This is a genomic window from Methylosinus sp. DMC45, from assembly GCF_056313885.1.
Genome location: NZ_JBQUZK010000051.1, coordinates 1 through 113,977, shown reverse-complemented (window position 1 = coordinate 113,977; position 113,977 = coordinate 1). Strand labels below are relative to the sequence as shown.

The window sequence follows — 113,977 nt, the reverse complement described above, 5'->3', positions numbered from 1 at the left end:
CTGAAGGGAAGGGGCGTCGCTGGCCGATTTCAGTTTCGCAGGCGTCGTCGGAAGAGAACCCACATTCCCGGGGTTCGCCTTACGCTCCGCCGGAACCCGCGCAGCTTTGATCCGGTCGCGAAGAAACGCGCGACCGATTTGCGCGAGAAGTCGCAATGAGGGGCATGCAAGCCTCTTCGGACTGGCTATTCTACGATTTCTGTCTCGACGATCACGTTCCTGCCGAGCATCAATTGCGCTGCATCGACCCGCATCACGATCTCGTCTCCGTTCGCGACGTCCACAAGAGCTTCTTCGGCGTCCCTGAACTGGCTCGGCCCGCTCGATCGCGCAAAATGGGGGCGATTTCATCCATGAACGGATGATGGAGCCCGACCGCGCAGAATTCATCGAACTCCATGAGAATTGTCTCCTCCCACGTCGGCGCCATGAAGGCGAGACTTCCGATATCCTCATTGCGCAGTTCGCCACGCCACTTCAAATAGAGCTGCCGCGCTTCGTCAGTCCTCCCTGCAAACATGAGTATATGCGCCTGGGCGATGTCGCGTCGCTTTCGATCCGTCTCGAAAGGCGCACGATCCGCGACACGAATACCTTCGGACAGGTCTCTGGCGGCCGCAGGCCTGTCTCCGCTCGCAAACCGGGCCAAAGCTCGCAAACGATAGGCGTCGAGATCGGCAGGACACTGCTCGATGACCGCTGTGAAATCGGCAATGGCTCTGATGAGATCGCCTTTAGCGCTCCAAGTACGGCCGCGGTGGCGAGAGGCCTCCACCTCCCCAGGTTCCCGCGCGAGAGTCTCGGTGAAGTCGGCGATGGCGAGATCAAGGAAACCCGCCAAAAAATAAGCGCCGCCCCGCCGCAAGAAGCTTTGGGCCACCAAATGGGGATCGGCTTTTCCGCCGAGCTCGATCGCTTTGCTGTAATCGGCGATTGCCGCTTGATATTGCGCGCTTCCGAAACGCAAGCATCCACGATTCATATGATACCCAACGAGCAGATCGTGCCAAAAAACGCGATCGTTATCGCGCGCGACTGCGACGCTCAAATCGGCGATGGCGAGGTCGAAGTCCTCCTCTCTTCGCGATTGCATCCATCTGGCGTGATAGGTCTCGGCGCGATCGACGTAGAGATCCGGCGTCTCCGCTTCCGAACATAGACTGAGCAACTTGGTGAAGTCGGCAATGGAAGCGTCGAAGCGTTCTGCCGATCGATGGGCGCGGGCGCGCCACAGATAGGCCGCGGGTTCGTGCGGGGCGAGCGAGATGGCGTGATCGAGGTCCGCAATGGCGCGGTTCGAATAGAGGCGCTTTTTCGCTGGCTTACTGTTCTGTCGATCCGCTCGGCGCGCCAACGTCTCGCCGCGCGCTACATAAGCATCGACACGTGTCGGGTCGATTCGAAGACATTCGGTGAAATCTGCTATTGCATTGTCATATCGCGTATTTTGGAGCCAGCAGCACCCTCGTAAAAAGTGGGCCTCGTCGGAACCGGGATCGAGCGTGAGCGCCCTCGTGAAAGCGGCGATGGCGGCGTCGCGCTTGTTCAGCCCGCGCAACATTTCCCCTCGTTCGAGAATCGCCTGCTTGTCGTCGGGGTCGATCTCGAGCACCCTATCGAGGTCGGCGATGGCGCGACGCACATCGCCCATTCGCCAGTAGAAACGCGATCGAAACGAAGGCCAAGCAGCGTTTTCGGGATCCACCTCGATGGCGCTAGTCAGATCGGCGATCGCGCGATCGTGATCGCCGAGGTCGAACTGGAGCTGTCCTCGCATCGCGTATGCGTAAGCGTTGCGGGGTTCGAAAGCGATCGCCTTAGCGAGCTTGTCCAGCGCGTTTGGTACATCACCCCGGGCAAGCGCCGCGACGGCCTGCTCGGTCGCGCCGCCGGACAGACGAGTAAGAATCGGAGTGTTCGTACCGGCCATCGCTATCTTTTCATCCCCGATTCCTTAGTCCGAAATGGAGAGCGCCGCGAGCTACGAGAGAGCCTTCTCGAAACGAAGTTATGAATCTTCTGTGGCGACCGTTCGCGCCAATCGCGATAATGGCATTGATAGAACCGGGCTCCATCCTAGTCGAGCCCCTTGATCCGATCCCCGGCGAGAGCCGCAGGAGATTGGACGGCTAAACCGTTTGGACGGCTAGTAACAATCAACTTCGGAGCGAGGCGGTTCGTTCGCGCGCTTCATGATAGCGCGGATCATTGGCGGTTGCGGAAGAGTAGGAAGACGCAAGCTTTGTCGCAGCAAGGCGGCCTCCGGCGAAATCGAGCCCGCGAGGCCCCGCAAAACTTAAGTGCCTTCAGGGCAAAACGGACCTCTTTTGCCTCTCGTCACCGCCCGTGGCGGACGGTTCGGGAAGATGCGCCCTCCACGTCACCAACGCGGCCTGTCCGGCGTCTGAGAGCGCATAGATGCCGCGCTCGACCCGGATGAACCAGCCGTAGACGTTGCGAAGCAAAATCTTCGGCGCGTCCGGAATGGCCTCCTTCAGATCGCGTGGGCGGGCCGGCGCGTGCGCCATTGCCCGGGCGCATTGCAGCGCCTGCTGTCTATAGGCGGTCATGATGGGACGTCGCGTGCCGCCCCCAGTCGCCGGATCTCCCCTGCGCCGCTGGTGCTCATCGAGGATCCGAGAGCGGCGTTTTGCGTTGTGCCTCGGCCGCCAGGCAACCGGCTCGACCAAGACCTCCACCCTACCGGAACTGAGCACGCTGAGCAGCCCGAAGCCGAGCATTCGACAGAGCCTCTTCACCCGGGGGTCGGACTCGCGTCCGCGTCCGCGCGTCGATGCACGGACGGCGAGCCAAACCTCGTCGCAAGCCGTGGATCGATCCACGGCTTGGAGAACAAGATCGAGCGTGAAGCTCAGCTTCAACTCGCAGATCACGAGCGCGATCGGCGCGCCGCGATCCACCGCCACGATGTCGCAGCCGCATATCTCTCCTTTCGCCTCGAACCCCAACCCTTCGAGGAAGCGTTTGACCGGGAGATAAAGGCTCGTCTCCAACGTTCGACCTCGATGCGCGCCGCGAGCCTGCGCTCGACGACGAATCGGTAATTCGTGAGGATAATAGCTGCGCCCGCTTTTTGCGGCACGCAGGGAGCCGAGTTGGCGCAGTTGCTTGATGCTATCATATGTCATATATTGATAGCATCACTATCCCCCGAAACAGAAACGCCATCATGCCTGCTGTCACCATCCGCAACCTCTCCGAAGAGACGCATCGCGCGCTGAAGGTCCGTGCGGCGCAGCACGGCCGCAGCACGGAAGCGGAGATACGCGACATCCTGGAGGACGCCGTGCGCCCGGCCAATCGTCTCCGCCTTGGCAGCGCGCTGGCGGAAATGAGCCGGAAGATCGGCCTGACCAACGCCGACGTCGAAGCCCTCGAACAGGCCCGCGAGCAGAAGCCGGCAGAGCCGCTGCGCTTCGAATGATCCTGCTCGATACCAATGTCGTCTCCGAGGCGATGAAGCCCGAACCGGCCCCGGCGGTCCGTCGATGGCTCGATGAACAGGCGGCGGAAACGCTCTATCTCTCGAGCGTCACGATCGCTGAGCTGATGTTCGGCGTCGGCGCGCTTCCCAAGGGCAAGCGCAAGGACAGGTTGACCGCCACACTCGAAGGCGTGCTGGAGCTGTTCGCGGACCGCATCCTCCCGTTCGATACGAATGCGGCGCGTCGCTATTCCGATCTGGCGGTGATGGCGCGCGCTGCCGGAAAGGGGTTCCCCACCCCGGACGGCTATATCGCCGCCATAGCCGCATCGCATGATTTCGTCGTTGCATCCCGCGACGGCAGCGCATTCACGGCCGCCGGCCTAACCCTGATCGACCCCTGGGCCGCCGGCGCCTGAGCAACAGCACGAACATCGCGTGGTGATCGCGCGCCTGCTCGGCGGAGCGATCCCCGCTTCCTGTCGATGACAACATCGACGTCACGAAGCTACCCGTGATCACCTTGCATATGGCCCATCGGTCCGCCTCGACCGGGCCTCGTCCCGATAGTCCCGCGCGGCGGACTTCTCGCCCGTCTGCCAGCCACGCCGAGACGGCACTCGAGCCGACTGCGTACCAATCTCATTGTAACGAAGGCATCATATCGCCGATGTTCAAATTTCAATTGCGATCAACCCGTGCGGCTTTGATCCGGTCACGCAGAAATGCGAGGCGGCGCTTTGCGTTCGTCGCTTCCTGCTCGGTGACGAATTGCGTCACCGAGCCGTCCAGATCGACGCGCGGCGCCCCGGGAATCATCCCGCGCAAATAATCGAGGCCGGTCACATAGACCCAGAGAGCCGGGTTTGCTCGATCGCTACTCTTGATGATCGAGCGCGCAGGGCGCGCCGGTCCCCGCCGCAATCGCGCGGCGCCGCGAGGGTCACGAGCCGACGGCCGCGCGAGAGTTTCGCCCGAATTCGTCGTGCATTGCAAGACCGTCTCGTGATCGCGAAGTTTCGATTCAGATACGCGTACCTCCATGTTCGGCTCGGGACGTCTTCCGACACGAGGAGGTCCCATGTCCGCAGTCATATTTCGTCCAACCCATCACGGCGAAACATCCCGTCAAAACGTGACCAGGTTCGCCGTCGCTCTTTTGCTGGCGTTCGCGGTCCCCGCCTTCGCCGGCGATCCTGTTCCCGTTACCGAGAGAGGTCTTCCGCAAACAGTGCATCCGACCTACCAGGAGAAAGGTGCGCCAAATTTCTCCTATCCGACCGGCTCGACTGATGTCGGCCCCGGGGGAGGGAATAATCCCGGCGCCGGCAACATCGACTACACTGCTTGCACCGGCTGCGATCCGCTGCAAACAATGAACGCTCAATCTTGGGGCGGCCAGGCGTGCGACGCCGCGACGACGGTGGGCGTAAGCTGCGCGTCGCTCGCAGCCACATGTGTGATGGAATCTAACTGCAGAAACGTCCAGGGAGCGGGTACAGTCTCGGGCGCGTTTCAAATGACCAATGCGACTTATACGGAGACGATCAATCAAGCTGCGGCCGACAATCCGAATGCCGGAATCGACACGAGCCTCGCCGGCAAAAGCGATCCCGCCAATCAAGCCTGGGGCGCAGCGCAATACGAATACAACGGCGCCACATATCTCCAAGAGAACGGTGTCGACAATCCCACGTTCACAGACGTGAGAGGCTACTACCAGTTTGGGCCGCGTCCTTCAGCCACTTTAGCCAAGGCCAACAACAGCGACAATCTCGAAGCCATCGTTCAATTGTCGCCGCAGGCGATGTCCGCGAACGGCATCACCCCGACGACGACGGTTGGCGATTGGCGACAATCCATCGCCAACAGAGTCGGTTCCACGGCCGGACAGCCCGTGTTGAATTAGTCGCATTGCGCAAAGGAGAAAGCATCATGACACCAATGTTTAATTCGATCCTCGGCGTGAGTCTCCTCGTGCTCCAGACCGGGGGAGCCGGGGACCTTACGCCGGTGAGGCCGATCGAGGGATACAAATGCTTCAGGGTCAATGTCCCGGAGGAAAAGAGATTCGATCCCAAGGCGTCGCCCCCCGTGTTCGAAGCGCCAACGGAAGCATCCAGGCAGATCGGACGCAACGGTGAAGCTGTGTTCGCGAAGTGGCCGTTCAACGAGGTCGATGGCTTCGTCGAGATCATCTGGGGAGATCACGGGATAAAGGCTTGGATACACAAAACAGCTTTACGGCCCTGGCGCACGAAGCTGAGCCCGCCTGGACCGGCATCCGAGTGCATTCCCACGCTTATGTCGAACGGGATGATCGGAATCGGCAACGCCATCCCGTATAAGCATCAGTAGCAGTCCGCCCGAGCTGCGTTGATTGATTACTCGGCGAATTCTGAACCGCGCCATCGCCCTGACGTGCTGTCGTGGCGATGGCGTCTCCAGACCACCGACGGCGAGCTCGAGGCCCCGCCGGCGCGGCAGCGCCGTCGCGGCGCAGTCGAGCAAAACGCGCCCCACCGCATCACCGCCCACCCAATCAATTTTCCACGCAGTGATTTCGATCACCCGCCGGCTTCGCGACGTGCGGATCTCGTCGCTCTGCGCCGCAGCAGGGTCATGAGCACCGGCCCGACAGAGAATTCGCCTTGCTCGGCCTTCGCCGTGATGACGCGCAGATAGCCGCCGGCGCTTTTGATTTCCTCGCCACGCTGCAGAATCGCCGCGACAACGATCGATGCGTCGCGTTCGCCCAGGACGTCCAGCGCGAGCGCCCAGGCGTCGGGCGAGACGCCCAGCGCGGGTCTCACGATCGCGGCGGCGGCACGAAAGTCGGCCCAATCGACGATAGCCCCTCCCTTGGCGTAATCGACGATATCGGGGCAGGCGGCGAGCGTCATTGGGAGCGAATAGACGCGTGGCGCCGCGCGCTTCTCTCCGGCCGCCCGGCCGTGGACGAGGGACGGATCACTGCGCTCGGCTCTCGCGGCGCCGGGATCTGAACCGCTTGGCTCGGTCCTTTCGAGCCTGCCCTCTCGAAGGCCGAGGTCAATATCATTGAGGTCTGTGATTTGATTCTGTAGGTGGCGTTCATTCGGGGCGTCATTGGCGCTCATATTTCCTTCTTTTGCACGCGTTTCCAACAGCGTGGCGATTTCCTCGGCGAGCACGGCGAGCTCGTCAGCTAGGGCATCGAGACCGGCTCTCGGCAGAGACCGCGCGTAGCGCCCGGCAACTGACAGATATTGCCGGCGCCAGCCTTCCCAGTCCGCAGGAATGGCCTCCTCCAAGCCGGTCGCGATCATTTTGACGATGTCGCGCCGCATCAGGGATATCCGTTCGCGCAGGAGCGCGATCGCTCTGTCCTCGGCTCGCGCCTTCTCAGCGAGGCGCTCGATCTCGGCCGCCCGCGCGACGAGCGGAGAGAGATCGAAACCGAAGACCGCTTCGATCTGTCCTTGCCGTCGTCGCACGAAGCGTTTGCCGTTGGGAGAATCGCGTCGGATGATCAGCCCTGCATCGACGAGGCATGTGAGATGGCGGCGCAAGGTCGACGGCGCCATCCCGTGCGCGCGGAGCGAAAGCTCCTTGTTCGAGGGAAAGACGACCAGCGCCGCGCCGACGTTCCTCGGCGCAGCGAGCGCGGTCGCCGGGTGGAAACTCAACAGAGCTTGTAGGACTGATAGCGCGCGGTCGGTGGTTCCGAGCAGGCTCTTGGCTTCGGTGAGGGAGCGAAACAGCCGCCATTTGTGGACGACGGCGTCTGTTTCGCTGGCCTGTCCCGCAAAATCACTGGTTGCAATCTGGGTCGCCACCATGGCGAGCGACAGCGGTCGCCGCCCGAACGGCGTCGTTAAATGTGTTTGCACGATCCATTGCCTTTTCTCGTTTAGGCAAAAGAAATCCGCTCGCCGAAACGGCGCCGACTCTTGACAGCGATTGTTGGAAGTGGTCCTCTGATCTTGCTAATGGATCGGCTGAGGGCTTCCGGAGCGGCGACGTTTCGGAGGCCTATTCTTTTGCGTGATGAAACTCCCGATCGTTGGTTTGAGAACGGTTCGGCCGCATGCGCCGTCGACGGACGCGGCGAATTCAATGCAGTGAAATTCGAACGCTATCGCTCAGTCTCCTTTGTTCGATGATGTGTTCGCGATCCTCGGGTCGTCACCGCCGACGCAGGCGTCATGCCCCGTCCGGAGCGCAAACGATTCATGCGCATCGTTCCGAGGCCTCACCCGGCGTCCGCGTAAGCGCTGGGACAATGACGCTCTACGGGAGATGCGCTTTCAGCTCCTCGTAGGCGCCCTCGAACGGCGAGAAATCTTCATTGATATGCTCAGCGCCCGGTAGCGCGATCGCACGCTTCAAATCCGAGTCGAACTCGTCGATCTCATATCCGTCGAAACGCTCCTCTGCGATCGCCTGGAGGACGAGCGGCCGAAGCTCAGACAAACCGAGATGCGCCGCGAGCGTCGCCCAGCCGAGCCAGACAAAGGGGTAATCATCTAGCTGCTCGTAGATGTCGATCAGGAAATTGGCGACGACTTCTCGATCGATCTTCTCTTGGTACGCGAGCATCGCAATCGCGTTGACGAGGATATTGTAGCGCGCGATTCTGTGGGCCTTCGGATCGCGCACGGCGTCGAACAGAGGTTCGGGATCTCCGTCGAACACGGCGGCGATGACGCGGTGGCCGATTTCGTCGAACGCGGCTTCGAATTCCACATGATCGGTGAATTCGGGACAGCGGATCAAGCGGGCGATCGGTCGATAGGCGCTCTTATCGCCCCATTCACCGAGAACGAAAAAGATGAGCAGCACAGGAGTGGGGTTGTCAGAGCGCTCTTTCGCAGATGCAGAAAGATATTTCTCGATCTCGATCAGAAAGCGAGGAAGCATCTCGTCGCGTCGGCGCGAAGCTTCTTTGAGAGCGCCTTTCGGTAGGCGCCCGTCGGTAAGATGGCGTCGAGTGAGTGATCGCAAAATCTTTTCGGGAGACATGGCGGGAGATGTCATGAATGCTCCTTATGAACGAGGACGCGCCAGACACGATAGCGTCTCCATCCGAGTCGTCTTGTATCGGAAGCGTTCGTCGTGAATCGATGCGGGCCGATTTTGACGCGGCTCTGCGCGAATGTTGCAGAACAGCGGCGCGCCAATGCCAATGTGGAACATTTTGGTGCGACGAAATGACTCACTCGACACGATCGGGATTTTCGGCGCGCTCGGCCGGCGAATAGCGGCAAGGCATGAGTCGTAAGAGAAGGTTACAGCGGAAACATGAGCGTGGTGACGGCCCCCGTTGCGGAAACTCGCGGGGGATTGCGTAGGGGCAAGCTTGCTGTATTCTCGAGATCGAGATCTGTGACGATGGCGGCGCGCGGTTTCCAACCCTCATTTTTGTGCGCCTCACATTCGATGCAGCGACGATGAAAGCGGCGCGCATTGTGCGTCACGCAATATAATTACATGCGAGCAAGGGGCCGCGAAATGACCGCATCATTGCCGCGTCGCAAGCAGCCGCGCGTTACGATTGCCGTGCAAGAGCCGACCGATTTGCCGGAAGACGAGCAGCAGGCCCTCATTCAAGGGGGGCTGCTTCGAGAATGTGACGAAACGGTGTTCCGATTGATGAAGATCTCTCGTCAAAGGGCCTCTAGCCGGGCGTCGAAAAGGCGAAAGCTGCGCGACCAACGAAGTGACGTCGACGATATTCGAGATATCGAGCATTTGATTGAACAGATCGTGGCGACCGTCCCAGAGAACGAGGACGAGGTGATGTGCAAAGCGGCGGTCTATCGAGAATACGCGAACTTCAGTGCCAGGCAGTCGGATTTGTTGGCAATCATGGTGCAAGAGACTAGCCGCGAGCTGGAGCGACGTCTCCTGGGACTAAAGAAGCATCCGACCAGTGAGAACTGAATTTTCGTGGCTCCTATTCGCGCACGAGTCTTTTAGCGTCCGGTGGTCGAAAGGAGACCACCATGAAATCGCATTCGCTTACGATCGCCGCGATATTCGCCGCGACGCTTGCCCTGGGCGAACCAGGGATATCATGGGCCGGAACGGAGAATGACGCGGGTGGGTCAGGAGGCCCGCCCGTGTCCGAATTGCTGAAGAGCGCCACGAGCGTGGCTCTCGGCGCGGCGAAGCTTTCTCCCCTTGCAGCGGAACTCGTCGAGCAGACGCCGGCGCTCAATCACCTCTTGAGAGCCGGCGCGCAACTGTTCGATGCGGGGGGAGCGCATGGCCTGCGCGCGGTCGTCGCGCGGCAGGGCGAAGAGTTCATGATCTTGCAGGTCACGCCGGACGGCGAGGCGATCGTCGCGGGCGTGCAGACCGATTTGTCGCTCGATCTGCTGCTGACGATTGCCGGACGAGGCGAGCCACGGGTAACGGAGCTCGGCACGAGCCACGGGATGCGTGGGCTATTCGTGCGCAACGGGCGCCAGTTCCAGGTGTTCTACGTCACGCCGGATAGCGAGCGGGTGATCCCGGGCGTGATGTGGGACGCGAGCGGAAAAAACATCACGCGCGAACAAGTCGCGCCGCTGCCCGGGGTGGCGCCGACCGTGACGATCGGCGGCGAGAAGGAGACTGCAGCCGTAAGCAGCGCTGGCCGCAGCAAGACCATCTCGGCATTGGAGGCGGCCCGTAGCGCGACCTTCGGCACGACCGGCTCCGAAGCTGCGCCACGGATCTACGTCTTCATCGATCCGTTGTGCGGATATTCCGTCCGCGCTCTGCAGCAGTTGCAGCCGTTAGTTGCGGCCGGGAAAGTGCTGGTCGCGATCATACCCGTGTCGGTGCTGGACTACGAGGATGAAGGCCGAAGCACGAAGAGCGCATTGGCGATGTTGAGCAAGCCCGCCGATCAAATGGCGACGGCCTGGTCGCGTGGAGACTTGAACGGGCCGGCGTCGAATGAGACGGAAGAGCTGCTTCGCCGAAACATGGCGATCGCCGAAGCGATCGGGCTGCGCGGGACGCCGACGGTGATCTGGCGCAAGCAGGATGGCTCCGAGGGGCGCGTCGACGGGCTGCCGGAGGATTGGAATGCGGTGATCACATCCATCGGGAGTGAGAACCATGCGGCGCGATAGATGGAAGCCGAAGCGATTGGCGATACCAAAACGAATCTCGCTGCTGCACCGAGCGTGGAGCGGGGTGAAGTGGATCGTCTCCATACCGGGACGTGCGTTCCCGAAGGACGAAGTGACCGAAGGGGGCCGCATCTTGTCGGGATTGCTCGCGGGGGTTCGTCGTGGTGTGCGCCGCGATGCGCGGTTCAGAGTCGATGAAGATCGCCACTTTGATCTCGAGGCGACGGCGTTTCTGCACGGAATGAAAGTCTGGCAGGTCGAGAGCCTCTTGCAACGACGTCGCCGGCAAACCGCGCTCTCGGCCTATATCTTTTTCGGCGCGGGTTGGACGCTGTTCATCTACTGGCTGTTCGAAATCGCGATCACGCCGTGGGCGTCATGGAGCATTGCGCCTGTGCTGGAATTCGCGCCGTTCTGCTTGTTTCTCTTTCTGACGGCGTTCCAAAGCGGACTACAAAATTATCAGCTCAGAACACGGCGGGTGGCGACGGCGTGGGAATATCTCACCACCTCTGAGCGATTTTGGCCCAGCTAAAACCGCGTTCGCATCAGCAACTCGACGCCGCCGAAGTCGCCGGCGGCGTCGCTGACCGCGCTGAGAAACGCAAGGAGCGCCATAAGTTCCGGATCGATCTCCAGCATGACGAAAAAGGCTCGGGCGATGCGCAAAAATTATCCGCGCATCGCCCAACGTATTTCGGCTGCAGGCGAGCGAGGCCGGCTCTCCCGCGCGACTTGAACCGACCAAAGCCGACGATCGCGCGCGGCACCCGGTCAGAACGTGCCGGGAGGAGCGTTGCGGGAGCCCCCCGCCGCGCCGGTCGCCCAAGGCGCCGATTCGTAGTTGGGCCGCGTAGCCTGGGTGGAGGGTTCCGCCGGCTTGACCGCGGTTCCGTTCCTATCGATCACCGGCGGCCGCCATATGGCGTTGGCTTCGCCATAGGCGGCGTAGGGGTCGTAGAATGGATGCCGGACGGTGGGGGCGGGAGGTGCGTCGTAATCGGCCTGGGCGTGGACATTTCCCGAGGAACACGCCGCGAGCGGGAGGGCGAGGCAAATCAGAGGAAGGAAGAGATGTCGCATGATGGTCTCCTTTCGGAAGTCCAATCATGCGACGATGCTGCGCGAATATCGCCGCGCTATCTGAATTGGATCACGTCTTGAGTGCTCGCCACAGAGCGGCGACTCGCGGCCCCAGAGCGTCGGGACGGCACAGGATCTCGCCCTTCGACCACGCATCGATCATTTGATAGACGATAGACTTGAGCTCGGCATATTCCGGGCGCACAGCTTTGCCCTGTTCGGCGGCTTTCAGCAAAGTCCAAAGAGATCGTTCCATTCCTCTTCTGAAATCCTGCGTCTTCAACAGCTTCCTGCGGTGCTCGTCGCCATGGCGCTCTGAGATCGCCAGGGACTCGCGCAGGGTTTCGACCTCTACAGCGAGCTGAGCATTGCGCTTCCGCTCATTGTTGAGGACGTCCATCCAGGCGTTGAAATCTTTAATATGGATCGACCGCAAGCCGGCGCGATACTCCGCGTCCTGCTGGGCGTTAAACTCGCGTTCCGCGGTCTCACGGCCATTCTGATAGCCGTTGTCATCTCCTCGCTGGTAGCCAACGGCTTTGCCTCGCGAATACCCGCTCGATCGACCGACCTCATACCAGAGGAGGGAGTTTCCGGATCCAGGCTCGTCATCGTCGGACATGCTAGGCCTCCTTATTATGATCTCCGACGTCCGTTTGGGCGCTCAAGGTCGAGTCGACACTTCCCGTGCTCTTCGAGTCGCCACCACTGGGGCCGGTTATTCCCTTCCGCGGCGCGGCGATAGAACGAGTGGCCGAGGACTTTACACCATCGCCACCTTTTTGTCTTTGCGAACCGGAAAGCTGACCACGAGCGTATTCTTCGATCGTTTCGACGGTTCCTCGCGCTCCCGTCCATGCGGCCGCCTTGCTGAATTCATCCATGTCGACACGGTTCGCCGGCGAGAAGCCGAGCATCTTGGGCACATGATGCGGAATGAGCGAGATCAGTGCGAAGGATTTTATCGCGACCACGATATGCAGCAAAACGAAAATCGCCAGGAGCACCACGAGCCCGATCAGATTAGTCACGAACCAGCCCTTTTCGAGAACAAAATGCACGGCGACCCCAAAGCTTATCCGGATGAGCCAAGACACCGACGAGAACACGAAATAGCCGGCGAAGAGACCGAGGAGCATGAGGACCGGCCGGAAGAGCACGTTGAAGAGCAGCTCATAGACCTGGATGGCGCGACCATGCAGGCCCTCGCCTTCGAACGTCATATGCGCGACCATCATGAGCGGAACGGCGATCACCGCTTCGATCACGAGGATCAGATAGCCGGTCACGCCGGCGATCCACATCACCCAGGGGATCATCGGAAGCACATAGGCGATCATGATGCCTGGGATGAGAAGCGCCAGGAGCCCGAAGAACAGGGGCGTCAACAGCGCTTTGAAGACATCGGAGAGCGTGGCGAGACCGGCGGCGGCGGCGGCCCCCGCGAAATTGCCTGTGAGCAGCGAGAAGGCGGCAGCTCCCGTCTGAACGGTCCCGGATGACGCTGCGATCGCCAGCCCGTAAGCGGCCAGCGCCGCCGTCATGAGATATTGCCCGAGCGTGATGAGAGAGCCGAATGGGTCGGACCATTGGTTCGATGTCGGAGAGATGCTGTTGGCGATGTAGTTCAACAAAGGCTCGTTGAGATTGATCGAACGAAACACCCTCTCAATCCAAGAGCCGCCTTCGCGAGCGGCGGCCGTGCCGAATGTGTCGGCGTTGCCGGTCGGAGGGTTGGCGCCGTCGGCGGTGTTCACATAGGTGCGCAGCTGCGCAAGGAAATTGTCGCTGGCTTGGATCAGCGGGGCGAGATCGGTTTTGAGCGCATTGCTCCAGCCGCTGTAGCTCGGACCATTGACGATCGGCAGATCGTTGAGCAGCGACAACGTCCTGCCGTTCAGCTGAGCGAAGGTCAGATAATAGGACCCGGCCGAAGCCCATCCGAGCGTCGACAGATCGGTCGTCGTGTTGTTGATGAGGCCGAGCTTGCCCGCACGCGCGTCCTGGGGCTTGATGGCGTTCTGTAGCTGCTTCTGCATGTCGCTGGCCGCGGCGGTGAGTTGCTGTGTGTAATCTCGGGTCGCGTTCTGATAGGCGGCGAGCAGCGGTGTGAGCGCCGAGGTCTGCTTCGTCTGCCAATAGCTCTTCGCGACGCTCTCGGCGACGGGACGAATATCCGATGTGATGACGTTCTGGAGAATTTCCTTCTGCTTGGCCGTCATATCCGTGTTGACGCCGGCGATCGGCTGCTGCGCGCCGGACGGCTGGTTGACCGTGATCGTGCCGCAGCTCGGCGAGCCGGTCTGATTGCCGGGGGACAGTGAATAGGCCCAGGTGGTCGAGCCGGAGACGAGCGTCGGCGTGGGGGCGGGCGCGATCTGCGGATTCGCGGTCGCCTCATTGACGAAGGCCCGGCAGAGCTCGTTCTCCATGACGCCGAGCACGATGTTTTTCGTGCCGGGAATGATCGGCGTAGCGATAACCATCGCATCCGGTCCCATAGCCTTGATCGCGAATTTAAAGAGCGATCCCGCCATGCCGATGCCCCACATGGACGTCTGGACGACGGCGGCCTGGCCGATGGAGAAGCCGGACGTAATCGGAAACATCATGATGGCGGCGAAGCCGATCCTCACGACGAACATGGAAGTCATCGCATTGGTGAGAAGATTGCTGGTCTCGGCCGTGCGATAGATATTCCAGATGGTCAGGTAGCACACATAGAACATGCCGAGAGCCATGGAGAAGCCGGTGAAGCGCCCGAGCAGCTCCCCGATGACAGTGGCGGCCGAGCCGGTGCATGTCGCGGATTGCGCGCCACCACTGCAGCTGCTTCCGTTGATGGGGAAGACGGCTTTGATCACTTCGGCCGCCCAGTCCTGACCGGGATCGAGGGCGGTCCAGCTGATGTCGTAGTTCGGCGCCGCGGGGGCGGCGGATTGAGCGATCGCCGGCGCGGCGTAAGCCAGGGCGATGAGGGCGATCGATAGAGTGGGAAAGATTCGGCGTGACATGATGTCCTCGCGTGTCGATTGGCCAAAGCGATTTCTGATGAAGAAAAAAAGCCGTCAGGGTCCCGGGCTCGGAGAGGGCCGCGCTTCGGGATCGCGGTGGAACACGGCTTTGATTTTTTCGAGCACTTTTTCGACGATCTCGCGGGCCTTTTCGCCGAGATGCTCCAGCATGCTGCCGTCGCCCTCATGCCTGGGAATCGCGGAAGCGGCCTCGCCGACGGCAGCGTCGAGCTTTTTGAAATGCTCGGTCCAGTTCGAGGCGTTGGGATGGGAGCCTAGCGCCGAAACGATCCGCTCTCTGTCCCCACCGTATTGCCTGAGAGCGTCGGCTGCTCGATCAAAAGCGGCGCCGAAAGCGCTGCTTTCGGAGAGTGCTGTGTCAAGCTCCTCCCGTAGTCCTTCGAACCGTCCTCCGGCCTTCATGCCCTCGATCACAGCACTGATCCCGCCCTTGTTATTGGCGGCAGCGTCCTGAATGCGGTTGAGGATCGCGGCTCCTGGCGCGTCTCGAAGAGCGCCCATCGCGTCGAGGGCCGCGCGACCGGACGTATCGGCGGCGTAAAGCAGCGAGTCGTCACGTTTCGATTGCATGCGCGTCTTCTCGAAGTTTTGCAGGCGCCGTTGGACGTCTTCGGTGTTCGCCTGTTTTTCGCGCGCCGATTGCTCGCGTGGCAGTTGCGCGCCTGGCTGCAATGCCGCTTGTGAGGACGGCGTGGCGGCCTCCAAAATTCGACCGATTGCGCTGGCCGAGCGCCCGACCACCCCGAGCGCCTTTCCGAACACGCCTCCGACGACAAGCTTCTCCTCAACGAATTGCACCTCATGTTTCGTGGTGGGATCAGTCTCGTCCGCGTCCGGCGTTTCCGACGATGCCGGGGTTTTCGGAGCGTTGGGAGGCGTCGCCGGCGAGGCGGGCCGAGTGGCCGAGGCGGCAAGATTGCGGTCGTCATTGGCGGGCGTCGCGGGAGCCGGAGCGCCGCGCGAAGCAGGCGCTGGGCCTTCGGATGAGGGCGATTGCGGGGACTTCGCCTGTGCGTTCGGCGTCTCCTGGGCAGGCTCGGAAGCGGTCGATGCGCGCGCCGTGGATGGAGCCGCAGCGTCGAAGGCCGCGATCTCGATTTTGCTTCGATCCGGGGGCGAGGGGGGGGCATTCGCGGTTTCGTCCGCCGGCTTGTCGCGCAAGGTTACGCTCGGATCTGCCGGCGCAGCTAAAGCCAGTGCATTGCGCGGAGATCCTTCGGCGGTCGCGGGTCGCGTCGACGCTCTCTCGGACTCCGATTTCGGTGCGGCGTCGCTCCGACCACGATCGAAATTCGCTGGCGAGGAGCTGGCGGGCGGATCGTCGAAGGCGTCGATCTCCGCCTGACTCGAAGTGGCGAGCCGAGTTTCGACGGCCGGTTCCGGACCGTTCGGCGGAGAACCGGCAGGCGCGACAGCGGAGACAGGAAGCTGCGGGGTCGGGCGTTCGGTGTCGATCGGCGGATTGGCGATCGACTGCGCGACGGGCTCTCGGCGTGGGGCGTGCACCACCTCGAACGACAGCGCGAATATTTCGGCTTGGACGGCCTTCGTCATCTGGTTCGATTTGGCGGCGATTTCCGCCGCCTTCTCGCGAAGCCGCAGGACGAGATCGGGGTCGTCGAGCGTTTGGGTCTTTTCAAGAAGACTGCGCATCTGCTCGTTTTTGAGCCCAGGGCTCGACGCAGCCAGTTGAGTGAGTTGGTCGCGAAGATCCCTGTCCACGCGCAGCGGTTCGACGCGCTTTTCGGCGTCCTCCAGAGCATAGGCGAGATCGGTTTTGAATTTCGGATCGCGGAGCCGCTCGATCGGATTATCGAGGAACGCGTCGGCCACGCGATCGATCCGAGTGGTGAGCTGCAGATCGTGCGCTTCGATCTGTGGCCGGCGGTCCTCGAGCTGGGCGAGCAGCCCGGCAGTCGCCATATAGTCGCGGGCGCGCGTAAGCTCTTCGCCGATCGCCTTGCGCTCGCGCGGGTTCATAGCGCCGTTCAACTCGGCGCGCAGCTCCTCGACGTGTTGCGCGTTGGGCGCGTTGCCGCGCGGCGCGTCAGAAGCAGAGGTCGGATCGGGCTTGCGGGGAGAATTCTCGGGTTCGGTCGGCATGGGATTTTAGCCTCGTGGAACAGAGAAATGGAGAAGAAATTCGTGTGATGGAGAGCATGGGTCGATCAGTTGGAGAGGTTCGGGGTCGGCAGCTCGACGGCGGGCTTGAGAGTTTGAAGGTCGCGTTCGGCGACCGCCGCCAGCGTCGTGGCGTTGACGCTCGCGTTCTTCATCGCCATCCGGTAGTTCTCTAAAAGCAGGTAATTGGTCACGGCGAGCTCGTTGGCGATTTCGCGTTCGACGGCAGCGGGAGTCATGCTCTGCAGCTGCGCCGCCCAATTGACGTCGCTGTAGCGGCGATGCACGTCGAGCTGCAGGGCTTGCACCCAGGAGCCCGTGTCGACGGCCGTAAGACCTTCGTTCTGCATCTGCTGCTTCTGCGCGGCGTTGAGCGGAATCGAAGGCGATTGAGCGGCGAGGACCTCATTGAGAACGCTACGCGCCAGCGAAGTGCGCGACTCGTATTGACGACGCCGAACTGACGCCTCCTTCGCGACGAGCGATGTCATTTGCCCGCCGCGCTGCGCCGTCGGAACGATGGGCTGGATCAGATTGGTGACATAATCATTGGCGGAATTGACGCCGTCCTGGCCGTCATAGGTCCCGGTTCCGAACAGTGACGAGGCGCGTTGATCCGCATTTTCCCGCTGCGACGCGCTGCAGAGGCCCGCGGCCGCTTCGTCTGCGGAACAGTAGCGCGAATAGTGCAGCATATTGATCGCTTCGACAGCCTGGGCGGCTCCATAATAGGAAGGCGTTCCCTTCGCCGCTTCGCCGCGTTGGTCCGCGACGGTCTGGATCGCAGTGGCGACTTTCCACGATTGCCCCGCGCCGACCGTGATCGTCTGGCCATTGTCGAGATGAGCGCAATGCAATGGGCTCACGACATGCTCGTCGCGGATCACGGCGTTGCGCTTGTCGCGCTCGAACCGCGCCATCGCGGTGTTCGACGCGTCTGCGATCTGTCGCTGGGCCGAGACTTGCGCCTTCGAGTAATTGGCGTTTTGGGTAAATCCCTGACGGAGGAGGGTGGTGACGTCACCGTAATTGTTGGAGCCGAGCAGGCTCGCGAGCGGACCACTGAGACCAAGCTGGCTCGTGATCGTGTTCAAGAAATTGTTGGCTTGGTCTTGAAGCTTCTGCAGCGCCTGCTGAACGGCGATCGACGTCGCATCGATAACAGCCAATTGCGCACTTGCGGGTGACGCGCCGAAGACGATGGCGCCGATGACGACGCCAGTCGTCGCCGAAAGGAGATGAGAGGTCTTGTTCATTGGGTTTGCTCCTCACCAGAGGCCGATCGTGCTGGGAAGCGAGTATCCGGTCGGAGCGCGGCCGGAGCCGTTGACGTAGAGACTGCCACTGCCGCCGGCGCCGCCGATTCCGATGTAGCCCATGGGTGGCCCTCCGCCGCCGAAGCTGAGCTTGGGACAGGAAAGTCCGCCGCCGAGATTGCCGCCGAAGTTGAACGCGCCGAGATTGAAGCCGCTCAGCGTGATGCCGCATTGCGTGCTGCCGAGCGCCTTCTTCCACGCGTTGGTGACTGCGTTGCAGAGCTGACCTTCGATGGCGTTGAATAGATTCGTCGGGTCCAGGAGATTGACCACGACATTGAGGCCGACGCCCTTCAAGATGTTGTCGAGACAGGTGAGCGATTTGACAGTTTGGGGCGGTGCAATGTCCTTGTCGTCCGCCGCGATGCGCGCCGACGCGGCGCTGGCGGCCTGCTGGTAGAGCGTGCCGCAGGCACCGGCGGAGCCGGACGGTGGCGCGGTTTGCGCCAAGGCGGTAGTGGAAAGGGCGATCGAAACGGTCGCCGAGATGATCGTTCGTCTCATCGATAGAATTCCCTTTGATTGTATTTGTCTCGATGGCGCTCCATCGCGCAGAGGGCGAGAGAGCGAATTCGAAGTTGGGCGGTGATGCGACGGAGCAGCGCGTTTCTGCTCGCGAAACGCGTCGCTCTACGGATCGCGTCGGAGGCGTCTCCCGCCTCAGGCGCGAAAAGAGCAGCGAGTATCGCTTGCCGGTTCGGCTTGTCGGGTTCCGTCAACCAATCGAGCATGCGCAGGAAACGCTCGCTCCCGAGCTGCGCGAGCACGGACTGGAACAAGGTTCGCGCCGGATCGGTTCGAATGCATCGCGCGAGACCTGGCGGGTCGAACGCAGCGGCGTCGTCCAGGGCGACGCCAAGCGCGACGACCGCCGCCTCTACACTCGGATCCAACTCGGCGCGTCGAGCTGCCTCGGGCAGCTCGCTCAGTAGATCGAGCTGGCTCGGATCGAGCCAGCTACCAGTTTGCGTGGTGACGAGATCTGGCATTCGGCCTCCTTTTCCGCTTGACGGCAGGATCGAAGCGTTGTGCGCGAATGACGAACTGATTTATCGATGGGTGATAGAAACCACGCGCTCGCGAACGACGGCGCGGAGACCGAGTGAACGGACCGCGTCACGGAGCACGCTCGGCCATGCTCGTCCGCCGCGCCAATCGACGAGGGCGTCGCGATCGGCCTCACGGGCGAACCTGACCTTGACCGTGGTCGGGACGATTTGCCGTATTGCGAAGGAGAGGGGGATTTGATTTCCGAAGCCGCGGGCCGGGGTCGGCTTCGGCTCCCTGCGGAGCTTCGCCCTTTTCTCGGTCGGTCTGGGGGTGTCGGTGGCCGTCGGCGCCGGTGAGGCCTCGCCTTTTTCGGACGGCACCATTGCGAAATCGGCGTCGGACGGCGTCGACATGGTAAACATAAGAAGGATTGGGAGGATAATCGGGGCTCGCATAGGGTATGACTCCTTTGTGAGCCGCGAAGCATGATATCGGTGTGTGCGAATGACGACGCGCAAATCGAACAGCCGAATTCGATCGAAGCAAAGCGGGTCATTTCGAGTGATTAGCCAGCGCCGATGGGGCGAATGAATGCCCTCAGTCGCGGCGCACGGATCTGGAACGCTGGGGAAGGCGAGGATGACCAAAAAAAAAGAAGTCAAAGAGCTGGCGGATGAGAAGCTGGGGTCAGATCCGTTCCTAGTCGAAATTGGCCGTCGCATCAAAAAATTGAGAGTTGATGCGGGAATGACGCAAGAGCATCTCGGATATGTTGCAGGTGTGAGTTCCGCATACATATATCTCGCGGAGCGCGGACGACAGAATATGACGCTGGGTGTATTTCGGCGGATCGCCTCGGGTCTCAAGGCTCCGATCGAGGATTTGCTTTCGGACGCCGAACTGCAAGCGGCGCCGACGGATCGGTCCATTCACCAGTTGGTGCATGTCGTCGAGAAGCTGAATGAGTTCATGAACACCCGCAACGAACAAGACAAGGCGCTTACTATAGAGGTTGAGAAAGTGGCCGCATCTCACGAACAGCTCATGAAATTTCTCAAAGAGGGATCGAAAGGGAAGCCGCCTCGATAACCCGCCCCGTATTTTAGGTTGACATTCCATAACACATGAGTAGCCTGCTTCGGGACGAACCGGAGCAGACGCCATGCTCGATTGCGACCGTTCATTCGAAACACCCCTTTTCAAAGCCACGCCCAATGAGGCGGGATTGCTTTTGGCGCTGCTGGGCCGGGAATTGGCCAGCGCCGAAGGCCTCATCAACGGAATGTTGCGCGCCGGGCTCGGCGTCGACGCCATCGCAGCCTATTTGGGCTGTGCGCGAACAACTATCCTTGACGAAATCTCGGACCGTGGGATTCCCATCGGCCTGGATCAGCTCGCCAAGACATTCCAGCCGCGCAAGAACGCGTGGCCGCTGATGGATCACACGCTGTTCATCGTCGGATGGAATAGCGGCGTGCGAATCCCGGCCCTAGCGGAATTTCTCGGACGCTCCGCGGGCTCGCTCTATGGAAAACGCCGCCGAATGGGCTTGCCCACGCGTCGCAGCGCGAAGGCGACCAAGACGCAAACGACCAAACGCCGGCCCAACTCTGACATAGAGGCGGCGGCGACGCACGACGCCGCCTCCGCGCCTGCGACGACAAAGCGGAAGCGAACACGTCGTCAGCCGTCCCCAGAAGTCGTCACAACGCCGACGCTGGATGCGAAGTCGGAGCCGCTGCAAATGGCGCCGGACGTCTCATTGACGCCTATAGTTTCTCGCGCTTGCCTCATGCCGGAAAAGACTCCGACGACTGAGGAAATGCCGGCGCCGCAAGTGGAACCGGGGGACACGACGCTCGCCACGCCTCCTTCCGATCGCCTCTCCGAGCCGCAAATCGAAGGGCCGCTCGTCGGCGCCAAAGTGAAAAACCCGCGCACTCCGCGACAAGCGATGCCTTCGACATTATCCCCCGAGACGCATCCTGAATTGCATACTGCGGTCGAGGACTTCATGGCGAACCGGCTGCCTCCCGATGTCAACGCGAACCATTACGCTCTGAAGAATTACGTCACCTCGGCCGTCGCGATTCTGGGAGGAATGAGCAAGGCCGCGATCGAAGAAGCGACGGGATTCGGCCGTTCGTGCATAGGCAGCCACGTCGAGCGGCTACATCTCAGCTCGAAGGGCGCGAACACCTTAACCTTCGATCGACAACGCTTAGAAGACGCCTTGAAGGTGCTGACCCCGAAAGCGGTCGGTGCGACGCATCGCTTGATATTCCGAGCGCCCGGAGATCATCGCTCCCCCGTCATGGATAAGCGCAACGAGAAAAGACGAAATGCAACGGCAGGTAAGAGCCCGAAGGACACCGAGGCCGCCAAGCAAAAGCGGAAAGATGATGCGTTGGCGGCCGGCATCGAGATTCGCAGGGGCGTAAGCCTGCGCGCCGTAAAATGCCTGTCGAAACCGTTCGACATGAACATATAGGCGATTTTGCCACCAGCCGACCGATAGATCGTTTCGCTCTAACACGCAGGCTTCTGCGCGAACGGCAAGCGCTGCGCGTGAGCGTTGTGCGCGGATGCGCGCGTCGCACGATTCGCCGAACAAACTAATGTGCTTCGATCGAGACGATCACGACGCAGTGCATCGTGACGCGTCGTGATACGTTGGCATAGCGCATGCTGAGCGAAAGAAGGGAGCGTCGTGCATCGATAATTTGTCGCTTCATATTCGCACACACCCTCTCAATGATTGTCGACGTCGAATCTTTTCGAGAGGGGTGATTTCATGCAAAACGAGCACGCCGCGATCAATCGCCGATTGTCCGATCCGGACTTTCAGGCGTCTCTTCTATCCAAGGCCATTGGCCTCGCTATCGGATCGTCGCTGCTGGCGACGGTCTTCGTCGTCCACGACGCCTATCTGTGGACGCATCCGCCGACCCCGAAATATTTCGTGATCGACGGACGAAAAACGCGCGAGGTCACGGCGCTCGACACGCCGATCGTCGACGACGCGCAGCTGCTCGATTGGTCGACGCGCGCCGCGCTCGCGCCCTACAACATCAACTACAATGATTATCCGCAGCAGCTCTCGGCTGCGAGCCGAAAATTCTCCAAGCGCGGCTGGAACAGTTTCGCCACCAGCGTCATGGACACCAAGAATTTCGACACGATGAAACGATCGATGCTGCTCTGCTACGCGCAGGCGCAGCGCGCCGCGGTCATCAGCGAAGTCGCTACGATCGCGGGAGCGCTCGCTTACCGCATCCAGGTTCCGATCGTTCAGACTTGCCAGAACAGCCAGCAGAACATCACGCAAAATCTCGTGATCAAGGCGCTCGTCACGAGAACGAACGACGAGGATCGGCCGGACGGCTTGGAGATCGACGAGCTCGTGGCGGTTCGCCAATAGCAATGAGGACAAAAAGATGCTGAACAATCGCATATTATTCGGCGCCGCAGTCGTCCTCCTGGCGACTGTTCCGCCCGGTCTGGCGCAGCAATCGGCGAGCATTCCTGGAGCTGCGGACGGCGGCGGCGTGCAGGCGTCGGGATCGGCCGATCGAGCCGCGAACATCATTCCTCTGACGCCCGGAATGATCCGGGATCTGGGCAAGCGGTTCGGCGACAACAAACGTGCGCAGGAACAGGCGACGACGGAGTTCGCGGCGCCGGCGAGCCGGCGCGTCAATGTCTCGTTCACGCCGGGCCAGGCGGTCAACATCATCCAGACCGTCAAGGGCTATCCGACGGCGATCTCCTTCTTCGATCGAACCGGCGAGCCATGGCCGATCCAATGGGACACGAACAGCAATCCGGCGGCTGTCACGGAAGGGGGCAACTGCAACACGGGACCGAACGCCAGCGGCCCCGCGGTCGCCGCCACGGGCTTTTATGTCTGCACGCCAGCGAAGGGATCGAATGTCCTGGAGATCACGCCGATGTCGCTGCAGCCGCGCGGCGGTCTCGTGGTGACGCTGCAGGGCGCGCCGAAGCCAATCAGCTTTCTGTTGATCGGCGGGGGCGCTCGCTACGACGCCGATATCTCGATCCAGGTGGCGGAGCGCGGCCCCAACGCGAAGGCGGGGACTGTTCGCGCGAGCGCGCCCGACACGGCGGCGCCGTTCCTCACCGCCATGCTGGACGGCGTTCCGCCTGCGGAGGCGACGCCTATGTCAGTTCGAGGCGTCTCTCCTGACGAGCTGCGCGCCTGGCGGCTCGGCGATCGCGTCTATCTGCGCACGCGTCTCACCTTGATCTCCCCGGAATGGACGGCGTCGGAGGCCGCCGAAGGGGGCCTCACCGTCTACCAGCTTCCCGCGACGCCGGTCGTGCTGCTCTCTCATCAGGGACGCACCGTTTCGGCCTCTTTGACGGAGGATTAAATGTCCGATCTCTTTTCGAAACTTCCGCTGCTGTCGCAGCTCCGTGAATTCAATCGAGGCGGCCGAGGCGGCCCGGCGCGGATCGTGACGATCGCAGTCGTCGGCGTGTCGATGACGGCGCTTCTCGTCGGCGTCTCGTCGATCTCGCATCCGGCTCTCCCCGAGTCGTCGGTCGCCAAAATGCCCGAGGTCGATCCGTTGCCGGGCGGAATGCACAGCAATCCGGCGCAGGATGCGCTGCTGAAGCGTCATGCGCAGGGGCAGGCGGACAAGGCGCTCGCGTCGGGGGCGTCCTATACGCCGCCCCTGCCGGCGGCCGCGCCGCTGCGGCTCGTCGATCGGCGCGATCCCGAGGAGGTCGCCGCGGCGGAGCCGCCGCCCGCACCCGCGGTGGTTCCGGTTCCCGAACCTGCGCCGCTCTACGTCCCGCCGGAACGCCCGCGAGAGGAGGCGCGCATCGAACAGGTCGCCGCCAGCGAGCCCGCTAGCCCGAACGCGGGAGCGAACGACGAGCAATTCAAGCAGGCGGTCGCCGATCTGTTCAAGCAATGGGAAGGGCGCCCGCCGCGCACGGATCTGGTGCTGGCGCCGGCGACGGATGTTCGAGACGATATCGGGCAGGGGCAGGGCGCACGCGTCGAGCAGCGCGCGACGAGCGCGCGCCCGGCGGCGCCGGCGCAACAGCAGCGTTCCCCCGCCGAGACCATTTTGGTCCCGGCGGGGCGCGGCGTCTACGCCCATACGGTGCTCTCGGTCAATTCCGACACGGGCGGCCCGATCGTCCTGCAGGCGGACACGGGTCCGCTGGCGGGCGATCGTATGATCGGGACCTTCTCCAAGAACCAGGCGGTCGGCGCGCTGTTCGGCGACACAGAAAGGCTCGTGGTGCGGGTCAATTCCATCGAGCACCATGGGCAGACGATCAACGTGCAAGGCCTGGTGATCGCGCCGGACAGCATGGAGACCGCCGTCGCGACGAGCGTCGATCAGCATTACATCGAACGCTTCGCCCTGCCGACGGCGGCCGCTTTCGTCGCCGGTCTTGGACAGGCGATCGCGCTGTCGAACTCGACGATCGGCTACACGCCATACGGCGGCATGATCCAGAGCTACGGCAAGCTGGATTTCCGACAGCAGGCGGGCATCGCCGGCGGCGCGGCGGCCGCGCAGATCGGACAGACGCTGCAACAGCAAACGCCGAAGGGCGCAACCGTCTTCCTCGCCGCCAATGCGGGCGTCGGCGTCATCTTCTTGTCCAACGTCGCCGCGCCGCCGGAAACGGCGAGCGTCGATCCCGCGAGTCTCAACACGAAATAGGAGAACACCAATGAGCGATGTCGCCGGCAATCTGAATTTCGTCGACAGCGACGAGAGCCACGAGCTCGCCCTCGGCCTGCCCGAGGCTGACGCCGAAGCGGCGCCGAACAAGCCGACGTCCGAGGAAGACCACGGCTCTGACAAGAAAACGCTGGCCGCGTCGATCGCGACCAGCTTCGCGCGCATCCGCACGGAATTCCTCGGTCCCTGGGGAAAGCCCGCTAAGGCGGCGGCGAAGGAGCCATTGTCGGACACCGACGCCGATCCGAACGCTCCGCGCGTCGCCGAGACCGACCCGGCTCCGCGAGCCGAAGAAAAGAAGGCGCGGACGAACGCCTGGGATCCGTTCGAACGCTATAAACTCGCGACTTCGGTTTCTCTCGCGGCTCTCGGCGTCGCGACCATCGCCGCAGTCGCTCTTTTGCCGAATAGCGGAGCCTTCGAGGGCGGGGTGACGGAGAAAGGCGTCGACGCCGGGCTCATGGCTCCGGCGTCGAAGCTCGCTGCTGTGCCGCTGAACGAGCACGGCGAACGCACCTTGGAAATGCCGGCGGCGTCGCCCCCTCAGAAAATCGCGGAGGAGGTCCAGGCGTTCTGGAGCCCCGAAAAGGACCGGGAGAACCGAAAGCCGCTCGCCAGCGTCGCGCCCGCTCCGGTGTCGCCGGCGGTCGTCGGAGAGGTCGGCGTAAGACCCGCGACGACGCCTCCCGAGGCGCCGAAAGTCGCGCCTTTCGTCGCCGCAAAGGCGGCGGCCGCGCCCGCCTCGACGTCGCCCGCCCCGGTCGCCACGGTCGCTGTGGCGCCGGCCTCGACGGGCGAGCCTTCCGTGAAGGCGAGGGAGGAGGCGATCAAGCGCGTCGCGTCATTGCCGCCGGATGCCCCCATCAAGGCGGAAGAGAAACAGCTGGAGATGGAAACGAGACTGTTCGGCATGATCACCGAGCTCTCCACATTGGTGCGCCGAACCAGGGAGGAAATCGCCGCGCTGCAGGACAGTGACAAGAGAACGGCGCGCGCGATCGAGGCGAAGCTGAACGATTTCGAACGGCGCTTGAACCTCGGCGAGGCGCAACGCTCCCTCGACGCGGCAAAGGCCACTCCGACATCGCCGCCGGAACAGGCGAGCCCGCCGGTCGCGCCCCCGGCCACGCGGCCGGCCGCGATGAAGGGCGTCGTCCCGGCGTCCCTGTCGACAAAGAACGAGCCCGACGCTCCCGCTCCGCCCGCCCGATATCGTGTGCAGGCCGCGTCGCCGGGCCTCGCCATGCTGTCCGAGCTCGATCGCAGTGGTGACGAGATCGCGCCGCTGCAAATCGGGATCGGAGCGCATGTGCCGGGCTATGGGCGCGTCACGAAAATCAGCCAGCGCGGAACCGAATGGGTCGTGCAGACGGAGAAGGGGCCGATCCGCTGAGCGGGTGGGCTTTCCGGCATTCGGTAGAGGGGGCTGACGTGCAAGGATTGGTCAATTTCGCAGGAGAGATCGGCAACGCAATCGCGATTTTGTTGCCGACCTTTTGTTATCTGACGGCGCTCGCGCTGTTCATGTCGGCCGGATGGGGATTCTGGACGCAATCCCAGAGCCACAATCCCTATCGCGGCCGTCCCTGGGTTCCGTTCGTTGCGCTCGTCCTCTCGGGCGCCTTCGCGTCGTTTCCGTCGATCCTCACGATGGCGAACAATACCGCCGGAACCAATCTGCAAGTGTCGATCGGGGCGTTGACGAGCTACACGGCGCCGACGGTCAATGGGAATCTGTTGGGGCAAACTCCTGGCGACTCCGTCGTCAATATCGTGACGCTGTTTCAGGGGTTCTTCCAGGCCGTCGGCGCGATGTCCTGCTTCTTTGCGATGCTGACCTGGAATGCGGTGATCGCGGGCCGCAGCAATCGCAGCCCCGGCGGTTGTGGCGTGCAGTTCATGTTCGGAATCATGCTCATCAATGTCGTGACCGTCGCGACATGGCTGGTTTCCGTGTTTCGAACCTGAGACGCAGAGCATGTCGATGCGCCCGACCTCGGCGCCTCAATGCGGAGAAAACGTCATGCAGAATGTCGAGAAGCTGAAGCAGGCTCCATTCGCGATCACATTGGCCGGATGGGGTCTCGTCTATTCATGGATGTTTTCGATGGCCGGTCTCGGTCTGTCGGTCTCGACCGTCTTCGATCTCGCCGAGCAGCAAGCCCTCGCGGAACGATTCGCGATGGCGATGGGGCTCTATCTCGTCATGGCGGCGCTGGTGAGCAGCGCCGTCTATCTTTGGGCCATGGCGCGCTGGACGCGCCATTTCCTCGCCAATGCGCGAAGATATGGACTCGTCGACATTGCGCTGACGCCGGTCGTGGGCATCGGGCTCGCCGCAACGAGCGTCCTGCTCCTCGCAGGCTCGAAATGACGGCGCGGCCGATGCGGCGGCTGGCCGCTCCTGGAAAGACGTTCCCTGAGAAGATCGCAAAGGGCGTGTTTTGGGCGATCGCGATGAATCCGGGCGTGTGGCTGTTCGCGTTCGTGGCTCTGTACGGTTACGCGCGATAGGCGCAAAAAATATTTTATCGGCGCGCAAACACGACGCTCGATATTCGCGCAGCTTCGTCCGAATCTTTTTTTCGAGGGCGCGGCGCGCTCTCGCAATCGAAGGAGATGAACTTGAACACCATCGCCAAAATCAAATCCCGCGTGTCGTCGTTGCTCGCCGGTGCGGCGCTCTCCGTTTCTCTCGGAGCGACGAGCGCCTTTGCTCAGGCGGCTGGCCAGACGCTCGGCTCGCAGGTCCAGAGCATTTCGAAGGAGTTCTCGACCGCCGGCGGCTTCGCCGGCTCGACCGCGATGTATGTCGCCGCTCTGGTGACATTCGTCGCCGGCGTCTGGTTCCTGTGGCAGTCGCGTCAGCCGGAAAATCGCGAGAGCGGGAAAGTCGCCGCCGGTCTGACGGGTCTCGTGCTGACCGGCCTGTTCGTCGCCGGCGGCTCGTGGATCCAGAAGGCCTCCTACACCACCACTGGCGCGGGCGCGAAAGTGACCGACCAGGCCGGCGTCATCACCTTCCAGTGATGTTCAACGCTCTCCTGTTCCTCGCCGGCGTAACGCGGCGACGGGCAGGGGAGAGAAAGGCCCTCGCCGATCGTTCGGTTTCACAGCCGAAGGCCGGCGAGGACGCTTCTATCTCGAAGATTGGCGCGCCGCAATGCTCACTCTCTCACTATCGGCTATGAGCGATAGCACACGGCCGGCATTCGATGCGGCGACGCCGCGACCACGAGAGCTCGGCGGTCGCTGCTCGCATTGTGGATGCGAGATCGGTAGCTGGACCGCGACTTTGTCAGACGCGGGCGACGAGCCATCGAGCTGCGCACTGTGCCGCCTCGCTCGAAATCTCGCGCGCCCCGAGATCGATCGCGAGGCCATCCTGATCTGGGCGCCGGAATTCACGCAAGGCGCCGTCAATGCGCTCGTGCATCGCGTGCATTCGTCTTTCGCGAGGCACGGAAAATCCGTGTCGTGGCCTCTCGATTCCCTTCCCGCGAACAGTCCCGACGATCTTTTCGCCGCCGGCTCGGCCTATGCCGCTCTCGTCGAGCGCAGCGCGATCGCCAAACGGCGCGTCGGAACGTCTTCGCCGCGCGATCTCGCCGAAGCTCTGTCGTTCATCTCTCCAGGCTCATACGCCCGTCGCAACGAGCTGCTCGGCGGAGTTCGCCTGCTGTCGCTAGGACGGTTCTTCGTCGACGGCCGCGACATTTATCCGCGCTTGCTCCTCAAGGAGAGGCTCGCATCGATTTTAAGGAGATAGATAATGCTCCATTGGATTTCTCGCGGGCTCGCCGCAGTGTCGTTGATGGCGAAGCAGCCCCTCACGAGCTTTTGCGATATCGAAGCCGCACATGGCGACGCGCTCGTCACCAAGCAAGGCGACTATGTGAGCTTCCTGCGTCTCGGGGGCATGCGCCGAATGTCGACGCGGGCCGATATCGATCGCCTGGCCAACGCCATGCGGATCGACATCTCGGGCACGCTGGAGAACAGGGGACATGCGATCGTCGGATGGTACGCCTCCGATCCCGATCTCGCGGCGGTCGAGATCGAGCGCGTCAACATGTCGGCCTGCCGGGAGATCGCCAAGGAAATCGGGCTGGAGCTGGGCGATATTTTCGAGGAACGCAAAAAGCTCTGGACCGGGATGATGCGCTGGGAGGCGGCGTATTTCATCTTGTGGACGCGCGCCGCGACGCTCACCAAGGAAGAGCGCAAGCAGATGAAGGAGGAGCAGGCGGCGCTCGCCAAGAAGTGCCCGAACATCGGCGACGCCCAGAAATTCTATCTGCGGAGCGACGTCATGGCGGCGCGTCACACCGGCTTCGTCTCGCGCGTCGTGTCTTCATTGAAAGGGCTGGACGTCGCCGCGACGGAGATATCCGCCCATGATGCTCTGGTGGTCGCGCGCGAGGCCATGTATCGCGAGACGGTCGGCTCCGCCTGGCGTCCGACCCTGGTCGGAGACGCCTTTCGCCCGCGCTGGCCGGATGAGAAGGATGAGCGTCCGATCCTGGGAACGCTGATGTGGCCGGCGATCCGCGATCTCTTCTTCGACTCCGACGCCGTCGTCCATGACGGGCAGAGGGTGGAGATCGGCCTCTATGATTACGGCTGCGTCGATATGACGATGGGGCCGGAGGATCCGCGGCCGTTCGTCGAGCTGTCGTCGCGGCTCGGGCAGGATCGCATCCCCTGGCGGGTCTCCTTCGTGATCGAGGGCGGCGGCAATTCGGACATGCTCCTGAAGAGCGCCGGCGCGCAGTTCTTGTGGATGTTTCCCGGCAACCGGGACATCACCCGCGCCTTCGAGCATTTGAAGCGCGAGCGCGAGAACAACAACCATATCGCCGTGCGCCTGCGGGCGTCCTTTGCGACCTGGGCTCCCTTCGGAGAGGTCGGCAAGCTGCGGCTGCGACTGTCGACGCTGAAGCAGCGCCTCGAGGCGTGGGGCAATTGCCGGGGAACGACCGTCATCGGCGATCCGCTCGAAGGCGTGATGAGCAGCGTTCCTGGACTGGCGCTCGCGTCCACGGCGCCGCCGTCGGTAGCGCTGATCGGCGACGTGCTGGCCATGCTGCCCTGGGGACGAACCGCCTCGCCATGGGACCGAGGCAGCGTGCTGTTCCGCCAGCCGAACGGCGCCATGTGGCCATATGACCCTTCCGGCGGCTCGAAGCGGCCACAGGTCCTCGACACTTTCGTCGCGCCGCCGCGCTCGGGAAAATCTGTGCTGGCCAATACGATCAATCTCGGCCTCTGCCTCAGCTCCGTCGCGCTCGGCGCCGCAGGCGCGAAGCTGCCTCTGATCGGCAAGGTCGATATCGGCGATTCGGCCGAAGGCTTCGTGCTGCTCATTCAAGAAGCGCTGGGGACGCAGCGCCGGCACGAGGCGATCTACACGCGCATGCAATTCGCGCCGGGCTTCGAGTTCAATGTCTTCGATCTGCAGGTCGGCTGCGCATACCCACTGCCGCTCGAAAAGGCCTTTTTGCAGAATTTTCTCGCCTTGATCACGCTGCCGCCGGATCAGAGCACGCCTTTCGAAGGCATGAACCAGATGATCGGCATCGTGATCGACGAAGCCTATCGTCTTTGCACCGATGTTCCGGGGGCGTCGCCCAAGCGCTATCGGCGCGGGGTCGAGCCTCTGATCGACGCGGCGATCGAACGACACGGCGTCGAATTGCATCATGACGAGCCGCATTGGCGAGACGTGGTGCAGGCCCTCTGCGCGGTCGGGGATTATCGTCTCGCGGAAGTGGCGCAACGGCACGCCGTTCCATTGTTGCAGGATCTGGTCGGAGCCGCGCGAACCGACCAGGTCAAGGACATGTTCGGCAAGCTCACAATCGCCATGACGGCGGAGCAGGCCTCCGATCTCTTCGAACGCTACATCTACGACGTCATCCGCAAGTTTCCGACTTTGAACAGCCCGACGCGGCTGGATTTCGGGGCGGCGCGGATCATCGTCATGGATCTCGCGGAAGTCGCCCCGACCGGCTCGGCGGCGGCCAATCGTCAGACCGAGATGATGTATATGCTCGCCCGCCACATCATCGCACGCAATTTCTTCCTGAAGCCGGATTACCTGCCATTCGTCCCGGAAGAGGCGCGCGGCTTCCACCAGCCGCGCTTCCAGGACATCTACGAATCGGTGAAGCGCCTCGACTATGACGAATGGCATCGCACGCAAGGCAGTCCGCAGGTCCGCGCGCAAGCCGAGCTCGATGTGCGCGAAGGCCCCAAGCACAATGTTCAGCTCGGCTTCGCGAGTCAGCGCCTGAGCGACATGGGCGACGCGATCGTCAGCCAGTCGACGGGCCGCTTCGTACTGCGGGCCGGCGACGACGCGGAAGCCGAAGAGATCGTTCAGCGCTTCAATCTCTCCGAAGCGAGCGCCGATATCGTCCGCCACCGCCTTCATGGGCCAGGTCCCGCCGGCGCGCCCTTCCTGGCGGTGCTTCATGCGGACAACGCCAAATATGAGCAGATGCTCGTCAACACGCTCGGGCCGATCGAGCTGTGGGCGCTGTCTACGACCCCCGGCGACCGAGCCCTGCGCAATCGCCTCTATGACCGCATCGGGTTTCGGGAGGCGCTGCGGCGGCTCGCGAGAATATTTCCGGGCGGATCGGCGGAAAAGGAGATCGAGGAGCGCAAGGCCAAGCGCATGCGGCGGGGCGAGCTCGACGCGCGCGCGGAGACCGGCGTCGTCGATGAATTGGCGGACGAGCTGGCCGATGCGCGTGGGATCGGCGCGAAGCTCCGCTATGGCGAGAGCGGCTCGCCGCTCGTCGTCGCGGCTCAGTAGCGCCGATCGAATCCGAGCGCGTCGACATTTGAAATACGCGCAGAGCGGGAGAATCGTTTCGGCCTGGATTCGTGATCGAGGAGCGTCGCCATGCCCAGCTTTCGCATTCAGCTTCTTCCGAACGCCGTCGTCATGTTCGGCCCGGGGACGCGCGACGTCGCTCGAATGGAGCGCCGTGGCCGTCTCGACGTCGATAACGCCGAATCCATCGCGAACGCCGAAGAGGCCGAGCTACGCCGTCTCATCAAAGGCCGCGACAAGCGGCCGAGATTTCATCGTCATTCGCGCCGACGCCGAATAGCGTGAGCGCGCCAGAAAGCCGAGGAGAAAATCATATGAGCGCCAACCACCCATGTCGCGTTCTCGTGCTACTTTCGGCGTCGAGCATTCTCAGCGGCTGCGCGCATGATGTCCCGACGACGGTCGATGTCTCTGGGATGCCGAATGTGGAGATCGCCCTTCGGCGAAGCGTCGACCATGTCGACAAGGAGATGGGCGAGCTGGGGCGAATGCGGCCGGCTCCCCGCTCGGGCGCGGCAGTCGTGCCCGCCGAGCTGCAAAAGATCGTCGCCTTCGAATGGGAGGGGCCGATCGAGGGGGCGGTGAAAAAGCTCGCCGGCGAGGTCGGCTACGACGTCGTCGTCGACTCTGCGTTCAATGTTCAGCCGGTGTCGATCGGCGTCAAAACCGGCCCGCGGCGCGTCTACGACATTTTCCAGGCCATCGGCAGCGCCGCGGGCGACCGCGCGACCGTGCAGGTCGACGCGCAGCATCATCGCATCGAGGTGATCTATCATGTCTAAGCTCAGGATCCGTAAGCTCGTCACGACGCTCCTGGCCTCTACGCTGCTGGCCTCCACGCTGCTGGCTTCATCCGCCTTCGCGGATGCGGGGATCAAGGTCTATCCCGTTCCTCCGGCGCCTTCGCCCGAGGAGATCGACGCCGCGGCGCATGTCCTCGGCAATCCGTTGAACAAGCCGATCACCGGCGCGGCGCAGGAGCCGGCGGTCGTCGGAGGCGAACGTCCGCCGTCCCTCGAGGCGCTGCAGGCGGTGCGCGCCGGGCGCGGCGATCCCGGGCTCGGGCTAGACCCGGGGCGGGAAGAGACGCTGTATCAGGCGGCGCTGAGCTTCGGGGCGCAGGGCGGCCTCGCGGCGCGGTCCTTCGCGATCAACGATACGCTGCGGCGCAACGAGCCGACGCTCGACAAGAGCTATGACTTCGGCTCCGTGGTGCTGCCGCTCGGCGGCGGCCGAACGCTGCTGCGCCCGCCCGTCGTCACCCAGGGACAGCTCGCCTTCGCGCTCGGCGCCGATGCGCAGGTCGCCCGGGAAACCGATTGCGTCTATCAGATCACGCGCGAAGCGCAGCTCGCCTCCGCCCCGCCGAATTGGCGCGCCTATCTCGTGCGCAATTGGAAAGCGCCGACGCGGCCCCATGACGCCGTGCTCCCCCGCACCGAGCAGGAAGCGGCCTATTGGAACAAATGGGTCGCCGAGGGCTGGGCGCAGGGCGAGAAGCAGGCCGTCGAAATATTCCTCTCCGACCTCGGCCGCCTGCAGCGCGACATCGTCGGAATGGCGCGGTTCCGCGTGCTGCTGCGCGCGGGTCTCGTCGAGCATCCGAAGCTCGCCTTCCAGAACAGCGTCGTGAACGGCGGCCGCGACGAGCTGCGCGCCGGCGATCGCATCGTCCGCATCACCGATCAGCCGGGCCTGCAGGCCGACGCCCGCCGCTGGGCGTCCAAGCGCCACGGTCCCTGTCCGAAGTGAGAGCGAAACGGCCTCGGCGTGTCGCCGAGCGATCGGGGAGGAAGAGACGTGACGCTTCAGGACGCGGCGGTCGACGAATCTTGGGATAGCGCGGGTCTTTCCTGGGTGGCGGACCCGCGAAAGAGCGCGCCGGCGTTGGATTCACTGCTCACCTGGGCCTATCGCTCGGGAGCCTCCCGCGTTTCGTTTCAGACGGGGCACTGCCCGTGGCTGAGGATCTACGGCCGCAATCGCAGGGTCGGCGGCGAGACGCTCGACGAGGCGGAGATCGCGCACATCGTCAATCATCTCTATGGCGCCGACGGCATGGCGCGGCTGCAGGGCGGCGGCGCGCTCGATACGACCTATGAGATCGCCGTGAGCCGCACCGAGCGGCTTCGTTACCGTCTCAACGTCACGTCGACGCGCAGCAGCCGCCGCCTCGGCGTCAATGTGGTCTTGCGTCCGATCCCCGGATTGCCGCCGTCGTTGGAGGAGCAGCTCGTCGAGCCGGGCATCATGGAGGCGTTCCGCCCGAGAAACGGCATGGTCATCGTGTCGGGCGGCACGGGTTCGGGAAAATCCACTCTGATCGCCGGCATGACCATCGCCAAGCTGCTAGACCCACAAGGGCATTACGACATCGTCGAAGGGGCCGCTCCGGTCGAGTTTCTGCTGGATCGCGTCAAGAGCCCGACGTCCACGATCAATCAGAGCGAGATCCCGCGCGATCTGCCGAATTTCGAAGAGTTCATTCGCGGCTGCATGCGACGCGAGCCGACCGATATCATCGTCGGCGAATGCCGCGAGACGGCGACGATGAGCGCCGCCATTCAGGCGGCGATCTCCGGCCACGCGCTGACGACGACGATCCACGCCAATGACGTCGCGCTGACGATGCAGCGCATCGCGAGCCTCTGCCCCTTGGCCGAGCGCGACAATTTGATCAGCGCCGTCGCGCAATCGCTGCGGCTCGTCGTCAATCAGAGGCTGGCGCCATCCCTGGATGGGAAACGCACGGCGCTGCGGGAGTTCCTCGCATTCGATCGCAAGCTTCGCAATCGCTTTCTGGAAACGGACTCGACGCAATGGCCGGCCCTGACGCGCCGCGCGATCGAGGAGCAGGGGCAATCTTTCGCGCAGGCGATTGGCAAGGCTCTGCGGGACGGCCGCATCAGTGAAGAGACGGCGGCGCACGAATTGAGGGAGGAAGGCTGATGTGGCGGAACACCGCTCTACCGACGCGGATCTTGTTTCTGGACGGGCGCGCCTGCCTGCCTCTGCTGGTCTTCGTCGTCTATTGGAGCTGGATGACATTTTACATAGCGATCGGCGGCATGACCTTCTTCATCGTCGTCAGCTGGGCGGGCCTGACCGTCTCCTCGGCGCCACGGCTCCTTCGTCGGATGCTGATCGGGCCGATCCGAACCGCGGTCCCGACCTGGAAGCGCAGGAGGGCGTCATGATCCTGGACATAGCGGATGTGGAGGCCGTGCTGGAGAAGCTTCTGAGGAAGGGCGGGCGGCCAGTGCTGTTCGAGGGCGTGACCGTGCCTTTCGACAGCGCGGCCGCGGCGGATGGATTGCTGCCGCTGTTCGTGCTCACGGGCGAAGCCTTGTGGCGCGAGGTCGAGGGCGAGGGCTTCGGACTGACGACGCAGCCCGACGAAGGGGCTCTCCTCGGCTATCGCCTCGCCGTGATGGACCCCGGCTCTTTCACAATGGCGATGTTGGCGACGATGGAGGCGATCTCGCAGGCCTGCGGGCCGAACGGGATCGTGGTGGAGCAGCTCGGCGACGTCTGGGCGGATTCGAACGAACGGTTCGAGGCCGATCAGCGAGGGAAGGAACAGCGGCAATGAGACGGATGTTCGCGGTTCTGGCTTTATCGATCATCGCGACCAGCGGACCGGCGCGCGCCGCAGACGATCTGGCGAAGGGCGCCTACGTCAAGGAGTGCATCGACGCGGCCTCGAAGACGCATTCGATCCCCGCCGAGATTCTCTTGATCCTTCTGAATGTCGAGAATGGGCGGCTCGGAAAAGTGAGCCAGAACACCAACGACACGGTCGACATCGGACCGATGCAGGTGAACCAGATTTGGCTGCCGAAGCTGGCTGCACATTGGCGCGCGTCGCGAGAGGCGACCTATCGCGCTCTGCGCGACGAATTCTGCGCCAATGTCGAAGGCGGAGCGTGGATTCTGCGACAGGCGCTCGACGAGGCGGATGGCGATCTCTGGGAGGGGGTCGGCCTCTATCATTCGCACAATGAACGACACAAGGCCACCTACCGCCGCCTGGTCTTGGCGCAGGGCCGGCGTCTGCAACGCGAGGCCGCCGCAGAGACGAGCTCGACAGAGAGAGGCGTGGCCGTCACCCGAGGAGCAAGGTGATGTCCGTATCGCACTCCTCTCAGGGCAATGTGAGCGACGGCGCCGCCTTTTTGATGAGCGTCGCCGTCTTCGTCGTCGGCGTCGGCTTCGGCGGCTGGTATCTCTGGGAGGAGCAGCACGCCGCGATCAGCGCGATCGTCATGCAGGGCCTGCACTGGCAGATGAGATTCATTCATTTGTTCACGGATCGCTATGACGTCGCGGACGCCCAGCTTCTCGCGACAAATCCCGCGACGGTGAAATTTCCGCAGCTGCTGCGCCTCGCCCGCGAGGTCGGGCGCTTCTTTCTCCTGCCCTCGATCGGCGTCGTTCTGGCTCTCGCCGCCGTTTGCGCGAGCCGCGCCGGGGCGAAGCGCTTTTCTCGCCCGCTCGATCTCGAAGCTTTGATGCGCGAGCAGCTCCGATCCTTTCGCACGCCCGCCGCCTTCGTGCGCAGACGGCTGGGGCTCGTCGATATCGAGCCGGGCAAGCCGCGTCCCGCCGATCGCGCTCTGACCCGCGCCGAATGGATCGAGCGCTGGGCGACGGACGACAAGGGCGCTTTCATTGAGGGCGCGGCGCGGGCCGAGCTGACGCGCCAGCTCGGCTCGGCCATGCCCAACCCGGCAAAGGCGCCGCCGCATGTTCGCTGCATATTGGCGGCGTTCGCGCTGCATCGAACGCAACGCTACGACGAAGCGCAGCGCTATCTGGGCGATCTCTCGTCGGCGCTGGGGCCGATCGGGAAGGAAGGCCGGACCGGACCCGATCGAGCGCTCGCATTCCCGGTCGCCCTGGTCGAGCAGGCCGATCATTGGCTGGACGACAGAGATTTGCGCTTTCCTTTGGCGGCGACAATGGGGGCGCATGGGTTCACCACCACCGCGGCGATGAGCGTCCTCCTCGCCGCGCGGGTGGAAGGCGGCGTTCTGCCGCCGGCGCAATTCGGGTTCTTGAAGCTCGTCGATCGACGGCTGTGGTACGCGCTGCACTCATTGGGCTACCCGGCGGATATATTCGACCCTCACCTCCATCCGACGCCGCTCGTCGAAGCGATCGGAGCGCGCGACCATTGGGCGGCCGAATTGATCGCGGGCGCGCCCTTGCGCGTCGCCGCGATCGACAATGCGCTCGCGGCGCTTCGAAAGGTCTGACGCGCCTTCTCATTCGCGCGGCTCGGTACGATCATCGGCTCTCGACAAAAACAGGAGATCATGATGGACGAGGTTTCTACCGATACGATCAAGGTCGCTTCCGAGCCGCCGCATATTCACATCGACATTCATGTGCATCTGGACGGGCCGGTGGTCGCGCATTCGGCTGGACGCCGAGCCCCCGTCGGCGACGAGATCGAACGCCGCAGCCCGTCCGCCGCGCCGACGAGGCGATCATTGCTCACGACGCTCCTCTTGGGTTTCGGCGTGTCGGCCGTCGGCTATGTGGGCTTCCGGGCAGGGAACGTCTCCTCTCAGCAAAAAGCTCTCGGCGTGAACCAAGCGGCGGTTTCGCAGGAGCCTTCCGCGGGCGCGCCGGCGCCTTTGCCGGAAGCGGTCGCTCGCGACCTGCAGAGGCCCCCGCAGATCACGCCCGCTCCGGGAACCCCGGCGGCCGCCGGCCAATCGGGTCCGGCCGCCTTCGGCCTGCAGCAATGACGCGATCGCCGTCGCCGCGGAGAGCGATATGATCCCACGCGAGATATCCGGGCCGCAGGAGCGGTTCGAGCGATCCGGCGCCCAAGCGCTGCGTGATCTGCGGCCGATGTCGACGCGCGTCTGGGGCTCGCTGATGAGCGAGTTTTCGGGCGCCATGCTCAGCGTCGGGGCCGGGCTCATGCTGATCGAGCCCGCGTCGGTCGATCTCATCCTCCCGGCGGCGATCGGATATGCGACCCTCGTCCTGACGAGGCGCGTCGAGCTGCCGATGCGGCTTCCCAAGAGCGCAGGCGTCGCCGACTGGAACTATCCCGATCCCAGGAACCGCGCGCCGCGCATGGCGGCCGGGATCATCTATCTCGGCCGCGACGTCGCCGGCCGGGAATTATGGATCACCGCCGAGGACGGCCGCCAACATGCGACCATCCCGGGGACGACCGGCGCCGGCAAGACCACCGCGATTTTGGGATTCGTCTCCAATGCGCTCACCCATGCGAGCGGCTTCGTTCTCGTCGACGGCAAGGCCGACCACACATTGTTCGGCGAGGTGATGGCTCTCGCGAGGCGGTTCGGCCGCGAGGACGATGTGCTGCATCTCAATCTCCTGGTCGCCAGCGGGAACAAAGAGAGCAACAGCTTCAATCCCTTCGCTACGGGCAACGCCGATGCGATCCGCGAGATGGTGGTCAGCCAGCTCGGCGAGCAGGCCGCCAATGACTCCAACGGCGTCTTCCGCAGCCGCGCCGTCGCCTTGATCGGCGCGGTCATCCCCGTTCTGACCTGGATCAGAGATCACGCCGGCATTCCGATCGACATCGAGAAGATCCGCGACGCGCTCGAGCTGCGCGTGATCTGGAAGCTCGCCGTCAAGGGTCACTATGAATTGCGCGACCCTGCGACCGGCAAGACGAAGGACATTGCTCTCCATCTGCCGCAGGACGTGGTCTATCCGCTGCTCGCCTATCTCGGCGAGCTGCCCGGCTATGACACGGACCTCGACTACAATAAGCAAAAGTCGGATGATCCGTCGAAGCAGCACGGCTATGCGCGGTTCTACTTCACCGAAATGTTCACCCAGCTCGGCGTGTCGCTCGGTCACATATTCAAGGTCGAGCAGGGCGACATCGACATGCGCGACGTGGTCTTGAACCGACGCATTCTCGTCGTCTCTCTGCCGGCGCTGGAAAACTCCTCCGACACATTGGCCGGGCTCGGCAAGATCGTGGTGACGTCGCTGCGCGGGATGATGGCGCAAATGCTCGGCATGTCGAAGGAGAAGCTCGGGATGGAGGCGCCGTATCATATCGTGTTGGACGAGCTCGCCTATTATGCGACGAGCGATCTCGATCGGATGATGGCTCAGGGGCGCAGCCTGAATATCGCCTTCTGGCTCGGCTTTCAGGAAGTCTCGGGGATATTCGCGCGGCTCGGCGAGAAGACCTATACGCTGCTCGGCAACGCCAATCTGACCGCGGCGATGCGCCAGCAGGACGCCAATCGCACGCGCGAATGGATCGAGGAGACCTCGGGCATGACGGATGTCGCGCAGGCCACGAGCTTTCGCGGCGGCGACATCGGCGTCTATCACGACACCCGCCAGGCCGATGTGCGCCAAGTGTCGCGCGTGAATTGGCGCGATCTGCAGAGCCTCATCGAGGGCGAGGCGATCATGCTGTTCGGCGGCCGCCGCATCTATGCGAAGGTTTTTCACGCGAATGTCGACAAGGCGGGACCCATCCGTCTCGTCAGGCGGACCGCTGTCGCTCCGCCCGCCCGCCCCGAGCTGGAGGCGAGGCTCGGCGAAATTCGCGAGATCGCGGCCAGAATCGAGAATGGGATCGTCGCCGCCGGCGGCCGCGAGCCCATGCCTCCGACGCTGAAGGCGATATATGAAGCCTTTCGTCTCGCGAAATCGCAGGGTGGCAATCGGGACCAATGCGTCGAAGCCGCGATCAGCGCCGCGGGCGAGGTTCCCTTTGTCGCAGGCGAGGGGAGGAAGGGCGCGGCGACGCGCCTTCTGCTCATGCTCGAATCGGCGGTGCATGGAACGCAAGGCGAGGCGTCGGGCGGCGTTCGGCCTGCTGAACCTTTCGACAAAGCGCTCTTCGAGAGGATCGTCGAGATCGAGGCGGCGATCGGCGAGGACGGAGACGCCGCGAGAGAGAGGGCCTCGGCTCTGCTCGGCAAGATCGAGGCGGCGGCGAAGGAGACAGAGGGGACGTTGCCCAGCCGGGAAGATCGAGAGAAGCTCCGCGCCGACTTGGAGACCCTCACCGCGGCCATTATCGGAGGAGCCGACACCGCGGAGCGGCCAACGGCGCGGCGGCGAGTGGAGGCTTCCCCATAATGGCGCCGACGCGACTCATCGATATCGAGCATGTCGCTCCTCTGGCGCTGCTCGGCGTTCTCGTTCTCGTAATTGTCGCGCTCATCGGCGCGCGTCGGCCCGCCTATAGGCGCGGGCGCTTTCTGACGCCCAATGAAAAGCGCTTCCTCACCGTTTTGGATAAAGCGCTCGGGGAGGGCTATCGCGTTTTTGTGCAGGTGCGGCTCGCCGAGCTGGTCGACGTCGATTCGAGGGCGAACAATTCGAAAAGACGCGCCGCAATGAACAAAGTGTTCGGCAAGAGCATTGATTACCTCATCTGCGATTCCGCCAGCCTGGAGCCGATTGCGGCCATCGAGCTGGACGACAGGACGCATGCGCTGCCGCACCGAAGGGAACGCGACACTTTCGTCGACGCGGTGTTCAGCGAGATTGGTATCCCGCTACTGCGGGCGAGAGCGCGACGCGCTTATTCCGTTGCGGCGCTCGAGACATTGCTGCGCGAGGCTGGCGTGATTACGACTTCTCGGTCCGGTCTTCGAACGATTGCATGAAAATGAGAATTGCGTTCGTCGTGAGCTGCGTTTCATCGGCGCTTCGAGCAATATCGAATTGGATTTCAAATTATGAAAGAAACGATCGAAACCTCATTGGGCAAGATTTGGGTGACGCTGCTGGAGAACGGCGAGATGCGCGTGTGGCAGCCGCACAACGCCCGCGTCGGCGACGCGGCGGTCGATGTGCTTCGAGGACGCGCACGTTGGGACCCTCAGACATTTGGCTGGTACGTTTCCGTCAAACACCGAGACAGCGTGCATGATGAGCTGTCGGAGCTTTGAGGCGGGCAGGTTATGCCGGTCTTCGATTCATGGGAGTAGCATCCGATGTCCTTTCGCCTTTCTCTTCTCGCCGTCGCTTTCGCTTTCACGCAGCCGCCATCCGTCTTCGCGGCCGAACCGCCCGAAATCCATTACGCGCCGGTCGAGAATCTGGAACGCTTCGATGTCGCGCTTCTACGCGCGGCGCGCTCCAATATCGATCTCGCGGCTTACGTGTTGACAGACCGGCCTATCATCGACGCGTTGATCGACGCGCATCGGCGCGGCGTCGCGGTCCGGATCGTCCTCGTTCCAAGCGAGAGGAGCGATCTCGATCGCCTCCGCGAGATCTCTGCAGACGTTCGCATCAGCCCTCCGGGGCCGTTCATGCACCTGAAATCCTATACCATCGACAGCGCGCTTCTGCGGTCGGGCTCGGCGAATCTGACGGCGTCGGGTCTGAAGCAGCAAGACAATGATCTTCTCGTGATCCGTGATCCCGCCGCCGCGCAGGCCTTCGAGGCGCGCTTCGCGCAAATCTGGTCGGCGGCCAAGCCGATCGGCCGGCCAGGCCCTGCTTTCGCATCACGAGCCGTCGCTCCGGCTTCCGCGAATTCGGCGGAGCCCGCGAGCTGCATGATCAAAGGCAACGTCAGCCGCAGAGGCGAGCGGATTTTTCATAAGCCCGGCGAACCATTCTACGACCGCGTCAAGATCGACCAGAGCGCCGGAGAGCGGTGGTTCTGCTCGGAGCAGGAGGCGGTCGCGGCGGGATGGAGACACGGGCGCGTCGATTGATTTCGTGAGGGAGCGCCATGCAGTTGCTTCACGCGGTTCCGAAAGAGACCGAAGACGAAGGCGTCTCTCTGTCGGAAGAGGACGACCGCTGTTGCGCGCGGCCTTCGGACGATACGGCGGCGGTCTCGCCGAACGGGCCCGAGCCGCAGAAGTGGTGGCGCGTTACCAGCAAATGGGCGCCGGGATGTGGTTCGCCTGCGGCTGTCGTCCAGACGGGCGGCGCGGGCGGCTGGTTCCGGTCGCGCGATCCTATATCCGGCGCGGACAAAGCGACAGCTGGCCCGAGCACGATGAAACATGCGATTTCTTTCGCGACCCTGCAGAACAATGTCAGATCGTGAAATCCTATACGCGGGTCGTCGCCGCCGGCTCGCTGCGCCTCGTGGGACCGTTCGGCGAGGCGCGACCAGCTCTGGAGCGAGGGTTTACCGGAGCCTCCAGGATCCGCTCGCGGCCCGGACTCGCGAAGCTGCTGGCGTTGCTGGTCGATGTGGCCGGATTGCAGACGATTTCGGCCGGTGTCCGCTATGGCTCGCTCTCCGATCAATTCGCGGCCATTCGACATGCCTCGGAAGGCGTTTTTCTCGACAGTCGGGCGCGACTGAGGGATTTTTCGACGACCTATCCGAAGGCGCTCGACAACCTCGTCTCGCGGATCGACACGGCGAGACCCGGCCTCTTCACAAGAAATCGACCGCACGGCCTGCTGATCACGACGGCCGAAGCCGTTCGCGAGGGCGAGCTGCTGCCATTCTCCAGCCCTCCGATCCCCGTTCGAGGCCGCATATCGGTGTTCGGCGAGAAGGCGCCCGGGGCGGATCGCAGCGCGAATGGGGCTCGCGCGCCTTATCTCGCCGCTTGCGTCGTCGGGCGCGCCAGGAGAACGGTCCGATCGAGGTCCTGTCGGCCTATGTGCATCCCTGCGCGGCGAAGAACCATCTGATGCTCGTCGACAGCAATTACGAGCGTCTGACACTGGAGCGGCTGCTCGGACTGCAGGGATGGTTTTTGAAAAAGCACGGGATCGAGATGAAGATCGAGAAGCCGGTGTTCGACATCGGCTTGGATGCGAGCGATGAGGGGCCGGTCGGTCGGGGCGTCTACATTCCAGATTTCATCCTGCGGGTGACGCCCAGCGCAAATGTCGCCTGCACCACTGTGATCGTCGAGACGATGGGCTTCGCCGACGAGGATTATCGCGTGCGAAAGCAGCGAACCCACGCAATGATGCGAGCGGCCTATGGCGGAGCGCCGCTCGTCATGCACGATCTGGCCGGTTCCGACAGAGATGCGGAGCAACGTGATTTCGGGAAGGCTGTCGTGCGGTCGATACTCGGGTGCGGCGGACGCCGGTAGGGACGACGAGGGGCTTCATCCGCGCCTGTTCGAGGCTGGCAAAATAGTCGCCCCAAGCGCTCGGGCCCTTGAATTAGTTATTGAACAAGGTAGCGGGGGCATGGATATGCGGCTCCCATCGATGCCATTCGGAACTGCGACTGATCATGCCCCGCTATTGTCGTTGCCTCTGTTGTCCTGCTTCGTTGTAGGTGATGCAACTTAACAATAGCGCAGCGTCGAATATTCTGCCTTCGAAATATTTCTGAAACCAGCGCGCCGAACAGCGCATGCAATATATAGCGTGTCGTCACCTGGCTTGTCCGCGGAAGCAACACGACGGCAAGCGGCGTGAACGCCGCAAGCGATGAGGCAATTGCCGCTGATCATTCCCGGTCACGAGAAGCGTCGCGAACCTCGGTCGCGTCCCTCAGAGATACCAAGATGATGTTCCTTGGGTTGACGACCAGTTTGAGATGGGCGGCGGTAGCCTGGTCCAGCCCGTATTCTTCAAGGTCGTCGACCTTCGGTCGCACATCGAGAGGGTCAAAGCGCGTCGACCGATATTGCCAGTCCGGATCACTAGTCCTCTCGAAGAAGACCTTTGCGCTGAAGGTTATGCTGGTGTCGGCGAACGACGAGCTGTTGAAATAGAGGCCTTCGGGCGGAGATGATGATTCCTCAATCTCAAGGGTCTGAATCTCGAAGCGAGCCCCCGATTTCGGATTAAGCAGGATATCCACGGCCATGCGTGCGTCATTTGCCTCCCAGAACGCATCGAACTTGAATCGGGAGGTAGAGCGAAGGCCTGCGTTCGTGAGAAGTTGAAGCCACCCATCCACAAATGCGGAGATGAGCGGCAGCTCCTCAAGGTACGGTCCGGTGATAGGTTGATCGACCTGCAAGGCAATCGACGGGATTCGGTCATTTCCGGCGATCGTCAGGGTCGCTCGCCCGGTTGCCATGAGCGTGAGCGCGCGAAGCAGCTCCGCCCACTCCTCCAGCGAACGCTCCATGTCATCGATCGAGTCGGCACTCTCGAACTTGAGCGCTGGTGGTGTCAGCCGGATGATGAAGTCGGGGGTACGGACGAGAAGCTCTGCTCCATGCGGTTCGGCCATGGGCGGGCCGATGAACATTTCGCCGTCAAACCGCGCCGCTTGTCCGAAGCCGGGTCCACGGATCGAAATCTCGCAGGATCCCAGACTAGGAGGCGTAAGACGTAGCTCCTCGATGTCGTCGAACAGCGTGCCTTGATAGGGGAGGCGTATGCCGAACCGGCTGTCGAACACACGAAGGCTGTGCGGCTTCAAGGGCGCGAGGCCGAGCAGTAAATTACTGAAATGCTCCGGCCCCTCAATCTGGATAAGTGCCTCGGCCTCGAATTGGCCGTTCTCATAGCCAAGTTCAGCGAGCTGGCGTTGCTTCTCGATCGTGTAGGTGCCAGGATTTTGCCCGCAAGCCGCGCGCAGGGCTGACAATAAGCCGGTGGGGTTGGGCTCGAAGCGTACACCGACTTTCTCATAGTCGTAGCTGATATCGGTGTGGTTGATGTCGTGAGCCTTCCGGGCCTCCGCCAGTCGCAATCGCCTGAGAACGCGTTCAAGCTCACTCCCGATGAGGTGCACAACATAAGCGGACTGGAGTTCGCCGTCAGCTCGCAGCCGAAACACCACGATGAGCGCCGGCCGAGGGTCCTTGGCCAAACGATCGACCGCGGACAGGCTGAGGCGGATACGATTGCCAGCGCGGCCGAGCGTCGACTTCAACTGAACCCGGGCAGCATTGGTGGGGCGCTGATCGAGAGGTAGCGCCTGGCCGGCCGGCACCATCGGGAACTCTACGATGAAATCCCAGCCCATGAAGTCGACGCCGCTCTTGTTGCAATAGAGGCCGGCGCGCTCGCAGAGCGTTTCGAACTGCCGTTCGCCGATGCGGCCAATGCGGTCGGGATCTAGCTCGCTTTCCATTCAGCTCCTTTGGCCTGAACCTTCGATCCTCATACGCGTGCTGGCATATGGGCCGCGTCGAGGCGCCGATGAATCAGCGACACGATCGATAGCAGGTCTTCGGCGTCCTCCTTGGACATTGCCCAGTGAATGCGGGCCTCGTGGGCCGTCGGATTGCGGAACATGCTAAACGTGCCGCGGACAAGGTTGGCAAAACCACTCTGCTCGCTGCGCTCGCTAGCCGTGGATAGCGCGTTGATCGCCAGAAGCGGCGGACTGCCTGAAAGCGCGCGGTCGACAAGCGCTGCGCCGTCATCGGAGAGCCCGGTCAGCGTCCGCATCTTGTCTGCAACGCTCTTGACCGCTTCTTGCACCGCATGAAAATAGTTGTCGGCGAGAAGTTCGGCGCGACAGAACTTGAGAACATCCGCGTGCACGCCACGTACTTCGAGGTCCGCTCGCAAGTCGCGAGCTCGCCGCTGCGCCTCTGGCAAGGTCTGGGCGGCATCTGCCTTCTTCAGCTCGCCGGACTGATCGACCAGTAGCCCCGCGAAAGCCAGCGCTTGGTTGAGCCGAGCTCGCATCGGCTCGTAGCGGTGCGGCTCACGGCTATAGCGCGCCGGCTTCATGGCGAGCCGAATGAATTCGAGGATATTGGTGCGGTTGCGCTTTGTGTTCTGGCTCTCGGCGAAGGCGTTGTAGAGACGGATGCGCTTCGTGGCAGGTCCCGGATCGGCGATCTTGCAAGAGACGAGCAGGTGCTCGATTTCCGGCCCGGTTAGGCCGTCTGCCGTGTCGCCGAGTGCGCCCGCGATCGCCTCCAACTGATCTTGAGAGAAGAAAGCCATGCGCCGTTCACCTGCCGTTCGCGAGGCGCCGCAAGAACGTCCTGGCTGTCACCAGGACAACGTGGAGCCGGAAAGCGCAGTGATCTTCGTCCGAAAGGCCCGGGTGAGACCCTTCGGTATGCAGCATTTTGAAGAGGCCATTGATGTAGTTCTTCCCGTCCTGCGTCCACTCGTTACGATCGACTGCGAGAAAGCCGATCTCGGCAAGGAGCGCGCGGCGGTTCTCTGCCGTGGGACGGGCAGCCATTTCCGCGGGCCGGAGATTACGCGCAATATCGTCGAACAAGCTCTCGATGAAGGTTCGAAGCTGTCCGTTACAGGCAGCCCAATCGCCGCGCGTGTGCGCTTCGATTGCTTGGTCGAGATGCCCTAGCGGGGTGACGAAGCCGAAGCTCTTCAGAAGCCGGTGCACTTCATCATCGGTCTCCGGGAGCCGAATCTCGCCGGGAAGGGCGGCACGGATCGCTGCGTTTCGGCCATAATCGTTCCAGACCAGAACGTATCCGTCGCGCGCGAGTCCGCGCGCGAACGCCGTTTGGAGGGGCTGCTCCGAATCCTGCTGAGCCAGTTGCGCGGCCTGCCGGATCAGGGCTTCGCCCAAGGTCATGCTGCCGTCGAGCGTATCGAGGACCGTCTCCGTGCGTTGCAGGGCGAGGCGCCCGAGGAGATCGCATTTTTTTGCGACGCTGAGAGTGGTGCTCGAGGAAATCTCATCCTCGAGCCCAAGCCGCAAAACCATCTGATTGAACTTAGCTTGGCTATGCAGTTCGAGCAGTTCGACTGCAGCAAGGAGGGTTGGTCGTGTGAACGGCGCAGATCGCATGGGAAGCCTACTCGAAGCGTAGGCCAAAAAGGCCGCCTGTATCCGTCGCATCGGTCAGCTTCGGGTCAATGACATGCGCTTGAACGTCAAAGCTGCGTTGGAATCCCTCCCGTGGCAGCGCGTCTGAGTTCATCGTAACAATATACTGAAAGCCAGCCGCCTCGGCCCGCTCGGCGCCGAGCTGCAACGCCTTAGCGACTTGCCGCTCATCCACGCCGTCGAACAGATGGCTGTCATGGATCAGGAAGCCGGGACCGCGACCATTCTTCAGGCTGATTTCGGTCAACATGAGATCGAAGCAGAAGATCTGCATGTTGGTGATGCCCTTGCTCCGCTGCCCATCAATATGGACCTCGAATTGGGGGCCGCCTCCGGTTTCGGAAATCGTCAGGCTGCCGGCCTTCTCGTAAAGGGATTCCGAGAGCGACTCGAAGGCGAGGATGGCCTCGCGCATAATATCGGCCCGCTCGTGGATATCATCCCGTAGCGCCTTGCTCAGATTGGCCCGCTCGATGTCGAGTTCGGCTTTGGTGCTTTCGATCCGTTCGGCAGTGTCGAGCCGCTGGCGAAGTCCCTCGACCTCCGCTTCGGCGCGGCCGGCTTCCTCGCGCAGCGAAGTGTAATGTTCCAACGCGCCGCCGGAGCGCAGCACGCCCATGATCTGCCGCCTGCGCCGGTCGCGCTCGGCGGTGCGTTGATCGCGTTCGGCGACACGAGCTTCGGCCGAAGCGATCTCGGCGGTCAGGTGGGCGCGCCGGTTCTCGATGATGGTCCGATGGAAGCGCTCCACCTCGTCGAACCGACGCCGCACCATGTCGGGCAGGACGATGCCGGCCTCGGCATAAAGCTTCGTGACATCGCCCAGGTCGGGCGCATCCTCGTCCGATTGTGAAGCGCGAAGCTGTTGCAGGAGATCGCCGTCGATCACGTTCTCGACGTTCATGCCGTCTATTTCGCGGGTGATCTCGTTCGCTTCACGCTCCAGGGCCTTGTATTCGGGAACCACCTCGAACGTCTCAAGCTGTTGGCGCAGCCTAGTTGTCCGGGCCTCGGCGATGGTCAGCTTCGTCCTGAGATCGGCTGCCTTGCCGAAGAACCGGCCAAGGTCGCCACTACGGGCGGCCTTGCGCAGTTCCTGCGCGACCTTCTCCTGCGCACGCAGTTCCTGAAAACGGCCGGGGATGCTCCAGTCAAGGCCGAGCAGATAGCAGATCGAGACCTGCTGATCCCATGCCTGCTGCATCCCCGAATGTTGCATCGGTTGCTGGAAGCCACCGCTGTTCTGACGGCGGACGAAGTAGGAGAAGAGCGAGCGGAACGACGGCTGGAAACGTTCGGCCTCGTCCCCGGACGAAATGGGCAAGCCGAACCAGAGCTGGCCGAGATTGGCTTTCCAGTTCTCATTGGACAGTTCGAACTGCGCGGCGCGGCTATCGAACTGCGGCGGGATCGGCCAGTTCTCGACCGGGCCATTGACGACAATCCGGCTCGGCTTCGCGCCGCTACGCGCCGCCGAGATGGTTTCGCCGGCGATGTCGACGGCGACGTCAAACGTCCAGGCGGCCAACGCTTCGGAGCGGAAGATACTGTCCTTGCGCGCATCGGCGCCAAATAGGAAATGGACCAACTCGATGAAGCTGGTCTTGCCGGCGCCATTTCTCGACTGGCGATCGTTCGCGCCCTCGCTTTTGTCGGCCAGCAGGATGTTCAGGCCGGGCTTGAAGGTCAGCGCCTTGAACGACGCGAGGTCGCTGCCGAAACGGCGGATCATGATTGAACCCTCCGCACCAAGCCGCGATCGAAATCGACAGCGCCTATCGTGAAAAGCAGGTCGAGCGACAGGATAAACCACTGATAGTCGATCGGGGCGTTGGGCGCATGGAGCGAGCGGCGTCCGCGCATCTCGTCCCACAGCCGCGACATGGTCATTGGCCGTTTGAGGATATCGAGAACCTCCGCGCCGACGCCGATGAGCGCGCGATCCGGACGGACATGCTTCGTCGGGAGGATCATGACGCCTCCACAGAAATGGCGATCGGATCTTCGAAGATGTCGCAGCTATCGAAGAAATAGGTGAGGACCGCCAGCGCCGCGCCTTGCCGTTTCGGTTCACCATTGAAGCCGGCATAATCCTGGAGGTGCTTGAAGATCGTATCGGCTGGAAGATCGAGAGCCTTCAGCTCGGCATAGCGCAGCCGGAAATCCTCGGCGATGCGCTCGCCGAGATCGGGACGCGGACTTTTGCGGAAGAAGGTGTCGACAAGCGCCGACTTCCGACGGCCGATACGTAGGAACAGGCCCGATTCCTCGGATAGGGCGTTCTTCTCCAGCTTTTCCGGTGACGGTGGCGTCAGGGGCGGATCGCTCGGATTGGGTTCCTGCCGCTGGAGCGCTTCGATGATCGGCACCAGATCGGACATGACAAGGCGATCTACGATCGCGATCGAAGCCGCGGGACCGAAGAGGGCTTGAAGCGCAGCCAGGTCGAGCATCATGGCAAGATCGAGCAGTTCCGGCTCGGACCAGGTTGCGATCTGAAGCGGTGCATGGGCCTGACGAAGCCGGTCGAGATGCTGGACCGCGTTCGGCGGAAGCCCACGTCCATCGTTATGGACGAACACCCACTCCTGCATGTTACCGGCCCAATGCGCGCGTGCGCCATGGAAATCCGCATCAACCTTGGCGATGAGGTCGGCTTCCTTCATGGCGTCGGGAGCATAGCACTGGAACACGCAGCCGGAGCTGATCCGGCGACCATCGCATTTCAGGTCGCCATAGGGACCGTAGGGCCGCACTTCCTCGAAATCGGGGCCGTAGGCGTGTCCTGCCAGAAGGACGAACCAATCCTGAAAGGCCGCGCCTTTCTTGGTGTGAAACCCCAGTCGGAATCGGTCGACGTAGATGGAACGTTGCAGTTCATCCATGGCGCCGCCTTGGCGAGGGACCGCCGCTCTTCTTTCGCGTCGGTGCTGCACTGATCGGTGCAAGATCGCCCAGATGATGAATCCGCAGCGCCGGCCGCTTCGGCAGCTTGACAGTCAGCTCCAGTTCGCCGCCGATGGCCTCCACATAGTTGCGCAAGGTCGAGAGGTGCATGTCGGTCTGCTTCTCGATCTTCGAGACTGAAGGCTGGGTAATGTTGAGGGCGGATGCGATGTCCGCCTGTGCCTTGCCCATGATCTGGCGCAGTCCGCGCAAACCTTCGACTTCCTGTTTCGATTCGTCGAGGAGCGTTTCGATCGCGACCTGCTCGTCATTAGGAAGGGCGGAGATGATGTCGTCGAGGCTCCGGTCCATCCTGCTGTCCTTCCTTGGCGAGAGTTGGTGTTGTCAGGCCATCGCCCGAAGGGCATGACTGCCGTGACGCGATTGCGCCGTCAGCGTAATCTCGTGTATAGCCCTGGGGCTATGTCGGGGTCAACGGCAGAGTAGCAAATGGAATGACTCTCCCGTTCCAAATCCTTGCCTTGGCGGAGCGTGCGGACATCGAACTGGCTTAGAGGAGGGCTATAGCGTAGACGAACTCTTAATCTTCACCCGGCGCAGCGCGCTATTCATGACAACACCATGCCCTGGCAACGCGCTCCTGCACCTGCGCTTTGGCGAGTTTTCACTATTTTTCGTACCGACGGCGCGTCAGCCGCTTCCATGAACCGCTCCGTGGAGGCTCAGGGCGCGGAAGGTGTCGGTGCGGCGCGCCGCGGTCTGCATTATACGGACTACGCACAACTTCATCGAAAGGGGGATGGAGCGGGCCGATCGATGGCTGGAGCCGGCGAGGGAGGATCGCGCCGGTGTTTGTCGAGGCGGGACTCGATGTTCTCTTTCGCCGCGCGCAATAGGGCGGCGTTTCGCTCGACGCCGGCGGAGAGATCGGCGATGTGCGGCGCAACTTCTTCCGTGGCGATCTTCGAGCGCACGCGCTCTCGCGCCTTTCGGCCAGGATCCATGGCGTCGGCGGGCCGCCGGTGAAACGTGCGGCCCTGCTCGAGGAAGGAATCGATCGACCGCTCTCGCGTGCGCCGGCAGGCCTCGACGAGATCGAGCGCGAGAGATTTATAGGGCTTAGCGGCCATGTCGGCGGCGATCCGCTTCCAGAGATCTTCCGCCTCGATCGGCTTGGCGTCGCCGAGCGCGCGGCTACGCCTCTCGGACTCATGGACGGCCGCCTCGGAAATCATTGTCCAGGTCGTTCCCCTGGCGCGGCTTTCCGCGACATAGGCCTTGAAGGCAGTGATCCCGGCGCTGCCGCGGGGAAGCGCGTCGATATGCTCGTCCGAGGTGACGCCTTGCGCGGCGTCGATCGTCAGCGCATGGCCGAAGCCGAGCATCAGCCGCTTGGTGACGGGATCGGTCAGGCGGCGCCATTCGACCTCGCCGATCTGGCCTTTGGCGTTCTGGAGCAGGAGACCGCCGGCGGTCTTCCCAACCACTTTGACGACATGGCCGTTATAGCCGATCGGCCCCTCCTTGCCGTCGATTTTCGCCCAGGTGTAGCGATAGAGGCGCAGATGGTCGCCGGTGGCAATCGGCAGGTCGAAGGCGTGCGGCTCCTTCACGCCGCGCGGCGCGATCGCCTTATGAACAGCCTCGTCAGCGCAGATCTCGCCGCGCGCTTTGAGCCGCGTCCGGATCGCCATGCTGATCGCGGCCGCGTCCTCATTGGTAGGCGCGGAAATCGTGATCCCCCGCTTCGAGCCGGCGGCGTCGAGAATGTCGCGTCGGCTGACATAGAAATCTGCAATCTTTGCGGCGACCTGGTCGAAGTCGCCGCCGACCAGCATGGCGGTTCCGTCGTCGCGTTTCAACGCGAGCGCGGTTGCGGCCTCGGAGTCGCGGAACATGCCGGCGATCCGGCGGTCGCGCCGATCGACCTGACGGACGGCGGTGAGGAGCTCGGGTTGCGCCGATTTCGGCAGGGCGCGGCGCAGGATTTCGATCGTGTCGCCAGCTTCGATCGCCTGCGCCTGCTCGCGGTCGCCCAGCGCCTTGATGGTCATGCCGGTCTCGGCCTGCAGCTCGAGCAGCCGCAGCATCGGCCGCGGCGCGATTTGGCTGATCTCGTCGATGATGAGGATCGTGTTGCGGGTGGGCGTGAACTCGCCGGCCTCGACCGATTTGAGGAACGGCTCCAACGCCCTCGTCTGCGCGATGCCGGCGTCCTGCAGCGCGTCGGCCTGCCGCCACGCCGTCGAGACGCCGACGAGCTCGCGGCCCGAGGCGTCGAAGCGCGTGTCCGCTTTCCAGGCGGCGACGAGCGGCCGGAGCAGCGTGGATTTGCCCGCGCCGGCGACGCCGGTGAGGAGCGAGAGCGCGCCGCCCTGGCCGAGCGCGTAGATCGCGGCCTTTTGAGCGGCCCCATGTTCAGGATCGCTGTCGAAATCGAGGCCGGACGCCTCGATCGCGCGGCGAATGTCGGCGGCCGCCAGCGCGGCGGACGTGTCGAGCGCAGCCCGCGCGGCGTGGTCGCGGAGGTTTTCCTCGACGCGGATTTGCGCGGAATTGGTGACGCGCAGCACCTGTCGCGGCTCGTCCTCGGGATTCTCGCGCTTCACCCAGGCGGAGACGAAATCGACATGCTCGCCGTGAAGCTCGATCCCCTTGCGCTCGATCTGCTCGACCACGCGGTCGATATCCTTGACGCCGCCGGCGACGCCGGCGCCGATCAGTCCACGGGCGGCGTGGACGCGGAGACGGTCATGATCGATGACGGCGGCCGTGTGGAATTCTTCGGCGAGGTGTCTCGCGGCGAAGGAGTAGGCCCGCTCGATCCGCGCCTCGACCGGAAGCGCGTCGATCTTCGCGCCCTCCATGACGGTGGCGTGTTTCCAGCCCATCGCCTCCGCCTGGTCCCGCCAGATTTTGTGGTCGGTCTTCTCGCCATGCTTGGCCAGGCGAGCGACCGCCGCCGCCTCGCGGAGAATTTCGGCTTTCTTTTCCGCGGAGATGTCGTCCCAGTCGATCCCCTGTCCGGCCGCGAAGGCCTTGGCGTTGCGCAGGACCTGATGCGTGCTCTTCGAGAATGCCTCATTGGCGAATTGTGGGATGGCGAGGATTACGGCGGCCTGCTCCTTATCGTCATAGGCGACGCGAATGCCGAGCGCGCGCAGCTCGTCGGCCAGGACGGCCTGAGCGAAGGCGCCGAACTCGTGGACGCGGGCGTGGAGCCTCTGTGTGTCGAGCGATCCGATGTGACCCTCGCCGGTGACGACGAGATTGAACAGCGCATTGTGGATGTGGTCGTGAGGGTCGCCGGCGATCGGGGCTTCGAGGAGATAGGTCGCGCCCTCGCGGCCATCCTGAACGGGCAGGGTCGGACGGGCGATATAATGCTTGAAGCTCACCCAGCCGACCGCGCCGGGATCGGCGCCGTTCTCCCCCGCGCGTCCGCGCCGCGCCCAGCCGATCTCGCGCGCGACATAGCGCATCGCCGCATCATTGGCGCGATGAATGGCGTTGCGGATCGCGGCGGCCTCCGCCGGATCGGCCGCGAATTCGGCGGCAAGCGTCACGGATTTGTGGGGCGAGAAGGTGAAGTCGTAGCCGCTGATCTCGCGCTTATGGTTCGACCAGGCCTCGCCATTATCGGCGCGCTTGCCTTCGAACAGGCGGTCCAACTCCTCGTCCTTGGGCGCAAGGTGAGAATTGACGCCGAGCGCTCGGGCGACGGAAAGAGGCATGTCCGACCGCCACGCCGGTCCGGCGTCGCGACCCGTGTAATAGTTGGTGAGGCGGGAACCGGGCTCCAGCTGTTGGCCGAGCGCCTCGGCCGGCTGCGGGCCGAGCCTCGCCTCGGTGAAATACATGCGGACGAGCTTGCCGTCGGAGGCCGCCGCGAATTTGCGGAAAGTGATCATCGATCAGGCCTTCGCGAGGGAGGCGAAGCGCTTTTCCAGCGCCTCGACCGTCTGGTCCGGCAGGTTTTTCTGCATGTCGACGAGGAGGTCGACCGTTCTGCGCGAGAGGATGAGCTTCTCGCGGTTCTGCGCGATCAGATGCGCGAGCAAGTCGCTCAGCGTCGGCTCGCCGGCGTCGTCCTTCGGAGCGAGCAGGGCGACGATCTCGTCGAGACGGGCGATGGCGATGCGGATCTGCTCGTTCTGCAAGCCGACAGCTTCGACGATCTGGTGGGCTTCGTGCTCGACCCGGATGAGCCCTTCTTTCAATTCCTTGGTCATGAGTGCGCCTCCTGCATGGAGGCCGAGCGTCACCGGACTCTGCGCGAATGAAAACGGCGTAGCCGGAACGGTCGTTGGAGCGTGATCCTTGTGGAGCGCGCCGCTATGGAGCGTCGTCGCCGGGCTGGATCGCTCCCGCCGCCGCGACTGCCGATCTGAGATGGGGCGCGGCTTTGAACACGACGACACGGCGCGAGGAAATGACAGCGGCGACGCCGGTCTTGGGATTGCGGCCGGGGCGAGCGCTTTTGGATCGGATTCGAAATGTGCCGAAGCCACGGAGACTTAGGTCTTCTCCGCGGGTCAAGGCCGCGAGCATTTCCTCGAGCGCGCAATCGAGCAGGGCTCTGGCGTCGGCGCGAGAGAGACCGGAAATGCGGGCATAAATGGCGGCAGCGAGATCATCGCGTGTCACCGTGCTTCGAGAAACAACTGCGTCCAAATTCCTGTCCGGCTTATTGCCGTTCCCTCGAAATCGCCGCGCCGTCTGCGGCGGAAAAAACGAATCACAATGCGGCGGAGAGTTCTCTAAAGCCTATGTACGGACGAGGCCGGCTCCGCCTTCGCTGACTATTCGCGCTCTGTGTGGTTTTTCGTTGACGATCCGATTGATGGTCGGATCGAAGGGAGACCGCACCATAGAAGGATGCGAAACATCACAGGTTCCGGTCTACGATGGCGAGGATGCGCCACAAACGGTCGTCCGACGCGGCTTCGGGTAATACTTGTCGCCCCTTGACATCCGGCACTCACGCCGAACTCACACGACATCGTCGATCGTCAGTGATGCGCTAGTTGAAAATCCGGCGCTCAATTGCGACCAGTGGCATATTCACGGATACTCGATCAGGCCGATTGTCAAGGCCCCCGACGACCATTTCGGAAACGCATGCTGCGATTAGGTCGCGCATGCCACATAGATAGCGCGGTTGCGCCGTTCATCGTTTTACGGCAAGGATTACCTTGGTTGCTTCGGATCTCTTCGGATATCTTGAAGTGGGGAAACCAAGATTTTTTTGGGCAAGCAGGTGCTCCGCTTCGAGTGGGCGCTGGCAATTATAACGCACGCATGGCCGCACCACCTGCAGACCCATTGGCCGACTGGATCGCAACGAGCTCGCTGCCTGGCAGCGCGGGCCTCTATTTCCTCGGCACGTTCGAGCGGCGGATCACTTTCTATTCCCAGCAGGTGCGTGCATTTCGGCTGATCAGAGCCCTTCATGAACGCGGGGTTCTCAAGGAAAACGACGCAATCGCCGTCGTTGGCGCTGGCGCCGCGGGCGTCACCTGCGCATTGGCTTTAGGCCTGCTCGGCTACGACGTCAGCCTTTACGATCCTGCGGTCGAAGTCCTTCAACTTCAGAGCGCGTCACCCCGACTCCTACATCCCCACATCTACGAGTGGCCGAAGCTCGGCTCTCTGGAAAAAAGCGCGGGTCTGCCGTTCCTCGAGTGGCGGCTGGCCACCGGCAAGCCGATCGTCGAGCAACTGGCAGCGGAATTTCACAGCTACAACGCTATGCTTCCCAAACTCATCTGGAACAAAGGCACTCAGCTCCAAAAACTCGAAAAGTCCGGTACGGAATGGCGACTGACCTTCGCCGGCGGTGCCACGAGGATCGTCCAAAAGGTCTTTCTTGCGATGGGCTTTGGCGATGAACGAACCGTGGGAGCCGCTGATACCTACGACTATTGGAAGGAGAGGGGCGTCGGAACTGCTGCCGTCGAGGCCAAAGCGCCCGCGACCTATCTTGTAAGCGGGAATGGCGATGGCGCCCTGACCGATATCTTGAACCTCCTTATTGAGGGGTTCGAACACGTGCCGTTCACCGAGACATTTCTCGGCTACTTCAATCAGGATATCCTGCGAACCGCGGTTCTCAAGGCATACGAAAACCTGGAGCCAGATGCCGATCTTGAACCGGCTTTCGAGAATGAGGTGCTCACGACCTTTGCCGAAAGGCAGATCCTTGACCGCCTGGTTCCAAAGCTTCGAACCGATCGGCTTCTGACAATCAACTCAAGCGGTCCGTTATTCTCGGCGGGGAAAGCGGCTCAACTGAACCAGGCCATGGTCTTCGCTGTCCTTCACGCGGCCAAGCAGAAGGGCGTCCTCGTCCGGCGTAGCTCAGGCAAGATCACCAATGTGATCAAGCAGGCGGACGGCCTTGAGGCCGTCGGGATTACATTGGGTGGGGCTCCCCTTTCGGAGCGGTTTAACCATGTCATCCTGCGCCACGGACCAAACAAGGAAGATCGATATCACCCCGCCAAGGAACAGTTCGACGAGTACCAGAAGGTGTGTACCGAACGCTTCAAAGCTAGGCCCGACCTGCTCTTCCCGCCGACACTCGACGCCGACACCTATACCCTGTTTTTCGAACTATGGCTGAAAAACCTCGCCGATGCCGCCAGACGGGATCAGCTTGCCGGCCGATCTGCTCTCGAGGCGTCAACCATCCTGATCACTTGGGACGGCGCGACCCAGACATTGGCGCAGCGTGGCGAGGTCCTGCTTGAGGATCTGGTGAAGCAATGCGAGGCCGCGCCTGCGCCCATAGCAGTGCATCTTGAGGTGCCGCCTGACAAGCTCGAAGCTGCGGACTTGGTTCGCTTGAGCAAGGCGAGCGGAAGCAAGATTACCATTTCACTCGCCGCCAACGTTCAGGCCGCTTGGAAGCTTCTTCTTCCCAACGCGGCAGTTGCGTCGATGGTAGGCTCCCGGTATCCCTATCGGGAACTCAGCCTGACAAGTATTGCGGATCATGTCGACGCCTCATTAGTTCGACAATTGGAGCATATCCTCGTTGCATCGCAGGCGGCAGGCAAATGCGACACCTTGGGAACGATCGCCGCTAACCTGTTCAACCAGGTTATAGTCACTTGGGCGGCATGGCGGCAGACGCTCGATGCGTCGCCCGCCCTTCGTCGAGATTTTCTAGCCTGGTTGGGGAACATCGGCCCAGATAGCGCCAAGCCATGGAGCGGCGAAGTAACAGAGCTCGAGCGCATGGCGGGTGCATTGGTCCTCATCCTTGCAACCCACTTGGGTGAGCCACTTCAGCCAGCGTCAGTACCCAGGGGAAATTTGAGCTTTGATGCGAACGGACATGCATTGGGTTCCTCCGCCGAGAAGCTGGACGACGGCCGGCTGATCACTGAATGGAACCTGCCCGAACATTGGGACGTCGACGCACTTATTCTCTCTCGCAGTGCCGAGGTTGCTGTCACTGGACCTGACGATACGATTTTGAACGGCGGAGATCCGGGCATCGGCCTTGACGTCGCGCGGCGAGCCAAGCCCGCAATTGTTCGTAACGATGGACCATGGCGGACTGCGCTGAAGACTGGGCTGCCAGAGTGGAAAGCGGCAGTTCAGGAAGAATTCCAGGCTTGGCGTGAGCGGCAGAACAACGACAGGAACAGGGCACTGACATGACACCTGACGTTTTGAAGTCTCTGCTGGTCAGCGCGGCACGGCGTCTGAAGTGGCAAGCGGACGAAGTCATGGAGTTCACGTCGCCCACGTTCCGCAGCCGGCCGAAAGAACCCGAGGCAAAGCCGATCCACGGTTTGTTCGGACTGCGTTTGGGTCAGTATCCAGTTATCGTCGCCCCTATTGCGCTCGATAGCGTGGAAGGAGTCACATCCGCGCTCAAACGGCTGCATGCCCAGATGGTCGTCGCGCGCTCGTATATGTACCAGAATGAGGTGATCAATGCGCACCTGTTCCTCTGCGCGACCTGGCCTACTGCTACGGGCGACTGGGAGCGGTTGGTCGACCTCATCGAACGTGACGAGGCCGTATGTCGGAAACTTGTTTGGATCCCGAAAGAGGCCGCCATCCAAGAGTCTTTCGACGCCCTGGTGGCGAGAACATTCCTGGCGATACCCTGGGCGCAGGCTCGGGCTGTGAGCGATGCCGCTCTCGATCAAACCTACGACCTAGCGCAGCGCCTGCTTGTTAAGCACGGGCTCACTGAAGAGTTGGCGCAGAAGTGGGTTTCGCTCACGGAGCGACTGATCGACGACCCCGAGAGTCTCGTCACCGAACTTGTCGAGAGCAGGGAGGCTTCGCATGAGTGACGTTTACCTCACGCGTATCCGTCTCGAACAATATCGGAGCTTCAGACAGCTCGACATTCGCCTTCCAGACGGCCCCAGCGTGCTGGTCGTCCAGGGAAGCAACGGCATTGGCAAGTCGTCGCTGTTCGACGGGCTCGAGTGGGCACTGACCGATAAGATCGACCACTTCCGCGATGCCGACGGTGTCAAGAAAGTCGGTAGCTATCTCTGCAGGTGGCGCAAAGGAGCCAGTGGTCCCTCTTCGGTGACCGTGGATTTCTCTGGAGACAAGACCATCTCGCGCATTTTGTCATCGCCGGAAGCCAAAGAGTCCGTCACTGACGGCAATATCGACAACATCACCGAATTCCTCAAAGACGAGACGTGGACTCGGAACATCTCCAGGCTGTCGAGCTATCTGTTGCTCACACACTTCTTGGGACAATCCACACTATCCCGGCTCACCAGCCGCGATCCGGGCGAGCGGTTCGACATCCTCAAAGAGGCGGCTGAAAGCAAAGAGATCGAAGACGTCGCGAACGCTCTCCACGGCAAAGGCAGCACCAAGGCCGCTCGTGCATACAATAGCCGTATGAAATCGCTCAATGACGAGGCTGCGGCCCTTCAGGTCCTCCTCAACACTGAAGCAGACTTGTGGACCGGGCTCACTGGTGTCGGCGCCATGGACGATGCGGTCGCGGGGGAGGCGGCCAGGGCAATTTCGCGTCTACTCGATGATGCGTCCGGCGCCAATGTGTCCGCTCCAGTGATCGGGTTCGATCAGGATACGATTGGGGCTCTTGATACGCGCCTCGGCGAGCAGCGGGCGCAACTGCGAGGCCTTGAGGCAAGTCTGAGCGAGGCGAAATCTGCGCTCGATGAATGGCAGAGCGCTTCGCGGCAGCTGTCGGAGCACGAAACGGCCAAAGCTATTGCTGATGGTCAAGTGGACTCTCTGGTGTCGCAGCACGGAGAGGCCATCGCATCGCTGGCGGCTGCCAGAAACGGCGAAGCTGCCGCTATCAAGGCAGCCGAGGACACAAAAGGTTCGCTGACGCTTCTTACCGGACTTCGCGATGCTCGTATCGCCGAAGCCTCCGCCCGCGGCAGGAAAGAGGCTGCCGATTTGGTGGTGACGGCGGCACAGACTGCTGTCAGCCGAGAGGCCGAGGCCGTATCTGCTTTCGACCGTCGGCTTCTCATCATCCGTCGGATTGAGGGTGACGTCCGACGGCTTGATGAGCGCGCTCAGTTGGCCCAGACGGAACACCGCAATACGCTGCTCTGGCTCGCTCATGACGCCAGGGTGTTCGAGGTCCAATCGTCGATTCAGGAGCTCCAGCTTCGCTTCCCGGCTCTCGACACTGACATTGAGGAGGCACTCGGGGCCGCTCAAGATGCGCGCACCTTGTTGGACGAACAGGACGTCGTTCTGACTGAGCTGAGAAAAACGGTGTCGGCGATGTCCAGTGCCGTTGCGAGTGTGACAGCCAATCTTCCCCCTGACGCGTGCGACTGTCCAGTTTGTGCGACGCATTTCGAGGTAGAGGGCGAGCTGCAACGACGTGCAGTGGCTGCTGCTTCAAGGCTGGCTCCGCTTGTGCTCACCCAAGAGGAGCGCGTCCGCATGGCGTCGCAACGCTTCGAAACCGCCAACAATCGCCTCGATGAGCTCAGGGCTGCCAAGCAACAGCTGATCAACCTCACCGTCGAACTAGAGGCCGAGCAAAGAGCCAGGACTGAGATCGGGATTGGTGTATTTGGCGCCGCCGTGGCTGACCGGGCCTTGGCAGAAGAACGAAAGGCACAACTCGAGACGAGATCCGAAAATATTGCCAGGTTGAGGCAGCGAAAGTGGCAGTGGCGGAATCGGTTGAACGGCGATTTCTTCGCGCCAGGCGGCGAGCAGGCCGCTGCAATTAGAAGGCGCGACCAGGCTCAGCTCCAGTTGATCGCGGCGACCCAAACTCAGTCGACAGCTGCGACCGAGCTCGAGGTGGCGGCGACTGCTGTTCGCGAGCTCGTGGAGATTCTGGGTGAGTTCCGTGATGCCGAATTAGCAGAAGCGGTCCGCAACACCGAGATCGATATGGCCGCCGCCGGCGAGAAGAGCCGGCAAGCTACGCAGACCCGGCAATCCGTCGAAGAGCAGCTGGCGTCCCTTGACATTGCTCTTCCCGCGGCGAGAACGCGACTTCAACAATCGGCCGATCAGGTGACGGTTGCCGCGGCCAGGAAAGCTCAAGCCGGGGAGACATGGCGGAAGCTTGCGTTCGCAAAGTCGGATGTTCCTGACGCGCTGTCGATCGCTTTGTTAACGACGACGATTGAACAGCTGCGAGAAAAGCTGCGCGAGGCAGAAGACCTGCTGAGGCGACTGCGCAATGGCCGAGCAGCTAAGGCGCTGGCTGACAATCATCTGGCTGCGCTTGAGCGGTTGCGGTCGGCAGTCAATGGCGCCCCCAACAGTGAGAGGCTGCAGCTTCGAAAGGAGGCGGAGGAGCGCGTGGCTGCCAATACGCGGCTGGCGCAGGCAACCCGCGAAGCCAAGGACATTGCCCAGGCCGCGAGCTCCGACATTCTCGACGAACTGGCGGACTTCAACACCAGCTACATGCAGCCTCTCGACACCCTCATGAAAGCCATTAACCGGGCAATCATGGGCGATCCGCGGGTGGGGCTTGAGTCCTATGTCAAGAACCGTCGGGTCGAGCAGAGGCCAATAAAAGAGGGTGAGGCCCTGCCTCCCGAAGTAGCATCGATAGATCCCCGGCTGGTGCATAGTGAGGGCCAGATGGCGGCCTTGTCCGTCAGTATGCTGTGTGCCGCCAGCCTGACTTATCCATGGTCTCGCTGGCGTGGGCTGGTCCTGGATGACCCGCTTCAGCACAACGACATCATTCATGCGGCAGCGTTCTCGGACTTCGTATGCAATCTTGTCGCCAGCCGTAGATATCAGGTGCTCCTCTCAACTCACGACCGGGCCCAGGCAGAATTTCTTCGGAGGAAAATGGCATCGAGAAACCTTCCATGTGCCGTTCTCAACCTGCTGGGCACTGGGCAGGACGGTGTCGAATGGACTTACCGGCCAGCGGACAACCAGGCGCCATTGACCGAGTCAGCCTGAGCAATGGCCCCTGCCGCAGCGGGCCGCGCAGTCTCCGTTTTCGCCATCTCGCGTGGGACCGAATAATTGTGCCTACCTGCTACCGTGGACCTGATGGCTTTGGAAACGTAGGTCGTGCCTCCTCTGGTGGTGTAACAGTTGGGGAGCAAGCCGCTCGCGACGCGCGCTTTTCATAGCGCCGTAGCGAGCGAGCGGCTTGCGGCGGCCACCGGCGATTCTCCGGTTAGGGTCATCGTTCATCTGTATCCCTACGCCGTGGGCCGTCTTTTCAAAATCGAGGGAATAGAGCGAAGCTGCGCAGCTAAGTCGGCTTTATGAGCGAGGCAAGCTGCACAGCATGGGTCGGATGACATTGATCACGGGCGGCGAGCGGCGGCGCCGATGGAGAAACGAAGACCGGACGCGGATATTGGCGGCGGTCGCCGAGCCGGGCGCCGTGGTCGCCGATGTGGCGCGGCGCGAGGACGTTTGCACGAGCCTCGTCTACAAATGGCGGCGCGCGGCGCAGCGGGAGGCAAGCGCCGCTGTGTGCGGATTTTCGCCGGTGATCATCGAGCCCGCGCCGCGAGTGGCGACGTCACAGGAGCAGCCGCCGCAAGAAGCCACGGCCGGCGTCGTCGAGGTCGAGCTGAAGGACGTGCGTGTGAAGATCAGCGCCACGGCGCCGTCTTCCGTGATCGTTGCGACCTTGAAGGCGCTGCGCTCATGATTCCATTGCCAGCCGGTTGCCGGGTCTGGATCGCGACCGGCCATACGGATATGCGACGCGGCATGCAGGGCCTGGCGCTTCAGGTTCAAGAGCAGTTGCAACGAGACCCTCACGCCGGCGACCTCTACATATTCCGCGGGCGCCGCGGCGATCTCGCCAAAATCCTCTGGCACGACGGGCTCGGCCTGTCTCTATACGCCAAGCGGCTCGACCGCGGAAAGTTCATCTGGCCCTCGGCGAGCGCGGGCGCGGTGTCGATTTCGGCCGCCCAGATGGCCTATATGCTCGAAGGAATTGATTGGCGAAATCCGCAATCGACATGGCGTCCAGCAAGCGCGGGATGAGCGAAAAAGCTGGGGTCGGACGCATTTTGGGGCGCCACAAATCGAAAGATTTGTGATTCACTCGCTATATGGACGCCGTCGGCAAAGCCCTGTTGGACGAAAACGCCGCGCTGAGAGCCGAACTCGCCGTCGCGCGCGCGAAGGCGTCGGAAGACATGGCGCTGATCGCCGCGCAAAAGCTTCAGATCGCCAAGCTGGAACGCCAGATATACGGGCAGAAGTCGGAGCGCTCGGCGCGTCTTCTCGAGCAATTGGCGCTCATGTTCGAAGAGCTGGAAGCGAGCGCGACGGAAGACGAGCTCGCCGCGGAACAGGCGGTCGCGAAGACGACGGCGGTCGCCGGCTTCACGCGCAAACGGCCGGAGCGCAACACCTTCCCGGAACATCTGCCGCGCGAGCGCGTCGTGATCGAGGCGCCGACGAGCTGCGCCTGCTGTGGCGGCCAGCGCCTGCGCAAGCTCGGCGAAGACATGACGCAGACATTGGAAACGACGCCGCGTCAGTGGAAAGTGATCGAGACCGTGCGGGAGAAGTTCTCCTGCCGGGACTGCGAGAAGATCACGCAGCCGCCCGCGCCATTCCATGTCGTTCCGCGCGGCTGGGCGGGGCCGAGCCTTTTGGCGATGATCGCTTTCGAGAAGTTCGGCCAGCATCAGCCGTTGAACCGTCAGGCGGAGCGTTATGCGCTCGAAGGCGCGCCGATCGCTTTGTCGACCATGGCCGATGCGATCGGCTCCATTTGCGCCGCGCTCGAGCCTCTGCGCCTTCTCATAGAAGAGCATGTTCTCTCTGCCGAGCGCCTGCATGGCGACGATACGATCGTGCCCGTGCTCGCGAAGGGCAAAACCGACACCGGCCGCTGCTGGGTCTATGTGCGCGACGATGCGCCCTTCGGCGGCGCCGGACCGCCCGCTGCGATTTTCTATTACTCGCGTGATCGCAAAGGCGAACATCCGCAGACCCATTTGGCGAACTATTCCGGCATTCTGCAAGCGGACGCCTATGACGGCTACAAAAAGCTGTATGCAGCGGAGCGCAAGCCTGGTCCGATTCTCGAAGCTGCATGTTGGGCGCACGCGCGGCGGCCGTTCTTCGTCATGGCCGACATTGATGCGAATGCGCGTCGCAAGGCGGCGGGGAAAAAGGAGATTCCACTGTCGCCGATCGCCATAGAGATCGTGCGCCGCATCGACGCGCTGTTCGAGATCGAGAGGTCGATCAACGGCAAGAGCGCGCAAGAACGCCTCGCCGTTCGCCGGGCGTCGAGCCGCCCTCTCGTCGACGCGCTGGAGAGCTATATGCGCGAACAGCTCGCCAAGCTCTCGCGCGGACACGACCTCGCCAAAGCGATGCAATATATGCTGAAGCGCTGGCCGGCCTTCACGCTGTTCCTCGACGACGGGCGCGTTTGCGTCTCGAACAATGCAGCAGAGCGTGGACTGCGCGGAATTGCTCTGGGACGAAAATCATGGCTGTTCTGCGGGTCTGATCGCGGAGGCGAGCGCGCCGCCGCCATGTATGGGCTCATCGTCACAGCGAAGATGAACGGCGTCGATCCGCAGGCCTGGCTCGCCGACGTCCTCGCGCGCATCGCCGCGCATCCGGCGCATCGGCTCGATGAATTGCTTCCGTGGAACTGGCGCCAGAAGGATAAAGCTGCGCCGGCGCTGGCGGCCTGACCATGCACGTCAACAAGGTCTCTCACGTCACGACCATCGATCGCATCGCTGAGCAGCTCGGCGAAAGCGTCGACTTCCTCCATGACGTCGCCAATGAAATGGAGCCCGAGGATGGCGTGATCTGGGTCTATGGCCTCGGCGACCTCGAGATCCTGGCCTTCACCGACTTCGGCGTCGAGAACCTCGTCGAGCTCATCAAAATCCACAAAGAGATGAAGTCGCCTCAAGAGCGCTGACGCGACGGTCCTGCGGCCCACGGCGAATGCTTACGTTCATCTCCACATCCCCCGCATCTTCGCCCGGACATCGACCCGCAGCCCACCCCCGGCGAGCCGCTCGCCCACCGCTGCTGCAGCCGGCCAGCTCACGCAGTCGAAACGCCCCAGCATTTCCGCCGGAATGAAGCGCGTGCGCGCGGCGTAGACATGCCGGTCGCCCTGCGCCGGCTGACCATGGACGAAAAATCGCTGCGGCGTCACCAGGCGCAGGCTGTCCTTCGCGCGCGTCATCGCGACGTAGAGCAGCCGGCGTTCCTCCTCTATCTCCGCCGCCGTTCCTGTCGCGAGATCGGAGGGGATGCAGCCATCGACGGCGTTCAGCACGAAGACCGACTTCCACTCCTGTCCTTTGGCGGAATGGATCGTCGAGAGGATGAGATAGTCCTCGTCGCGCAGAGGCGGGCCGGCCTCGTCGCTGGTCGCGTCCGGCGGGTCGAGCGTCAGCTCGGTGAGGAAGCGCTCGCGCGAGGGATAGCAGGCGGCGATTTGCTCGAGCTGGACGAGATCGGCGAGGCGGCTCGACGCGTCCTCGTGCAGGCGCTCGAGATGCGGCTCATACCAACGGCGCGCCGCTTCCATTTCCGCCGGCCAGCCCTCTCTCGCATGCAGCATTTGCAGCGTCGCGACGAGGCCGCGCCACTCCTCGCCGGCGCGCGGCGGCGTCGGCGCCTCGGCGAGGCTGGCGAGCGGATCCGGACGCTCGATGAGGAAGTCGAGAATCTTCTGCGCGGAGGAAGGGCCGACGCCGGGCAGGACTTGCAGAATGCGAAAGCCGGCGACGCGATCGCGCGGGTTCTGCGCGAAGCGCAGCAGGGCAAGAATATCCTTCACATGGGCGCTGTCGAGGAACTTCAACCCGCCGAACTTCACGAAGGGAATGTTGCGGCGCGCGAGCTCCAGCTCCAACATGGCGCTGTGATGCGAGGCGCGGAACAGCGCCGCCTGCTGCTTCAGCGTCATGCCGGCTTCGCGCGCCTCCAGCACGCGCTCGGCGATGAAACGCGCCTGATCGCTCTCATCGCGCACGGTGACGAGCTGCGGGCGCTCCGAGGAGCGGCGCTCTGTCCAGAGGTTCTTGGCGTAGCGCTCGGCAGCGAGCGAGATCACTGCGTTGGCCGCGGCGAGGATCGGCTCGGTCGAGCGATAATTGCGGTCGAGCGTGACGATTTCCGCCGGCGGCGTGAAGCTCTTCGGAAATTCTAGAATGTTGCGCACAGTGGCGGCGCGGAAGGAGTAGATGGATTGCGCATCGTCGCCGACGACGGTGAGCCCCTGGCCCTTCGGCTTCAAGGCGAGCAGGATGGAGGCCTGGAGGCGATTGGTGTCCTGATATTCGTCGACGAGAATGTGATCGAAGCGGCCGCCGATCTCCTCTGCGAGGGCTTCGTCCTGCATCATCTGCGCCCAATAGAGCAGGAGATCATCGTAATCGAGCACATTCTGCACCTGCTTCGCCTCGACATAGGCGGCGAATAAGCGACGCAGCTCGTCATGCCAGCGGGCGCACCAAGGGAACGCGCCGAGCAGCGCCTGCTCGAGCGGGATTTCGGCGTTCACGGCGCGGGAGTAGATCGAAAGACACGTGCCCTTGGTGGGGAAGCGGCTCTCGGTCTTGGAGAAGCCGAGCTCGTGGCGGATCAGATTCATCAGATCGGCGGAGTCTTCGCGATCATGGATGGTGAAGGCGGGATCGAGCCCGATGGCGCCGGCATATTCGCGCAGCAGCCTCGCGCCGATCGCGTGAAACGTGCCGGCCCAGGCGAGGACATCGCCGCCGCCTGTGGCGCCCAGCGCCTCGGCGCAGATGCGCTCGACCCGACGCGCCATCTCGGCGGCGGCGCGGCGGGAAAAGGTCATCAGCAACATGCGCTGCGGATCGGCGCCTCGGACGATGAGATGCGCGACCCGATGGGCGAGTGTGTTCGTCTTGCCGGAGCCGGCGCCCGCGATGATGAGCAGCGGACCGCCAGCGGAGGCCGACAGGCCGTCAGCAAGGCCGTGCTCGACGGCGCGGCGCTGTTCGGCGTTGAGCTTTTCGAGATAGACGACAGCGGTCATGGGCGAATCGGCAAGGTGAGCGGGCCAGTGGACTGAACCATAATTCTTGTTTTGTTCGCAATGGCGGCGTATCTCGAAAATCGAAGCTGGCGGCCCTTCGAACTTCCGTGAGGAGCCACGAAGCGTTCTCGTGGCCTTCAGTGCAGAGAAATATCCGCAAGCCCCTCCTCTTGACTCCCGACCTCGAAGAAGAGAACATTTAGGGAACATGACATTGAGCCCACACCCAGAGGTCGAGAAGGCGATTGCGGCACCAGCCCGCCATAGAGTCGTTGCGCGCGCAGATCGAGAAGATCGAAGGCCGAGCCCGGCGCGTCAAATCGGTCCTTCCGTTTGGAATCGCCGACATCGACGCGCGTCTTCCGGGCGGCGGTCTCTCCCTCGGAGCGCTCCATGAGATCGCCGGCGGCGGCAACGGCGCCGTTGACGGCGCGGCCGCGGCGCTGTTCGCCGCCGGGATCGCGACCCGCACCAAAGGCAAGGTTCTCTGGGTCATTACGCGATCCGACCTCTTCGCCCCGGCGCTGGCGCAGGCGGGCTTGGCGCCCGATCGCGTGATCTATGTCGAGGCCGGCAACGACAAGACCGTGCTCGCATGTGTCGAGGAAGGCTTGCGGCACGGCGGCCTCGGCGCGGTCGTCGGAGAAGTCGCGCGGCTCGACATGACGGCGTCCCGGCGTCTCCAGCTCTGCGCCGAGGGAAGCGGCTCGATCGGTCTCGCCTTGCGGCGCTGGCGCCGGCAATCCGAAGCCGTCGACTTTGGTCAGCCGACCGCGGCGGCGACCAGGTGGCGCGTCTCGGTCATGCCCTCGGCGGCTCTGCCGGTCCCCGGCGTCGGCCGCCATCGTTGGCTCCTAAAGCTGATCCGCGTCCGCGCCGGTGAAAGCGCGGATTTCGAAGTGGAGGCGTGTGATGGTTCGGGTCGTCTCGCTGTTCCTGCCGAGCTGGCCCACGGACCGGCTTCGACGGCAGGCCGGCGACGCGGCGCCGCCGGCTGAAACGCCGCTCGTCCTGATCGGACACGACGGGAGGAGGCAGGTGGTCCGGGCTGCGGACGCGGCGGCCATAGCTGCGGGCGCGCGCGTCGGAATGCCCGCCGCCAAGGCGCGGATTCTCGTGCAGGGTCTCGTCGTTCGAGATCACGATCCCGCGTCCGACGAACAGGGCCTCGACCGTCTCGCGCTATGGGCGCTCCGACGCTATGCGCCGATCGTCGCGGCCGATCCCCCGGAAGGCATCGTGATCGACTCCACCGGAGCCGATCATCTTCACGGCGGCGAGGAAGCCATGCTCGCCGGCCTGATCGACAGGCTTTCGTCATCCGGCGTGCGCGCTCGCGCGGCGATCGCCGACAGCTGGGGCGCGGCGCACGCCTTGGCTCGCTACGCCGCGCGGCCCGTGGTGATCGCGCCGCTCGGCGATGGCGGCTCCGTGCTGACGGGCCTCCCGCTCGCCGCGCTTCGCCTGCCTGCTGACATGGTCGCGGCGCTCCATCTTCTCGGCTTCGAGCGTATCGGCGATCTCCTCGCACAGCCGCGCGCGCCACTCACTCTGCGCTTCGGGCCGCAGCTCGGTCGCCGCATCGATCAGGCCCTGGGAATTCTCAGCGAGCCGATCGCGCCGATCCGGCCGGACGAGCTGATCGAGGTGAGGCGCAATTTCGCGGAGCCTATCGGCGCCGCCGAGACCATCGCTCGTCATATCGGCGAGCTGGTCGCCCAGCTCTGCGCCAGGCTGGAGGCCGAGGGGTTGGGGGCCAAGCGCCTCGATCTCATTTGTCACCGGGTCGACAATCGCCTGCAGGCGGTGCGTGTCGTCGAGCGTGAGCATGAGGTGGCTGTCGCGCAGGTCGCTCTGAAATTCGAGCACCTGGTGGCAACCGAGCCACAAAGCCTCCACCGTCTTGAGCGAGTGGCAGATGGCCAAGCAATTCATTTGATCGGCTTCGTAAAGCACCCGATCGTAGCCGGTCTTGTAGAGGTGATGGTGTCCATCCGGCGAGATCGTCAGAATATACCTGCCCACATTGCTCTTAGGGATATGGACCCAATCCTCAGCGCTTTTGTCGCCATTCTCGATGGCGATTTGCTTCGGCTTCAACGACTGGCGCGCGAAGGCGAGGAAATACAACGCAGCTTCGGTGATCGCGCGTCGCTCCAATCGATCCTCGCCCGCCTCGATCTCGATCGTCGTGATGTCGGTATCGGGGATGCGGCCGGCGGCGGCGGTCTCCGAGATGTCCAACGCTTCGCAGCATTCGGTGAGGAAGAATGGGTGCTTTCGGCTCGACGTGTAGGGAATGTTTTTGCCGAACAACGCCCTGAGAAGGTCGTCCGGATTGAGGTGGCCCTCTCGGTAGATTTTAAAGAGGCGGTCGCGCGCGTAGCCCATGGACTCTGGATCGGTCTTGTCTTCTGTTGCGGCTTTCTGGCCGACCTCGTAGCGGCCGGTCTTACGGAGTGCGGGGAGAACCTCACGAGTGACCCAGCGCTTGAACCTCTTCGCCTGCGGCTTCCGGCTGGTGAGGATCAGGCCATACAGCCCCGACTCGTTGACGATGAGCATGTTTTGCTCGCCACCGGGGGTCCGAACTGTAGTCGTCCCCTTTTCGTCCTCATCGAGACGAGAGACCGCCTTGCTCGTATCCGAGTGTTCGAGAACCTTGCAGAGGTCGTCGGCGACAAACCAGACTTCACCGTCTTTTTTTATCGGCCGAACGATGTGTTCTTCGAACTTGAACTCGATCGACAGATTCGTCGTCGGCTCCCCGGCATCGTGGTTTTGATGATCTGACATTTTCCACTCCGCATTGAAATCACGGCTGTTTTCCGAACAGCCGCTCTGCGCCTGGGGCTCCGCCCGGGCGCCGCGAGAATCAGCTTGCGGGGTGTGTGTGCGTATCTGAAGCGCCGCGCCGGCAAAAAAATCGGTGCAAGAGGCCGCTCAAAAAAATTCTTCGACCCGCGCCGCGTGCGCCTGCTTCCGCGCCGGCGGCCCCTTCGAATTCAACTTTTGCGTATTTGTCTGCGCATCAGCGCGCCTTGCGCGTGATGTTCGCCGGTTCGGCTCTCCGCGCCCCGGAGGGGCGTCCGGCACCAACGGTGCAATGGTCCATTCCCGGACTGTTTTGGTGGAGTAGCAGTGGCGTCGGGATAGCGTAGCGATGGAGTGGACGGCGTAGAGATGGCGTGAGGATGGCGTAGGGCGTTCGCCGTATGATCTCGCGCACAAGCAAGATACTAGCCGAGTGGCGCGCAAGCGCCACGCGACAAATTACCGCAGCCGATCGGAGTGAGCTTCTCGGGTCGGCGTCGCTCTCTCCCTGAGATCGCGACTTCCTATTCGCGCACGCGCGCGGCTTCTTTCGATTTGGGAGTTTGGGAAGAAATGCGAGGCACAGATGCGGGACGATATGGGCGATTTGGGTCAGCCCTATGGTGGGCATGGCGACGTCTACCGTTGGCTGAGGGAGAATTACGAATTCGTGAAGGCTTGGCGCGAGGGGCGGAAACCGTCGTGGAAGACGGTGGCGGAAAAGATGGGGGAGAAGGGGGTCGTGGGGTCGCGCGGCGCGGCTCCGACGGAGCGGTCGATCTGGAAGGTTTGGCATCGCGTTTGTCGCGACGTGGCGGCCGAACGAGAACGCGAAGCGGCCGAACAGGCGGCGCGGGACGCGCTGGCGGAGCGCCGGCGCAACTATCCATCGCGGCAACCGGCGGCGGGGCCGTCGTTGGTGGAGGCAACGGGGCGGGCGCTCGTGCCCGTGGGCGCGGCTCAGACGGCGGTGGAGACGACGGCGGCTGCGGATAAGGAGAAGGAGATCGAGGAAAAGAAGAAGGCGGCGAGGCGGAAACTGGAATGCTTGTCGGGGCTGAGGCCGATGTCAGAATTTTGAGGGGTTGACAGCTTCAGATACGCGCAGGGTCGCGCGACGCTCGTTTCGAGCGATGGGGCGGGAAGAGCCGCTCCGTCGCGATAGGCGGAAAGGGAATTGCAATGACCCTGTTGGATATGGAGACGAGCTCGCCGGGCGAGGATCGTCAGCTGGTGTTGGCGGTTCGCCATGGACGAGGGCGAACGGGCGGGAGCACGTTCGCGGATTATCTGATTCAGCGAACGCGGCGCGAAGGGCGGGAGATCATCGTCGGCGACGGCGACCGCAGGAATGCGACCTTGGCCGGGTTCTATCCGCCAGGAACGGAGGGCGGGGCGCATCAACCGCCGAGCGATCAGACGCCCGATGTGAAAGACTGGATCGGCCAGCTGGTCGGCAAGATGGTGGAGGAGCGAAGCTCGCTGATTTTCGATTTGGGCGGGGGCGATCAGGCGCTGGCGGAGTTCTGCCGGGAGCTGTCGCTTTCGGAATTCTGCGCGTCGGTCGGTGTCGCGCCGCTGTCGATTTATATGACGGGGCCGGAGATCGAGGACTTCGAGCATATCCTGACGATACATCGGTCGAAGGTGTTCGAGACGGAACGCTCGATGCTGGTGTTCAACGAGAGCCTCGTGCGGGCGGGCAAGACGCCGCAGGGCGCGTTCGACGCGATAATGGAACGGCCGGAAATCGTGGAGCTGATGGAGACGGGCACGGAAATCCTGGTCATGCCGCGGATCATTCATATCGCGGAGGTCCGCAAGGCGGGGCTCGGCTTTTACGAGGCTGTGGAGGGCAAGGCGGGTCGAGACGGGAAGCCGCTCGATCCACTGAAGCGGTTTTCGATCAAGACGTGGCTGGATCGGATGGAAGGCCAGCTGTCTTCCGGCAAGGTTCGGGAGTGGCTGCCATGACTCTGAAGGAGACAGGAAACCAGATCGAGAGCGTGGCCGAAGACGTGCGGAATTCGGCGCGGCAGGCGGAAGCGGCGGCGGCGGCGGAGGGGATCGAGCCGAATGGTCCTCTCGGCGGCTTCGTTGGCGCGTTCAAGTGGGCGCTTTTGAAGCTGGCCGATCTGGTCGAGCGGTTCGATGCGTCCTTGTCGGGAAAGATGGAGGCGCAGCAACAGCAGATCGTCGCGCTTCACGAGCTCGGCGAGACGGAGATCGAGCGATTGCGTGAGGCGACGCGCCTTGCGGCGCTGACGATCCGGCAGGCGGAAGTGGTTCAGGAGACGATCGTCACCAATGTCTGCAAGGACTTGGTGAAAAATCTGGTGAGCGAGTCGAAGCAGTGGCTGGTGCTGGCGGAGGACAATATCACCCGTCGGCGCACGCGCATTTTCGCGATGAAGATGAGCGCGGCGGCGCTGGCGCTGCTGAGTGTGAGCTTCTGGTCTGGCTATCAGATTCGCGTGTTGCAAGACGAGCCGGCGCTGCAATCGCTGGCGCGTTGCGCGAAGACGCCGATGCGGGTGGCGATACAGGGTCAGCCGACGGGCGACTGGGTGTGCAAGCTGGAGACACTGGCTCCGAGGGAGTGGCGCGATTTGCCGGACGAGCTGAAACGTCGATGGCTGACATGGTGGCCATTTTCGGGCTGAGGCCGAGCCGGCAGGTCTGACACAGACGAGGGGCGGATGCGCGGCGCGCGTCCGCCCCTCTGTTATTTCCGAACGGTCTGCTCCGCTGGCGCGGTTCAATCGCATGTGAAGGCGAGCAATGTAGCGAATCCGAAGCGCCGAGAGCGCTCGGTCATTCGGGATCGGGGGGCTGCTGTCTGGCGCGGCGATAGGAGGCCTTGCCTTTTTTCGGCGCGACGATTTTGGGGCGAACGTCGAGAGCGATCTCGGCGCCGGCGTTCGCGGCGCGTCGGCGCAGAGCGCGGGCGGCCTGGTTGATCGGGCGGGCGATGGGCCGGCGGGAGAGAGGCATAGTGGTTACTTTCGTGGTGGCGAGGCGAGCGGCGACCTACCATTCGCCATAGAGTTCGCCGTCCTCGAGGCGCCAGACGTCCCAGTCGAAGCCGGTGAACGTCCCGTCGCCGTAGAAGGCGCGGCCGGTCACTTTCAAGACGGCTCCTCCTTCGAGCGAGGCGACCTCGTCGTCGATCTCGAGGCGCACGCAATCTGAGGATGACGTCATGAGGCGCGCGACATAGGCTTTTGCGGTTTCCGCGGAGAGCTGCATCGGTCGCTCTCCTCGTCAAGTGGATTCGTCAATGAAATGCGGAAGCCGTGCGGGTCCGGCAGGCGTGCGTCAAGCGTCGAAGGCGTCGATTTCGGCCTGGGGAGATTTGCGCTCCACGGGCTCGGCGCGGTCGGCGGCTTCCACGAACTGGGCGACGAAGGTGAAGCTCGTTCCCGAATTGCCATTGAACGGCTTCCAATAGCCGCGCAGGTCGAGCGTTGCGCCGATCGCATATCCGGCGACGATCGTGTCGAATTCGTCGCGGCTCATGTGATCGGGGGCGTACCAGACGGCGCGGGCCTCGCGGCCGTTCGGCTGTTCGCCGTAGAAATGGAGGGCGCGGTCGCCGGCGACGGTGAAGCGGGCGTCGGGGTGGTCGGTGAGGGTGACGCGGAGGGCGTCGCGGGAGCGCAGGAGGCGACGGGTGTGGTCGTCTGCTATGGCGTCGGCGCGGCGGCGCTGTTCCTGCTCGCGCTGCTCGGCTGCGTTCGGACGGCGGAGCTTGCTGAAGTCGAACATGTCGTTCTCCATCGAGATCGCGAGAGAGGGAGGCGGGGACCTTTCGATCCCCGCCGCTCGGGCTCAGCCGAAGGCTCCCAATTCGGCGGCGGCGGACTTGCGTTCGACGCTTTCGGTCTCGCTGGGGGCGACGTAGGGCTTCCAATCTTCGCCGGTGATTTGGAGATAGGCCTCGACGGCTCCCTCGGCGGCGGCGAGGAGCGCGTAGGCCTGGATGGCGAGATCGGCGGCGAACTGGCGAGCGCGCTGGGCCTTGGACTCGAAGCCGGCGGGTGCGTCGCGATCCTCGTCGCGGGCTTCGTTGGCGAGCTTGGCGGTGAGGGTTCGGGCCTCGGTCAGCTTTTCGGAGTAGAAGCGTCCGGCTCCCTGGGCGGAAGCGACGAAGGTTCCGACGAGGCGCTGAAAGTGCATCTTGGTGGCGGTCTCGTTGAGCGCTTCGTCGAAGGCGGTCCAGGTCTTGCGGAGCAGCGTGTCGTGGGCCTCGCGGATCCCGGAGAAGTCGGGCACTGAGAGGGCGAAGGCTGCGGCGACGTTCGTCGCGATCGCGTCGTCGGGGCAGAGGAGGCGCGCGCTCTCGAGCGAGATCGGGGGACGAGCGGGCTTATTGCGTTTCGCAGCGGACGTTTGGGGACGCTTGGTCATGATCGTGATCCTGATTTTCTGGGCCGGGGGGTTCGCCGGCCCGATGCCGGTTTGTTCCCCTCGGTGCGGTCCCTGAAAGCCTGGCCCTGAGAGCGGGCCTGCACCCGCGTCCGGCGCCCATCGGGCGACGGCGCGGGCCGTAGCAAAGCGGAGGACGGCGAGACACCGACTTTTTTGCTTCGCGATGCAAAGATGTCCGGGGCAAAGAAAAGAGATCCGGCGCTTGCGCCGGTCAAAAAATGAACTGCCCCGGCATCGGCGGAAAAAAGTCGGGGGCCGCCGTTGCGGGGCCGGTCGGCCAGGCTTAGGGACGCAACAAAACCGAGGGGGCAAACCGACGTATCGGGCCTGCCGAGCGAAACGCCCCCAGAGCAATCATGCGATCGTCGAGACCGAGCGTGTTTCCCCGAACTCCGCGACTGCGAGACGCATCCCGCCGACCTTCGATCGACCGGAGCGCGCCGACGACTGCCGACGCGCGCGACGAACCGTCGATTGCAGCGGCCTCGCCCTCGATTCCCCGACGACCGCCCGCGGCCCATAACGCGCTCTGCAAACGGACCGCCCACGGCGCTCGACGACTCGGCCGACCCAGCACATCAGCACATCGGACGGACCGAGCGCGCACTGCCGGGAGCCAGCTTTCTCGGAGACAGCGACGAGGCTCCCACCCCGACAGCGCGCTCGCCATCGACAGCGCCGAGGTCGCGCCCGCCGTTCGAGAGACCATGGGCCAGCGCTCGACGTCGCGCCGAGCCATGCAGGGCTACGCCTGCCGCCTGCCGTGGGGCCGTCTCGCCGATCGCAGCGGCGGGATTGGCCGCCCACGGCGCCGCGAGATCACGGCGAGCGCAAATCCGACGCGCTTCCGAAGGGGCGCCCGGCCCGAACGGCGGGATCGAAAGATTCCTGCGTCACCGCGCGCCGCCTCTTTGACAGCGACACTCAGCGCGCCAGAGAGAGCGGCGAAGCCCGGTGTCGGCTGGGGAAGAGATTTCTTCTTTATGAGAGAGGCGCAGCATCTCTCGGGAACGGCATGCGGACGCAGGCGCGGAAACTGCTCCGCGCGCGGAAGCGCGCTGGGAAAAAACGTCGTCAGGCCTTTGGGGTGCAGGGATTATTCGCGGGAGGGACGGCTCACGCGAAAGCGATCGTGACCCGCAGGGCCGAGACGTCGCGTGCGACGGCTCGGTGAGCGCCGCGCGCGGCGCGAGTAGAGCGCGGTTCCGATTTATCGGAATTCGCCTATTGGTGGATAATCGGAGCGGCCGGAATGAATCTCATGAGCGCCGCCACGGCTCCGACGACAGTTCCGACCATGACGAGGGTTTGAAATCCGATCGCGCTGATGACCCACTTCAAAGTGTTGGCGTTTGTCTCGGTGATTTTTCGATCGAGGCCTTCGATTTTGAGGTCGAGGCCGGCTTTCAATTCGCCGATCTTGAGCTCGAGGCGGTGCTCGACGCCGTCGATCTTCTGATCGAGGCTGTTTTTGACATCGGCGATTTTGAGCTCGAGGCGGTGCTCGGCGGCATCGATTTTCTGATCGAGCTTGTGGCTGGCGGCTTCGACATCGCCCTTGGTCGCGGCCTGCGTGTCGATGAGCTCGGCGAGCGCGGAGACTTGGTCCACGGAGAAGCCTGAGGCCTGGAGTTTGAGGATGGCGGCAGCGCTCATGGTGTAAATCCTATCATGGACGGAGAGATAGAAGAAGAGGGCGACGAGACGAGGGCGAGGGGCGTGGACGCGAAGTCGGGGCAGGGGAAGGAGGCGCGGCGTATTTGGCCGGCATCTTGGGGACTGGGATTATCCCCAGCCGACGTGGGTGGCTCCGGATTCCTTGCTTTTTCGGACGAGGATCGAGAGCTGATGGAGCCGTCGAGAATTCGAGATTCGCACCGATTTCGCGGAGCCTATCGGCCGCGCGTCGAAATTCCGGCATGGGCTGGAAGGACGCGCGGCGAGGACTGCGAAATGGCGATCTTCTATCTCAATGTCATCACGGTGAGCCGGTCGGTCGGTCGAAACGCCGTGGTCGCGGCGGCCTATTGTTCGCGGTCACGACTGCGAGATCCTGGGCGAGAGACTGTCGCGGATTTTTCCGCGCTCGGCGACATCGAGCATTCGGAGATCTTGCTTCCCGTTGGCGCGCGCGGCGCATGGTCGGATCGCGCGACTTTATGGAACGCGGTCGAGGCGGCGGAAAAGCGCGACGACGCCCAGGTCGCGCGGGAGGTCGAGATCGCGATCCCGTCCGAACTGTCGAGAGCGGACGGGATCGCCCTCGCGCGCGAGTTCTTCGAGGAACAATTCGTCGCCCGAGGGATCATCGTGGATTTGAACATTCACCGTGCATTCGGAGCAGACGGCGTCGAACGGTCGTACGTGCAGGGGCTATTCTCGATGCGGGAAATCGGCGACGACGGCTTCGGAAAGAAGCGGACGGATTGGAAAGACGCCAAGCTCTTGTCGAAGTGGCGCGAGCGCTGGACCCTTCTGTCGAACAAATATTTGCTCGCTGCGGGCCGCACCCAATTGATCCGCGCCGGAGCGGATGCGGTTCGCGGACGCGCGCTGGAGCCGTTTTTCGAAAACGGCGCGGTCGAGCGACGCGCGGAAAATCTGGAAATCGCTTGGCGCAACGGCGAGCGGATGCTGGGCGAACCGGAGCTGGCGTTGCGGGCGTTGACGAATGCGGGCGCGACATTTTCGTACCGTGAAATGATCGAATTCGTGAGGAACAACACAGCGGGCGAAGAGCAGTATCAAACGGCGCTGGCGCGCGTGGAATGTTCGGTCGAGCTGGTCCGGCTCTCGGACGGCGAGAGCTTCAGCACACGCAGCCTCGTCGCGACCGTGCAATGTCCATCGGACGAAAGCGGAGCCGTCGCTGCGGCTTCGGGCGGCGTCGACACGACGAAGACGGGCAGGACATTGCCGGACGCGATCTCGCAATGGGAGCGCGCAGGCCTTCGGCTTCGCGGAGTGGGCTTGACATACGAAACCGCAAAGACGTTCGAGAAGAGGTCGGGCATCAAGAGCGTCGCGGTGCATGGTCTGCTGGGTCGGTGGAAAAAGAAGCAGGACCGCTTGACGTCGACGGACGTGCTGGTGGTGAACGACGCCAGAGGCTTGAGCGCGCGACAGAAGGAATGGATGTTGCGGGCGACGCGCGCGGCGCGGTCGAAGCTGGCCTTGGTCGATGGGGCGCGCGTGCTCGAAATCGACGGCGGCGCCACCGGCTTGAGCCCGGAAGAAATGGCTGTGATCAGTGGTTGACGCCAAGGCCCGCCGCCGCAGATGTTTCGAACGAAAGCGAATTTCAGCTCAACGATAAGCAATTGGAGCGAATTATTCATGAGCGCCCGAATCAAGCTGACTGATATCGATCGCCCTCGGGAGCCGTTGGAGGTCGAGGTCGTGGAATCGAACACGCAGAGCATGACGGTTGCCGTTCCGGGCACCGTAATGGAATTCGAGTTGCGGCGGTCGCGCGACGGCGCCGCTTTCGAAGGGGCGATCGGCGGCCGCTATTTCCGCTTCGATCCGAGCGCGTCCACGACGCGCGAGAGTGCGAGCGCGGCGACGAAGGGAAGCAAAGTCGCCGCGGCGTGACGTTTCCTCTTATTTTCAATGTGTTGCCGTTGCATTCCGAAGCCGCGTCTGATTTGATGAGACGATCCACAACAGGAGAGTGGCCATGCGCATCGAATTGACGCCCGGCATGACGAACGTCGTGCGCTTTCCGATCGAGCGGCGCGCAAAGCCGTCGATGGATCTCGTGCGCGATATCGCGCCGGACTCGCGAGAAATCTCATTGGTGATCGAGGCGTTCGGGTTCGACGACGACATCGATGGCATTGGCGAGGCGGCCGACCAGGAAATGGCGGATGACATTGCGCAGAAAGGGGCTCGCCTGTCGAGCTCGCAGCGACAGGCGGATCTGGACCGACTGCTGCAGCCGATCGTCGAACGCGCGGTGTCTCTGTGCGACGAGGCGCATAACGCCGCATTGGCGGCGGTGAAGGCGCAACGCAAGGTGGTCGAGGCGCAGTCGGAAGGCGGCTATTTGCTGACTCCGCTCAGCGAGCAGGCGTCGGCGCGGACCTTCTACGCCGCGCGCCTGCTGGTCGACGCGCATGTGGCGTGTCAGCGCGCTGCGGGCGCGTCGCGCGCGATCGAGATCGCGAAGCGCGGCGAGACCTGGGCGCCGTTCGACTTGAACGCGGAAGCGCATGCGTTGTGCGCCGACGAACTCGCGGCGAGGACGTCCGGCGGCTGAGGCCTTCCCGGTTTACGGCGCTCCGAAATAGGGACGAGGGGAGGCGTCGAGAGAGCCTCCCCTCCGGCCAATCGATCAGTAGGGAATGGCGTCATCCGGGCCGCGAGACGCGGTCCTTTGGCGGCGCCCGAAGGATTCTTCCCGCCCGTCCGCGTCGCGGTGCTCGCCGTCGCGATTGTCGGCGGCCTGCGCAAGGCGCGAGAAATCGTTGCAGATGAGATCGACGGTGAAGACGCGCTCGCCATCATCGCGCTCATAGCTGTTCTGGCGGACGCGGCCACGCGCATGAACGAGATCGCCCTTGCCGATATGGTTTTCGATGTACCGAATGGTCGCCGTCGAGAAGACGACGACTTCATTCCAATGCGGATCGTCGCGCCACGCTCCGCCCTCGTCTTTGTAGGAGTAGTTCGACGCGATGGTGACGTGCGTGGTGGAGCCGACCTTCTTGACCACGCCGACGCGTCCGATGATTTGAAACTCTGCTATGTTTCTCATGTCATTTCTCCGAGCGGGGCCGCAGCCCGTTGCACGGCGTTCATGAACAGCCGGAAAGGCGATCTGGAGCCTCCGGCCGGAAGGCCGGAGGTCGAGCGATAGCGCTGAGCTCCTGGAGACGCTGAATTTTGATGCGCGAGGAATGTCCGCGCTCGGGAGCCCCGCCTTTTATGGCGGGGCGGCGCGGACAGGGGAAAATTCTGCGGCTGCGTGAGCCGAAGGCGTCGACGACGGCTGTAGAACGCCGGCGTGCAAACGGGCATTGCGGCGTCTTGCTCGCTTCGAAGCGATTTCCGCTTTTCCTTTTTTCAATTTTCCATTCTTCTTTCCTCGTCGTCCGGCGCACGACGAAAGCGGCGACAGGGGCCGTGACACTGACCCATGAACACCAGCCGGGCGGCCGTCTCGCCGACCGGCCGCCCATCGACATGAACGATCGGAGCGTGTCGCGTCGGCGACCGCGACGAAATCAGCAACTGCGAATTCTGTGATTGACAGGAGATTCACATACGCACCGAGGAGCGCAATGTTGAGCGCCTTCTGAAAAAGGAGGTCTCATGTTGCGCAAACTGAATATGTCCCCTCCGGACGCCGGCGGCGAAGGGCATGGCGGAGGACGAGGACAGCTCGTCGTCTCATGTCGATTGATTGCGGTGGCTCTCGCCGCGGGCGCGGGGTGCGCGTTGTGGGGGCCGACGCCGGGGATAGCCGACCCGACCCCTGTCGTCGAACGCGGATTGCCCGCCACGGTGATTCCGACGTACCGCGAGAAAGGCGCGCCGAATTTCAGCTATCCGACCGGTGGAACGGATACGGGTGGCGGGAACGGAGGAGGAGGAAATGGCGGAGGCGGCGGCTACAATGGCGACGGCGGAATTGGCGCGGGCACGATCGCAACCGACTACAGTCAATACAATGGCCAGAGCGTCGGAAGTGGGCAATGCGTCGCGCTGGCGCAGGCGACATCCGACGTCGGCCTGACGTCGACCTGGGTTCCGGGCGAACGTGTTGAGGGCGTTAGCGACATTGCAACGGGAACTGTGATCGCGACTTTTGGCGATGACGGGACATACACGAACACGCCGGGCCAGAGCCACACGGCGATTTACCTCGGTCAGAACGATCAGGGCATACAGGTAATGGACCAATGGTTGAATCAGCCGGCCCATTACAGGACGATATATTGGACAGGGAACAATCAATATGAAGCGGGAGATAAATTTTATGTCGTATCGCACTAAGGCGCTCGCCATACTGATGCTGATGGTTCCTTCGGCTGCCTTCGCCGTCGAACCTTGCAAGAATAACCTATCGGGGATCACGATCATTTCAGGACTAGCGGACCCACCGGGGACACTTACGCCGGACACGGAATCTCTGACGCCTGACGGCTCGCTGAAGGAGCAAGGTTGGCACAATCTCAAAAAGGCGCATCAGCCACTAAAACTCGTTTGCCGATATAAGGATGGAACGCGCGAAACTTTTGTCTTCAAAAGCCCGATTGATCGATGCGTGTACACTCCTGGGCGTGTGGTGTGCAAATAGCGGGGAGCGCCAACATCGAACTCTGTATGAGGATCGGGTGCGACTCAGGCATTCGATCCTCCATTTATATTCGCACACATCGGGCTCACGGTTGCGATGCGGTCGATAGTGGTGTCGCCGCGTGCAGCTTCGGAGGCCTTCATGAATAACGAATCGGCATCAGGCATTTATCCGAGTGGAAGCTGGATTTCGAAATCCGTCGCGGCCTTCCTCGCAGGCGCTCTGTCGATAGCAGTCGGGGCTGGCGCGCTGGGCGCGGCCGTCGCCAGCATTGTCGTGTTGGTGCTGGACGGTCCGACAGCGCTCCGAGCGCGTATGGTCGATGCGCCCTTCATTCATCCTGTCTCGGGCGTCAGCGATGACTTGGCGCGTCTATTCGAAAGAACCGCGAGCGAGCCAAGCGCGATTTCGGATTCGCGAACTTTCACCTCGAATCTGTCGCGACGAGAGCGGATGGCGCCACGCTCGCCTTTTCAGACCGACGAATGAACTCAGGGGACGATTTGGCGCTCGCAAACAGCAAAAGCTGCGAGGGAATCCATTGTCGACACATTTCGGCGCTCTCTGCTTCACATGTGCGTCGAGAGCCAGAGCGCTCTGCGACGGCCTCGTTATGCTGCGACAGATCGAAGCGGAAACTTGCGACCGGCGAGCCGCGGAAGAGTCGGATATTCCGCCGCGTCTTTGCACATGCCGAGATCGTCGTGGAGGATCAATGTGCGGACGGCGATCTTGCGGATGCGCCCATCGCGAAGGGAGCGCACGAGGGCGAGATCGGAACGTCCGCTCACATAGACGTCCTCCCATTTGCCTGCGGCGGCGCTGCGACGGGAAGCGGCGACGACGCCATTCAAAAACGCGAGGACAATGCAGGGATTGCGGCGAATAGGCGCCCCGCGAAATCGATCACGCCAATAGCCGTCGTTCTGCAGATAGTAGATGGATCCGACGGCGATGACGCCGACGCCCTTCGGATTGTCGCCGCCCTGGCGGCGTTGAGCATAATATTGCCGTATCATAGCGCAGCTCCCTAGTTAGGGCATCCGGTGGGAAGGCTTCATGTCAGTCCGCCCAAGCGCCGACATGAAGAACGGAGCCGTCTTTGAAAGCGACTCGAACGCCGACGCCGCATTCGATTTCCGCTTTCGAGTGATCGATTTCGAAGGGCCAATCCTTCTGGATCAGCCTGATGGCGTATTCGACGGTCATGTCTCGGCTGTCTTCGCGGTCGAATGCGAATTGCGCCAGATGCGCGATGCTGGTGGCGCTGCCGAAAATTTCCGTGCTGACGTCGACGTGCGTCCTGGCCATGTTCATGCCTCCGGGAATCGGCCTCCGAAAAGATGGGACGGCCACGTTCATGTCGTCGCGGTGAGAGGGAAAAGACCGCGGCACTGGCCCTCGAGTTCGCGTCGTCGGGCAGTGCGCGTCGCGCATGACACTGCCGCATCAGGCGCCACCGTCTTCGAAATCCACCTCTGAAGGCGGCTGTGCTCGCGAGGCGGGAGTCTCGAGGTCGATCTCCTCGACCTCGTCGCCGTTGTCGTCGAGCAACACGCAATAAACGCGCGTCCGAACGATATTGTCGGGCTCGATTCGGGCGCTCTGGCCGTCGGGCAGAGAGACCCAGTTCGACGATTTCTCCCGCGCACGGGCATGGGCGTCGACGAGAACATTGGCGGCGTCACGGGTTGTAGGGGCGGCGACTCGGAATTCCGCGCAGTCGCTCTCCACCAGCTCTTCCACAAGTAGAATTCTGTAGGTCGGCATTAGAAGGCTCCGTAGCTCGAACATTCACAAATGCGCGGCGCTTCAGGACGAAACTTCCTCTGATGTGGGAGGAGATCTGTCGGAAGCGAGCGCGCGGATTTTGTCGATGGCGGCGTTCGCGGCGCGGCGACTGAGGTAGGACGCTTCATAGAGATCGTACGCCTCGGTTCTGGGAGCAGGACGGGGCGATCGACTGTTGGTCATGAAGTCGATGCGCCAGCTTCCATCCTGGAATTGAAAAGCGTACATGAGCGAACCTCCCGTCCTCGCGGTTCATGGCAGCGTGCAGAAGAGCGCGGCCGACGGTAAGCCGGCCGCGCCGATGCGTTGATCAGGCGAATTCCTCGGCTTGCTGATCCTCTTCCGGGTCGCCGTCCTCGTCGGTGGCGCCGATCTCCGTATCGGAGCCGTCGACGTTTTGGCCCTCGCCCTCGTCCTCCTCGGCGCGTTCGGCCGCTCGGGCGAGTTGGTTCGCGATCTCTTCTTCCGACAGAGCGAACCGCGCGGCCGGTAGCACGAATGTGGCGCCCGCGAGCTGGTCGATGAGGGCGGCGCGGGTCTCCTTGGCGCGAGGACGCGGCAGCACCGAGTGCAGCGCGGCGGCCTTTTCGAGCGCCGCTTTCGAAAGCGACGAGAGGAATTCTTCAGTCGCCATGTTCGGCAGATGCGCGTCCGCGCCGATCGCGTCGCCGATAAGGCGCGCGGCGACGCCGCTCGAATGATAGCCGGGACGGCAGGTGAGGACATGGGCGAGCATGTCGCGCGCGGCCTTCCGAACGAGGGCAGCCTCTTGGGTGATGCGGCCCTCGACGGCGAGGCGACGCGTGAGGCCTCGACGCAAGGGTGCGGAGTAGCCGCTCGCTTTCACATCGACATTCTCGGCCGAGAAGGCGACGACGAGCAGGCTGAGGAGCGTGAAATCGTCGATCTCATTCTCGGCGAGCGCTCGGGCGAGAGCGTCCGTGCGCAAATCGCCGATGATCGCGAGGCCTTTTTGCGTGATCTCGGGACGCGTGCGGGTCGGCTCGGAAGCCGTCTCCACCGCGCCGGCGCGCGCTCCGCTCTTCGCGGTCTTCTGTTCCGCCTTGGGCAGGCGGTAGGCGATTTCTTTCACAGAGCCTTCGCGGGGGTCGACGTAGAAGCCGACCGTGTCGCTCTTTCTCGATTGGCCCCAGACCCGCTCGGCTTTCGGCGGGAGCTTCCCCTGGCCATATTCGTCGATTTGCAGGAGGACGCCATTCTTCGGCAGATTGGCTTCGAGCCATGCGGTCTGCGCCGCGAAGTAGGCTTCGACCTGAGTGGTGTAGCGAGAGTCCCGGCCGTCCTGCTCGAACAGGTCGTCCTCCCAGACGATGCCGAAGGCCTGCTCCTCGTCTGGCCCGAACTTCGCGTGCTTCGCGTAGATGCGCCGCTTTTGGAGCGCGCGAGCGACATCTAGCCAAGTCACCGTGTCCTGGCCCTTCTTGGGCTTGTGCTTCTTCCATACGGAGGCCTGTTCGTCGGCTCCAACCGCGGCGATGATGCGGAGCTGACTTTCCTGCGGCATGTCGCCTTTGGCGATGTGATCGAGGATCGCCGGATGAATGTGGGCGAGGAGCCGCAATTTCTTGATGGTGCGGACCGGCAGAGCGAGAGCATCGCCGATCGCGTCTTCGGTCCAGTGGTCGGAAATGAGCGCTTCGATGGCGCGCCATTGATCGACCGGCCCCATTTGTGCTCGAGCGACGTTTTCGGAGAGGGAGCGGAGATTGTCGGCCCCGTCGTCGGCGCCGCGGACGAGGACGATGATCTCGGGGAGATCTGCCGCGATCGCGGCGCGGACGCGCCGATCACCGGCTACAACGACAAGATCATCTCCGTCCGCACGCACGACGGGCGGCTGCGTGATGCCGATCTTCTTGATGTTGGCGACGAGCTGTCGATCGGCGTGCTCGCTGGGCGCGGTGTGGCGCGGATTATTGGGATTGGGCTTGAGATTGCGAGGATCGACGTGGCGCAGTTCCATGATGATGATCTCCTGTTTGGATTTTTGAATTGCCGGTCTTCTTCTTGAAGACGAGGATCGAACGCCCCGATCGCGGGCGCCGGGGCAAGGGCGCGCGGAACGCGCGGGAGCGAAGCGACGAACTCTTGCGGCGACGGCCGCACATGGGGCAGAGGGCCTCTTTTTTTTTCGTTTTGACGGAGCTTCTTCGCCTTCCGTGTGACGTGGGAGAGATCCGGCCACTATGAAAGATCGAAGAGCGATCCTTGCCGTGGCGTCTGAGCGGCCGACCGAGCCGGCGTCGATGTCGTGATCGGCGACGGCGTCGGATCGGCGCGAGGAATCGGCTCGTATTTGGCTTTTAGACGCGCGAGCTGCTCGCGCTCATTGCGAGCGATCTCGGCGTCGCGTCTCGATCGTTCGATCGCGAGAAGATTTGCCGTCGCTATGCGTGAGTGAACGAGGATTTCGACGTCGCAAAATGTGTGTTCCGCAGCGCCATAACAGGGCCATCGAAGCGTCTGTTCGAGGAATTCGATCTTCCTTTCGGAAGTCAAAAAGAAATGCTCGAAGAACTGGGTCTTGTTATAGTGAGCAATGTTGCCAAAACTGTTCGAGAGGCGTGCGTACAGCCGGTCGGTGAAGGCGCTTTGTGGAAAGTCGTCCGCGAGGAATTTCAGCAGCGCGTTGGCGAACCACGCCTTGTCGTCGGTCGTATGGAACTTGGTCGGCGTGAAGTCCGGGGCCGTCAATTGTGGCGTTCGGAGAGATCGAGTGATTGCGGTCGGGAGCATGAATCGTCTCCTGATGAGAAAGGGAGCGCAGCGATCGGCGACGCAAACTCTCGGGGATCGCCCACGACGAGGCGTTCGGACCAAGACCATGCTGTCCGAGTCGCGTTTGGTCGTCAGACCTTCGGGATTTGATGGACGCGCCAGCGCGGCGCGTCAGGCCGCGGAGCTGGCCTCGGCTCGGCCATCGTCGTTCGCGGCGAGAGACGCATTGAGCGCGGCCAGCTCGTCGCGTTTGGCGTCGAGCTCGTCTTCGTAGGCGAAAGCCTCGTCCAAACGCCGGCGATACGCGGGCAGGCGCTCGGCGGCCTCACTCATGACGCGCTTCTGCTCGGCCAGCTCCACCTCGAAGCGGCTCAGCGCGTATTCGAGGCGGGAGATGATGCCGAGCGGCGTCAGATCGTGCGAATATTCGATGTCGAAATGCTGGCCCGCGCGCTGCATCGTCAGCTCGACTTCGGCGAGCTTCTGGCGCGCCACGGGTTTTGCCGTGACGGACAAATCGAAACCGCCCACATTGGCGATGCGCCAGTCGCCGCCTGCGCCTTCGAATTCCCTGGCTCGGATGCTTTTGAGCAGAGCGGCGCCGGCGTCCTTGCGCTCGACGAAGCGGCGGCCGTCCACTTCCATGCGGAAGGCGTCGCCGCGAGTGGGGATTCGTCTGGCGATGTCCTGCTCGATCTCGCCGATCCGCTTTCCGGCATGGCGGAGCGCGGCCTCGGTCGAGGCGATCGTGCGGCGAACGGCGTATTGGTCGTCGAAATGCGCGTCGCGCAGACGTTCGAGCCGAGCGATCTCGGCTTCGAGCCCCGCCTTCTGCATGAGCCTCGGGTCACCCGATGCAATGGCCTTCGCCATGGCGAATTGGTTCACCTGCGATCCCGCGTCCTCCAGCCGGCGGATGCTGCGGTCGCCCGACATGGCCATCTCGATGAAACGCGCCTTGCGCTCCAGCAATTGCCAGCCCGTGGCGTCGACGCTGCCCTTGGTGGCGTAGGCGAAGAGGCCGATCTCGTCGTTCTCGTTGCCCTGGCGCTCGATGCGGCCTTCGCGCTGCTCGATGTGCGAGGGGAGCCAGGGCACGTCGAGGTGGTGGAGGGCGATCAGCCGGCGCTGAGCGTTGACGCCGGTTCCCATCGTGTCGGACGATCCGATCATGACGCGGACCTTGCCGGCGTTGATATCCTGGAACAGGCGCTGCTTGGCGCTCGACTTCTTGTAATCCTGCATGAAGGCGATCTGCTCGGCGGGAACGCCGAGCGCGACGAGGCGGGACTTGATCCAGCGGTAGGCCGAGAAGCCGCGCGTCGCCTCCACATTGAGCGTGCCGAGATCGGAGAAGATCATCTGCGCGGCGCCCGGCAGGAGATAGGGGACGCCGTCGGTCCTGGTGTAGCGGCGGTCGGACGTCTCGCGCCAGATCGAATAGACGTTGTCGATTAGCGTGTTGAGCTTATTGCCATTCTCATTGGCATGGCCGGGGACGACGAAGCGCAGATCGATGGCGGCGTGGCGGCCGTCGGTGATGACGGAGAGGAGAATGTCGTCGCCCTTCTCCGGCTTGGTCTTCCGCTTCTCGATGACGGCGATGCGCTGGGCGAGGACTTTCTGGTAGTCCTTGAAGGCGGCGCTCGGCTCGGCCGTGACGATCTGGCGCTTGCCGCCTTTGATGGAGGGCAGGCGCAGATAGTGGCGCAGATCCGATTTGAGCACGACATCGGCGACCGAGCGATACATGGCCATGAGGTCGGCGACATTGACGAATTCCGAGAAGCGCGTGACCGGTTTGTAGAGGCCGGAGGGCTGAAGCTCGAGCTCGGTCCGCGTCTCGCCGAAGGTCGCGGCCCAGGCGTCGAACTCGTGAATGCCGCGTTCTTCGAGCGTCTCCGGCTGCATGAAGCGCTGCAGCGTGAACATTTCGCCGAGCGTGTTGGTGATCGGCGTGCCCGAGGCGAGCAGCAGGGCGCGACCGGGGTTCTTCTCGTCGACGAAGCGGGATTTGACGAAGAGGTCCCAGGCGCGCTGCGATCCGTCGGGGTCGACGCCCTTCAGGCTCGTCATATTGGTGGCGAAGGAGAGCTTGCGAAACTCCTGCGCCTCGTCGACGATCAGCTGGTCGACGCCCATCTCGCCGATGGTCAGAAGATCGTCCTTGCGGCTCTGCAGGCCCTCGAGCTTGGCTTCCAAGCCTTCCTTCATCCGCTCGATGCGCTTGCGCGAGATGCGGTCGTCGCCGTCGATCTTCTCCAGCAATTCGGAATAGCTTGCGAGATGGTTCTGGATGAGCGCCTGCTCGAAGGCGGCGGGAGCCGGCACGAATTTGAAGGCGCTGTGGGTGATGATGATGCAATCCCACTGCGCCGTGGCGGCGCGGGCGAGGAAGCGCTGGCGCTTGTCCTTGGAAAAATTCGTCTCGTCGGCGACCAGAATGCGGGCGTTCGGATAGAGCAGGAGGAATTCGCGGCTGGCCTGCGCCAGGCAGTGGCCGGGGACGACCAACATCGCCTTGGCGACGAGGCCGAGCCGCTTCTGCTCCATGATGGCGGCGGCGATGGTGAAGGTCTTTCCGGCGCCGACCGAATGGGCGATATAGGTCTTGCCGGCGCTTACTATGCGCCAGATGGCGCGCTTCTGGTGATCGTAGAATTTGATCACGCTGCTGGCGCCGGGCAGCTGCAGATGGCCTCCGTCGAAATGGCGCGGGACCAGATTGTTGAACTGGTCGTTGTAGATGCGGGTGAGACGCTCGGCCCGCTCGACATTGGTCCAGACCCAGCGCTCGAAGGTGGTTTTGATCTTGGCGAGCTTCTCCTTGGCCGCCTCGGTCTCGGCGGCGTTCAGCTCCCGGCGTTCTCGGCCATCCTCCTTCCAGACGTCGTAGATTTGCGGGATCGACGAATTGAGCGCGTCGCCGAGCAGGAGGCCGGCGTTGCGGCGCGCCGTGCCCCATTCGGACGTCGCCTCGGCCCGGCCGGAGAAGGCGGAGAGCTCGACGGTCCAGGAGGCGATCTCGACCGTGTGGCGGATCGAGGCCTTCACGCCGATGATCTCGGCGATGAAGGCGATGATGACATCGGTCGGGATCCAGGGCGCGCCGAGGCGCACGGAGATATCCGAGGGTTTCAGATCCTCGGGCTGGACTTGGGAGAGGGCCTCGACATTGCGCTGATAGCGCGCGTCGCCCGCGGCGGCGGCGATGGCGGCGGCGAGCTTGGTGCGCACCGGACCGGAGAGATAGGCGTCGGCGGTCTGCCAGCTCTCGAAACCCTCGAACGTGGTCTGGGGGTCGAGGAAGACGCGATCGCCGAGCTCGGCGAGGGTCTCGTCGCGCGACCGGCCGAGCAGCTCGGCGGCGCGGTCGATGTCGACATGGCCGACGTCGTGCAGCGTGACGGCGAGAGCGTCGGCCGCGCTCTCGATCGTCGGCGTCGCCGGCGGATGCAGAACGCGCTCGGAAAAGATCGGCCCCTTCTTCGCGATACCGGTCTCGACGTCATAGTCCTCGATCGAAGCGACGAGCCAGACATCGGGGTCGTCGAGGAAGGGCTGGAGATTGGGACGGCGCTGCGTCTCGCGCGCCTCGCCGGTCTTCGGATCGGTCGTCTCGGTGATGGTGGTGAGATTGATCGCTCCGAAATTGCGCAGGAAGCTGTTGTAGGCGATGCGCAGACGCGTCTGGGCCGGCCCCCAGGGCTCATTGGCCTCTTGGGCGCGCAGGACCTCGCGGATGGCGTCGCGGACCGGGATGAGCGTGCGAATGATGCGGGCGTGCTTGGCGGGAATGCCTTCGCCTCCCTTGCCGCTACGCACCTCGATCTTGCGGGGCGCGCCGTCGATGATCTGCATCAGCGCGTCGTCGACGATGACGAAGCTGCCTTCCTTGATCGTCGCGCCCTCGGCGGCCGTGCCGATACGAAGGGCCGGGCGGTTCGGCGCGGACGCCGCCGATCGTTCGCTCGCGTGATGGATTCCGCGCGGCAGGCGCGAGACGGCGCCTTCGATCAGCTCGTCGAGGGCGGCGCGGTCTTTCCGCAGGCAGGTGTAGGTCGGGCCATAGGCGCTGCTCGTCCGTGCATGGAGCCCCATCACCATTTCGGGGTGCTCGATAAAATAGCGATTGATCGAGAGCGGCTCCTCGCCATCCTCGGCTGGGACCGCTTCGGCAAGGCCGTCCCAGAGCGCGCCGCCGGCGGCCTGGTCGGGGGCGCGCCTTTGCAGGAAGAGGATGTCGACGACGACGTCGGTTCCCGCAGTTGCGTTCATGGCTCCCTCGGGGAGCCGGATCGCGCCGACGAGATCGGCCATGCCGGCGATATGGGCGCGCGCCTTGTCGTCGACCTTGTCCATGGTCCAGCGGCTGGTGACAAAGGCGGCCAGACCGCCAGGCTTCAACCGTTCGATCGACCGCGCGATGAAATAATCATGCAGGGAGAGGTCGAGGCGCTCGGCTCCGTCGAGGCGGGCGCGCCGGTCGCTGAACGGCGGATTGCCGATGACGAGCTCGAAGCTCTCGGAGAGCCGCGCCTTGGTGAAGTCCTCGCGCCGGATCCAGGCGTTCGGAAACAGCTGCGCGGCGATGCGGGCGGTGGTGGCGTCCATCTCGACGCCGGTAAGGCTCGATTTGCCGAGAAGACCTTCGGGCGCGAGAGCGAAGAAGAGGCCCGTCCCGCATCCGGGCTCCAGGATAGCGCCGCCGGCAAAGCCCATGCGCTGGACCGCGCGCCAGATGGCGCGGATGACGAATTCCGGCGTGTAATGCGCATATTGCGTGGCGCGGGCGAGACTCGCCAACTCGTCGCGCGAGACGAGCCGCTCCAGCTCCTCGCCGAGATCCTCCCAGCCTTCGGCGAAGGTCTCGCCGGCGCGGCGGAACATCATGTCGGCGACGTCGCGCGCGCCGAAGCCGACGAAGCGGCTCAGGACGTCCTGTTCGTCGGGCGTGGCGTTGCGCTTTTCAGCCTCGATGTCGAGCGCCAGCCGGATGGCGGCGAGATTGTCGGCGGCGCGGGCCTTCCAGCCATGCGCGAGCGCGCGGTCTCCGCGCAGCACGAAATCCTGCGCGGGAATCGCCGGCGGCGCGGCGGCGACGGGCGCTTCGTCCTCTTCGGGCAGAACGGACGGGGGGCTGAAACTTCCGCCGTCGAGCGTCAAGCCGCCGGCGAGGCTGGTGGAATCGAACAGAGAAAGCGTCAGCTGATTGCTGTCCTTAGCCATGGCGAGAATTCCTTTCGGCGAGCACGAAAAAGCCCGGCGCGCGATGGGCGGCCGGGCCTGGGCAGTCGGACGAATGTGCGAAGGGGAAGGTTCGGGACGCGACGGTCGGCGGACTCACCAGGGTCCGAAGGCGGCTTCGATGGCGAAGCGCTCGCGGCGATCGATGAGGTCCAGGGCGCGGATGTGAAGGGCGGAGCCCGCACGCGCCCGCGCGACGACATGCGCCCAGGCCTCTCTGTCGTCGCGGAATCTCGGGGGGCCGTCTTGCGGATTATCGAACTTCTGCAGCTCGATATGCGGCGCGCCGTCCTTATAGCTGCCGCGATCGGATATGACCCAACCATCGCGGCGCGCGGCGTCGTGGTCGAACGCATCGATGTCGAACACCGCCGTTGCCGCGGCGTTGTGAAGTTCGGATCGCGTCGTGCTGAAATCTTTCATCGGAGTCTCCTCTCGATCTTCTTCTCGAAGACCCCGATCCCGAACCGAGGACGAATGGCTGGGGCAAAGGCGGCGCCTCGTGCGCCGGGATCGATCCGGCCCAGCGAAGCGGCCGGAGCGACCAACCCTTTGCGGCGGCCATTCGTTCGCGGTAGCGGCTTCCTTTTCTCGTTCCTCCTTTTCTTTTTTCTCCTTTTCGAGCCTATGATTCGCGTAAGCTCACGAATGGTGCCGGACGACGCGAGCCGCAGGCCTCATGTCGCGCGCGATACGATCCGAGAGCCACCTTCGACAGTCGATCCTGTCGACGACGCGCTGCTCCCCGAGATCGATCAGGCAGGCCGCGCCGCCGAACGCGTCGAAAGAGGGGAAGACGCATCCCTGACTCCACTGGAACCCCCAGAGGCCTGTCAGTCCGAACGTCCTCGCACAGCGCTGAACGAATGCGATCACTTGTTCGGGATCGCCGTCCTCGCCCGATACGATGCGAAGACATCCTCTATCGGCGTCACTGGCTTTCACCGTGAAGCAGATGCGTTCATATCTGGCGTCGAGCTCATCGGCATATTGCTCATAGAGAGCAATGGCCGGTGGGACGAATTCGGAACGACCGAGTGGAAGAATGCAGGAAAAATGCGTGTAGGAGCGGGGCATGTCGATGTCTCCTCTGGGAGGCGAGAAACGGATTGTGAAAAAGGGAAGCCGAGACCCGCAGACGTCAGCCGGGACCGGCGGCGTCGCCGAAGGCGCCGGCGGGCAGGCGCCAGCGCTCGGGAGATGTGCGTATCGCCGGCGACCAATGCTCGGACATGGCAAGCTGCACGAGATCTGGCCAAGCGAGCGCGGCCGGATAGTGTCTGCCGCGATTGGCAACGGCATGGATGGAAGCATCGCGTTTGACGGTGCAGCCGAAGCGCCGTTCGTATTCGGCGATCATCTCGAAGCGCTCCGGCGCCATCCATCTGACCGTCGCCAGCTGATCGGGCGAGGCGAAGATGCAATGCATGCAGGAGACGCGTCCAAAGCCGAGTTGATAGGCGACATGCGGAACGACGCCGTGACGCCGGAGCAGATCCCAGACTTGTCGTTCCTCCAAGCCGTGGATCGGACGCCAATGATCGACGTGGCGACGCCGGCGGGTTCCGCCGCGCGTATCGGTGCGATGCGGTTCGAACGTCAGATAGCGAGCCCTCGCTGGGCTCTCCTCGGCGCGCTCGCCGGTGACGACGAGCGTGCGCTTGCCGAGGAAGCGGGGCGAATTGCAGATCATGCTTCGCATCACGTCGATTTTCGCGACGGAACTGCACCATCGAAGCCGCAAATCGGCCGTGACCTGGGGGAAGCGCAGACGCGTGCCAGGACCGCCGCGGCCGCAGAATGTCGCGATACTTCCCTCGGGCGTTTCGAACGCCACGCAGGCGGTGGGCTCGTGATCACGCAACATCTCGCGGCGCAGGCCTCCGTCGCGCCAGGAGAAGTAAATCTGAACGCCGAACGCCGCGGCGATCGCTCGGCAGTAGCCCGCGGTGATCGGCCAATCGAACGTCGGCGGCCCGCGACCGTCGACGTCATGATGATGCAATTCGATCCGCGCGGGATCGGCTCCTTGATCAATGAGATGGATTAGACAAGCGAGCGAATCTTTGCCGCCAGAGCAAGCGACAAGAATGTGATCGTAGCTCCTGAGATCGGGAGCAATGGAGGTTTCGGGGCGAGAGCGAGCGTGCGGATGCTCGCCGCCTGCGGGGTTCGTCGATATGGCGCGTGTCATGGCGATCACGCGGCCTCGACGAGGGGCGCGTCGCTATCAGCGGCGTCCTTTTCATCCGAGTCGCTTTGGCTTTCGGCGAAGTCCGGATGAAAGGCGAGGCAATAATCCGCGGCTTTCTGCGCCGCCGCCGCAGCGCGAAAGATTTCGCGTTTGTCGGTCTTGAGTCTCTCTAGCCAAAACGCTACATAGCTCGCGTGGTTCTCTATGTCTGTCGGCAGACCGAGTTCTGTGTTGACGAGACAACTTGTAATATCCGCGATTAGTTCCTCGAGCGCGTATTTCGCGGAGCCGAATTCTCCCGTCAGATCTCGGTTCAGACGGCCTGGCGCCGCACTCCAATGGCAAAGCTCATGAATCGCGACCGACGCGAGTCCTTCCGGCGAACGGAACGCGTTTTTCGGCGGCAAATGAATGCTATCGGTAGCCGGACGGTAGAAGGCGCGATCACCGCCGATACGGATGACGGCGCCGCTGTTGCGCATGATGATGTCCGCCGCGTCGAATCGACGCCATGGCGCCTCTTCGATCGTGGGCGGCGTGAAGGCGGGAATGCCGTCTATCTGCGAACCGTTGAAAACAGTGAAGGAGCGAAGCAGCGGAATGTTGCGCGTGTGCTCCTCGCCATCCGCGGGAGCGTCGCGGTCTTCGACGCGTAGGCTCTTGTAGAAATATACGGTCGTGCCTCTCTCGCCTGCTCGAACCTGCCAGCCGCGATCCTTCGCCTGCTTGTAGCTGCAAAAGCGAGGATCGCCACTCGCGAAGGATAATTGCGACATGCCGAGCAAAAGGACGTTGATCCCGTGATAGCGACGCCCCGTGACGGCGTTGATCGGCGAGAGCGGGGCACCCGATTTTTCGGGATCCCAGGGCCGACGCCAGGGAGGCGTGCCCGCTTCGAGAGCGGCGACGATGCGGTCCGTCACTTCTTGATAGTGATCGCGGCGCGTCGGCGCGTGGGCGTTGTGCTTCTTGAAATTGCTCATTTGGTTCGTCCTTTCCATTTTGGTTTTGGAACGAACCTGCACACCCCGCATCACGGCCGCCGGGGCAAGGGCGGGCCTCGGCCCGGGCGCTCGCGCCGGACCCTTGCGGCGGTGGGCGGGCATGCGGGATGACGCCTTCAAATCTTCTCTTTTGGTGTCTTCCCTTTTGTTGCGGCCCTCACTGTCCTGCTGTGTTATCCGCTCATGTCGTCGAGCCGGCCTGGACACATGAGCGGCGACGTCGATCACGATTCGACCACGAGTCCCATGAGCATGATTTCTTCCGCGCCGTAGACGTGGCGCTTGCCGCAGTCCTCGCATTCATACCGGCGGGCGTCTGGTTCACAGCACTCTCTCACCGCGCCGCACGCGACGCAAAAGCCCTGCATCAGCTCGGACGCTTCCTCGATCTCTTCGAGGGTGAATCGCTTGGGGATGATCTTTCCGGATTTCGCATACTGGATAGCCATGGTGGATGCTCCTTGGATGAAATTGCAGAAAGGAATTGCAGAAAGGGGACGCGCGCTCGTCGCCGCCGACTGTCGTCACGATCACGCGAGTTGCTCGTCGTCGTCTTGGTCGGAATTCGACTCTCGCGAGCGCAGCGCGATGTCGTTGTCCCGCGCATAGTCCTCGACGAGGTTCCTGGCCCATCGACGGGCTTCATACAGTTCATCGCCGACGCTCTCCCATTTGTGCGAGACTCGCGCGCACGCAGCGCTGACGAGGTCGGCGAGGGACGGGTCGTCCTCGAAGGCTTCGTTGAGCTCTTCGAGGACATCGGCGTCTGAAAGGATCAAAAGCGGATGCCAACCGGCGAGCCTTTGACAATCCACGAGGATCAGCTGGGCGTCTTCTTTCGAGAGACGCCCGAGGCCGTAGAGAAGTCCTCGGCGGAGGCGCTGAAGGAGAGATCGAACGCGAAGCCGCCACAGACGAATGCGTTGGCGAAGAGTAACGGCGCCTATCCATGATCGGTCAGTCATGACAATTCTCCTGCGTCGCAGGAGCATCTCGGCTCGGCCCGTCGACCCCAGCTTCCGAGATGAGATCGCCGAGAATATCGTGCGTCGACTGTCCGGCGACGGTGTCCTTGGTGATGAGCACGGCCATGCCGCCGAAGCCGTCGGGACGCATCTTCGTGCAAGTGAAGGATGACACGACGGTCAGATAGGACAGAACGTCGACGGCGTTGATCGGCGAGAGCGGGCCACCCGATTTCTCGGGATCCCAGGGCCGACGCCAGGGAGGCGTGCCCGCTTCGAGAGCGGCGACGATGCGGTCCGTGACGTCTTGGTAATGATCGCGACGCGCGGACGCGCGTCCATTGCTCTTCATGTTGTTGCTCATGGGGTTCGTCTCCGTTTCAGGTTTCGGAACGAAATCCCACGCCCCGCATCACGGCCGCCGGGGCAAGGGCGGACTCGCCGCTCGCGGCGAGAACGGGCGCGTGCGCCTTCACCCTTGCGGCGGTGGACGCGCATGCGGGAACGGCGCTTCGCGCTTTTCGATCTTCTTTGCTTCGGCTGTCGGTGTTTTCTGGATGCGCCGATTGTCACGAGGCCGAAGACGCTCGGCGTGGCGAGGAGCAGTCCGTTCGACCTGTCCTAAGAAAAAGTCGCTGAAAGCGCTTGCGCTGGTGCCGAGGAGCGGCCAATAGTTACGAAATCTTATTCGTCATGAACTTCGAGGAAATTTCGAATGACGGCTTCCGAGGCAGAACCTTCTCGTTCGACCACGCTCGCGGCCGAGGTCGTCGCGGCCTTCGTCGCCAATAATTCCCTGCCGATCGGAGACCTGCCTTCGCTCATCCACGCAGTACGCGGAGCACTGGAAACTCTCGGCAAAGCGCTAATCGATACAACGTCGCCGGCGGTGAAACGGGAGCCGGCAGTTTCGGTCCGCAAGTCGATCACGCCCGATTTCATCATATGTCTCGAAGACGGGAAGAGCTTCAGATCGCTTCGACGCCATTTGAGGGCGCTCGGAATGAGTCCAGAGGAGTATCGGGCGAAATGGGGCCTGCCAGCGGACTATCCGATGGTGGCGCCCAATTACGCGGCGCAGCGATCGGAAATGGCGAAGACGCTCGGGCTCGGCCAGCATCGCAGAAGCGCAGCATCGAGCCCGAAGGCCGTCGCCGTCGCGCCGGTCAAGCGTGGACGCCCTGCCAAGAAAACGAAAGTGTAATCAGCGATTACTCCGCCATCGGCGACGCACGTAATGGGGGCGATAGGCTTCGCACGCCCAACGCTAAGACTCCGCCTCGACCTGAGCCCCATTAACAGATCCGACACGAGCTCTTCGCTGGAATCACACGTCCCCGATTCGCGCGAGACCGAGTCGCCGGGGGTCATTTCGAGCTGATCGAAGCGATACCGCTTCTGCTCGAGACTCCTGGTCGCCGTCGCCGATCACGCCGCGGCGCCGCAGCACTTCTCGTATTGCTTCGCGCGCCTCGCAGGAACGAGGATCGTAATGGCGCACGGCCGCGCTTCCCGGAAGACGGGCGCGCGCTTGCACGGGGCCGCCCTCCGACAATGCCTCACTGACCCGCCTCTTAGAAGCGAAGCAACAATCTTTCCCGGTGCGTCTGACGCGGCCCTCGCCAACATAATGGGCCTTCGACGCGGCTCCGACGAACGCGCGCTTTCAGCGCGAATTCAGAGATGCTCGCCGAAAAAGCCCAGGATTCTCTCGCGATATTCGGCATTGGTGCGGAAATAGATGTCCTCGTGGCCGACCCCTTCCACGGCCCAAAAGGCCTTCGGCTCTGGAGCGCGGCGAAAAGTTCCCGCGCTTCGTCGATATGGGTATTGGGGCCCTAGTCGCGGCGCTCCCACAGGAGGCCGCCGTCTATTCATCGTCGCGGCGTTTTCGTCCGGCGCGCCATTCGACGAATTCGATTCGATGTAACTCTAGCCAGGTCACGAGATCATGTAGCTCGTCCAGCTCTACGAGCAGTGCATCGAATTCCGATTGACGGACTCCGCCGCACTTTCTCGGACCGGCGGTCCGCAGGAGTTGCTGGACGATGCGGATCGTCGCAGCGTGTGCGGTGAGAGAATGTCGTTTCTTTCCGCCGGGGTCGATCATGGCCTTCGCCTCAGCCATCCGAAGGATGGTTCGCCGACATAGTTCCTTTCCCAAATATACCACGCGAAATCTGTTCGTCCTCCGCGCGCTTTCAGGCCCGCGAGAATGACAGGTCCCGGCGGCATGGAAGGGCGCGGCGTGATGATCAAAACGCGCCGCGGAAATGTTCTCTCCAGCCATCTGGAGCGGCGGTCGCCGGAGATCCAGGAGACGGGCAGGATCATCGCGACCTTGCGTCTCGCGATCTCGCGCGCGCGAATGACGAACTCCCGCGACTTTCGAAATGGCGGATTGCTACAGATGTTGTCCGGCGCCGGCCTTCCGGCTTCCTCGGATAGGAAGTCGACGGCGCGGTCACAGAACATGGATCGAGAAACCAGATCCTCGCCCCAGACGTCATCATAGCCCGCGGCTCTCGCAGCTTCGACGATGCGTCCGAGCCCGCAGGCCGGATCGCAGATCGAACCTTCGAAGTCCTCCTCTTCGAAGAAGCGATGATCGACCCAGCTTTCCTCTACGTACCAGTCCTCCGGATGCCGCACCCAGAGATGGGCGTTGAGCGCGCGATCGGGCACAGCTGGAAGGATATCTACTGGCTCGGACCGATCGTGGCGCGCCCGGGTGGACTTGCGACGCGCCGGCATGATCAGGCCGTCTCGCTCGACTAGGATCGAGGACGGCCGTAGGGTCAAGTCATTCATTAAACGTCTCCTCATACGAGGCTGGCGATGAGACCTCAGCCAGAGCATTTCGACCAACCGCAGTGACGGCAGGTCAGACAGCCGTCGTTCTTGATGAGACCCGGTTGGCTGCATTTCGGGCAGAGCGCGCCGAGGGCGCGCGCCGGCGGAGGTTCCTCGGAAGCATCCGCCACGATCGTTTCAGAGGAAGAGAGAAATCCGATGTCGATCATGTGTCGCTCGATGATCGAGCCGAAGGCGGCGACGAGGGAGGGGACATAGCGCCCTTCGCTCCAATGTCCGCCGCGCGGGTCGAACACGGCCTTCAACTCTTCCGCGACGAATGCGACGTCGCCGCCGCGTCGGAACACCGCGCTGATCATGCGCGTCAGGGCGACGACCCAGGCGTAATGTTCCATCGACTTCGAATTTAAGAAAACCTCATAGGGCCGCCGCCTCCCATCCTCTTCGATGTCGTTGATCGTCACGTAGAACGCATGCTCGCTTTCCGGCCAGCGGAGCTTGTAGGTCGCGCCGGCGAGCTTCTCCTCGCGCGGCGTGATCGCCGGATGCGGCTGCGCCGGGGGAACGGTAACCGCCGGTGTCGTGGTCGACAGGATGGAGCCGGTGATCTCGTTCGGTCGATAGGTGGTGCAGCCCTTGCAGCCGGAGCGATAAGCGTCCACGTAGATCGTTTTGAAGCCCTCGAACGAGATATCGGCTGGGCAATTCACGGTTTTGGAGATCGACGCGTCGACATGGTCCTGAATCGCGGCCTGCATGCGAATGTGATCGGCCGGCGTCAGGGTCTGCGCGGTGACGAAATATTCGGGCAGCTCCGCGTCCGCTCCGAATTTTTCGCGGTAGAGCCGCACGGCGTAGTCTTCGACCTCCTGCTCGACGAACGAATTGTCGGGTTGGCGAGTCTTGCGGAGATAGGTGAGATCGAAGATCGGCTCGATCCCCGAGGAGACATTTTCGGCGAACAGCGAAATCGTCCCCGTCGGCGCGATCGACGTGAGCAAGGCGTTGCGAATGCCATGCTCGAAGATTCCTGCTTTGATGTCGTCGTCCAGATTGCGAACCGTCTCGCCGGCCAAATAGGCGTCGCGGTCGAAGAGCGGAAAAGCGCCCTTCTCTTTGGCGAGATCGATCGACGCCATATAGGCCTGCCGACTGATCAGACGCGTCCAGTGGGCCGCCATCGCAGCGGCCTCCGGCGATCCGTAGGTAAGCCTGCACATGGCGAGCGCATCGGCGAGACCAGTGACGCCGAGACCGATGCGCCGCTTTGCAAAGGCCTCGACGCGCTGCGCCTCGAGTGCGAATTGCGAAATCTCGATCGTATTGTCGAGCATGCGCACGGCGATCGAGACGAGAGCGGTCAGCTCCTCTTCGTCGAGATGGGCATGCGCTGTGAAAGGGTCGCGCACGAGCTTGGCGAGAAGAAGCGAGCCGAGGTCACAGGGGGCGTAGGGCGGCATGGGCTGTTCACCGCAAGGATTGCTCGCCGCGATCGTCTCGCAATAATAGAGATTGTTGCGGGCGTTAATGCGGTCGATGAAAATGACGCCGGGGTCGGCATAGTCATAGTTCGCGCGCATGATCTGGTCCCAAAGGTCGCGAGCCCAGATCGTGCGAGACACCTCGCCGCCAAACACGAGTGGCCAGTCCTTGTCTGCGTCGACCGCGGCCATGAAAGCGTCGGTGACGAGGACGGAGAGATTGAAATTGCGCAGGCGAGTCTTGTCGGCCTTCGCGGCGACGAAGGCCTCTATATCGGGATGATCGCAGCGCAGAACTCCCATCATGGCGCCGCGCCGCGTGCCGGCCGACATGATCGTGCCGCACATGGAATTCCACACATCCATGAAAGACAAGGGGCCAGAGGCGTCGGCCCCTACGCCTTTGACGAGCGCGCCTTTCGGGCGGAGCGTCGAAAAGTCATAACCGATGCCGCCGCCGTGCTGCATGGTGAGCGCCGCCTCACGCAGATGCGAGAAGATGGCGTCGAGATCGTCCTCGATCGTTCCCATGACGAAGCAGTTGAAGAGGGTCACGCGGCGCGAGACCCCTGCCCCGGCGAGGATGCGGCCTCCCGGCAGGAATTTGAAATCCTCCAGAGCCGAATAGCAGGTTTCCTCCCATTGCGCGGGATCGGATTCGGCCATCGCGAGGGCGCGGGCGACGCGGCGCCAGCTGTCTTCGACGGTCAGGTCGATCGGGTCTCCAGCGGGGGTCTTCAGCCGGTATTTTTCGTGCCAAATCTGTTGCGAGATCGCGGGCAATGTCGCGCCGATCCGACGTGGTGAGGTCGGGGATATCATATTCATGATTTGCTCCTCGAAACGTAGATGCATTTCTCCGATACATTCCCCGAAGGCCGCCTCACGCCCGTCGGGGCAAGGGCGCGCGGAACGCGCGGGAGCCTCGGCGACGGCCCCTTGCGGCGATGGGCACGCAGGCGGCACAGGTGCTTTCAATGATTTTCGGTTCTCGTTCCTTGCTGCGGCGTCTGCTCACGGCCGCCGCAAATGGCTCGGGAGCTTCCGCCAATCGATCGGCTGGCGTGGTGTACCGCGACGCCGCTCTGCATCGCGCAGGCGTCCTCTGACGCAGTGCTCCTCGGGTATGTCATCGACGTATAGAGACGGCGCTCCGAAGCCGCGCCGGAAAGCGCAATAGGAAATGCTGACGCGGCGCATGCCGCGCGTCAGCGCGACGTACGCGAGCCGGCGCTCTTCATCGGCGTCACCGTAATCCGAGGGAAACACCCCCGCCTCCCAAGCGGGGAGAAACACATGCGGAAATTCGAGACCCTTCGCCTTGTGCAGTGTCATCAGGCGCACGCGGTCGGTTTCGTCCTCGCCGGGGCGGCTGGTGGCGAGCGCTGCATGGTCGAGGAGCTCGCGCGCCGTGTGGAACTCGCCGGCGAGGGAAATCAGCTCTTGCAGGTTCTCGAGCCGATCTTCCGAACTCTCGGCCTTGCTGTCGCGCAGCATGGCGCGATAGCCGGTGGCGTCGAGCAGCAGCGAGATCTGATCGGCGAGCGTGTGCGAGCGATCCTCGCCGATGCGGCGCAGCTGGTCGGCGAACTGCAACCCGGCCGCGCGGCATTTCGTCGGCAGCTCGGCGGTGTCCAGGGCGCGCAGCAGCGAGACATTTCGAAACGAGGCCTCCGCCTCGACCGTCTCCATAGCCTTAGCGCCGAAGCCGCGGCGCGGCTCATTGATGACCCGGCGGAAGGCCTCGTCCGATTGGCGATCGTCGGGCGTCGCCGCGAGACGGACGAGCGCGAGGGCATCTTTGATCTCGGCGCGCTGATAGAAGCCGACGTCGCCGACGATCACATGCGGTATGCGAGCCCGCATCAAGGCTTCTTCGAAGCCGCGCGACAGGAAAGAGGCGCGATAAAGAATGGCGATATCCTGCCAGGGCGTTCCCTCGGCGTGGCGGGCCAGGATCTCCTCGACGACGCCGGTGGCCTCGGCCTGGGCGTCGCGGTATGCGACGATCTCGATCTTGTCGCCCTGCTCCTTTCGTGTGTAGAGTGTCTTGCCGAGGCGTTTCTTGTCCCGAGCGATGACCGCATTGGCTGCGGCGAGTATGTGTCCGGTCGATCGAAAGTTCTCTTCGAGACGGACCTGCACAGCGCTCGGGAAGTCTTTGTGAAACTGGCGGATATACTCTATGTCTGAGCCTCGCCAGCCGTAAATGGCCTGATCATCGTCGCCGACGCAGAAGACACGTCCATGCTCTGCCGCGAAAGACTTCAGCCAGCTGTATTGCGCGAAATTGACGTCCTGATATTCGTCGGCGGCGAGCCAATCGAAGCGCGACGACCAGCGCGCGCGATAAGCATCATCCTTGCGCATTGCGAGGGTCGGCCAGAGTAGCAAGTCGCCGAAATCCGCGGCGTTCGCCTCGCGCAGGGCGCGCTGATAATCGGCGTAGACGCGCGCGGCGGCGCGCAGCGAATGGGGATCGATCGGTTCGCGGGAGCGATCGCTTTTGGCGATCTTGGCTTCGACCCAGGCGGCGGCGCCGGCCGGCGTGATCAGATTGTCTTTGAACTTCGCGATGCGATTGCACATGATCTTCAACGGATCGCGTGCATCGGCGTCGCCGCTCTCCTCGCCATCGAGGCCTTGCGCCTTCATGACGCGCTTGACGAAGCGGCGGCTGTCGTCGGCGTCGACGATGTCGAAATTCGGCCGAAGCTCGGCGATCTCCGGCGCGTCGCGGAGCTGACGGGCGGCCAGTCCGTGATAGGTGCCGAGCCAGGAGGGGGCCGCCAGGCCGTCGAGCGCGGCGCGGATGCGCGACGCCATTTCGGCGGCGGCCTTGTTGGTGAAGGTGACGGCGAGGATGCGCGAAGCGCGAATGCGATCGACGGCGATGCGATGCACGACGGCGGCGGTGAGCGTCGAGGTCTTTCCGGTGCCGGCGCCGGCGAGGACGAGGATCGGCCCCGTGTGAGTCGCCGCGCGCGCCTGTTCTGGCGTCAGGGTCTCGGCGATCCTGTCGAAAGCATCGGCGGATGGGCTGTGCTCCGCTGGCGGTTCGTCAAAGCAGGGCTCGAAGCGGTCCCACTCCTCCATGCCGGCGAGCGGGTCGATGTCAGAGTATCTCGACATGGCAATTTGCTCCGTTGCAGCGGACAAGCTCTCCGCGGGGATCGTCGATGGTCGTGAAAACCGTGAAAAAGTCGTCGAGGTAGAAGGAGCCGGTCTCGTCGCGCTCGCCGTCGACGATGACGCCCTCGATCGATTGCGAGCCGTCATCGGCTTCGACCTGGACGAGCGTATCGAGGCGGCGAGCGCCGGTCGGGGGATGCCGGTAGCGACGGCGCGTCGCCTCGGGCAACTGAGCGAAGGCTTCGGCCAGTTGCGCGAGCGTGTGGTCGATCGCGATTTCGTCGAGGGTGTCGGTGACGTCGATCGCGTCCTCGATCTCACCGAGCCTTTGAAGGAATAGTGCGCTGGCGAGCTTCGGCGGCCACGGTTCCCAGGGCCGCATGCCGTCCGGCGAGGGCAAGGGGTCGTGGTCGACCGGATCGAGCGTGATCTGCAGGCTCGATCTGATGTCGTGGCGGCTCCAGCCGACGATGTAATAGGCTTCATTCGCCGCCGCCTGCCGGTCTGCGCGCTTATGGAGGGCGTAGCTCTCGTCGGTCCACGGCGGCAGACCGTAGCGTCGATCGACAGCTTGTTGCAGCCGCCGATCGAGCTGTGCGAAGCCCTCACCGAGATGCGGCCGCAATGGACTGATTGGGTCGAATCCACCGACCAACGCCTCTGTGGCGTCGTGAAATAGCTCCCGCAGAGACTCGCGGGGGGTGAGCTTTCCTTCGCGTTCCCGCAGAGCCAGAACGGCGAGGCTATGCTGGGCGACGCTGAGCGGCAGATCCCAGGCCGAATACCCGCCCCAGCGATAGGTGCGCGACAGCCCGATCGCCAGATCCTCGTCGGTCCAGGCGTCCGGCTTCGGATCGAGCAGGTCGAGCCGACCGCCCGATTTGAGCAGCATCCAGGCGCGGTGCAATGTCATGGCGTGGTCCTTTCTCTTTGGGCGAGCATGTCGTTCCAGTCGCTGTCCTCGACGGGCGGCCGTAATCGCTCGAAGGCGACGCCGGCGGCTGCGGCGATCTGCTGGTGGCGGGCGGCGTAGCGGTCGCCGGCGGGATTGGCGTCGGCCGCGCTGCAAAAGCGCGAGCCCGGGATGGGCGCGAGGCGAGCGACGATCGCCTCGATCTCACAGATCGTTTTCGGACCCATGCCGCCGCCGGTCGCCGCATACAGCGTGTCGGCGCGAATGTTCTCCAAGGCGGCGACGCTGAGCGCGTCGATCGGCGCCTCGGCGAGGACGAGGCGCGTCGAGGGCTCCGGGCCGCAGAGCAGGCGGAACAGGATCTTGTCGCCGCCTCGCACCGATCCTTTGAAGTTCGGTCCGCGGATTTCGATATGGGTGACGTTTCCCCGGTCGTCGTGATGGGCGAACCAGGCGCTTCCGTATGGCCCTTCTCTCACGACGTCGGCGGCGCGAGCCGTCTCCAGGACGCTCGGGGGAAGGCGGCGCTCGTCGGTAAGATATCGCCAGACCGGCGAGCCGCGCCGCAGCCGGGGCCGCCGCGCCCATCTGACCGGTATCGCGAGAGGCGAGGCTTTCTCGCCACGCGAGCGTCTTCGCTCGATATCGGCGGCGGGAAAAATCGACCGAATTCCGGTGAAACGGCGCAGTACCTTTCGGACCTCGCCGAAATTCAGGGCGGGCTCGAGATGCTGAACGAGATCGAAGACGTCGCCCTTCGCGTCGCTCTGCGGATCCCACCAGCCGCGGCCCTCGTGATTGACGATCAGGATTTCTCCCTGTCCCCGTCGATATTTGAGGCAATGCTTCGTGCTCTCTCGGCGATCGAGCCGCCATGGAGGCGTCGAGCGCTCCAGCAGCGCGGCGCAATTGGTCTTCGCCCGCAGCTGTTCGATTTCCGGGTCATGGCTCATGGCGTTCCATCCCTTTCTCGGGTCGGGCGGAGCGGAGAGCTCGATTTCTCCTTCTCCTTTCCCAAAACGCCGTTGGCCGACCGCGAGACGGCCGGGCTGCAAGGGCGCGCGGAACGCGCGGGAGCCTCGGCGACGCACCCTTGTCGGCGCGGACGGCGCTAGCGGTAGCCATGTCCCCTCTCCCTTTGCTCCGGATTCCCATTCGTGATTCATTCGTGTGCGAATGCGAAGCGGCGGCGTGGAGGGCCGGCATGGCGGCGATGGACGAGATCGCGATTGCATTGCAGGGCCGAAATCCGGAGGCGAACCGCCATCGTTCGTGGCGCGTCGAGGCCGGGCGCGATCTGTTCGGCGCGTGGATCGTGCGCATCTCCTTCGGCCGGATCGGCTGTCGGGGGCGAACATTCGCGCGCGAATTCGCGTCGGAGGACGAGGCGCGCGCCTATGTGCGCGACGGTCTGCGCCGCCGGAAAGGCGCCGTTCGGCGCTGTGGCGTCGAGTATTGCGTCGTCGACGCATCGCCGGCGGCGCAGCCGCTCTTGACGACGGTCAGATTATCGAACGGCGCGAAGCCTTTCGAAGCGCCCGAGCCTCGCCTTGAAACCTGAACAGCCATCGCAAAGCGCGGTTTCGCGGGAAACGCTCGTCGGCTCGGTCGAGCGCATGACGTTCCACAATGAGGAGAATGGTTTCGCGGTTCTGAAGGTGAAAACGCGCGGCAAGCGCGACCTCGTGCCGGTCGTCGGCCACGCCGTCTCAATTTCGGCGGGCGAATATATTCATGCCGTCGGCGTCTGGATCAACGACCGCGCTCATGGGCTTCAATTCAAAGCCGATTTTCTGAAGACCACGCCGCCGACGTCGGCTGCGGGCATCGAGAAATATCTGGGCTCCGGCATGGTCCCGAGCGACGGGTTCCAAGCTCGCCGCGAGAATGTTCTTCGTCATCACCAGGATTCTTACCGAACGCCCGAAGCCCACTGCCCCACGTCGATGGTAGCAGAAGCCCAGGCGAGAACTCAGACATAGTGAAACGCTTGAAATTTCCTTGGGGGGTTGAATCAGAACCACCTTTGTCTAGTTGCTCGACTAAGGAGCCTCTTGGTGGAGGCGTCCAGAGGAAGCGCGGGTGCATGCGGGCGGCGGCGTCTAGCGACAGCGCAGTCGTTCGCATGCATTCGAGCAAAAACAGAATGTTCACCCATGATCAAAGTCGAATTTGAAAGGCAAGTCGCCGCCTGCCTGTTGGACGTCCTTCAGCGGCGGCTCGAGCTCATCCATCATATCGAAAATCATCGCCCGCAAAGGCTATCGCGATCGATACAGGAAGAGCGGTCAGCTCTCTGTCCGGCGATTGTTGCACTCGAACATGCGCTCAAGCGATCAGCGTGCCCGAGCACGGCGGATGCCCCCTAACGAGAAATGCTAGCAAAATTGCGCTAATAAATATTTTGATTGGTTCGTATTATCTGTTCGGTGCAACCGCCAAGAAAAAGTGTCCGAACCGCTGACTATCTTCGGAAAAAAGCAAAGGTTGTCGAGTCGCCTCACGGAGTAACGTATGTGACGCGATCTCGAGTCGGGAGAAACTCCGGGAGCAGTCGGCGCATGCGAGTGCTTGACCATCGCTCGCATGCGCTTACCGATATATGAAAGCCGCGCATGGCAAATGATCTGCGTCCCTTCGCCGCCGGACCTCACGATCTAAGGGACGCGGCAGCTGACTTTCTCCGCAGTCGTACCAAGTGCGATTGCGATCGCCCGGCGACCGTCGTCGCGATTCCTCAAACATGCGAGCCGACGCTTTTGATGAACCGCCGGAGATGGCGCGCAGTATGCGAGAAGAAGTGCCTTGGTGACGACCAAAGAGTTGTTCCTACGCTCTAGTCAGGGTGGCTTGGCAACTGTAATGAAATCTCTCCTGCCTCGGATGATCCTACGGCCGCATGCGATCTTGCCGGATGCAATAGTATTGACGAGTCCAGAGACATTTCCATCCCGGCCCCGCTATATTCGCTTTCGCTGTAAAGAATGGAGAAGTCCTCGGTGGCCAGCGAATTGGTCTGGAGCCGGTGGACGAGGCCAAAATCTTAGCGAGAAGCGTCGCGCTCGTTCTCGACTACGAGATCGATCCTTCAATTTGCGTGGCGCACCAATCAATCGTGCACAACGGCAGGGACGCGAGGATGACTCTTTGATCATTCCGTTACGATAACGATCAAATTTGCGCGAGCACGCCCGCCTCACGATCACTCAAGCGCGCGCGACCCTGTCACTGCTAAGCGCTAACGAAGCGTGTCTTAGTTAATGTCCTTTAACCGGTTTGGCGCGGCCTCGGCCGGCTTGGCACGACGTTCAAACCGTCGGTTGGATCTTCGTCGTCGGAAAACCTCGGCCTGAGAGGCGACGCGGTCTTGTTGATGGCCTTCGCACCACGCCCAGGCGATGACGATGACGGTCACGGTCCACGGCGTCTACGGTCGATCCCGGCGGCGCTTGATGCGGCCGCGGGGTCGAGCCCTTGGCGACCGGCAGTCCATGAAGGAGGGTCACTCGCTGGGAAAGACCCAAGACCCGATTCGTAGACTTCGTCCTGCTGTGCCTGCTTTTCGCCTATGATTAGAAGATTGACTACTTTTCCGCTCGGCGACATTTTCCTCGCCAATGTTTCGGCTTCATGGGCCGCCGCCACGGTCGGAACCGCACCGCGTATGACAACAGATTCGGCCTCTAGCGAGAGGCTGACGCTATAGCGATAGGAAGACATAGTCGACCTCCATCAGATCGGCGCTTCGCCGTCAGGCGGCGCTTCATCTGCAGCAGATAATTCTGTTCGATTGATGTAACAAAACCAACCTTCGATCCATAGGTCGTTCGCCTCAATCTCGACGGCACAATTGTGCGCATTCGTCTCGACAAGAAGGCGACCTTGATCTCGCTGTTGGTGGTCCTCCTCGCCGTGCGCAACGATGGGAAGAACGTTCGGCTTGCGATAAGAATATTGGCGGCCACGTGTTGGGCGGTGCTCGACAATCTCCTGAAGCGCGGCTTGCCGGCGCCGGGCTTCTCGTCCACGGCGAGCGCGTGAAGAAGGCGCTGACGGCCTTGTGGTCCATATAGCGTTCAGCGCTGCACTGCGCCCAAGCAACCCATCCTCACTCGGACGTCTAAGGATAACGCCGGCACGACGCAGGCGGTCGAAGCGAACCGCAAGGCGTTTATTCGGAAATGGCTGTTGAAGCACAATCCCGTCGCCATCCATCCTGATGGAGCCAAACGACAAGCTCCCCACCTTCACGCGCTTTTCGTCGAGCCAGTGGGAATCAATCCGCGCTTCGAGCGATTACATGAGGAGTTCAAGCGAAGGATCAGACAAAATCTCTTCAGCTTGATCTTTGCATGTCTGAATTCAGCCCATCGCGTTATTCGAGCTGTAGAGAAAACCTTCCCTCCGCAAATTGAAGGCGACGATACACTGACACGTAATCGCTCGCCATGCGCCTCGAGGTGAAGCGTGCTTCGAAGCAGCGGCGCACGCCTGCGCGATCAAGACTTAGCAGCTGCTCTAACCTAGCCAGGCCCTCATTAACGTTACGTACGAGCACGCCACTGACGCCATCGTCGATTACCTCGGCGGCCGAGCCATGCCGAAACGCCAGCACCGGCGTTCCACACGCCATTGCCTCGATCATCACCATTCCGAAAGGCTCGGGCCATTGAATTGGAAACAATAGAGCAGCTGCAGCGCCTAAAAAGCTGTTCTTGCGGCTATCATCAATCTCGCCCAAAAATTCGACGTTAGGAGTGCCGAGAAGGGGCACAATTTCACGCCGGAAATAGGCCTCCTCTGTACGGTCTACCTTTGCGGCAATTTTAAGCGGGATACCTGCTGTGGTCGCGATTTCAACAGCCTGAGCTAATCCCTTTTCCGGAGAGACACGTCCCAGGAACGCGAGATAGCTGACTCGTCGATCAGACGATAATGTAAACAGGCCCTGCGGCAAGCCATTCGGAACTGTGGCAATGAATTTCGCGCGCGGGACGGGTACACGTTGTGCGTTTGAGATCGAGACCAGGGGCATTTTTGGGAACACGTCGTAAAACTTCGCAAGGTTCGGCAGATCCTGCCGACCATGCAAAGTCGTAACAGTCCCAGCTGAGTGTTCAAATAAGGGAAATTGCATGTTTTCGACATGGAAGTGTATCACGTCGAACTGAGCCGCCATCCGGCGCACTCCTTCCAACATCAGCAAATTCGACAGCACAGGATCAGAAGAAACGTCTTGTCGGAGGGGAGCATCGCTACAACAGATCAAACGCGCCGATGTTTTCGAACCTCCGCTAGCAAAAAGCGTCACATCATGACCGAGTGAAACAAGCTCTTCCGTAAGGAACGAGACAACGCGCTCTGTACCGCCATAGCCGCTCGGCGGTACGCTTTCCGTAAGAGGCGCGATTTGAGCGATCTTCAGACGACGATTCAGCCCTTCGGGACCTGCTACCAAAGGATTCGACAACATTTCAGTTCCATCATCGCACCCAAATTCCCGAACTGTTCAACTTCCCGCTCGATCGAAAGTTCCTTTCCGAATGGTTCATATTTGCATTTTAGGTCGTGTGCCGAAGTGAAAGTAGGCAAGCTTTCGTGACGCCAACGCTTCGATCGCTATTCCACTCCGCGCTTGGCCTGAAAAAGGCGAGATCGCCATCAGCGATCTTACGTTGGATCGGCAGAGCCCGCGTCCAGACCTTGCCGGCCTGCGCCTTATTATATTCGCCGATGTCGGGATCGGCGAGCATGACATCCTCCAGTTAGCCAGCCGCTCGCCCTTTTTTCAGCGCCTGCCGAAAGGCGCTTTCAGGCCGAGAGCCGAAAGCGCTCGGCGAGCTCGTTCCAGAGACTGCCTCAGGAATAGAAGGTGTCATTGCACTTCACGGCCAGCGCATCGCCTTTTCCTACCGAGCCGCAGCGCCGTATCACTGTCGCCGACGCCGTAGACCTTGTCGAGGCAACGATCGAGAATACGGAACACTCGTCGCAATGGCGCGCTCGATCGCATCGAGGAAAAAATGGCGTCACCCCTCGTGCTCGAATCCAGCGACAATCATCGGGAGGAGCGGTGAAATCACCGAGCCCTGACCCTTTCCGTTGTCGTCACCGCTCACGATCCCATCTTCGAGGACACCCGCCTTCAACATTTCTAGATCAGGCGGTGATGCGCTCGTCGCCTATACGGTGCGCTAGGAAGCCTCACGCCATCAACAACGGCGGCGGCGGCTTTGTGTTTGAACACGTAGAACACCGTCTGGATGCATCGACCCGTGTGTCGTAGGTGCCGGTGAACGACCTCGGCTTCCTTTGCCTAGCGGATTTCCATATCCAGTCCGGCGCATGGATCACGCGAACCCGACTCTGAGCCCGCGTATCAGGGTTGCGTTCGGCGGCTTCACAGCTACTATGCCAGAGCCTCTGTGTCCGCCATCGCGCCAGCTGGGAAGCGGACCGAAAAGCCTCCGCAAGCACAATGCCGCGGCGCCGAGGCGCCTTACTGCAAAGCCAGGCCGCCGCGCGAGCGCGCGATCACGTTTTTCGAGGTCTATCTCCGGGAGCGCCACAGCAGCCTCGTGAATGGATTCGCGATGAAAAATCCAATGAAGTTGGGTTGAGGCTTGGGGTCTCACAACGGAACCAAGAAAGCTCGGAGACGTTTCAAAGTCTCATGGCTGGGGAGCTTCAGCGGCGCGGACGCAAGCGCTTGCGCGGTCAAGGAGACGGCTCATGAATGTTCTAAAGATGCTGACATTAATCGCTGCTGCGATTGGACTATCGGGCGTTTCGCAGGGCTCGCATGCGATGCCCGCCCCACGGCTCGGGACCGCGCTCGACGCGCCGGTCCAGAGCGTCGAGTACAAGCGAGTTTATAGCGCTAAATGCGTTTGTCCGAAATACTCCTACAGGAAAGGCGGTGGCTCCTACGCGGCTATTCGTGGCGTTCGTCGTGAAACATACGACAACTATTTCCGCCAACGACAGGGGGCTTCGCCAAACTACGCCAACGAACGACTACGTGGGCGCGGCAGCGTCTACTCAGAGCGCCTGCGTGGAGGCGAGGCTACCGGACGGAGCGCTTACATCGGCAATAGAAGGCAGGGCATCGACGAGCGGCGGCGCGGGGGAGCCGGGAGCCGGGAACACCGTTCAGCAACGCCAGACACCTCCCGCTCACGACTGCAGGAAAGTGGAGGCGGAATTGGAAAGGGTGGAGCTTCGCACGCCGGTGGCTCGCGCGAAGGATCAGGCGGCGGCGCTGGAGGCATAGCTGGCGGCAACCGGCGCTAAGCGACGCACTTCAGCGGGCCTTTCGACGTCAAGGGCCAAGGAACACAATCGTCGCGCGCGGGCCGCCACCGCGTGCGGCGAAGCCTTCCGCTGCAGTATGGGTGGGTGGTGCGTTGGCTTCCATCGAGAGTCAAATATCCTGAAACCCGGCGACGGAGCATGTCAGCTTATGCGCCGCCTGAATTTCTATCACAGCGCACATGCCATTGGGTTCAAAACGCAGTTCTGCCTTCCCTCCGCCGGCTTCGGCGCTGCTTTCTATCATTTTCATTCCGAACCCCGTACAGCGGGAGGGTTTCACAGGGGGACCTCCTTCTTCCCGCCAATCGAGCTGAAGGGCTGCCCCGCTGTCCGCGCCCAGCATGCGCCAGCTTAGATGCACAATCCCGTCTGGACTCGACAACGCACCGTATTTGAAGGCATTCGTCGTCAGCTCATGAAGAACCATGCGAAGCGGTCGAACGCCGGATCGTTCGACCTGGATCGAGGGACCGGGCTCGACGCGGAGCTGGCTTACATCGACGGAGCGCAACGCGTCGTCGATGATCGCCGCCAGATCAACTCCGGCCTCGCCGGATTGGGCTGCAAGATCGTCGGCGGTGAGGAAGGCATCCAAGCGACCCAAAAATGTGTCGCGGTATTCTACGGCTGATCGCCCTCTAGTCTCTGTTCGGAAGGCAATCGTATGTACAACGGTCAGCACGTTTTTTATTCGATGGCGGGCCTCGGCCAGCAAAAGGTCGTTCTCGGCATTATGCCTGCGCGTCTCTGTTATGTCCTTGAACATCACGAGCAAGATTGTGCTGCTATTGCGTTCCAGGACCAGCCGTCGCGCACTTACCAGCATGGTGCGGCGGCCTATCAACGGAAAGTCATGGCTTACCTCGAATCCGAGTACAGCCTGAGATTTCGGGATCACTTCGCCGAGGAGGCGTCGCAATTCGGGGATGTCCCACTGCCCGTTGCCCAGGCCAAAGAGAGATTTAGTCTTGGTATCATCCAGTTCGACGTCGAAAGCTTTCAAAAAAGCGGGGTTGGCCTTGATTACACATAGGCTCTCGTCAAGTAGCAGAAGCGGCTCGTCCAAACTGTCGACGATCCCCTGGGCTTGGACGTGATCCTCACACAGGAGCTGATAGAGGTTTTCCAGTGCCATACGTGGAGCCTCACTCGAACACCATAAACGTCGTAACGCCTTCAGGCTCAAGGCTACTATCTGCGTGATTTTAGCGAGCGTCGCCGGTGAAACCCGGCCACACCCCTAACCGACGTCGCAACTGGAAACAACGCTACCAGTTCACGAACAGCTCGGCGAAGTCGGACACAAACCAGCCTGATGTGAATGGTATCCCGCAGTCATTCGCCTACGGTCTGGCGGCGCGGAGTGAAACCGGCCTCACGTTGCCGGCAGAAGCTCCACCTTCATCCATCCGGCTTCGCGCGAATCAAAGGCCTCGTAGGCGTCGATAGCGTTTCGCATGGGCTCCGTCCTGGTGAGTATGTTGGCCGGATCGATCAAATTGGCGGTGACGAGATCGAGCAGGTGCGGAATATATTTGCGATGATGGCAATTGCCCGCTCTCACCGTCAAATTCTTGTTCGTCACCTGACCAATCGGAAATGATTTGTGGTCTGGCGGATAGACGCCGATGATGGACAGTGTGCCGGCTTTGGCGAGAGCGTCCACCGCCCAGAGCAACGCCTGATCGGCGCCGTCGCCGGGCGTCCAGAAATGACCATGCGGCGTGCGCAGAGACGCGGCCGCGGCGCTCAACACCGTTCCGGCCTTCGCGAGAGTGGAGGCGGCGGGGCCATGGTGGGCGTGCTCGGCGTCAACGCCGACAGCGTCGATCGCGCGATCGACGCCTATGCCGCCGGTCGCCTGCAAGATGATCTCGACCGGATCCTCGCACTCGAAATCGATCGTCTCGGCGCCTTGGCGCTGCGCCATGCGCAGGCGATCCGGATGATGATCCACAGCGAAAATCCTGCCTGCGCCTTGCAGGCGCGCGCTGGCGATCGCGAATTGTCCGACAGGACCGCATCCGAATATGGCGACGGTGCGGCCAGGCTTGATGTCGGCGAGCTCCGCGCCGAACCAGCCGGTCGGAAAAATATCGGAGATCAAAATCGCCTGGTCGTCCGCGACTTGATCCGGCACTTTGAACATGCCGACATTGGCGTAAGGGATGCGCGCTTTCTCCGCTTGCAGCCCATTCCAGGGGCCAGCGGAGCCCGGGCCGCCAAAAAATGCCGTGCCTGCCCGCTTGCCGTGCGGATTGGCCTCGTCGCATTGCGCGAAATAGCCCGCGCGGCAATAGGCGCAGGTCCCGCAGGCGATGGTCGAGCCGATGACGACGCGATCGCCGGGACGGAAATTGCGCACCTTGGACCCGACCTCCTCGACGACGCCGACGCCCTCGTGGCCCAAGATCGTCCCGGGAATCATCCCGGAGAAGCTGCCTCGCACGAAGTGAAGATCGGTGCCGCAAATGGCGGAGGCGGTGAGACGCACGATTGCATCGGTCGGCTCCACGAGCTTCGGCTCGGGAACATCGTCTATCCTAATGTCTCCGGTTCCGTGAAAGACAACCGCTTTCATGAGAAATCTCCTCTTCCTTTGCCCACAACGACTAAAGCGACCAGCGGTTCCCCTCGCGAAAGCCTGTCGCGCTCGGCCGTTGAAGCAGTTCGGACGAAGCGAGGAACCCAAAGGTCAGATTGGGCGTTCCATAGTTCGTGATGAGCAGCGAGCAGGCGGCCCCCTGAAGCGGCGGCGCTGTAGCGTGAAACGCCCCTCTCCCGTCACGTTCTGCGCCGGAGCCTCTCTGTTGCCGCGAGTGCGAATGAATGAGAATGACGCAACTCCGTGACGATTCGAGAACCCCGCTGGCCGGCTCAGCGGAGATACCGCGCCCGTGAGCGCAAGCGCACAGCTCATCCTCTGGGCCTGCGCGACACTCCTCCTCGGCTGCTCGCCGGACGCTTCGGTTCTCGATCCGCGAGGCGAGAGCGCCGTCGAAATCTCTTCGTTGTTCTGGCTCTTCGCTGGCGTCTGCGCTTTCGTATGGCTCTTGGTGACTGCGGCGCTCTTTTCTGGCCTGCGCGCGCATGCGGCGCCGGCGGCTCCCCTGCCGCTCGACGATCGCCGCGAGAAGCACGACAGGCTCATGGTCGTCATCGCCGTCGGCGCGACGACAACGATTATCGTCGGCTTGACGGTCGTCAGCTTCTTCGTCGACCGCAGGGTGGCGCGCATCGGCGGAGAGACGCCGCGACTGACGATCGAGATCACAGGCCGTCAGTGGTGGTGGGAGGCGCGATATATCGACCCCCGGCCCGACCATATTTTCGCGGTCGCCAATGAGATACACATCCCGGCGGGCGAATTCGTCGAGCTGCGACTGCGCTCCGCGGACGTTATCCACTCCCTCTGGATTCCGAGCCTCGCCGGGAAGGAAGATCTCATTCCAGGCAGAGAGAATCGTTTGCGTATCGTGGCGAATCAGCCAGGAGTATACCGAGGGCAATGCGCGGAGTTCTGCGGACGCCAGCACGCCCATATGGCCGTAACCGTCATAGCCGAGGCCCGCGAGGCATTCGACGCATGGCGGGACGGGCAGCTGAGGCCTGCGGAGCCGCCACGCGACTCGGCCGGGCTGAGAGGCGCGCAAATCTTCGCCTCCCACGCCTGCGCCGCATGTCATCAGCTGCGCGGCGCGACCGCCACCGCGACCATTGGCCCGGATCTCACTCATCTCGCGAGCCGCAGCACCATCGCCGCCGGAGCCGCGCCGATGACCCGCGGCCATCTCGCAGCATGGATCGTCGATCCGCAGGCGCTGAAGCCCGGCGCGAAGATGCCGGCTATGGGCCTTCGCTCCGCCGAGCTCGTGGACCTCCTGCGCTATCTCGAGGGATTGCGATGAGCATTGAGGAGCGAGCGCAGACGCCGCGGGGCGAGGTACTCGATCGGGAACTCGACGGCGCGCCTCTGGGCCGCCTGCTCTCGCAGAGCTGGGGCGACAGTCCGGGCCTCGTCGGCAGGCTGTCGACTGTCGATCACAAAATCATCGGCAAAAGGTATCTCCTCACAGCCATCGTCTTTCTCTGTCTCGGCGGGCTCGCCGCCGTGGCGATGCGGCTGCAATTGTCCGGCCCGGAACGGGGCCTCATCGGCCCCGACCTCTATAACCAGATCTTCACTTTGCACGGGACGACGATGATGTTCCTGTTCGGCGTGCCCATAGGCGAAGCCGCGGCCATCTATCTCGTACCCTTGATGGTCGGGACCAGAAACGTCGCTTTTCCAAGACTAAATGCCTTCGGCTATTGGATATTTCTGCTCGGCGGAATTTTCCTTTGGGCGTCCTTCTTCATGAATGTGGGACCCGACGTCGGATGGTTCGCCTATGCGCCGCTGACCGAGCTGCAATTCTCCCCGGGCAAGCGCACGGATGTCTGGGCGCAAATGATCACCTTCACGGAGGTCTCGGCGCTCGTCGTCGCGGTCGAGATCATCGTCACCACACTCAAGATGCGGGCGCCCGGAATGTCGCTGGATCGCATTCCCATCTTTGTCTGGGCGATGCTCGTGACCTCTTTTGTCGTGCTCTTCGCCATGCCCGCCATCATGCTGGCGAGCACGATGCTCATTCTCGATCGGCTGGTGGGGACGCAGTTCTTCAATCCCGGCGTCGGCGGCGACGCGCTGCTCTGGCAGCATCTCTTCTGGTTCTTCGGGCACCCCGAGGTCTATATCATATTCCTGCCTGCGACTGGGATGATTTCGATGATCGTTCCGAGCTTCGCGCGTCGCCCCATGTTCGGCTATACGCTAATCGTTCTCTCGCTGATCGCGATCGGCTTTCTGGCCTTCGGCCTGTGGGTGCACCACATGTTCGCGACGGGCCTCCCGCAACTCGGCTCGGCCTTCTTCACAGCGTCGAGCATGGCGATCGCCGTGCCGAGCGGCATTCAAATCTTCTGCTGGCTCATCACCATTCACAACGGCGGCGGCCTGCGTTTCGCGACGCCCTTTCTTTTCGTTCTCGGCTTCTTCTTGATATTCGTGCTCGGCGGCCTGACGGGC

106 protein-coding genes and 3 pseudogenes are annotated in these 113,977 nt (G+C 62.8%); 56 read left to right on the top strand and 53 right to left on the bottom strand.

Features of this window, described 5'->3' with window-relative positions:
- Positions 1-253 precede the first annotated feature (253 nt).
- Both ACT53T_RS16820 and ACT53T_RS16815 read right to left on the bottom strand, forming a co-directional pair.
- A complete protein-coding gene (locus ACT53T_RS16820; protein ID WP_476162092.1) occupies positions 254-1,930 on the bottom strand; it encodes a tetratricopeptide repeat protein in 1,677 nt (558 codons plus the stop codon).
- A gap of 376 nt (positions 1,931-2,306) precedes the next feature.
- On the bottom strand, positions 2,307-3,014 hold the full coding sequence (locus ACT53T_RS16815; protein ID WP_476162091.1) for a DUF2161 domain-containing phosphodiesterase: 708 nt from the start codon (positions 3,012-3,014) through the stop codon (positions 2,307-2,309).
- A 176-nt stretch (positions 3,015-3,190) separates the two neighbouring features.
- Here ACT53T_RS16815 and ACT53T_RS16810 point away from each other — a divergent pair, with 176 nt between their 5' ends.
- Entirely contained in the window at positions 3,191-3,445 is a 255-nt protein-coding gene (locus tag ACT53T_RS16810; protein WP_024882307.1) for a FitA-like ribbon-helix-helix domain-containing protein, read from the top strand.
- A complete protein-coding gene (locus ACT53T_RS16805) occupies positions 3,442-3,864 on the top strand; it encodes a type II toxin-antitoxin system VapC family toxin (protein ID WP_024882308.1) in 423 nt (140 codons plus the stop codon). The genes ACT53T_RS16810 and ACT53T_RS16805 overlap by 4 nt, the downstream gene beginning before the upstream one ends.
- 262 nt (positions 3,865-4,126) lie before the next feature.
- Here ACT53T_RS16805 and ACT53T_RS16800 read toward each other — a convergent pair whose 3' ends face one another.
- On the bottom strand, positions 4,127-4,489 hold the full coding sequence (locus ACT53T_RS16800; RefSeq protein WP_476162090.1) for a ProQ/FINO family protein: 363 nt from the start codon (positions 4,487-4,489) through the stop codon (positions 4,127-4,129).
- A gap of 37 nt (positions 4,490-4,526) precedes the next feature.
- Between ACT53T_RS16800 and ACT53T_RS16795 the strand changes: the two genes are divergently transcribed.
- Both ACT53T_RS16795 and ACT53T_RS16790 read left to right on the top strand, forming a co-directional pair.
- The gene (locus ACT53T_RS16795; RefSeq protein ID WP_476162089.1) at positions 4,527-5,354 is read left to right on the top strand and encodes a hypothetical protein; all 828 of its coding nucleotides are present in this window, start codon (positions 4,527-4,529) and stop codon (positions 5,352-5,354) included.
- Between the two features lie 26 nt (positions 5,355-5,380).
- Positions 5,381-5,803: a hypothetical protein gene (locus ACT53T_RS16790; protein WP_476162088.1), complete on the top strand. Its 423-nt coding sequence runs from the start codon at positions 5,381-5,383 to the stop codon at positions 5,801-5,803.
- Positions 5,804-6,012: 209 nt separating this feature from the next.
- On the opposite strand, the gene repC is transcribed toward ACT53T_RS16790, so the two are convergent.
- Both repC and ACT53T_RS16780 read right to left on the bottom strand, forming a co-directional pair.
- Positions 6,013-7,317 (bottom strand): plasmid replication protein RepC, encoded by a 1,305-nt coding sequence (gene repC, locus ACT53T_RS16785; RefSeq protein ID WP_476162087.1) that lies wholly within the window; start codon positions 7,315-7,317, stop codon positions 6,013-6,015.
- A gap of 400 nt (positions 7,318-7,717) precedes the next feature.
- Positions 7,718-8,464 (bottom strand): DUF1186 domain-containing protein, encoded by a 747-nt coding sequence (locus tag ACT53T_RS16780; protein ID WP_476162086.1) that lies wholly within the window; start codon positions 8,462-8,464, stop codon positions 7,718-7,720.
- Between the two features lie 474 nt (positions 8,465-8,938).
- On the opposite strand from ACT53T_RS16780, the gene ACT53T_RS16775 reads away from it, so the two are divergent.
- From ACT53T_RS16775 to ACT53T_RS16765, 3 genes are all read left to right on the top strand, one after another.
- On the top strand, positions 8,939-9,370 hold the full coding sequence (locus ACT53T_RS16775; protein WP_476162085.1) for a hypothetical protein: 432 nt from the start codon (positions 8,939-8,941) through the stop codon (positions 9,368-9,370).
- Between the two features lie 62 nt (positions 9,371-9,432).
- Positions 9,433-10,551: a hypothetical protein gene (locus ACT53T_RS16770; protein WP_476162084.1), complete on the top strand. Its 1,119-nt coding sequence runs from the start codon at positions 9,433-9,435 to the stop codon at positions 10,549-10,551.
- A complete protein-coding gene (locus ACT53T_RS16765) occupies positions 10,538-11,086 on the top strand; it encodes a hypothetical protein (protein WP_476162083.1) in 549 nt (182 codons plus the stop codon). Before ACT53T_RS16770 ends, ACT53T_RS16765 begins: the two co-directional genes overlap by 14 nt.
- Before the next feature lie 239 nt (positions 11,087-11,325).
- Here the strand turns inward: ACT53T_RS16765 and ACT53T_RS16760 are convergent, their stop codons facing one another.
- From ACT53T_RS16760 to ACT53T_RS16730, 7 genes are all read right to left on the bottom strand, one after another.
- On the bottom strand, positions 11,326-11,634 hold the full coding sequence (locus ACT53T_RS16760) for a hypothetical protein (protein WP_476162082.1): 309 nt from the start codon (positions 11,632-11,634) through the stop codon (positions 11,326-11,328).
- A gap of 70 nt (positions 11,635-11,704) precedes the next feature.
- Positions 11,705-12,256: a hypothetical protein gene (locus ACT53T_RS16755; RefSeq protein WP_476162081.1), complete on the bottom strand. Its 552-nt coding sequence runs from the start codon at positions 12,254-12,256 to the stop codon at positions 11,705-11,707.
- 1 nt (position 12,257) lies between these two features.
- Positions 12,258-14,648, bottom strand: a complete 2,391-nt coding sequence (locus ACT53T_RS16750) for a DotA/TraY family protein (protein WP_476162080.1) — start codon at positions 14,646-14,648, stop codon at positions 12,258-12,260.
- A 54-nt stretch (positions 14,649-14,702) separates the two neighbouring features.
- Positions 14,703-16,772, bottom strand: coding sequence for a hypothetical protein (locus tag ACT53T_RS16745; protein WP_476162079.1), 2,070 nt, complete (start codon positions 16,770-16,772; stop codon positions 14,703-14,705).
- Positions 16,773-16,837: 65 nt separating this feature from the next.
- Positions 16,838-18,046 (bottom strand): hypothetical protein, encoded by a 1,209-nt coding sequence (locus ACT53T_RS16740; RefSeq protein WP_476162078.1) that lies wholly within the window; start codon positions 18,044-18,046, stop codon positions 16,838-16,840.
- A 12-nt stretch (positions 18,047-18,058) separates the two neighbouring features.
- Positions 18,059-18,610, bottom strand: coding sequence for a hypothetical protein (locus ACT53T_RS16735; RefSeq protein ID WP_476162077.1), 552 nt, complete (start codon positions 18,608-18,610; stop codon positions 18,059-18,061).
- Entirely contained in the window at positions 18,607-19,095 is a 489-nt protein-coding gene (locus ACT53T_RS16730; protein WP_476162076.1) for a type IVB secretion system protein IcmW, read from the bottom strand. Before ACT53T_RS16730 ends, ACT53T_RS16735 begins: the two co-directional genes overlap by 4 nt.
- A gap of 640 nt (positions 19,096-19,735) precedes the next feature.
- Here ACT53T_RS16730 and ACT53T_RS16725 point away from each other — a divergent pair.
- The 9 genes from ACT53T_RS16725 to ACT53T_RS16685 all read left to right on the top strand — a co-directional run bounded on the left by ACT53T_RS16725 (position 19,736) and on the right by ACT53T_RS16685 (position 27,858).
- The gene (locus ACT53T_RS16725) at positions 19,736-20,185 is read left to right on the top strand and encodes a helix-turn-helix domain-containing protein (RefSeq protein WP_476162075.1); all 450 of its coding nucleotides are present in this window, start codon (positions 19,736-19,738) and stop codon (positions 20,183-20,185) included.
- 73 nt (positions 20,186-20,258) lie between these two features.
- Positions 20,259-21,587, top strand: coding sequence for a hypothetical protein (locus ACT53T_RS16720; RefSeq protein WP_476162074.1), 1,329 nt, complete (start codon positions 20,259-20,261; stop codon positions 21,585-21,587).
- 303 nt (positions 21,588-21,890) lie between these two features.
- Positions 21,891-22,517, top strand: a complete 627-nt coding sequence (locus ACT53T_RS16715; RefSeq protein ID WP_036288545.1) for a DotI/IcmL/TraM family protein — start codon at positions 21,891-21,893, stop codon at positions 22,515-22,517.
- A gap of 16 nt (positions 22,518-22,533) precedes the next feature.
- Positions 22,534-23,490: a DotH/IcmK family type IV secretion protein gene (locus tag ACT53T_RS16710; RefSeq protein ID WP_476162073.1), complete on the top strand. Its 957-nt coding sequence runs from the start codon at positions 22,534-22,536 to the stop codon at positions 23,488-23,490.
- Positions 23,491-24,807 carry a DotG/IcmE/VirB10 family type IV secretion system protein gene (locus ACT53T_RS16705; protein WP_476162072.1) on the top strand — a complete coding sequence of 439 codons (1,317 nt, stop codon included), beginning with the start codon at positions 23,491-23,493 and terminating at the stop codon, positions 24,805-24,807.
- Between the two features lie 10 nt (positions 24,808-24,817).
- A complete protein-coding gene (locus ACT53T_RS16700) occupies positions 24,818-26,221 on the top strand; it encodes a hypothetical protein (RefSeq protein WP_476162071.1) in 1,404 nt (467 codons plus the stop codon).
- Positions 26,185-26,796 carry a hypothetical protein gene (locus ACT53T_RS16695; RefSeq protein ID WP_476162070.1) on the top strand — a complete coding sequence of 204 codons (612 nt, stop codon included), beginning with the start codon at positions 26,185-26,187 and terminating at the stop codon, positions 26,794-26,796. The genes ACT53T_RS16700 and ACT53T_RS16695 overlap by 37 nt, the downstream gene beginning before the upstream one ends.
- Positions 26,797-26,851: 55 nt before the next feature.
- Entirely contained in the window at positions 26,852-27,202 is a 351-nt protein-coding gene (locus tag ACT53T_RS16690) for a hypothetical protein (protein WP_476162069.1), read from the top strand.
- Between the two features lie 251 nt (positions 27,203-27,453).
- On the top strand, positions 27,454-27,858 hold the full coding sequence (locus tag ACT53T_RS16685) for a hypothetical protein (RefSeq protein ID WP_476162068.1): 405 nt from the start codon (positions 27,454-27,456) through the stop codon (positions 27,856-27,858).
- 268 nt (positions 27,859-28,126) lie between these two features.
- Here ACT53T_RS16685 and ACT53T_RS16680 read toward each other — a convergent pair whose 3' ends face one another.
- Positions 28,127-28,264, bottom strand: coding sequence for a hypothetical protein (locus ACT53T_RS16680; protein WP_476162067.1), 138 nt, complete (start codon positions 28,262-28,264; stop codon positions 28,127-28,129).
- A 36-nt stretch (positions 28,265-28,300) separates the two neighbouring features.
- Between ACT53T_RS16680 and ACT53T_RS16675 the strand changes: the two genes are divergently transcribed.
- The 16 genes from ACT53T_RS16675 (at position 28,301) to ACT53T_RS16600 (ending at position 42,726) form a co-directional block, all read left to right on the top strand.
- Complete coding sequence (locus ACT53T_RS16675; protein ID WP_476162066.1) at positions 28,301-28,597, top strand: hypothetical protein; 297 nt, start codon at positions 28,301-28,303, stop codon at positions 28,595-28,597.
- A 3-nt stretch (positions 28,598-28,600) separates the two neighbouring features.
- The gene (locus ACT53T_RS16670) at positions 28,601-31,651 is read left to right on the top strand and encodes an ATP-binding protein (RefSeq protein ID WP_476162065.1); all 3,051 of its coding nucleotides are present in this window, start codon (positions 28,601-28,603) and stop codon (positions 31,649-31,651) included.
- A 335-nt stretch (positions 31,652-31,986) separates the two neighbouring features.
- Positions 31,987-32,454, top strand: coding sequence for a DotD/TraH family lipoprotein (locus ACT53T_RS16665; RefSeq protein WP_476162064.1), 468 nt, complete (start codon positions 31,987-31,989; stop codon positions 32,452-32,454).
- Positions 32,447-33,424 (top strand): type IV secretion system DotC family protein, encoded by a 978-nt coding sequence (locus ACT53T_RS16660; RefSeq protein WP_476162063.1) that lies wholly within the window; start codon positions 32,447-32,449, stop codon positions 33,422-33,424. The genes ACT53T_RS16665 and ACT53T_RS16660 overlap by 8 nt, the downstream gene beginning before the upstream one ends.
- A 48-nt stretch (positions 33,425-33,472) precedes the next feature.
- Positions 33,473-34,621, top strand: a complete 1,149-nt coding sequence (locus tag ACT53T_RS16655; protein ID WP_476162062.1) for a type IV pilus twitching motility protein PilT — start codon at positions 33,473-33,475, stop codon at positions 34,619-34,621.
- Positions 34,621-34,869, top strand: a complete 249-nt coding sequence (icmT, locus tag ACT53T_RS16650) for an IcmT/TraK family protein (RefSeq protein WP_476162061.1) — start codon at positions 34,621-34,623, stop codon at positions 34,867-34,869. Before ACT53T_RS16655 ends, icmT begins: the two co-directional genes overlap by 1 nt.
- The gene (locus tag ACT53T_RS16645) at positions 34,866-35,264 is read left to right on the top strand and encodes a hypothetical protein (RefSeq protein ID WP_476162060.1); all 399 of its coding nucleotides are present in this window, start codon (positions 34,866-34,868) and stop codon (positions 35,262-35,264) included. The genes icmT and ACT53T_RS16645 overlap by 4 nt, the downstream gene beginning before the upstream one ends.
- Complete coding sequence (locus tag ACT53T_RS16640; protein ID WP_476162059.1) at positions 35,261-35,797, top strand: lytic transglycosylase domain-containing protein; 537 nt, start codon at positions 35,261-35,263, stop codon at positions 35,795-35,797. Before ACT53T_RS16645 ends, ACT53T_RS16640 begins: the two co-directional genes overlap by 4 nt.
- Positions 35,797-36,930, top strand: a complete 1,134-nt coding sequence (locus tag ACT53T_RS16635) for a secretion/conjugation apparatus DotM-related subunit (RefSeq protein WP_476162058.1) — start codon at positions 35,797-35,799, stop codon at positions 36,928-36,930. Before ACT53T_RS16640 ends, ACT53T_RS16635 begins: the two co-directional genes overlap by 1 nt.
- A 60-nt stretch (positions 36,931-36,990) precedes the next feature.
- On the top strand, positions 36,991-37,428 hold the full coding sequence (locus ACT53T_RS16630) for a hypothetical protein (RefSeq protein WP_476162057.1): 438 nt from the start codon (positions 36,991-36,993) through the stop codon (positions 37,426-37,428).
- Positions 37,429-37,456: 28 nt separating this feature from the next.
- Complete coding sequence (locus ACT53T_RS16625; RefSeq protein WP_476162056.1) at positions 37,457-39,775, top strand: type IV secretory system conjugative DNA transfer family protein; 2,319 nt, start codon at positions 37,457-37,459, stop codon at positions 39,773-39,775.
- Positions 39,775-40,308, top strand: a complete 534-nt coding sequence (locus tag ACT53T_RS16620; RefSeq protein WP_476162055.1) for a DUF2726 domain-containing protein — start codon at positions 39,775-39,777, stop codon at positions 40,306-40,308. The genes ACT53T_RS16625 and ACT53T_RS16620 overlap by 1 nt, the downstream gene beginning before the upstream one ends.
- A 72-nt stretch (positions 40,309-40,380) precedes the next feature.
- Positions 40,381-40,593 carry a hypothetical protein gene (locus tag ACT53T_RS16615; RefSeq protein WP_476162054.1) on the top strand — a complete coding sequence of 71 codons (213 nt, stop codon included), beginning with the start codon at positions 40,381-40,383 and terminating at the stop codon, positions 40,591-40,593.
- Between the two features lie 45 nt (positions 40,594-40,638).
- Positions 40,639-41,370 carry a phospholipase D-like domain-containing protein gene (locus tag ACT53T_RS16610; protein ID WP_476162053.1) on the top strand — a complete coding sequence of 244 codons (732 nt, stop codon included), beginning with the start codon at positions 40,639-40,641 and terminating at the stop codon, positions 41,368-41,370.
- Positions 41,371-41,387: 17 nt separating this feature from the next.
- Complete coding sequence (locus ACT53T_RS16605; RefSeq protein ID WP_476162052.1) at positions 41,388-41,711, top strand: hypothetical protein; 324 nt, start codon at positions 41,388-41,390, stop codon at positions 41,709-41,711.
- Between the two features lie 601 nt (positions 41,712-42,312).
- Positions 42,313-42,726: a hypothetical protein gene (locus ACT53T_RS16600; protein WP_476162051.1), complete on the top strand. Its 414-nt coding sequence runs from the start codon at positions 42,313-42,315 to the stop codon at positions 42,724-42,726.
- 365 nt (positions 42,727-43,091) lie between these two features.
- Here the strand turns inward: ACT53T_RS16600 and ACT53T_RS16595 are convergent, their stop codons facing one another.
- The 10 genes and pseudogenes from ACT53T_RS16595 to ACT53T_RS16550 form a co-directional block, all read right to left on the bottom strand.
- Positions 43,092-44,675, bottom strand: a complete 1,584-nt coding sequence (locus ACT53T_RS16595; RefSeq protein ID WP_476162050.1) for a hypothetical protein — start codon at positions 44,673-44,675, stop codon at positions 43,092-43,094.
- Positions 44,676-44,704: 29 nt separating this feature from the next.
- A complete protein-coding gene (locus tag ACT53T_RS16590) occupies positions 44,705-45,502 on the bottom strand; it encodes a TIGR02391 family protein (protein WP_476162049.1) in 798 nt (265 codons plus the stop codon).
- A 7-nt stretch (positions 45,503-45,509) separates the two neighbouring features.
- On the bottom strand, positions 45,510-46,325 hold the full coding sequence (locus tag ACT53T_RS16585) for a hypothetical protein (protein WP_476162048.1): 816 nt from the start codon (positions 46,323-46,325) through the stop codon (positions 45,510-45,512).
- 7 nt (positions 46,326-46,332) lie between these two features.
- Positions 46,333-48,096, bottom strand: a complete 1,764-nt coding sequence (locus ACT53T_RS16580) for an ABC-three component system protein (protein ID WP_476162047.1) — start codon at positions 48,094-48,096, stop codon at positions 46,333-46,335.
- A complete protein-coding gene (locus tag ACT53T_RS16575; protein WP_374629361.1) occupies positions 48,093-48,338 on the bottom strand; it encodes an ABC-three component system middle component 6 in 246 nt (81 codons plus the stop codon). The genes ACT53T_RS16580 and ACT53T_RS16575 overlap by 4 nt, the downstream gene beginning before the upstream one ends.
- The gene (locus tag ACT53T_RS16570; RefSeq protein ID WP_476162046.1) at positions 48,335-49,249 is read right to left on the bottom strand and encodes an ABC-three component system protein; all 915 of its coding nucleotides are present in this window, start codon (positions 49,247-49,249) and stop codon (positions 48,335-48,337) included. The genes ACT53T_RS16575 and ACT53T_RS16570 overlap by 4 nt, the downstream gene beginning before the upstream one ends.
- Entirely contained in the window at positions 49,242-49,622 is a 381-nt protein-coding gene (locus tag ACT53T_RS16565) for an XRE family transcriptional regulator (protein WP_476162045.1), read from the bottom strand. Before ACT53T_RS16565 ends, ACT53T_RS16570 begins: the two co-directional genes overlap by 8 nt.
- A gap of 434 nt (positions 49,623-50,056) precedes the next feature.
- On the bottom strand, positions 50,057-53,182 hold the full coding sequence (gene mobF / locus ACT53T_RS16560; RefSeq protein WP_476162044.1) for a MobF family relaxase: 3,126 nt from the start codon (positions 53,180-53,182) through the stop codon (positions 50,057-50,059).
- A gap of 3 nt (positions 53,183-53,185) precedes the next feature.
- Positions 53,186-53,503: a hypothetical protein gene (locus ACT53T_RS16555; RefSeq protein ID WP_476162043.1), complete on the bottom strand. Its 318-nt coding sequence runs from the start codon at positions 53,501-53,503 to the stop codon at positions 53,186-53,188.
- Between the two features lie 103 nt (positions 53,504-53,606).
- Positions 53,607-53,948, bottom strand: a pseudogene (locus ACT53T_RS16550) (integration host factor subunit alpha); the annotation flags it as partial.
- Between the two features lie 522 nt (positions 53,949-54,470).
- Between ACT53T_RS16550 and ACT53T_RS16545 the strand changes: the two are divergent.
- The 7 genes from ACT53T_RS16545 (at position 54,471) to ACT53T_RS16515 (ending at position 63,663) form a co-directional block, all read left to right on the top strand.
- A complete protein-coding gene (locus ACT53T_RS16545; protein WP_476162042.1) occupies positions 54,471-56,942 on the top strand; it encodes an ABC-three component system protein in 2,472 nt (823 codons plus the stop codon).
- Positions 56,939-57,589 (top strand): ABC-three component system middle component 1, encoded by a 651-nt coding sequence (locus ACT53T_RS16540; protein WP_476162041.1) that lies wholly within the window; start codon positions 56,939-56,941, stop codon positions 57,587-57,589. Before ACT53T_RS16545 ends, ACT53T_RS16540 begins: the two co-directional genes overlap by 4 nt.
- Complete coding sequence (locus ACT53T_RS16535; RefSeq protein ID WP_476162040.1) at positions 57,582-60,695, top strand: AAA family ATPase; 3,114 nt, start codon at positions 57,582-57,584, stop codon at positions 60,693-60,695. The genes ACT53T_RS16540 and ACT53T_RS16535 overlap by 8 nt, the downstream gene beginning before the upstream one ends.
- Positions 60,696-61,041: 346 nt before the next feature.
- Positions 61,042-61,404, top strand: a complete 363-nt coding sequence (tnpA, locus tag ACT53T_RS16530; protein WP_476162039.1) for an IS66-like element accessory protein TnpA — start codon at positions 61,042-61,044, stop codon at positions 61,402-61,404.
- Positions 61,401-61,748 (top strand): IS66 family insertion sequence element accessory protein TnpB, encoded by a 348-nt coding sequence (tnpB, locus tag ACT53T_RS16525; protein ID WP_024749862.1) that lies wholly within the window; start codon positions 61,401-61,403, stop codon positions 61,746-61,748. Before tnpA ends, tnpB begins: the two co-directional genes overlap by 4 nt.
- Before the next feature lie 68 nt (positions 61,749-61,816).
- Positions 61,817-63,427 carry an IS66 family transposase gene (tnpC, locus tag ACT53T_RS16520; RefSeq protein ID WP_476162038.1) on the top strand — a complete coding sequence of 537 codons (1,611 nt, stop codon included), beginning with the start codon at positions 61,817-61,819 and terminating at the stop codon, positions 63,425-63,427.
- Between the two features lie 2 nt (positions 63,428-63,429).
- The gene (locus tag ACT53T_RS16515; protein WP_476162037.1) at positions 63,430-63,663 is read left to right on the top strand and encodes a hypothetical protein; all 234 of its coding nucleotides are present in this window, start codon (positions 63,430-63,432) and stop codon (positions 63,661-63,663) included.
- Positions 63,664-63,699: 36 nt separating this feature from the next.
- Here ACT53T_RS16515 and ACT53T_RS16510 read toward each other — a convergent pair whose 3' ends face one another.
- Positions 63,700-65,763 (bottom strand): ATP-dependent helicase, encoded by a 2,064-nt coding sequence (locus ACT53T_RS16510; protein WP_476162036.1) that lies wholly within the window; start codon positions 65,761-65,763, stop codon positions 63,700-63,702.
- Positions 65,764-66,008: 245 nt separating this feature from the next.
- On the opposite strand from ACT53T_RS16510, the gene ACT53T_RS16505 reads away from it, so the two are divergent.
- Complete coding sequence (locus ACT53T_RS16505; RefSeq protein WP_476162035.1) at positions 66,009-66,761, top strand: ImuA family protein; 753 nt, start codon at positions 66,009-66,011, stop codon at positions 66,759-66,761.
- Positions 66,676-67,500, top strand: a pseudogene (locus ACT53T_RS16500) (Y-family DNA polymerase); the annotation flags it as partial. The gene ACT53T_RS16505 and the pseudogene ACT53T_RS16500, both read left to right, overlap by 86 nt.
- A 738-nt stretch (positions 67,501-68,238) precedes the next feature.
- Here the strand turns inward: ACT53T_RS16500 and ACT53T_RS16495 are convergent.
- Positions 68,239-68,559: pseudogene (locus ACT53T_RS16495) on the bottom strand (BRO-N domain-containing protein); the annotation flags it as partial.
- 604 nt (positions 68,560-69,163) lie between these two features.
- Between ACT53T_RS16495 and ACT53T_RS16490 the strand changes: the two are divergent.
- The 3 genes from ACT53T_RS16490 to ACT53T_RS16480 all read left to right on the top strand — a co-directional run bounded on the left by ACT53T_RS16490 (position 69,164) and on the right by ACT53T_RS16480 (position 71,240).
- Complete coding sequence (locus tag ACT53T_RS16490; protein ID WP_476162034.1) at positions 69,164-69,658, top strand: hypothetical protein; 495 nt, start codon at positions 69,164-69,166, stop codon at positions 69,656-69,658.
- 116 nt (positions 69,659-69,774) lie between these two features.
- Positions 69,775-70,551, top strand: coding sequence for a hypothetical protein (locus ACT53T_RS16485; RefSeq protein ID WP_476162033.1), 777 nt, complete (start codon positions 69,775-69,777; stop codon positions 70,549-70,551).
- Positions 70,548-71,240, top strand: a complete 693-nt coding sequence (locus ACT53T_RS16480) for a hypothetical protein (protein ID WP_476162032.1) — start codon at positions 70,548-70,550, stop codon at positions 71,238-71,240. The genes ACT53T_RS16485 and ACT53T_RS16480 overlap by 4 nt, the downstream gene beginning before the upstream one ends.
- Positions 71,241-71,391: 151 nt before the next feature.
- Here ACT53T_RS16480 and ACT53T_RS16475 read toward each other — a convergent pair whose 3' ends face one another.
- The 4 genes from ACT53T_RS16475 to ACT53T_RS16460 form a co-directional block, all read right to left on the bottom strand.
- Positions 71,392-71,571, bottom strand: coding sequence for a hypothetical protein (locus tag ACT53T_RS16475; protein ID WP_476162031.1), 180 nt, complete (start codon positions 71,569-71,571; stop codon positions 71,392-71,394).
- A 36-nt stretch (positions 71,572-71,607) separates the two neighbouring features.
- Entirely contained in the window at positions 71,608-71,826 is a 219-nt protein-coding gene (locus tag ACT53T_RS16470; RefSeq protein WP_476162030.1) for a hypothetical protein, read from the bottom strand.
- Between the two features lie 69 nt (positions 71,827-71,895).
- Positions 71,896-72,345: a hypothetical protein gene (locus ACT53T_RS16465; protein WP_476162029.1), complete on the bottom strand. Its 450-nt coding sequence runs from the start codon at positions 72,343-72,345 to the stop codon at positions 71,896-71,898.
- 63 nt (positions 72,346-72,408) lie between these two features.
- Positions 72,409-72,852, bottom strand: coding sequence for a hypothetical protein (locus ACT53T_RS16460; RefSeq protein ID WP_476162028.1), 444 nt, complete (start codon positions 72,850-72,852; stop codon positions 72,409-72,411).
- Positions 72,853-74,235: 1,383 nt separating this feature from the next.
- On the opposite strand from ACT53T_RS16460, the gene ACT53T_RS16455 reads away from it, so the two are divergent.
- From ACT53T_RS16455 to ACT53T_RS16440, 4 genes are all read left to right on the top strand, one after another.
- Positions 74,236-74,631 (top strand): hypothetical protein, encoded by a 396-nt coding sequence (locus ACT53T_RS16455; RefSeq protein WP_476162027.1) that lies wholly within the window; start codon positions 74,236-74,238, stop codon positions 74,629-74,631.
- Positions 74,632-74,961: 330 nt separating this feature from the next.
- Entirely contained in the window at positions 74,962-76,266 is a 1,305-nt protein-coding gene (locus tag ACT53T_RS16450; RefSeq protein ID WP_476162026.1) for a MobA/MobL family protein, read from the top strand.
- A gap of 78 nt (positions 76,267-76,344) precedes the next feature.
- Positions 76,345-76,602 (top strand): hypothetical protein, encoded by a 258-nt coding sequence (locus tag ACT53T_RS16445; RefSeq protein WP_476162025.1) that lies wholly within the window; start codon positions 76,345-76,347, stop codon positions 76,600-76,602.
- Between the two features lie 79 nt (positions 76,603-76,681).
- The gene (locus ACT53T_RS16440) at positions 76,682-77,269 is read left to right on the top strand and encodes a hypothetical protein (RefSeq protein WP_476162024.1); all 588 of its coding nucleotides are present in this window, start codon (positions 76,682-76,684) and stop codon (positions 77,267-77,269) included.
- A 75-nt stretch (positions 77,270-77,344) separates the two neighbouring features.
- Here ACT53T_RS16440 and ACT53T_RS16435 read toward each other — a convergent pair whose 3' ends face one another.
- A complete protein-coding gene (locus tag ACT53T_RS16435; protein WP_476162023.1) occupies positions 77,345-77,767 on the bottom strand; it encodes a single-stranded DNA-binding protein in 423 nt (140 codons plus the stop codon).
- A gap of 128 nt (positions 77,768-77,895) precedes the next feature.
- Between ACT53T_RS16435 and ACT53T_RS16430 the strand changes: the two genes are divergently transcribed.
- Both ACT53T_RS16430 and ACT53T_RS16425 read left to right on the top strand, forming a co-directional pair.
- Complete coding sequence (locus ACT53T_RS16430) at positions 77,896-78,258, top strand: hypothetical protein (protein WP_476162022.1); 363 nt, start codon at positions 77,896-77,898, stop codon at positions 78,256-78,258.
- A gap of 66 nt (positions 78,259-78,324) precedes the next feature.
- Entirely contained in the window at positions 78,325-79,008 is a 684-nt protein-coding gene (locus tag ACT53T_RS16425) for a BPSL0067 family protein (RefSeq protein WP_476162021.1), read from the top strand.
- Positions 79,009-79,923: 915 nt separating this feature from the next.
- Here the strand turns inward: ACT53T_RS16425 and ACT53T_RS16420 are convergent.
- The 13 genes from ACT53T_RS16420 to ACT53T_RS16360 form a co-directional block, all read right to left on the bottom strand.
- On the bottom strand, positions 79,924-80,331 hold the full coding sequence (locus ACT53T_RS16420) for a hypothetical protein (RefSeq protein ID WP_476162020.1): 408 nt from the start codon (positions 80,329-80,331) through the stop codon (positions 79,924-79,926).
- 43 nt (positions 80,332-80,374) lie between these two features.
- Complete coding sequence (locus ACT53T_RS16415; protein WP_476162019.1) at positions 80,375-80,749, bottom strand: hypothetical protein; 375 nt, start codon at positions 80,747-80,749, stop codon at positions 80,375-80,377.
- Between the two features lie 12 nt (positions 80,750-80,761).
- Positions 80,762-81,082, bottom strand: a complete 321-nt coding sequence (locus ACT53T_RS16410; protein ID WP_064033081.1) for a hypothetical protein — start codon at positions 81,080-81,082, stop codon at positions 80,762-80,764.
- Between the two features lie 331 nt (positions 81,083-81,413).
- Entirely contained in the window at positions 81,414-83,087 is a 1,674-nt protein-coding gene (locus ACT53T_RS16405) for a ParB N-terminal domain-containing protein (protein WP_476162018.1), read from the bottom strand.
- 221 nt (positions 83,088-83,308) lie between these two features.
- Positions 83,309-83,860, bottom strand: a complete 552-nt coding sequence (locus ACT53T_RS16400) for a hypothetical protein (RefSeq protein WP_476162017.1) — start codon at positions 83,858-83,860, stop codon at positions 83,309-83,311.
- A gap of 153 nt (positions 83,861-84,013) precedes the next feature.
- On the bottom strand, positions 84,014-89,071 hold the full coding sequence (locus tag ACT53T_RS16395; RefSeq protein WP_476162016.1) for a DEAD/DEAH box helicase family protein: 5,058 nt from the start codon (positions 89,069-89,071) through the stop codon (positions 84,014-84,016).
- Positions 89,072-89,185: 114 nt separating this feature from the next.
- Entirely contained in the window at positions 89,186-89,512 is a 327-nt protein-coding gene (locus tag ACT53T_RS16390) for a hypothetical protein (RefSeq protein WP_476162015.1), read from the bottom strand.
- Between the two features lie 219 nt (positions 89,513-89,731).
- Positions 89,732-90,166 (bottom strand): hypothetical protein, encoded by a 435-nt coding sequence (locus ACT53T_RS16385; protein ID WP_476162014.1) that lies wholly within the window; start codon positions 90,164-90,166, stop codon positions 89,732-89,734.
- 64 nt (positions 90,167-90,230) lie between these two features.
- Positions 90,231-90,782 carry a phosphoadenosine phosphosulfate reductase domain-containing protein gene (locus tag ACT53T_RS16380; protein ID WP_476162121.1) on the bottom strand — a complete coding sequence of 184 codons (552 nt, stop codon included), beginning with the start codon at positions 90,780-90,782 and terminating at the stop codon, positions 90,231-90,233.
- A 506-nt stretch (positions 90,783-91,288) separates the two neighbouring features.
- Positions 91,289-92,389: an ArdC family protein gene (locus tag ACT53T_RS16375; RefSeq protein WP_476162013.1), complete on the bottom strand. Its 1,101-nt coding sequence runs from the start codon at positions 92,387-92,389 to the stop codon at positions 91,289-91,291.
- A 122-nt stretch (positions 92,390-92,511) separates the two neighbouring features.
- Positions 92,512-92,736: a hypothetical protein gene (locus tag ACT53T_RS16370; RefSeq protein WP_476162012.1), complete on the bottom strand. Its 225-nt coding sequence runs from the start codon at positions 92,734-92,736 to the stop codon at positions 92,512-92,514.
- An 81-nt stretch (positions 92,737-92,817) separates the two neighbouring features.
- Positions 92,818-93,066 carry a hypothetical protein gene (locus ACT53T_RS16365; RefSeq protein WP_476162011.1) on the bottom strand — a complete coding sequence of 83 codons (249 nt, stop codon included), beginning with the start codon at positions 93,064-93,066 and terminating at the stop codon, positions 92,818-92,820.
- Between the two features lie 178 nt (positions 93,067-93,244).
- On the bottom strand, positions 93,245-93,616 hold the full coding sequence (locus ACT53T_RS16360) for an ArdC-like ssDNA-binding domain-containing protein (RefSeq protein ID WP_476162010.1): 372 nt from the start codon (positions 93,614-93,616) through the stop codon (positions 93,245-93,247).
- Between the two features lie 351 nt (positions 93,617-93,967).
- Here ACT53T_RS16360 and ACT53T_RS16355 point away from each other — a divergent pair, with 351 nt between their 5' ends.
- The gene (locus ACT53T_RS16355) at positions 93,968-94,456 is read left to right on the top strand and encodes a Ros/MucR family transcriptional regulator (RefSeq protein WP_476162009.1); all 489 of its coding nucleotides are present in this window, start codon (positions 93,968-93,970) and stop codon (positions 94,454-94,456) included.
- Positions 94,457-95,122: 666 nt separating this feature from the next.
- On the opposite strand, the gene ACT53T_RS16350 is transcribed toward ACT53T_RS16355, so the two are convergent.
- The 6 genes from ACT53T_RS16350 to ACT53T_RS16325 form a co-directional block, all read right to left on the bottom strand.
- Complete coding sequence (locus ACT53T_RS16350; protein ID WP_476162008.1) at positions 95,123-95,362, bottom strand: hypothetical protein; 240 nt, start codon at positions 95,360-95,362, stop codon at positions 95,123-95,125.
- Positions 95,359-96,063: a hypothetical protein gene (locus ACT53T_RS16345; protein WP_476162007.1), complete on the bottom strand. Its 705-nt coding sequence runs from the start codon at positions 96,061-96,063 to the stop codon at positions 95,359-95,361. Before ACT53T_RS16345 ends, ACT53T_RS16350 begins: the two co-directional genes overlap by 4 nt.
- A gap of 35 nt (positions 96,064-96,098) precedes the next feature.
- On the bottom strand, positions 96,099-98,375 hold the full coding sequence (locus tag ACT53T_RS16340; RefSeq protein ID WP_476162006.1) for an adenosylcobalamin-dependent ribonucleoside-diphosphate reductase: 2,277 nt from the start codon (positions 98,373-98,375) through the stop codon (positions 96,099-96,101).
- A 186-nt stretch (positions 98,376-98,561) separates the two neighbouring features.
- Entirely contained in the window at positions 98,562-100,679 is a 2,118-nt protein-coding gene (locus tag ACT53T_RS16335; protein WP_476162005.1) for an ATP-dependent helicase, read from the bottom strand.
- Positions 100,663-101,592 carry a hypothetical protein gene (locus tag ACT53T_RS16330; protein ID WP_476162004.1) on the bottom strand — a complete coding sequence of 310 codons (930 nt, stop codon included), beginning with the start codon at positions 101,590-101,592 and terminating at the stop codon, positions 100,663-100,665. The genes ACT53T_RS16335 and ACT53T_RS16330 overlap by 17 nt, the downstream gene beginning before the upstream one ends.
- Positions 101,589-102,545: a DUF3991 domain-containing protein gene (locus tag ACT53T_RS16325; protein WP_476162003.1), complete on the bottom strand. Its 957-nt coding sequence runs from the start codon at positions 102,543-102,545 to the stop codon at positions 101,589-101,591. Before ACT53T_RS16325 ends, ACT53T_RS16330 begins: the two co-directional genes overlap by 4 nt.
- Before the next feature lie 140 nt (positions 102,546-102,685).
- Between ACT53T_RS16325 and ACT53T_RS16320 the strand changes: the two genes are divergently transcribed.
- The 3 genes from ACT53T_RS16320 (at position 102,686) to ACT53T_RS16310 (ending at position 105,633) form a co-directional block, all read left to right on the top strand.
- Positions 102,686-103,153, top strand: a complete 468-nt coding sequence (locus ACT53T_RS16320; protein WP_476162002.1) for a WGR domain-containing protein — start codon at positions 102,686-102,688, stop codon at positions 103,151-103,153.
- Positions 103,143-103,574, top strand: coding sequence for a YrrC family ATP-dependent DNA helicase (locus tag ACT53T_RS16315; RefSeq protein WP_476162001.1), 432 nt, complete (start codon positions 103,143-103,145; stop codon positions 103,572-103,574). Before ACT53T_RS16320 ends, ACT53T_RS16315 begins: the two co-directional genes overlap by 11 nt.
- Positions 103,575-105,444: 1,870 nt before the next feature.
- Positions 105,445-105,633, top strand: coding sequence for a hypothetical protein (locus ACT53T_RS16310; protein ID WP_476162000.1), 189 nt, complete (start codon positions 105,445-105,447; stop codon positions 105,631-105,633).
- Between the two features lie 334 nt (positions 105,634-105,967).
- Here the strand turns inward: ACT53T_RS16310 and ACT53T_RS16305 are convergent, their stop codons facing one another.
- From ACT53T_RS16305 to ACT53T_RS16290, 4 genes are all read right to left on the bottom strand, one after another.
- On the bottom strand, positions 105,968-107,065 hold the full coding sequence (locus ACT53T_RS16305) for a glycosyltransferase family 4 protein (RefSeq protein WP_476161999.1): 1,098 nt from the start codon (positions 107,063-107,065) through the stop codon (positions 105,968-105,970).
- Positions 107,066-107,153: 88 nt separating this feature from the next.
- Entirely contained in the window at positions 107,154-107,345 is a 192-nt protein-coding gene (locus ACT53T_RS16300) for a hypothetical protein (RefSeq protein ID WP_476161998.1), read from the bottom strand.
- A gap of 1,670 nt (positions 107,346-109,015) precedes the next feature.
- The gene (locus tag ACT53T_RS16295) at positions 109,016-110,041 is read right to left on the bottom strand and encodes an HWE histidine kinase domain-containing protein (RefSeq protein WP_476161997.1); all 1,026 of its coding nucleotides are present in this window, start codon (positions 110,039-110,041) and stop codon (positions 109,016-109,018) included.
- Between the two features lie 240 nt (positions 110,042-110,281).
- Positions 110,282-111,487, bottom strand: a complete 1,206-nt coding sequence (locus tag ACT53T_RS16290; protein WP_476161996.1) for a zinc-dependent alcohol dehydrogenase — start codon at positions 111,485-111,487, stop codon at positions 110,282-110,284.
- Positions 111,488-111,803: 316 nt separating this feature from the next.
- On the opposite strand from ACT53T_RS16290, the gene coxB reads away from it, so the two are divergent.
- Positions 111,804-112,814 (top strand): cytochrome c oxidase subunit II, encoded by a 1,011-nt coding sequence (gene coxB, locus ACT53T_RS16285; RefSeq protein ID WP_476161995.1) that lies wholly within the window; start codon positions 111,804-111,806, stop codon positions 112,812-112,814.
- On the top strand, positions 112,811-113,977 hold a 1,167-nt coding region (locus ACT53T_RS16280), incomplete at its 3' end, for a cbb3-type cytochrome c oxidase subunit I (RefSeq protein WP_476161994.1). The genes coxB and ACT53T_RS16280, both read left to right, overlap by 4 nt.

Bases quoted from the DNA above. Each gene is read 5' to 3' on its own strand.
- ACT53T_RS16820 (WP_476162092.1), bottom strand. From the start codon at position 1,930: ATGGCCGGTACGAACACTCCGATTCTTACTCGTCTGTCCGGCGGCGCG.
- ACT53T_RS16810 (WP_024882307.1), top strand. From the start codon at position 3,191: ATGCCTGCTGTCACCATCCGCAACCTCTCCGAAGAGACGCATCGCGCG.
- ACT53T_RS16805 (WP_024882308.1), top strand. From the start codon at position 3,442: ATGATCCTGCTCGATACCAATGTCGTCTCCGAGGCGATGAAGCCCGAA.
- ACT53T_RS16800 (WP_476162090.1), bottom strand. From the start codon at position 4,489: ATGGAGGTACGCGTATCTGAATCGAAACTTCGCGATCACGAGACGGTC.
- ACT53T_RS16795 (WP_476162089.1), top strand. From the start codon at position 4,527: ATGTCCGCAGTCATATTTCGTCCAACCCATCACGGCGAAACATCCCGT.
- ACT53T_RS16790 (WP_476162088.1), top strand. From the start codon at position 5,381: ATGACACCAATGTTTAATTCGATCCTCGGCGTGAGTCTCCTCGTGCTC.
- ACT53T_RS16780 (WP_476162086.1), bottom strand. From the start codon at position 8,464: ATGACATCTCCCGCCATGTCTCCCGAAAAGATTTTGCGATCACTCACT.
- ACT53T_RS16775 (WP_476162085.1), top strand. From the start codon at position 8,939: ATGACCGCATCATTGCCGCGTCGCAAGCAGCCGCGCGTTACGATTGCC.
- ACT53T_RS16770 (WP_476162084.1), top strand. From the start codon at position 9,433: ATGAAATCGCATTCGCTTACGATCGCCGCGATATTCGCCGCGACGCTT.
- ACT53T_RS16765 (WP_476162083.1), top strand. From the start codon at position 10,538: ATGCGGCGCGATAGATGGAAGCCGAAGCGATTGGCGATACCAAAACGA.
- ACT53T_RS16760 (WP_476162082.1), bottom strand. From the start codon at position 11,634: ATGCGACATCTCTTCCTTCCTCTGATTTGCCTCGCCCTCCCGCTCGCG.
- ACT53T_RS16755 (WP_476162081.1), bottom strand. From the start codon at position 12,256: ATGTCCGACGATGACGAGCCTGGATCCGGAAACTCCCTCCTCTGGTAT.
- ACT53T_RS16750 (WP_476162080.1), bottom strand. From the start codon at position 14,648: ATGTCACGCCGAATCTTTCCCACTCTATCGATCGCCCTCATCGCCCTG.
- ACT53T_RS16745 (WP_476162079.1), bottom strand. From the start codon at position 16,772: ATGCCGACCGAACCCGAGAATTCTCCCCGCAAGCCCGATCCGACCTCT.
- ACT53T_RS16740 (WP_476162078.1), bottom strand. From the start codon at position 18,046: ATGAACAAGACCTCTCATCTCCTTTCGGCGACGACTGGCGTCGTCATC.
- ACT53T_RS16735 (WP_476162077.1), bottom strand. From the start codon at position 18,610: ATGAGACGAACGATCATCTCGGCGACCGTTTCGATCGCCCTTTCCACT.
- ACT53T_RS16730 (WP_476162076.1), bottom strand. From the start codon at position 19,095: ATGCCAGATCTCGTCACCACGCAAACTGGTAGCTGGCTCGATCCGAGC.
- ACT53T_RS16725 (WP_476162075.1), top strand. From the start codon at position 19,736: ATGACCAAAAAAAAAGAAGTCAAAGAGCTGGCGGATGAGAAGCTGGGG.
- ACT53T_RS16720 (WP_476162074.1), top strand. From the start codon at position 20,259: ATGCTCGATTGCGACCGTTCATTCGAAACACCCCTTTTCAAAGCCACG.
- ACT53T_RS16715 (WP_036288545.1), top strand. From the start codon at position 21,891: ATGCAAAACGAGCACGCCGCGATCAATCGCCGATTGTCCGATCCGGAC.
- ACT53T_RS16710 (WP_476162073.1), top strand. From the start codon at position 22,534: ATGCTGAACAATCGCATATTATTCGGCGCCGCAGTCGTCCTCCTGGCG.
- ACT53T_RS16705 (WP_476162072.1), top strand. From the start codon at position 23,491: ATGTCCGATCTCTTTTCGAAACTTCCGCTGCTGTCGCAGCTCCGTGAA.
- ACT53T_RS16700 (WP_476162071.1), top strand. From the start codon at position 24,818: ATGAGCGATGTCGCCGGCAATCTGAATTTCGTCGACAGCGACGAGAGC.
- ACT53T_RS16695 (WP_476162070.1), top strand. From the start codon at position 26,185: ATGGGTCGTGCAGACGGAGAAGGGGCCGATCCGCTGAGCGGGTGGGCT.
- ACT53T_RS16690 (WP_476162069.1), top strand. From the start codon at position 26,852: ATGCAGAATGTCGAGAAGCTGAAGCAGGCTCCATTCGCGATCACATTG.
- ACT53T_RS16680 (WP_476162067.1), bottom strand. From the start codon at position 28,264: ATGCACGAGCGCATTGACGGCGCCTTGCGTGAATTCCGGCGCCCAGAT.
- ACT53T_RS16670 (WP_476162065.1), top strand. From the start codon at position 28,601: ATGCTCCATTGGATTTCTCGCGGGCTCGCCGCAGTGTCGTTGATGGCG.
- ACT53T_RS16665 (WP_476162064.1), top strand. From the start codon at position 31,987: ATGAGCGCCAACCACCCATGTCGCGTTCTCGTGCTACTTTCGGCGTCG.
- ACT53T_RS16660 (WP_476162063.1), top strand. From the start codon at position 32,447: ATGTCTAAGCTCAGGATCCGTAAGCTCGTCACGACGCTCCTGGCCTCT.
- icmT (WP_476162061.1), top strand. From the start codon at position 34,621: ATGTGGCGGAACACCGCTCTACCGACGCGGATCTTGTTTCTGGACGGG.
- ACT53T_RS16645 (WP_476162060.1), top strand. From the start codon at position 34,866: ATGATCCTGGACATAGCGGATGTGGAGGCCGTGCTGGAGAAGCTTCTG.
- ACT53T_RS16640 (WP_476162059.1), top strand. From the start codon at position 35,261: ATGAGACGGATGTTCGCGGTTCTGGCTTTATCGATCATCGCGACCAGC.
- ACT53T_RS16635 (WP_476162058.1), top strand. From the start codon at position 35,797: ATGTCCGTATCGCACTCCTCTCAGGGCAATGTGAGCGACGGCGCCGCC.
- ACT53T_RS16630 (WP_476162057.1), top strand. From the start codon at position 36,991: ATGATGGACGAGGTTTCTACCGATACGATCAAGGTCGCTTCCGAGCCG.
- ACT53T_RS16625 (WP_476162056.1), top strand. From the start codon at position 37,457: ATGATCCCACGCGAGATATCCGGGCCGCAGGAGCGGTTCGAGCGATCC.
- ACT53T_RS16620 (WP_476162055.1), top strand. From the start codon at position 39,775: ATGGCGCCGACGCGACTCATCGATATCGAGCATGTCGCTCCTCTGGCG.
- ACT53T_RS16615 (WP_476162054.1), top strand. From the start codon at position 40,381: ATGAAAGAAACGATCGAAACCTCATTGGGCAAGATTTGGGTGACGCTG.
- ACT53T_RS16610 (WP_476162053.1), top strand. From the start codon at position 40,639: ATGTCCTTTCGCCTTTCTCTTCTCGCCGTCGCTTTCGCTTTCACGCAG.
- ACT53T_RS16605 (WP_476162052.1), top strand. From the start codon at position 41,388: ATGCAGTTGCTTCACGCGGTTCCGAAAGAGACCGAAGACGAAGGCGTC.
- ACT53T_RS16600 (WP_476162051.1), top strand. From the start codon at position 42,313: ATGCTCGTCGACAGCAATTACGAGCGTCTGACACTGGAGCGGCTGCTC.
- ACT53T_RS16595 (WP_476162050.1), bottom strand. From the start codon at position 44,675: ATGGAAAGCGAGCTAGATCCCGACCGCATTGGCCGCATCGGCGAACGG.
- ACT53T_RS16590 (WP_476162049.1), bottom strand. From the start codon at position 45,502: ATGGCTTTCTTCTCTCAAGATCAGTTGGAGGCGATCGCGGGCGCACTC.
- ACT53T_RS16585 (WP_476162048.1), bottom strand. From the start codon at position 46,325: ATGCGATCTGCGCCGTTCACACGACCAACCCTCCTTGCTGCAGTCGAA.
- ACT53T_RS16580 (WP_476162047.1), bottom strand. From the start codon at position 48,096: ATGATCCGCCGTTTCGGCAGCGACCTCGCGTCGTTCAAGGCGCTGACC.
- ACT53T_RS16575 (WP_374629361.1), bottom strand. From the start codon at position 48,338: ATGATCCTCCCGACGAAGCATGTCCGTCCGGATCGCGCGCTCATCGGC.
- ACT53T_RS16570 (WP_476162046.1), bottom strand. From the start codon at position 49,249: ATGGATGAACTGCAACGTTCCATCTACGTCGACCGATTCCGACTGGGG.
- ACT53T_RS16565 (WP_476162045.1), bottom strand. From the start codon at position 49,622: ATGGACCGGAGCCTCGACGACATCATCTCCGCCCTTCCTAATGACGAG.
- mobF (WP_476162044.1), bottom strand. From the start codon at position 53,182: ATGATCACTTTCCGCAAATTCGCGGCGGCCTCCGACGGCAAGCTCGTC.
- ACT53T_RS16555 (WP_476162043.1), bottom strand. From the start codon at position 53,503: ATGACCAAGGAATTGAAAGAAGGGCTCATCCGGGTCGAGCACGAAGCC.
- ACT53T_RS16540 (WP_476162041.1), top strand. From the start codon at position 56,939: ATGACACCTGACGTTTTGAAGTCTCTGCTGGTCAGCGCGGCACGGCGT.
- ACT53T_RS16535 (WP_476162040.1), top strand. From the start codon at position 57,582: ATGAGTGACGTTTACCTCACGCGTATCCGTCTCGAACAATATCGGAGC.
- tnpA (WP_476162039.1), top strand. From the start codon at position 61,042: ATGACATTGATCACGGGCGGCGAGCGGCGGCGCCGATGGAGAAACGAA.
- tnpB (WP_024749862.1), top strand. From the start codon at position 61,401: ATGATTCCATTGCCAGCCGGTTGCCGGGTCTGGATCGCGACCGGCCAT.
- tnpC (WP_476162038.1), top strand. From the start codon at position 61,817: ATGGACGCCGTCGGCAAAGCCCTGTTGGACGAAAACGCCGCGCTGAGA.
- ACT53T_RS16515 (WP_476162037.1), top strand. From the start codon at position 63,430: ATGCACGTCAACAAGGTCTCTCACGTCACGACCATCGATCGCATCGCT.
- ACT53T_RS16510 (WP_476162036.1), bottom strand. From the start codon at position 65,763: ATGACCGCTGTCGTCTATCTCGAAAAGCTCAACGCCGAACAGCGCCGC.
- ACT53T_RS16490 (WP_476162034.1), top strand. From the start codon at position 69,164: ATGCGGGACGATATGGGCGATTTGGGTCAGCCCTATGGTGGGCATGGC.
- ACT53T_RS16485 (WP_476162033.1), top strand. From the start codon at position 69,775: ATGGAGACGAGCTCGCCGGGCGAGGATCGTCAGCTGGTGTTGGCGGTT.
- ACT53T_RS16480 (WP_476162032.1), top strand. From the start codon at position 70,548: ATGACTCTGAAGGAGACAGGAAACCAGATCGAGAGCGTGGCCGAAGAC.
- ACT53T_RS16475 (WP_476162031.1), bottom strand. From the start codon at position 71,571: ATGCCTCTCTCCCGCCGGCCCATCGCCCGCCCGATCAACCAGGCCGCC.
- ACT53T_RS16470 (WP_476162030.1), bottom strand. From the start codon at position 71,826: ATGCAGCTCTCCGCGGAAACCGCAAAAGCCTATGTCGCGCGCCTCATG.
- ACT53T_RS16465 (WP_476162029.1), bottom strand. From the start codon at position 72,345: ATGTTCGACTTCAGCAAGCTCCGCCGTCCGAACGCAGCCGAGCAGCGC.
- ACT53T_RS16450 (WP_476162026.1), top strand. From the start codon at position 74,962: ATGGCGATCTTCTATCTCAATGTCATCACGGTGAGCCGGTCGGTCGGT.
- ACT53T_RS16445 (WP_476162025.1), top strand. From the start codon at position 76,345: ATGAGCGCCCGAATCAAGCTGACTGATATCGATCGCCCTCGGGAGCCG.
- ACT53T_RS16435 (WP_476162023.1), bottom strand. From the start codon at position 77,767: ATGAGAAACATAGCAGAGTTTCAAATCATCGGACGCGTCGGCGTGGTC.
- ACT53T_RS16425 (WP_476162021.1), top strand. From the start codon at position 78,325: ATGTTGCGCAAACTGAATATGTCCCCTCCGGACGCCGGCGGCGAAGGG.
- ACT53T_RS16420 (WP_476162020.1), bottom strand. From the start codon at position 80,331: ATGATACGGCAATATTATGCTCAACGCCGCCAGGGCGGCGACAATCCG.
- ACT53T_RS16415 (WP_476162019.1), bottom strand. From the start codon at position 80,749: ATGCGCGACGCGCACTGCCCGACGACGCGAACTCGAGGGCCAGTGCCG.
- ACT53T_RS16410 (WP_064033081.1), bottom strand. From the start codon at position 81,082: ATGCCGACCTACAGAATTCTACTTGTGGAAGAGCTGGTGGAGAGCGAC.
- ACT53T_RS16405 (WP_476162018.1), bottom strand. From the start codon at position 83,087: ATGGAACTGCGCCACGTCGATCCTCGCAATCTCAAGCCCAATCCCAAT.
- ACT53T_RS16400 (WP_476162017.1), bottom strand. From the start codon at position 83,860: ATGCTCCCGACCGCAATCACTCGATCTCTCCGAACGCCACAATTGACG.
- ACT53T_RS16395 (WP_476162016.1), bottom strand. From the start codon at position 89,071: ATGGCTAAGGACAGCAATCAGCTGACGCTTTCTCTGTTCGATTCCACC.
- ACT53T_RS16390 (WP_476162015.1), bottom strand. From the start codon at position 89,512: ATGAAAGATTTCAGCACGACGCGATCCGAACTTCACAACGCCGCGGCA.
- ACT53T_RS16385 (WP_476162014.1), bottom strand. From the start codon at position 90,166: ATGCCCCGCTCCTACACGCATTTTTCCTGCATTCTTCCACTCGGTCGT.
- ACT53T_RS16380 (WP_476162121.1), bottom strand. From the start codon at position 90,782: ATGATCTGCAATTCGCCCCGCTTCCTCGGCAAGCGCACGCTCGTCGTC.
- ACT53T_RS16375 (WP_476162013.1), bottom strand. From the start codon at position 92,389: ATGCCCGCCCACCGCCGCAAGGGTCCGGCGCGAGCGCCCGGGCCGAGG.
- ACT53T_RS16370 (WP_476162012.1), bottom strand. From the start codon at position 92,736: ATGGCTATCCAGTATGCGAAATCCGGAAAGATCATCCCCAAGCGATTC.
- ACT53T_RS16360 (WP_476162010.1), bottom strand. From the start codon at position 93,616: ATGAGCAACAACATGAAGAGCAATGGACGCGCGTCCGCGCGTCGCGAT.
- ACT53T_RS16355 (WP_476162009.1), top strand. From the start codon at position 93,968: ATGACGGCTTCCGAGGCAGAACCTTCTCGTTCGACCACGCTCGCGGCC.
- ACT53T_RS16350 (WP_476162008.1), bottom strand. From the start codon at position 95,362: ATGATCGACCCCGGCGGAAAGAAACGACATTCTCTCACCGCACACGCT.
- ACT53T_RS16345 (WP_476162007.1), bottom strand. From the start codon at position 96,063: ATGAATGACTTGACCCTACGGCCGTCCTCGATCCTAGTCGAGCGAGAC.
- ACT53T_RS16340 (WP_476162006.1), bottom strand. From the start codon at position 98,375: ATGAATATGATATCCCCGACCTCACCACGTCGGATCGGCGCGACATTG.
- ACT53T_RS16335 (WP_476162005.1), bottom strand. From the start codon at position 100,679: ATGTCGAGATACTCTGACATCGACCCGCTCGCCGGCATGGAGGAGTGG.
- ACT53T_RS16330 (WP_476162004.1), bottom strand. From the start codon at position 101,592: ATGACATTGCACCGCGCCTGGATGCTGCTCAAATCGGGCGGTCGGCTC.
- ACT53T_RS16325 (WP_476162003.1), bottom strand. From the start codon at position 102,545: ATGAGCCATGACCCGGAAATCGAACAGCTGCGGGCGAAGACCAATTGC.
- ACT53T_RS16305 (WP_476161999.1), bottom strand. From the start codon at position 107,065: ATGTTGTCGAATCCTTTGGTAGCAGGTCCCGAAGGGCTGAATCGTCGT.
- ACT53T_RS16300 (WP_476161998.1), bottom strand. From the start codon at position 107,345: ATGCTCGCCGATCCCGACATCGGCGAATATAATAAGGCGCAGGCCGGC.
- ACT53T_RS16295 (WP_476161997.1), bottom strand. From the start codon at position 110,041: ATGGCACTGGAAAACCTCTATCAGCTCCTGTGTGAGGATCACGTCCAA.
- ACT53T_RS16290 (WP_476161996.1), bottom strand. From the start codon at position 111,487: ATGAAAGCGGTTGTCTTTCACGGAACCGGAGACATTAGGATAGACGAT.